This is a genomic window from Rhizobacter sp. LjRoot28 (assembly GCF_964253025.1).
Lineage (GTDB): Bacteria > Pseudomonadota > Gammaproteobacteria > Burkholderiales > Burkholderiaceae_C > Rhizobacter.
The window spans coordinates 4,362,968-4,475,427 of sequence record NZ_CAXUQC020000001.1 but is presented as its reverse complement, the minus strand read 5'-3'; the positions used below and the strand labels follow the sequence as shown (position 1 = coordinate 4,475,427).

Here is a 112,460-nt window from a genome sequence, read left to right as displayed (position 1 = left end):
CCGGTGACCACCGGGAACGGCTGCTGCGGCGTGCCATAGCCCACGCCCTTGAGCGACGAGAGGATGCCGATGCTCAGGCCGTCATAGGGCGAGAGCACGGCGTCGACACGGCCCTTGGTGTAGTAGGCGCTGAGGATGTTGTCCATCCGCGCCTGCGCCACCGCGCCATCCCAGCGCAGCGTCGACACCTTCTGCATGCCCACCTGCTTGCTGCCGACGATCAGCTTGCCGCTCTCGATGTAGGGCTGCAGCACCGACATGGCGCCGTCGTAGAAGAAGAAGGCGTTGTTGTCGTCCGGTGAGCCGCCGAAGAGCTCGATGTGGAACGGTCCCTTCTTGTTCTTCAGGTCCAGGGCCTGCTCGATGTAGCCGGCCTGCAGCACGCCGACCTGGAAGTTGTCGAAGGTGGCGTAGTAGTCGACATGCTTCGAGCCGCGGATGAGCCGGTCGTACGAGACGACCTTGATGCCGCGGTCGGCGGCCTTCTGCAGGGCGTTGGAGAGGGTCGTGCCGTCGATGGCGGCGATCACCAGCACCTTCACGCCCTTGGTGATCATGTTCTCCACCTGGGCGAGCTGGTTCGGGATGTCGTCGTCGGCGTACTGCAGGTCGGCCTTGTAGCCCTTCTCCTTGAGGGCCCGCACCATGCTGTCGCCGTCGGCGATCCAGCGGGCGGACGACTTGGTGGGCATCGACACGCCGATCGTGCCCTTGTCCTGGGCGAACGTGGGCAGGGCCGCCGTACCGAGCGCGACGGCCAGCGCGGCCACGGCCGCGCGGCGGGAGGATATGAAGTTCATCGCGACTCCTCCCGGTCAGTACTTGCGCTTGGGGAACTCGCGGGTGGCCACTTCCATGGGGAAGATGGTCTCCTCGGTGATGATCCGCTTGGGCAGGCTCTTGCCGGCCTTCAGGTCCTTCACCGCGCTCATGAGCTGCGGGCCCAGCAGCGGACTGCACTCCACCGTCACGTCGAGCTTGCCGGCCATCATCGCTTCGAAGGCGCCCTTCACGGCGTCGATCGAGATGATGGTGATGTCCTTGGACGGCGCCATGCCGGCCTCCTCGATCGCCTGGATCGCACCGATCGCCATGTCGTCGTTGTGCGCGTAGAGCACATTGATCTTGCGACCCTCCGCCTTCAGGAAGGCCTCCATCACCTCCTTGCCCTTGGCCCGGGTGAAGTCACCGGTCTGCGAGCGGATGATCTTGATGCGCGGCTCCACCTTGATGGCTTCCTCGAAGCCCTTCTTGCGGTCGATGGCCGGTGCCGAACCCACCGTGCCCTGCAGCTCGACCACGTTCACCTCGCCCGCCTTGCCCTTGACCTTCTCCACCAGCCAGCGGCCGGCCTTGCGCCCTTCTTCGACGAAGTCGGAGCCCATGAAGGTGACGTAGAGGGAGGTGTCCTTGCTGTCCACCGCGCGGTCCGTCAGGATGACCGGGATCTTGGCGGCCTTTGCCTCGCGCAGCACGGTGTCCCATCCCGATTCCACGACCGGCGAGAAGGCGATGACGTCAACCCGCTGCGCGATGAAGGAGCGGATCGCCTTGATCTGGTTCTCCTGCTTCTGCTGCGCGTCCGAGAACTTGAGCTCGATGCCGGCCTCGCGCGCGGCCGACTTGATGGACTCGGTGTTGGCGGTTCGCCATTCGCTTTCGGCGCCGATCTGGCTGAAGCCAAGCACGATCTTCTTCTGGGCCAGGGCGCGCAGCGGCCAGGCCGTCGTCAGCGAAGCGGCGGCAAGCGCCGCGAACAGGGTGCGTCTGTGGAATTTCATGGGGATCCTCGCAAATGTCGTGGGTGCCTGCGGTCTGTCGCCGCAGTGTCGAACGGGGTGGTGTGGCAACTCTCCTGTGGCGTGGGTGGAACGGGTTCCGGATCAGGCCTGGGTGTAGGCCGTCTTCACGGTGGTGTAGAACTCGGCCGCGTAGCGGCCCTGCTCGCGCGACCCGTGGCTGGACGCCTTGCGTCCGCCAAACGGCACGTGATGGTCGACGCCGGCGGTGGGCAGGTTGACCATCGTCATCCCCACTTGCGCATGGCGCTTGAAATGTGTCGCGTGCTTGAGCGAGGTGGTGCAGATGCCAGCACACAGGCCGAAGGGCGTGTCGTTCGCCAGCTCGAGCGCATGCTCGTAGCTGTCCGCCCGCAGCACGCAGGCGACCGGCCCGAAGATCTCCTCGCGCGCCACGCGGTGCTGCGGTTCGGCCAGCAGCAGCGCCGGCGCCATGAAGTGGCCGCGGGTGGCGCGCTCGAGCGTCTCGCCGCCCACGAGGTGCTCGGCGCCCTCTTCCCGCGCGATGCCCACGTACTCGAGGTTCTGCTGCAGCTGCTGGGCATCGACCACCGGGCCGATCTGGGTGTCGCGTTGCAGGGCATGGCCTACCTTCAGTGCGCCGGTTCGCTCCCGCAGCCGACTGACGAAGCGGTCGAGGATGCGGTTCTCCACGATGAGCCGGCTCGAGGCGGTGCACCGCTGGCCGGTGGAGAAGAACGCGCCTTGCACTGCGCAGTCGACGGCCTGGTCCAGGTCGGCGTCGGCCAGCACCACCAGCGGGTTCTTGCCGCCCATTTCGAGCTGCACCTTGGTGCCACGCTCGGCCGTGTCCTTGAGGATCTGGCGACCCGTGCCCACCGAGCCGGTGAAGCTGATCGCCTGCACCAGCGGGCTGTCCACCAGCGCCTGGCCCACCTGGCGACCGCTGCCCATCACGAGGTTGAACACGCCGGCGGGCAGGCCTGCACGGCTGATGATCTCGGCAAGCGCCCAGCCGCAGGCCGGAACGAGTTCCGCCGGCTTGAAGACGACGCTGTTGCCGAAGGCCAGGGCCGGCGCGATCTTCCATGCGGGAATGGCGAACGGGAAGTTCCACGGTGCAATCAGGCCCACGACGCCCACCGGCTCGCGGGTGACCTCGACGTCCACCCCTACTCGCGTCGAGGCCAGGCGCTCGCCGCCCGTGCGAAGCGCCTCGCCGGCGAAGAACTTGAAGATCTGCCCGGCGCGGGCCACTTCGGCCGTGGCCTCGGGCAGCGTCTTGCCCTCTTCGCGGGCGAGCAGGGTGCCGAGTTCGTCGCGGCGCGCGAGCAGCTCGTGGCCGATGGTGTCGAGTGCGTCGGCCCGGCGCTGCGGTGTGCTGAAGGCCCAGGCGGGGCCGGCATCGGCCGCGGCACGGATGGCCAGGTCGGTCTGGTTGCGATCGGCACGGGCGTACTCCGCCACGACCTCGTCGAGGTCGGACGGGTTGGTGCTGATGCCGGTCGTCACACCGGTTTCCCAGCGGCCGTTGAAGAAGTTCTTGCAGGCGAGGGTGGCCATGGTCACAGCGGCTGCACGCCACCCAGGTTGAAGCCGGCCGGTGCGCGGGCCAGCGTGTTCATGAGCGTCGCGCCCAGTTCGGGCAGGTCGATCTCGAAGCGGTCACCCGGCTCGCAGTGCAGGCCATCGGCAAAGCTGAGGGTGGAGGTGCCGAAGAAGTGCAGGTGCACGTCGCCGGGTCGGCGGTGGGCCGCGTACTTGAAGTGGTGGTACTCCAGGTTGGCGATCGAATGGCACATGTTGGCCTCGCCCGTGAGGAAGGCTTTTTCCCAGACCACCTCGCCGCCGCGTCGCACGCGGCTGGTCCCGGCCAGATGCTCCGGCAGCGGGCCGGTACGCAACTCGGGGCCCACCGCGCAGGCGCGCAGCTTGGAGTGAGCCAGGTAAAGGTAGTTCTGACGCTCGGTGATGTGGTCGGAGAACTCGTTGCCGACCGCGAAGCCCAGCCGCCGGGGGGTTCCCTGGGCGTCGATGACATAGAGGCCGACCAGCTCCGGCTCTTCGCCGCCGTCGAGCGCGAAGTCCGGACTGGCGAGCGGTGCGCCCGGGGCCGCCACCATCTGGCCGTCGCCCTTGAAGAACCACTCGGGCTGCACGCCCGGCTCACGGGTCGACGGTCGGCCGCCGTCCAGGCCCCACTTGAACATGCGCATCGAGTCCGACAGCGCCGCCTCGTCGCCGGCCAGCTTGTGGTGCATGGCGTCACGCGTCGCGGCGCTGCCGAGGTGGGTGAGGCCCGTGCCGGTGACCAGGCAGTGGGCGGGATCGGGGTGCGACAGTGGCGTCAACACGCGCCCTTGCGCCAGCAGGTCGGCATAGGGCAGCTCCGGCCCCACGGGTTCGGCCATCGCGTCGAGCGTGACGCCCTGCCCTGCCGCCGCCAACGCCATCGCGTACGTGCTGCGGTGACCGGCGAGGCGGCGCGCGGCACGACCCGAGGGGTCCACCTGGGCGACGCTCTGGGCGCCGTCGTCGTCTTGGAACTGGATCAGTCGCATGGCGGTTCGATGCTGGACGAGGTGGCGCATCGTACGAACGCCTGGGATATCTTTCTAATAGAGATTCGCCAGCTTCCGATATACGATCCGGCATCGACGTAAACCCTATGACCAACTACACCCACTGGTTCATCCGCGCGCGCCTCAAGACGCGGCAGTTGCTGCTGCTCGTGGCGCTGGCCGAGGAAGGCAACATCCACCGCGCCGCCCAAGTGCTCAACATGACGCAGCCCGCCGCTTCCAAGTTGCTGAAGGACCTGGAAGACGTGCTGGAAGTCCCCCTCTTCGACCGGCTGCCGCGCGGCATGCGGCCCACGTGGTACGGCGAGACGCTGATCCGCCATGCGCGCGTCGCGCTCGCCAGCCTCAACCAGGCCCATGACGAGGTGGAGGCGCTCAAGGCCGGCCGCTTCGGCCAGGTCAGCGTCGGCTCCATCACGGCGCCCGGGCTCGTGCTGCTCCCGGCGGCCGTCGCACGGGTCAAGCAGGAGCACCCGAGCCTGCGGGTGTCATTGCAGATCGAGACGAGCGACGTGCTGATGGAGCGGCTCTCGCACGGCAAGCTCGACATGCTGGTGGCGCGCCTTTTTGCGCAGCACGACAAGACCGACCTCCGCTACGAGGTGCTGGCCGAGGAGCCGGTGAGTGCCATCACCCGCCCGGGTCACCCGCTGCAAGGCGTGGCCAACCTGTCCTTGCGTGACGCCCTCAGTGCCGGATGGATCGTGCCGCCGTCGGGCAGCATCCTGCGGCACCGCTTCGAGCTGATGTTCCAGGAGGTCGGACTCGAGCCCCCGGTGAACATCATCGAGACCTCGGCGCTGCTCTTCACCACGAAGATGCTGCAGCAGAGCGACATGATCGGCGTGGTGGCAACCGACGTGGCGAAGTACTACGCGTCGCACGGCATCGTCTCCATCCTGCCCATGGCCCTGCCCTGCCAGATGGACGCCTTCGGCATCATCACCCGCACCGACCGCCTGCTGTCCCCGGCGGCCAAGGTCATGCTGCGCGCGCTGAAGAGCACTGCCGCGACGGTCTACGGCACCCGCTTCGACCCGCTCGCGGCGGACTGAGCGGGCCGCGGCCCCTCAGCTCCAGCCGGCATCCACCTTGAATTCCTGCGCGGTGCACATCGCCGCGTCGTCCGAGGCGAGGAACAACACCATGCGGGCCACGTCGGACGGCTGCAGCTTGTCGGGCAGGCACTGGTTGCGCGCGATGGTGGCCTCCGCCTCGTCGTTGAGCCACAGTCGCATCTGCCGCTCCGTCATCACCCACCCGGGCGAGACGGTGTTGATGCGGATCCGGTGGCGGCCCAGGGTTTCGGCCAGTCCGCGCGTGAGGCCGTTGACCGAGGACTTGGCCACGGCGTAGCAGGGGTAGCCCCCGCTCTTGGTCTGCCACCCGGTGGAGCCGAGGTTGACGACCGAGCCGCCACCCAGCGCCCGCATGCCCGGAGCCACCGCCTGGATGGCGAAGAAGGCCGGGCGCTCGTTGATGGCCATGCGCTCGTCGTAGTAGGCCGGCGTGACCGATTCGAGCGTGTGCCGGTCGTCGCTCGCGACGTTGTTGACCAGCACCGAGAAGGCGCCACCCAGCGCGAGCGCCGCATCGGCGATGGCCTGCTGCAGCGCCGCCACGTCCGTCACGTCGCAGGCTCGCCACCAGGGCGCACGGCCTCCCTCGCCTTCCAGTTGCTGGCTCAACTCGCGGCTCGCCGCTTCGGCGATGTCGACGAAGGCGACGTGCGCGCCCTGCGCCACGAAGGCGGCCACGATGGCGGCGCCGATGCCGGTGCCGCCTCCGGTCACGAACACGCGGCGGCCGCGCAAGCTGGGGTACACGGCCAGCGCCGGGGACGGGGTGGGAGTCATGGGGCCCTTCATGTATTGCAAAAGCGGTATGTCAGCAGGCGAACTTCCTATTTTTCTCTTATCAATGTGCCTTGCTAGCATCCGCCGCGTCAAGGGGGCTTGCATGAGCGGCCTCCGCAACGCCGCGAGGACCGACTCCCATGGATTCCCAGAAGCCGAAACCCAAGTACCCCGTGCGCCGCAGCCAGGCCTGGTTTGGCAAGGACGACCGCGACGGGTTCATGCACCGCAGCTGGATCAAGAACCAGGGCTATCCGCATGACGAGTTCGATGGTCGGCCGGTGATCGGCATCTGCAACACCTGGAGCGAGCTCACCCCGTGCAACGGCCACTTCCGCGAGCTGGCGGAGTTCGTGAAGCGCGGGGTCTACGAGGCGGGAGGCTTCCCGCTCGAATTTCCGGTGATGTCGCTGGGGGAAACGCAGCTGCGCCCCACGGCCATGCTGTTCCGCAACCTCGCCAGCATGGACGTCGAGGAATCCATTCGCGGCAACCCGATCGACGGCGTGGTGCTGCTGATGGGCTGCGACAAGACCACGCCCTCGCTGATGATGGGTGCGGCCAGCTGCGACCTGCCCACCATCGGGCTGTCCGGCGGCCCGATGCTCAACGGCAAGTTCCGCGGCCAGGACATCGGCTCCGGCACGGGCGTGTGGATGATGAGCGAGATGGTGCGTGCCGGCGAGATGTCGATGGAGGAGTTCACCGCCGCCGAGTCGTGCATGCACCGCTCGAAGGGCAGTTGCATGACGATGGGCACGGCCTCCACGATGGCCAGCATGGCGGAGGCGCTGGGCATGTCCCTGCCCCACAACGCCGCGATCCCGGCGCCGGACACGCGTCGCAACCGGCTCGCCCAGCTCACCGGACGGCGCATCGTCGAAATGGTGAACGAGGACCTGCGCATGTCGAAGATCCTCACGCGACAGGCCTTCGAGAACGCCATCCGCACCAACGCCGCCATCGGTGGCTCGACCAACGCGGTGATCCACCTGCTGGCGATGGCGGGCCGCATGGGCGTGCCGCTCACCCTCGACGACTTCGACCGCCTCGGTGCCGAAGTGCCCTGCCTGCTCAACCTGCAGCCCTCCGGCAAGTACCTGATGGAGGACTTCTACTACGCCGGCGGCCTGCCGGCCGTGCTGCGCGAGATCGCCCCCCTGCTCCACCGCGACGCCCTCACGGTGAACGGGCGCACGCTCGGCGAGAACACCGCCGACGCCCCCTGCTACAACCGCGAGGTGATCCTCACGCCGGACGCGCCCTTCATGGCGGACGCCGGCATCGCCGTCCTGCGCGGCAATCTCGCGCCGGACGGTGCGGTGATCAAGCCGTCGGCGGCGTCCGCCCACCTGCTCAAGCACCGGGGCCGTGCCGTGGTGTTCGAGAACATCGAGGACTTCCACGCCCGCATCGACGACCCCGACCTCGACATCGACGAGTACTGCGTGATGGTCCTGAAGAACTGCGGGCCGCGCGGCTACCCCGGCATGTCCGAGGTGGGCAACATGCCGCTGCCGCCGAAGGTGCTGCAAAAGGGCATCACCGACATGGTCCGCATCTCCGACGGCCGCATGAGCGGCACGGCCTACGGCACCGTCGTGCTGCACACCTCGCCGGAGGCCGCCGCCGGCGGCACGCTGGCCCTGGTGCGCAACGGCGACGTGATCGAACTCGACGTGCCGGCGCGTCGCCTGCACCTCGAGGTGTCCGAAGACGAACTCACGCGCCGTCGCATCGAATGGCAGCCGCCGGCGCCGCCCACCCGGGGCTGGGCCAAGATCTACGTCGACCATGTGCAGCAGGCCCACCTCGGTGCGGACCTGGACTTCCTCGTCGGCGGCAGCGGTGCGGAGGTTCCGCGCGAGTCGCACTGAAAGAACCGCACGCGCCCGCGCCGGGCGCGTGTCCCGCGGCGATTCACAACCGCCGGTTGTCGGTCATGTCACCGGGCACCGCCTACCGCGGCAGCGGCCTGATTCCTAGAGTTGATCCCGTCGATTGCCGACGATTCATCAACTCTAGGAGAACCGCCATGTCCGCCATTTCCACTGCTGTTGCTCGCCGCGACGCCGCACCCGTCAGGGACCTGATCGGCCGCGTCGCCGTGATCACCGGCGCCTCCAGCGGCATGGGCCGCGCCGCGGCTTTGCTGCTGGCTTCGCGAGGGGCCAAGGTGGCACTGCTCGCGCGCCGCGCCGGCCCGCTCGACGCACTGGCGGCCGAGATCCGCGGCTCCGGCGGCGAGGCGCTCGCGCTCGTCACCGATGTCACGGACCCGGCCTCGGTCGAGGCGGCCGCCGCGGCGGTTCGGCGCGACCTCGGCCGCGCGAACCTCGTCTTCAACAACGCCGGGCTGATGCTGCCCGGTGCCGTCGGGCCGCAGCCGCAAGCGGAATGGCTGGCCCAGATCGACATCAACGTCACCGGCGCGATGCGCGTGATCCACGCCTTCATGCCGCAGCTCGAGGCGGCCGCGGCCGACGGCGAGGTCGTGGACCTCATCAACACCTCCTCCATCGCCGGGCAGTACGTGTACGGCAACTTCGCGGTGTACTCGGCCACCAAGGCCTTCGTCAGCCACCTCACGCGCCACCTCCGCGTCGAACTCGGCCCGCGCAACATTCGCGTCTGCGTGCTGGAGCCCGGCATCACCGAGACCGAGCTCCAAAGCCACTTCACCTTCCAGGGGGCGATCGACTGGGTGCAGAACGCGGCGAAGTCGATCGACTTCCTCAAGGCCGAGGACATCGCCGCCACCGTCGGCTTCATCGTGTCGCAGCCGCAGCACGTGAACCTGCAGCAGGTGGTGATCATGCCGACGAAGGAAGGGATCTGAGGGGGCGACGCGCGGCGACGGTCAGCCATCGCCGCGGCCGAGCGCCCGAAGCTCGGCGGCCGGCAGGTGGAACCCGTCGCCGCCGCGCAGGCGCTCCACCGCGAAGTCGATGAACTGCCGCACGCGGGCGGGCATGTCACGGCGCTGGGCGTAGTAGAGGTGCAGGCCCATCCGGTGGCTGGTGTGACGCACCAGCAAGGGCACGAGCGCGCCGCGGCGGATGGGCTCGGTGGCATTGATGCTGTCGATCTGGCCGATGCCCATGCCTTCGAGCACGGCCTGCATCTCCGCCTCCGGCTCGCTGCAGCACACGGCGAAGGTCATGGTCTGGTAGACCGTTTCGCCCTTGACGAGGAACTCCCACGGCATCGGGCGCCCGCTCCCGGGCTGGCGGTAGCCGACGCAGCGGTGAGCGGACAGGTCGGCGAGGTTCGTGGGCACGCCGTGGGCGGAAAGGTAGGCCGGCGTGGCGCAGGCAATGAGCTGGATCGGGAACAAGGCGCGTGACACGACCTGCGCGGTCGGCGGGTTGCCGGCCTTGAAGCCGAGGTCGATGCGTTCGACCACCGCGTCGGTCGGACGGTCCTCCAGGACCAGGTCGAAGGCGACGCCGGGGTGCCGCCGCTGGAACTCGGCCAGCAAGGGCATCAACACCTTGCGGCCGACCGCGCCGCCGGCGCCGATGCGGATGAGGCCTTCGTCGCCCAGGGCGGCGCGGCGGGCGCGCTCGATGGCGCCGGTGAGGCCCTCCATGCTCTCGCGCACGGACTCCAGCAGACGCTGCCCTTCTTCCGTCAGCGAACTCTTGCGGGTGGTGCGGTGGAACAGCCGCACCCCGAGGTGCTGCTCCAGCTGCCGCACGGTCTTGCTCACAGCCTGCGGCGAGGTGCCCTGCGCCTGGGCGGCGCGGTGGAAGCTGCCGAGCTCGGCGGCTCGGATGAAGGTGGCAATGGCGCGCAGTTCGTCCACGACGGCAGGCGGAGTCCGGGTGCGGCGAGCATAGGGCATCGGCCCTCGCCAGCCCCCTCCCCGTTCGTCACGGCGTCTCGATGCGTTCCCAGGTGCCGCCCGCCGCGGAGCTGCGCAGGACGGCTTCCACGAAGGCCAGGCCCTCCAGCCCGTCGGCCACGGTGGCGAGGTCGGGCGCGGCGGCCAGGCCCTCACCGCCGGCCTGTCGCGCGCGGATGACCAGCGCCGCGTCGCGGTAGAGCTGCGCGAAACCCTCGATGAACCCCTCGGGGTGACCGCCGGGAAGGCGAAGGAACTCGGTGGCGCCGGCCGGGGTGCGCCCGCGACGCAACAGCGTTTCATCACCGCCTTGCTGCCGCAGCAGGAGCTCGTCCGGCCGCTGCTGGTCGAACTCCAGGCTCGCGCGGTCGCCATGGATGCGCAGTCGCAGGCCGTTCGCCGCGCCGCTTGCCACCTGGCTCGCCCACAGCGTGCCGCGCACGCCGCCCTCGAAGCGCAGCATGGCCTGCACGTGGTCGTCGAGCGCGCGGCCGGCCACCAGGGTCGACAGTTCCGCCATGACCTCCTGGCCGCGGCGCCCGCTCACGAAGCAGGCCAGGTGATAGGCGTGGGTGCCGATGTCGCCGAGGCAGCCGGCGTTGCCGGCCCGGGCGGGATCGGTGCGCCAAGCTGCCTGCTTGTGACCACTCGCCTCCAGGGGCGTGCCGAGCCAGTCCTGCGCGTACTCGACCTGGACGGCGCGCAGCTGGCCGAGCGCGCCGCTGCGCACCATCTGGCGCGCGCGCCGCACCATGGGGTAGCCGCTGTAGTTGTAGGTCACGGCGAGGAAGCGGCCGCGAGCACGCGCCTTGTCGGCCATCGCCCGGCCTTCGGCCAGGGTCAGCGCCAGCGGCTTGTCGCAGATGACGTCGATGCCGGCATCGAGAAAGGCATGGGCCGCCGGCGCGTGAAGGTGGTTGGGCGTGACGATGGCGACCGCGTCAATGCCATCCCCTCGGGCAGCCTCCTCGCGCGCCATGGTGGCGTAGTCAACATAGCTGCGTTCGGGTGCGAGCCGCAACGCTGCCGCGCTGGCTCGGGCGCGCCCCGGCTCCGACGACAGCGCGCCGGCCACCAGTTCCCATTCATCGTCGAGCCGTGCGGCCATGCGGTGCACGTCGCCGATGAGGGCGCCGATGCCGCCGCCCACCATGCCCAGGCGGAGACGGCGGGGCCGCCCGGCGGTCGCTTCGTCGTGCGAGGCGGCGCTCATGCCGACAGCCCCAGCAGCGGACGCAGGCGGCCGTGGTCCACGCCGGCATCGGCGAAGTCGTCGAAGGCCCGTTCGGTGCGCCGGATCATGTGGTCGCGGATGAACGCGGCGCCCTCCCGCGCGCCGTCCTCCGGGTGCTTGAGGCAGCACTCCCATTCGAGCACCGCCCAGCCGTCGTAGCCGTACTGCGTGAGTTTGCTGAAGATCGCCTTGAAGTCGATCTGTCCGTCGCCCAGCGAGCGGAACCGCCCGGCGCGGTCGACCCACGGGGCATAGCCGCCATACACGCCTTGCCTGGCGCTCGGCCGGAACTCCGCATCCTTCACGTGGAAGGCCTTGATGCGCGCGTGGAAGACGTCGATGAAGGCGAGGTAGTCCATCTGCTGCAGCACCATGTGGCTGGGGTCGTAGAGGATGTTCGCGCGAGGGTGGTGGTCCACCGCCTCGAGAAAGCGCTCGAAGGTGGCGCCGTCGAACAGGTCTTCGCCCGGATGCAGCTCGTAGCAGACATCGGTGCCCGCCTCGTCGAAGGCATCGAGCACCGGCCGCCACCGGCGGGCGAGTTCGGCGAAGGCCGCCTCCACCAGGCCCGGCGGTCGCGGTGGCCAGGGGTAGAGGTAGGGCCACGCGAGCGATCCGGAGAAGGTGGCGTGCGCCTTCAGGCCCAGCCGCTGCGAGGCACGGGCGGCGAGCTTCAGCTGGGCGGCTGCCCACTCGGCGCGGTCGGCCGGCCGCCCGCGCACCGAGGGATCGGCAAAGCCGTCGAAGAGCGTGTCATAGGCCGGATGGACCGCCAGCAACTGCCCCTGCAGGTGCGTGGACAGCTCGCTGATCACGAGACCGTGCTCGGCCAGTCGTCCTCGCACGTCGTCGCAGTAGGTCTGGCTGTCGGCGGCCGTCGCCAGGTCGAAGAGGCCCGGGGCACTGGTCGGCACCTGCAAGGCGCGGTAGCCCAGACCGGCGGCCCAACCGGCCAGGCCGTCGAGGCTGTCGAAGGGGGGCGTGTCGCCCATGAACTGCGCGAGGAAGATGCCGGGGCCCTTGAGGGTGGGAGCAGTCACGATCAATCCTTCTTCTGCACGAGCACGGCCAGCACGATGATGGCGCCCTTGACCATGCCCTGGAGGTACGGCGACACGTTCATGAGGTTGAGCGCGTTGTTGAGAATGCCGAGGATGAGCACGCCGATCACGGTGCCGATGACCTTGCCCCGGCCGCCGCTCATGCGCGTGCCGCCGATGATCACCGCCGCGATGGCGTCCAGCTCGTAGGCGAGGCCCGAGTTGGCCGAGGACATGGAGTTCAGCCGCGACGACTCGAGGATGGCCCCGGCGGACGCCAGGGCACCGCACAAGGTGTAGACGGCGAACTTCACCGCGCCCACCGGCAGCGCGGACAGGCGCGACGCACGCTCGTTGCTGCCCACCGCGTACACATAGCGGCCGAACACCGTGTGCGCCATGACGCCGTGCAGCACCAGCGCCGTCACGGCAAAGCACCAGATCGGCGTGGCAAGTCCCAGCCACTGCGAATTCGCGATGGCGCCGTAGGCATCGCTCTCGGTGGAGACGCTGCCACCGTCGGCGATGTAGAGGATGAGCGACCGTGCCGCGGCCAGCATGCCGAGCGTGGCGATGAAGGACGGCAGCCGCCCCCAGGTCACGAGCAGTCCGTTCACCGCGCCGCAGGCGAGGCCGGTGCCGAGGCCGGCCGCCACCGCAAGCCACGGCTGCTCCGTCACGCCGAGGCACCAGAGCGCGGCCCCGCCCGACAGGGCCAGCACCGCCCCGACGGACAGGTCGATGCCACCGACGATGATGACGAGGGTCATGCCGAGCGCCAGCATGCCGATGACGCTCACCTGGCGCACGATGTTGAGCAGGTTTTGCGGGGTGGCGAACTGTTCGCTCGTGAAGGCCGCGAAGATGACCACCGCCACCAGGGCGACGGCTGCGCTGTAGTCGGACCAGAGTCGTTCGCCGTGGCCGCGCCAGCCGAGCTGGGAGGTTTTCATGGTGGCCGCCGAAGGTAGGTTCATGGGGTGTCCTGCAAGTCCGTCAGGGCGTGGTCGCCACGCCCGTCGCGAGGCGCAGCACGGCGTCCTCACTGAGCTGTGCATTGGTGAGTTCCGCCGCGATGCGTCCGCGGAAGAAGACGAGCACCCGGTCGCACACCTGCTGCAGCTCGGTCACCTCGGCGCTCGACACGAGCACTGCCTTGCCTTGCTGCGCCAGGTCTCGGATCAGCGGATGGATCTCGGCCTTGGCGCCCACGTCGATGCCCTGGGTGGGGTTGTCCAGCACCAGCACGGGTGCCCCGGTGGCGAGCCACTTGGCCAGGATGACCTTCTGCTGGTTGCCGCCCGACAGGTGAGTGATGGGTGCGTCGAGCCGGTGCACCCGAACGCCGAGGCGATCGCAGTCGGCGCGCGCGCGTTTGCCTTCGGCGCGCGGGTCGATCACGCCCCAGCGCGACACCGCGCCCAGCGCACTGATCGACTGGTTCTGCTGGACCGACAGGTCCTTCAGGATGCTGTTCTCCTTGCGGTTGCGCGGCACGAGGCCCAGCCCCTGGCGCAAGGCGGCACGCGGCGAGCGCGGCGTGCGGTCATGCCCCGCGATGCGGACTTCGCCGGCGCGCGGCGCGACATGGCCGCACAGCGCGTCGATGAGTTCGGCCCGGCCGTCACCGGCCAGGCCGGTGAGCCCCACCACCTCGCCGGAGCGAACTTCGAAATCGACACCGTGAACGCCCGGCGCCTGCAACCCCTCGACGGCCAGCAGTGCCGCACCCAGGGCACACGGGCTCGGTGTGGACCGCGCGGCAAGCGCGCTGCCGACCATGGCGTCGGCGAGGCGGTGTTCGTCGGTCGCCTGCACCTCGCCGCGCGCCACCACCCGGCCGTCGCGCAGCACGGTGTAGCGGTCGCAGACCTGCATCACCTCCCGCAGCTTGTGCGAGATGTAGATGAGGCTCACGCCCTCATCGCGCAGCTGGCGCATGCAGGCGAAGAGACGGGCCACCTCGTGTTCGGCCAGGGCGGTGGTGGGTTCGTCCATGATCACCACGCGGGCGTCGAACAGCAGCGCCCGGGCGATCTCGACGAACTGCTTGTGGGCGGCGTCGAGCGCGCCGACGCGCATGTCGGGGGCGAGGGACACGCCCAGGCGCTGAAGCACCTCGCCGGCGCGTCGTCGCATCGCGCTCGCGCGCCGCACGCCGGCCACGTGCCACTCGCGGCCGAGGAACAGGTTCTCCCACACCGACAGGTCGTTGACGAGGTTGAGTTCCTGATGGATGAACGCGATGCCCAGGCGCTGCGCGGCCCGGGGGGAACCGGGCGGCAAGGCAACGCCATCGACCGCCACTGAACCGCGTGCCGGCGTCACCACGCCGCCCAGCACGTTCATCAAGGTCGACTTGCCGGCGCCGTTCTCACCCAGCAGCGCGTGCACCTCGCCGGGTGCCAGCGCCAGGTCCACGCCATGCAGCACCTGGACACGGCCGAACGCCACCGCGATGTCACGCAGGTCCAGCCGGAGGGACGGGGTGGCGGCTCGCGCGTCCACGGCTGGCCCGCTCTCAGTAGTTGGCCTTGGCGTCGTAGAACGTCGCGACGTTCTCGACCGTGATGCCGGTGGCCGGGATGGTGATGTCCTTGCTGGCCGGGGCCTTGCCGCGAGCCACGTCCACCGCGACCTTGACCGCGTCCTTCACCATCAGCGGCGAGTAGACGAAGGTGGCCTTCATCAGCGGGTCCTTGTCGGCGATGAGCTTGTAGACCGCCTTGTTGCCGCCCGCGCCGGTGACGACCTTGATGTCGGTGCGCTTGGCTTCGCGGATGGCTTGGCGAACGCCCAGCGCCATCTCGTCGTCGTGGGTGTAGACGGCGTCGATCTTCGGGTGCTGCTGCAGCAGGTTCTGCATCACGTTGAGCGACTTCTCGCGCTGGAAGTCGCCGGCCTGGCTCGCGATGACCTTGAGGTTGGGGAAGTCCTTGGCGATCGCGTCGCGGAAGCCCTGCGAACGCTGCGTCGTCACGCTGGCCGGCACGCCGATGATCTCCACCACGTTGCCGCTGCCGCCCAGCGCACGGCCGATGTAGGCGGCGGCATTGGCGCCGATGCCGACGTTGTCACCCTTGATGAGTGCCGCGTAGTCGGCGGTCTTCACCTCGCGGTCCACGATGATGAGCGGAATGTTGGCCGCCTTGAGCTTGCCTGCCGCGCGGGTCATCGCATCGGTTTCGATGGGCAGCATCACGACCGCGTTCACCTTCTTGGCGATCAGGTCCTCGACGTCGTTGGTCTGCTTGTTGGGGTCGGCCGCGGTCGTCATGACGTGGCGCACGCCGCTCGCCTTGGCCTGGTCCTGCGCATTCTTGATGACCGCGCCCATCCAGCCGTGGGTGGCCGACGGGAACGACATGCCGATGGTGACCTCCTGTGCCTGCACCGTGGGCAGGCCGGTGAGCCCCGCGAGCACGACGAGGGCGGAGGCAAGGGAAATGTGGCGTCGCTGCATGGTCTTCGTTCCTCGGTTCGGGACGGATGGGAGGTGCGCCGCGAACCGGACGGTGCCACCTCAGGAGCCTGGAGCGTGAGGGTAAGCGCTTTCCCGCCGGATCTGAAATCCGGGTTATCACCAGCCTGCTTATCCGCGCGGCTCAGCGTGCGAACCGTGGGAAAATGTTTTCCCAATGAAGAAGCCGCCTTCCATCAACGCCGTCGCCGAGCGGGCCGGCGTCTCCATCGCCACCGTGTCACGTGTGCTGAACGACAGCAAGCCGGTCGGGCGCGAAACGCGTGAACGCGTCGAAGCGGCGGTGGCGGAGCTCGGGTTCCGTGCCAGTGCTTTCGGCCGCAACCTGGCACGCGCCCGGAGCAACCTGCTGCTCGTGCTCGTCCCCGACGTGGCGAACCCGTTCTATGCGCAGATCGTGCAGGGCGTCGAGTCGATCGCACGACAGCGCGGCTACAAGATCATCCTCGCCGACACCGCGGGCGACCCGCTGCCTCACACGATCGGCCTCGACGCCGTGCATGACCGCCTGGCCGATGGCGTGATCAGCCTGGCCCATGTGGACGAAAGCGCGCCCGTGCAGGAGGCACTGCGGCGCGTGCCATGGGTGGCGTGTTCGGAGTACATCCCCGACTCGGGCATTCCGTATGTCAGCATCGATCACCGCCAGGCCGCCGTCGATGCCGTGCAGTACCTGCTCAATCGCGGGCACCGGCGCATTGCGCTCATAGCCGCGGACGAGACCTTTCGTTGGGCGCGTCAGCGCCATGAGGGCTATGCGGAGGCGCTGGCGCGCGCCGGCGTGACGATCGACCCCGCCCTCGTGCGCATCGTGCCCGGTACCGACTTCGCGCTCGGGGCCCAGGAGGCCGGGGCCCTGCTCAGTCTCCAATCGCCGCCCACCGCCGTGTTCGCCGTGTCGGACACCCTGGCCATCGGCGCCATCAAGGCGTTGCGGCGGGCGGGCCGCCGCGTGCCGGACGACATCGCCGTCGTCGGGTTCGACAACATCCCGCTGTCGGAGGTGTTCGAACCGAGCCTGACCACCATCGGCCAACCCATGCGTGAACTGGGCGCCGCCGCGACCGAGATGCTGCTCGAGCGCCTGGGCGGCACCACGCCCGCCGCACGCACCCTGCCCCACACGCTGCTGGTCCGGGAATCGGCGTAGCGGCCTGCAGCGGACGGCCGGCCTGACCCGGTCCGGCCACCCTCTTCCCGTCGGGGCCAAGCGCAGCGGCGTAGGGTCTCGCGTTCAGCGAGGAGGCTTCAATGCGTGAGACCCGATGCTGCATCGTCGGCGGTGGCCCCGCCGGCATGATGCTCGGCTACCTGCTGGCCCGGGCCGGCGTGCCGACAACCGTGCTCGAGAAGCACGCCGACTTCCTGCGCGACTTCCGCGGGGACACCGTGCACCCGTCCACCTTGCGGGTGCTCGACGAGGCGGGCTTGCTCGACCGCTTCCTGCAGCGCCCGCACGACCGCTTGCACACCCTGGACGGCTGGTTCGGCGGCGAACGGGTGCGGGTCGCCGACTTCTCCGGGCTGCCCGCGCGCATCGCCTTCATCGCGATGATGCCGCAGTGGCACTTCCTCGACTTCCTCGCCGACGAGGCGAGCCGCCTGCCTCACTTCACGCTGCGGCGGCAGACCACCGTCGACGGCCTGCTCCACGACGGCGCGGGGCGGGTGGCCGGCGTGTCGGGGGTCGCGCGTTCCGCTGAAGGAACACTGCGGACGTTCGAACTTCACGCCGACTGCACCATCGCCTGCGACGGCCGCCACTCCGCCGTTCGAGAAGCCGCCGGCCTGGTGTCGGAGGACGTCGGCGCGCCCATCGACGTGCTGTGGTTCCGGGTGGGCCGCGACCCGGCGGACACCGACCGCAGCCTGGCGCGGGTCGTGCCCGGCCGCTTCCTGGTGACCATTGCGCGGGGCGACTACTGGCAGTGCGCCTTCGTCATTCCGAAAGGCGGCGCCGAGCCGTTGCAGGCCGGGCCCATCGACGCCTTCCGTGCCCAGGTCGCCGAGGCCGCGCCCTTTCTCGCGCCCCGGCTCTCCGACGTGGCCACCTGGGACGACGTGAAGTTGCTCAGCGTGCGGGTCGACCGCCTGCGCCAGTGGTCGGCGGACGGGCTGCTGTGCATCGGCGATGCGGCGCATGCCATGTCGCCGGTCGGTGGCGTCGGCATCAACCTCGCCATCCAGGACGCCGTGGCCACCGCCCGCCTGCTCGGCCCGGTCCTGCGCGCCGGCCGGCCGTCCCCTGCCGACCTCGATGCCGTGCGCCGCCGGCGTCTCTGGCCGACGCGCGCGACCCAGGCCCTGCAGGTCGGCATCCAGAACCGGGTGCTGGTGCCGGCCATGGCGGGCGGCGGGCCGATGGCGGTGCCCGTGCCGGTGCGCCTGCTGGGCCGGGTGCCGCTGTTGCAGCGGACGTTCGCTCGGGTGCTGGGACTGGGGATGCGGCCAGAGCACCTGACCGCCTGAGCAACGCCGGCCGGTCGACGGGAGACCTTGCCGGCGGGCTGAGGCAGTTCGGTTGACAAGGGCCGATGATCTCTCGATGCTCTTCGGTCCTGACCGCGGTCCGTCCTGCCATGACCACCACCCTCACCCTCCACTACCACCCGCTTTCCTCCTACTGCCACAAGGTGCTCATCGCCTTGGACGAGCTGGGCGTCGAGGTGGACAAGCGCATGCTCAACCTCGGCGACGCCGACGAGCGGGCCGCGTTCGTCGACCTGTGGCCCACCGGCAAGATTCCCTTGCTGGTGGATGCCGGTCGGCCGGTGCCGGAGACGAGCATCATGATCGAGCATGTCCAACGGCACCACGCAACGCCGGGCCGGCGCCTGATTCCCGAGGACCCGGAGCACGCACTGCAGGTGCGCCTGTGGGACCGCCTGTTCGACCAGTACGTGATGACACCCATGCAGGCGCTGACCGCCGACCTGCTGCGGCCCGCGGCGCAGCGCGACGAACTTGGCGTGGCCCATGCGCGCGCGGCCCTTGCGAGCGCGTACGTCTGGATCGACCGGCAGCTCGCGACGCGTCGCTGGAGCACCGGCGATGACTTCACCATGGCCGATTGCGCGGCGGCCCCGGCCTTGTTCTACGCCTTCGCCTACGTGCCGCCGGCAGCCGACGTGCCGCACCTGACCGCCTACTTCGATCGCCTGGTGGACCGGCCCGCCGTGGCTCGCACCATCGACCAAGCACGCCCGTGGTTCAAGTACTTTCCGGGGCGTGCCGGACTGGCCCGGCGGTTCCACGATCCGGCGCTGGGCTGAGGCGGCCACATCGCCGTGCTCGCGCCGGCGCTTCGCTGCGCCAGCTCACGACCTGCCTCACCACGTCGCGTCATTCGGCCGGTGGCCCCGAGCCACGGACTGTCGATGACGAGCCGACGAATGTCACTCTTGTAACGGCAAGCGTCCCGGCGGACAGGTTCCGCGACGCTGGTGGCATCCCTGCCCACCATGGTATGGAACCGATTTCAGTTGTGTGCACGGGATTGGCACCAATCGTGCAATTGCGCACGGGTTAGCGGCAGGTTTCCGGAACGGGCGAGAGGTTCCGGGGCGACGCGTCCGCACCCCACCAGAACGATCACGAGAGGTCTCGACCATGAATCCCCGCACCTTGAGGGACGCTTCACCCCAGCGCCCCGCTCTCGCCCTGACATCCCTGTTCCTCGCGGCGGCCCTGGCCGCCTGTGGCGGCGGCGACAAGGGCAACGAGTCCGCCAGCGGCGCCCCCATGCCGCCGACAGCCGGCGAACCCACGCTCGAGGTGCCCTCGCCGGCCCCCGCGCCCGCGCTGCCCGAAGGCAACGCGCCGGTGGCCACGCCCTCGTTGCCGCCGACGATGCAACTACCCGGGGACACCGCCCTGGGCACCGCCGGCGTGCTGGTCAAGCCCGTGACCGCGACCGCTTCGTCCTCGGCCAACCAAGGCAGCAATGCCGCGAAGGCGATCGATGGCGTGGCGACCTCGCGCTGGGAAAGCGAGCAGACGAACGACCAGTGGATCCAGTTCGACTTCGGCGCGCCCACGGCGCTCGGCTACATGAAGCTCGTGTGGGAGAACGCCTTCGGCAAGGAGTACGCGCTGGAGGCATCGAACGACGGCAGCACGTGGTACCAGCTGCGCTACGTCACCGGCGCCAAGGGCGGCACCGACGAGTTCTTCAACCTCAACGCCAACGTGCGCCACATCCGGATGCGCGGTGTGGCACGCGGCACGCAGTACGGCTACTCGCTGTTCGAGGTGGAATTCAAGTCACCTGGCAACGACAACTCGCTGCCCCTGCTCGCGACCTCGGCCGAACGGTTCCCGCCGGCGGGCGCGCCCCTGCCCGAGGCGCCCGCGGTGAAGCCCCCGCTGGAGATGGTGCAATTCACCCTGCCCGACGGTACGCTCGTCACCCGCTTCGGCATGGTGGGCCGCTCGCGCCACGCGCGCGAACGCGGCGAGGACTGGAACGAGATCGGCTTCGGCCCGAACGAAACGGTCGACGCGGCCGGCAAGCCGCTCGACAAGGGCCCGGGTGCCCACCTCAACTTCGTCGCCAACTACTTCAAGAACCGCACCTGGGGTGTGGAGTTCATCGACAACAGCAAGGTCGCGGGTGTCACCAAGCCCAAGCTGATCGTTAACCAGTACTTCCAGCAAGCGCAGCGCGGCGGTGGTCATGCGTTCGTGCGCCGCTTCGACAGCACCGGCGTCACCGGCTTCGGCTGGATGAGCCCGGGCGACCTGCTCGACGACTCGACCTACTCGTCCGGCGTGGCCTCCTGCCCGGTGGTGCCCAAGCCGCCCGAAGGAGCCCTGCGCATGCCCACGAGCGGCTACGCCAACGTGATCGGCGCCAACGACGGCTGCAGCGTGGTGTTCGACGACTACCCGGCGCACAGCGCCATCGCCCCCGACGCGAACGGCGTGCTGGTGCCGACCGGCGTGCGGGTGGACTCCCGCGTGCTGAAGGTGGGTGATCCGATCGAGTTCACGAGCTCGTTCTTCTCCACCCGCGCGGCGATGGATGCCGTGGGCGACTCCGGCGCCGTGCGCTACTACACCAACGAACTCACCTACGTGGTGGGCTCGGGCCTGCGCCCTTGGTACGGCGTGCAGCCGCGCCTGATGAACGCCCCGCTGCCGACCGAAACCCTGCAGGGCGGCATCGGTTCGGTGTCGTACGACTACGCCGACAACGCGCAGTACATCTTCCAGCAGCCGCACAACCACATCGGCATGCAGAACATGCAGCGCTTCGTGGAGGGCCGCCGCTGGCTGCACACCAACCTCGCTACGGGTGACCACACGGAAGCCGGCAACGACCGCAACGACGACGCCATCGGTCTGCAAGGCCCGCGCTTCAACCAGTCGTCCTGCTTCGGTTGCCACATTAACAACGGCCGCGGCGTCGCGCCGGCGGTGGTGAACCAGAAGCTCGACACCATGGCCGTGCGCACCGCGGCCCTGGACGCCGGCGGCAAGCAGATCCCGCATCCGACCTATGGCCTGGGCGTGCAGATGAACGCCCGCTCCGCGGCGACCGGCAAGGCGCAGGACTGGGGCATGGCCGTGCGCGTGGCCGGCTTCGAGACCAGGACCGTGACGTTGGCCGACGGCTCGACCGTGCAGCTTCGCAAACCGCAGGTGTCCTTCGACGGACCCACGCCCGCCGCCTACTCGCTGCGCAGCGCGCAACCGATGATCGGCATGGGCCTGCTGGAGGCCATTCCCGACACCGAGATCCTGTCGCGCGTGCGCAGCACGCCGGATGCGGACGGGGTGAAGGGCGTCGCCAACTACGGCTACGACCCCGAGACCGGTACCGTGAAGCTCGGCCGCTACGGCTGGAAGGCCTCCAAGACCAGCCTGCGGCACCAGTCCGCTGCCGCCGCGCTGCTCGACATGTCCGTCACGTCGCCGGTGTTCCCGAGCCGCGACTGCCTGGCCGGGCCCACCCAATGCGCCAGCGGCAAGGTGGAGAAGGGCTTGTCGGAAGAGGCGCTCACGCTCATCACCCGCTACCTCCGCCTGCTCGCCGTGCCGGCGCAGCGCAGCCTGACGAGCGGCTTCCCGAAGGGGGTCTCGCCCATTTCCTACCTTGACGTCAACCCGGCCCAGGTGGCCGCCGGCGCCAAGGTCTTCGACACCCTGCGTTGCACCGCCTGCCACGTGGCGTCGATGCAGACGGGCGAAGGGTCGGAGATGGCGGAGAACCGCAAGCAGACCATCAAGCCCTACACCGACCTGCTGCTCCACGACATGGGCGCGGGCCTCGCCGACAACCTCGTCGAGGGCCAGGCCACGGGCTCGATGTGGCGCACGCCGGCCCTGTGGGGCCTGGGGTACACGCAACGGGTGGCGGCCAGCAAGAACGTGCCGGTGGGCTACCTGCACGACAGCCGCGCCCGCACCGTCACCGAAGCCATCCTGTGGCACGACGGCGAAGGCGCCGCGAGCCGCAAGCGCTTCGAGCAGTTGTCGAAGGCGGACCGCGAAGCCTTGCTCGCCTTCCTCGAGTCGCTCTGAGGGTGGCCCGGCGCCCTTGAGGCTCAAGGGGCCGGTCCCGCCGGCCCGGTGGCGCCGGTCCGCCATTGGTGAACGTGTCCGCTCCACTGGGGCGGACACCTTCAGATCCGCGATGGTGGCGCTGCGGACCCTGGACGACGCGTGGCAGCACGCGTCGCTCCGTCGAGCGTCGAGCGCTTCGTTCGACCGAGGCTGCTAGCTGGTCCTGGCCCGTGCGAGGTGCAGCGCCCCATCCAGCACCAGCAGCACCACGGCGCTCCAGATCGGGACGTAGGTGAGCCACTCGTCCGGCTGCACCCGTTCGCCCAGGAGCAGCGACACCCCCAGCATGAGCACGGGCTCGACATAGCCGAGCAACCCGAACAGGCTGAAGGACAGCAAGCGGCTGGAGACGGTGTACGTCATGAAGGCCGCGGCACTGATCACGGCCAGCAGCGGCACCAGGGCGAACAGGCGCGGCGCCTCGCCGAAGGCCTGCGCGATCGCCCCGCGCTCGACGACGCACCACAGCGCCACCGGCAGGGTGAACGCCATGTCGAACCACAGCCCGCCGAGGTGATCGGTGCGCAGCTTGCGCCGCAGCACGAAGTACGCCGGCAAGCCCAGCGCCACCAGCAGCGCCTGCCAGGAGGGCATGCCGATGCGGACCACCTCGTGCGCGACGCCGAACGCGGCGGCACAGGCGGCCGCCGTCTGCAGGGGCGACGGGCGATCGCCATAGAGCAGACGACCGGTGACCAGCATCGCGAGCGGCAGCAGGAAGTACCCGAGCGAGACTTGCAGCGCCGCGCCGTTGATCGGCGCCCACAGGAACAGCCACAGCTGCACCCCGAGCAGCGCACTGCTGGCCATGAGGGCGAACAGCAGCGAGGGCTTGTGGCGCACACGCCGGGCGATGTCGACGACGCGGGACCAGTGGCCCGTCGCCATCAGAAACACCGTCACGCACGGCAAGGTCAGCAGCATGCGCCATCCGAAGATCTCGGTGCCGGTCAGCGGGCGCAGCAGCGTGGCGTAGAAGTAAAGCGAGGCGAAGAGCGTGGTGGCGGTGACCGAGAGGGCGACACCCCGAGCGGTACCCGCGGGCGGGCGATGCGCCGCGTCGACTGGGACTGACATCGGCAGATTGTCTCAGCAGCTCGCCGCATCGTCTGCGCGAAGTCATCGCACCGCGCTGCCGGGTCGTTCGGGACGCCGTCGGAGCTCGCTTCCAGGCCGTTGCCAGCGCGCGCCCGCTCGGTCGGACGGCGGCTCGACCCGCCGCCTGCTCCTCAGAAGGCCAGCGTGACGGTGAGCGCCGCGCTGCGGGCGCGGGCCGCGGAAAAGTCGCGGCTCCAGGCGATGCCCGCCGTGACCCGATCATGGGCGTTCCAGCGCAGACCGACTGCGGCCCAAGGAGCGTCCGATCCCACACCGAACGCCTCGGCGGTGACGTCGATGGCCTCGTTCAGGGACTGCTCCGCGGCCACCGCCCACGACAGCCGTGTGGTGCTGTCCGACCGATCGTGGCTGACGCCGAGATTGCCATGCAGGGTGGCGCCCGCCCCGACAGGCCGGCTGACCACGCCAGTCACCAACACGCCGTGCGCCTTGGGCGGCACGCCGGGCGCCTGATCGGCCAGCACCATCCACGCGAGCGCAATGCCCGGTGCGGTCTCGCTCGACGCTCGCAGGCTGGTCTTGCCCCCCAGGGACCACAGCCGGCTGGCGTCGGGCCCGTTCATCGCCCGGCCGACCCCGATGGCGATCTCGCTTTCCAGGCCCACGCCGCAACCCAGCGTGGATGTCCAGGCACGGCTGCGGGGGCCATCCGCCTGTCGCTCCCGGCTTGCCGAGGTCTCCCACTCACAGTCGCGCGCGGGTTTGACGTCCGAGTCGTCGGTTGCGAGGGGTTGACCCGCCTGCGCCATGAGCGGCAAGACGAGCAGTGCCGCCGCCAAGGGGAATGGGCGGGCCACCATGCGATGCGATCCATGACGGCGAGCGGCGAGGTGATGGCGAGGGGGGCGGATGGGATTCACGTGAACGAGTGCGAAGGGCTGTCTGCGCTTCTTCGTTCGCAACGCGGGATTCTTGAGCGACGTGCCGCCCGCCCTGTGCGACTTGCCCGCAAATCGACTCGACAGGACGTCGGCATGAGGCTTGCCCCCCGTGACGTGTCATACCGACGCTGGCAAGGGGAGCTCTCATGAACGCCGTACCTCGATCGAGTCGCCTGCTCAAGGCGCTTGCGCTCGTCATCGTGCTGATGGGCCTCGCGCTCGTCGTCGCGGGCGCGTGGCTGGCGGCGCTGGGAGGTTCCGTGTACTACGTGGCGGCCGGGCTCGTGCTGCTCGCGGTGGCCTGGATGACCTGGACCGCCCGGGCCGGCGCGCTGTGGCTGTATGCCGCGTTCGTGGCGGCGACGCTCGCCTGGTCGCTTTGGGAGGTCGGCCTGTCCTGGTGGGGCCTGGCCGCGCGGGGCGACGTCTTCGTCGTGCTCGGCGTGTTGATGGTGACGCCCTGGGTGGCGCGCCGGCTCGGAGCCGAGCCGCGTTCGCAGGCCAGGAGCCTGACCGTGGGGCAGGGCCGGCGCTGGCGTGGTGGCCGCGCCGCACTGGGTGGCGTGCTGGTCGCCTACCTCGGGGTCGCCGTGGCCTCCTGGGTCATCGATCCGTTCGCAACCCAGGGCACGCTGCCGCCGGCACGTGGCACTGCCGCGGTGGCCGGTGCCTCGGTTCCTCAAGGCGAGTGGCATGCCTACGGCCGCACGGGCCACGGGCAGCGCTACGCGCCGCTCGACCAGATCACGCCGCAGAACGTGCAGCAACTCGAAGTGGCCTGGCACTACCGCACGGGCGACCTGCGCGGCCAGCCAGGTGATCCCAAGGAAACCACGTTCGAGGTGGCGCCCCTGAAGGTGGGCGACCGCCTGTACCTCTGCACGCCGCACCAGTTCGTCGTGGCGCTCGATGCCACCACCGGGCAGGAAGTGTGGCGATTCGATCCGAAGATCCGCTCAGGGCTCGCCTTGCAGCACCTGACCTGCCGAGGGCTCTCGTACTGGTCGCGCGACGGCAACTCAGCGGCCGCGGCGGCGGCCTCCCCCCCGGCCGCTTCGGCGCCCTGGGCCGAGCCGGCGGCAGCGGCGAGCCCGGTCCCATCGGCCTCTGCCGCGTCCGGGACGGCATCGGCCCGTGCCTCGCAACTGGCTTCGGGCCAGGCGCCGGTGGCATCGACATCGCTCGGCCCGCCGACGCACGGCGCCTCCGCCCCGGACGCCGTGTACCCGACCGCGCCCGATCTGCCGGTGGCCGCGCAGGACGGCCCGACGGTGGCCGACTGCCCGCGCAAGCTCTTCATGCCGACCGCCGACGGCCGGGTGATCGCCCTGGACCCGCAGACCGGTGCGGTGTGTGCAGGCTTCGGTGGCGGCACCGGGCAGATCAACCTGTGGCGCGGCATGCCGAACGTGCGGCTGGGTGGCTACTACTCGACGTCGCCGGTGGTGGTCACGCAGCGCGTGCTCGTGGTCGGGGGCACGGTGCTGGACAACGTCTCCACCGAGGAGCCCTCGGGCGTGGTGCGTGGCTTCGACGTCGAGACCGGCGAGCTGCTGTGGAACTGGGACGCCGGTCGGCCCGACGACACCGCGCCCCTGAAGCCGGGCCAGACCTACACCGCAAGCACGCCCAACGTGTGGTCCATCATGAGCGTGGACGAGGCGCTCGGCATGGTCTATGTGCCGGTGGGCAACCAGCCGCCCGACCAGTGGGGCGCCCGCCGCAGCCCGGAGGCGGAGCGGGTGTCATCATCGGTCGTCGCGCTGGACGTGGCCACGGGCCGCATGCGATGGGTGTTCCAGACGGTCCACCACGACCTCTGGGACTACGACGTGCCCTCGCAGCCGACGTTGGTCGACCTCACCATCGCCGGCGCGACCGTGCCAGCGCTCGTGCAACCGACGAAGCAAGGCGAACTCTTCGTGCTCGACCGGCGGGACGGCCGGCCGATCCACCCGGTGACGGAGGTGCCCGCACCGGGCGGTGCGGTGCAGGGCGATCGCACCGCGCCGACGCAACCGGTGTCGGGGGTGTCGTTCAACCCGCCGCCACTGACGGGCGCCGACATGTGGGGCGCCACGCCCTTCGATCAACTGGGCTGCCGCATCGCCTTTCACCAGCTGCGCTACGAAGGCCGCTACACCCCACCGTCCACCGAAGGCACGCTCGTCTATCCCGGCAACTTCGGCGTCTTCAACTGGGGCGGCATCGCGGTCGACCCGGTGCGGCAGATCGCGTTCACCACACCGACCTACCTTGCCTTCACCTCGCAGCTCGTGCCACGGCCCGACGACACGTCCCTCATCGTGCAGGAGGAGGAACGCCCCAGCGAAAGCCTGCCCGCGCTGAACGAGAACTTCGGCGCGCCGTACGCGGTCAAGCTGGCCGCCTTCACCTCCCCGCTCCGCATCCCCTGCCAGTCGCCGCCCTGGGGCTATGTGGCGGGCGTGGACCTCGTCACCGGCAAGATCGCCTGGCAGCACCGCAACGGCACGGTGCGTGACCTGGCGCCCGTGCCGGTGCCGTTCAGGATGGGCGTGCCCAGCCTCGGCGGACCCTTGCTGACGGCGGGCGGCGTGGCCTTCCTGTCCGGCACGCTCGACTACTACCTGCGGGCCTACGACGTGACCGACGGCACGGAGCTCTGGCGGGGGCGGCTGCCCGCGGGCGGACAGGCCACTCCGGTGAGCTATGTGGGCCGCGACGGACGGCAGTACATCGTGGTGGCCGCAGGCGGCCACGGCTCGCTCGGCACCAAGGCCGGCGACTCCGTCGTGGCCTATGCCCTGCCGGCCCGATAGCGACAAGGGCTCTCGCATGGGCGCATCATGAACCTTCCCCTCACCCGTTCACTCCAGGAGATCACGCATGCTGCTGAAAGCCAACTCGCTGATGAAGAGCCAGGTGCTCGCGAACGACGGCGAAGTGGGATCGCTCGTCGACATCTACTTCGACGACAGCCGCTGGGCCGCGCGCTACCTCGTCGTCGAGACCGGCCGCTGGATGGACCGCAAGCGGGTGCTGGTGTCACCCGCCTCGCTGCACCGTCACCGCGGCGAGATCGGCGTGGTGCATGCCGACCTCAGCCGCGAGCAGATCCGCAACTGCCCCGACGTGGACAGCGACCAGCCGGTGTCGCGCCGCTATGAGATCGCCCACGCGCGCTACTACGGGCATGCCGGCTACTGGAGCGGCTCCATGCTGTGGGGTCCGGTGGCGATGCCGAATGCGGCCGCGCCCATGCCGCTGCCGGACGACCCGATCCTGCGACCGGTCGAGGCCGATGAAGTGAGAGAGGCGATGGACGAAGCCGAGCGCACGCACCTGCGCAGCGCCAAGGAGTTGATTGGCTACAAGGTCGAGGCGAGCGACGGCGACGCCGGCGAGCTGGACGACTTCGCCATCGACGACGAGGACTGGTCGATCCCCTACCTCATCGTGGATGCCAAACCGTGGTGGCCGGGCGGCCAGGTGCTGGTCCGGCCCGTCAGCATCCAGGCTATCCACTACGACCGATCGCGGGTGCAGGTCAGCCTGACGAAGCAGGCCTTGCGCGACGCTGGCCAGGCTTGATCGCACCGCGAGACCGGGCGCCCTGGCGCTCGGTCCCGCAGGGTGTCCCGCCAGCCCATCGCGCCCCGGCAAAGGGCCATGGTCACGCTGGCGGACAGCCGCACTTCAGCGAAGGAAGCGGCCGTTCTCGCCGATGATGGACAGGTCGGCGAAGTCGAGGCCGCTGTGGTCGGCGGGGCTGTACGTCACCTCGAGGCCACCGATGTCGACCCGCTTCATGCCTTCGAGCGCATCACGCAGCTTCTGGCGCGTGGGCTTCGGGCCGGCGCGGCGCAGGCCTTCCACCAGCACCTTGGCACCGGCATAGCCTTCGAGCATGGCGGGGGTCACGTGCTGGGCGCCGTTGGCGACGGCCAGGTCATGGGCCTCCTTCACGATGGGCGCCGCGCGCGAGCGCTCGTACGGGAACACCTGCGAGACGATCAGCCCGCGCGCATTGCCCTTGAGCGACTGGATGAAGCCTTCGGAGGCGTTGTTCGACAGGGTGACGATCTGGGCGCGCGAGCCCGCCGCGCGAATGGCGCTGACGGCGTCGACCACGGCATTGCCGGAGCCGAGGATCACGACGGCCTGCGCATTCGTGGCGATCACGCGGGCGGTGATTTCGTCGAACACGGGCTTGGCGCGGTCGAACTTCTCATGGAAGACCGCCTTCTTGCCCGTGCCGCTCAGGCCGGCCTCGATGCCGAGCGCGGCGTCCGCGCCAAAGGAGTCGTCCACCTGGACCACGCCGATGCGCTCGATGCCGATGAGGCTCAAGTGCTGGATGGTGCGCTCGGCCTCGCGCTGGTACGGCGCGCGGACGTTGAACACCCAGCGATTGACCGGCTTGTGCAGGACCATCGCGCCGGTGGACGGTGCGATCAGGGGCACCTGATGCGTGTTCAGCAGCGGCAGGATCGCCTGGTTGTGCGGCGTGCCGCGGGTGAGGAACAGCGCCACCACGTTCTCGGCGGTGATGAGCTTCTGCGCGTTCTCGGCCGCAAGCTTCGGGTCGAACTTGTCGTCGAGCTTGACGAGCCGGATGGCCTCGCCATGCACGCCGCCGTTCTTGTTCACCTGGTCGATGTAGAGCTTCGCGCCCTCCGAGGTTTCGTTCACGCTGGACGCGACCGCACCGCTGAATCCGGCAGTTTGGCCGATGACGATGTCGGCCTGGGCCGCGCTGAACGCGAGGGCGAGTGAGAGTGCCAGAAGATTACGCACGAGAGCTCCAATTGGTCACGAGAGTGGCATTTATTGTTCAGGCCGTTCCGGCACCCAGGGTGGGTAAACCCTTGGCCTTGGCGCGGACGGCGTGACATCGGTACGTTCCCTGCCGATGTCGATACGCCGACAGCGGCAGATGACCGTTTTGCGACGAGCACGGCAGGCTCAACGCAACGGTTGCAGCGGGAAAGGCAAGTTCCAGGCCGAAATCACGCCTGTGAGCGCACCCAGGCCGTCACGGCCTCGACGGACCGGAAATCCTCCACGGATCGCGCCGGTACGTCGGGATGGATCCGATTCCATCCGGCAGCGAGCGCGCGGCCGGGCCCGACCTCGAGGACACAGCTCACGCGACGCGCGTGCAAGGTGTCCAGGACGTCAGACCAGCGCACGGTCGTTGCCATTTGGTCGGCCAAGGCCGCACGTGCGGACTGACCGTCAGGGAGTCGATCGCCGGTCGCGTTGCCGATCAGGGTGATGCGCGGCGCGTTGAGTTCGAGGCGCTCGAGTGTCGCCAGGAAATCGTCGGCAGCGGGCTGCATGGACGGCGTGTGCGACGGGACGCTCACTGCAAGGGGGGTGCAGCGGGCGCCCATCGCCGTGGCCTGCGGTTCGATGGCGGACAGGGCTGCAGACGGGCCGCCCAGCACCAGTGAATCCCGGTCGAGGCGAATGGCGACCGCCAGGCCGGTGCCCTCGCACAGGCGCAGCAGTTCTGCCTCGCTGATGCCGCTCACGGCCATCAGGCTTCCGGGTGACGCAGCCGCACACCGGTCCATCGCCTCGGCTCGCACTGACGCCAGGTCGAGCGCCGTCTGGGGCGAGAACGCGCCGGCTGCGGAGAAGGCGGCCAGTTCGCCGACGCTGTAGCCGGCGATGGCCGCGGGCGCCGGCAAGCGAGCGGCAAGCGCTCCCCACGCCGCCAGCCCGACGCCGGTCAGGAGCAACTGCGCGTTGCGGTTGCGCACGGCCCAGGCAGCGTCCTCGAGGGCATGCCGCCAGTCGCCGATGCCGAGCAGGGCCTGCACGCGGTCGATCAAGGGATCGGTGTCGAGCCACGGCAGCATGGCCGGATGCTGTGCGCCCTGCCCGGAGAACAGCACGGCGTAGCTCATGCCCTCACGCGCTGCAGCCAACAGGCGGCCGCCAGCATGTCGGCCGCGCCGCCGGGAGACAGGCGGCGCTCGACGAAGGTGCGACCGATGGCTTCGGCGCGCATCGCGCCGTCGGGACTCGACATCCCGCCCGCGGCGAGGAACGCTTCGGCGGATTGCCGGGCAAAGCGCAACCCCTCGCCGCCGCCGCGGTGCGCGAGGTTGGCATCGTCGAGCACCGCCATCACGTGGAAGAGCGTCTCCAGCCTCGCGTGGGCGTCGGGCAGCCCCCGACGCCTGCCGTCTTGAAGCGCGGGCCAGGCGACCTCGAACAGGACGGGAAAACCGAGCGCCGCTTCCATGGACGCACTGCGCAATCCGTGGCGCTGCGCCGCCCGGCCGCCGGGCAGCGCCGGCTGGCGCGTCGCCCGCTCGGCCAGCGCCCCGCCCCACCGCTCCCGCAGGGCGGCGCGTATGCCGGATGCATCGAGCGCGGCGCCCGTGGCGACCACGGCACCCGCGGCGGCGCAGAGCAGGCCGAGCGAGAAGACGGCGCCGCGGTGGGTGTTGATGCCGTGTGTCGCCCGCATCATGGAAGCTTCGGCGGCGAGGCCGCATTGCTCGAGCGCCGGAAAAGCCGCGCCGGCGGCGCCGAGCTGGGCGATGCGCGGGAAGTACGTGCGCAAGGCCGCGATGCTGCGGAGGAAGGTGCGGGCGTCCATGTCGTCGTGGCTGCCACAGTCGGTGAGGGTGACGAGGCCCGGCTTGGGCGTCAGGGCCAGTTCATCGTGCAGCGCCTGCGTGGCCGCGCGTCCCAGGGCGAGGGCCCTTGCCCCGGGGCGCTCCGGCCAACGCACCGGTCGGGCGATGGCCGCGCGCATCAGCACGGCTGGCTTTCGAGGAAGGGCTCCTCCACCAGCGACGCGCCCGTCAGGGTGCGGCACAGGATGGCGCGGGTCTGCCCGGCCCGCCACGCCCGCCACTCGCGCCACGCGACGGCTCGGCCATCGGGAAAGCTCAGTTCGCCGTCCAGCCGCGGCGCGATCGACTGGCCCAGTTGCCACAGCGCGGCCGACACCGCATCCGCCTGCTCGGCATCGGCAACGCGAATCCAGAGGTCGATGTCGGACTGGGTGTGGGCGTGCGGCAGGCCGGTGATGGCCTGCCAACCGCGGCTGCCGTAGACGCGGGCCGAGACGCGCAGCGGCGCGAGGGCATCGCTCAGGAGGTCCCACTCCTCGCGGTCGCTGCGGCGGCGGCCACAGACCAGGGCCTCATCGCCCACGAACGGAAACTCGGCATAGCCCGCGACGTGCTCGCGGGGGACCGTGAGGGCCAGGCGGCGTCCGCGCCAGGGCGACGGGGCCGGCAGGCCGAGCGCCACCACATCGCAGCGCTGCGCCGGCTGGCGGGTCACCACCAGGGGCAGGTCCCGGGCCATCCACAGATCGAGGCAGGCTCGGGCTTCGTCGTCCCACGAGGCATCGGCAACGCATCGCCAGCCTGCGGCCGTCAGGCGTGCCAGCTGATGCCGGTGCAGCGCGGTCACGGCGGGCTCCGACCGGTTCAGGCGGCGTCGAGCACGCGCTGGACCACGTCGGCGGCGAGGCGCCGGCCGCCACGGTCGCGGCCATCGAGCGCGCGACGGTCCTCGGTGACCGCCGTGGCCAGCGCCTCGCGCAGCGCCGCCGCGAGGTCCCCTTGCCACAAGGCGCGCACACCGCCCATGGCGACGAAGTTGTCCACCCCCGGCGCGAACACGGGGTTCGTCCGCGACAGCTCGGTCAGCATCTGCTCGGGCAGCTTGGTGACGCGCGACATCGCCGGGATGCCCATCACGCGGATCTCGGCGGCCGGCAGGGCGTCGCAGGCGTCGGCGATGAGCCCGGTGGTGATGAAGCCGCCCGAGAGCGCCTGGTCGTACACCAGCCCGAGCACCCGATGGCCGCGGCGGCGCGCCAGGTCGACGCACTGGCCGAGGTGGGCCATGGCGCGGTTGATGCCCAGCAGTTCGTCACGCCGGCGCAATTGCTGGCCACGCGTGTCGATCATCAGCAGGATGGGACGGCCCGGGTGCTGCGCCATCACGTCGAGGACGGCGCGCGCCTGCGCCAGCGCGACCCGCACGCCGATGGGCGCATGGTTCGTGGTGCCGACGATGGCGAGCGGCGCGCCGTCGAAGGTGACGGTGCCGCGCAGAAAGTCGTCGGTCAGGGTGATGCCGTCGGCACTGCCGAACAGGGCGACGGCAAGCGATTTCCAGTCCATGGGAAGGCTCCTTCAGGCGCGCGGCATGGCCAGCAGTTCGGCCACGTCGGCATCGGCCACGCGCTCGGGGGCGGACCAACCGAGGCGCGACCAGAGCGCCACGGCATCGTCGCCGTCGACCGGCTCGTCGAGCAACGCGAGACGCGCGCCGAGGAGCGCATGCTCGGCCTCCAGGCTGTCGAGCGTCACGGGGCGATGCGCATCCAGCGCGGCGATGGCCGCCGACCGGAAGGCCGCCGCGTCGTCCTCCACCAACGCGTCGCAATCGCCCACCAGCCACCGGTGCTTGCCACCGGTGGTGCGCCAGACGAGGGCGCGGTCGCGGGCATCGAATTCCTCGACGCCGTGCGAGGCCTCGATCACCTCGGGACCCGACATCGAGAGCCGGGCCAAGTCGCTCATGACGACGTGGTCGGCGCAACGCGCGACGATGCCCATGCCGCCGAAGCAACCGTTGGCGCCGCCATTGAGCACGATCACCGGAACGCCGGCGTGCCGAACATCGAGCACGGCGCGCATGACCTCCGACACCGCGATGAGGCCGGCATTGGCCTCCTGCAGGCGAACCCCGCCCGACTCGGCCAGGAGCAGCACGGCATCCGGCCGGTCGCGCAGGGCGCGCCGCAGCAGGCCGACGAGCTTGGCGCCATGCACCTCGCCCACGCCGCCGCCCATGAAGGCACCTTCCTGCGCGGCCACGAACACCGGCCGGTTGGCGAGGGTGGCCCGGCCGATCACCACGCCATCGTCGAAGGCGCACGGTGCGCCGAGCTGCGCGAGGTGGGGGCTGGTCAGGCGTTCGGCGGGGGGCAGCCACTCATGGAAGCTGCCGGCATCGAGCACGCGCGCAATGCGCTCGCGGGCCGAGCACTCGAGGTAGCTGATGGCGACGCTGGCGTTCATGGCAGCTCCCAGGCGGCCTGGTCCAGCCGCAGGTGGACCACGGCGGGCGTGGCGCCCATGTCGTTGATGGAGACGCGCACGCCGGCCAGGCCGTGGCGGTGGTGGAAGTCGGTGACCACCGCCTCCCAGATGGCGCCGAAGCCGCGGGCCGACGTGGCGACCTGCACTTCGCAATCGCCGCCGGCCGAGGGCTCGATGAGCACCTCGAGGTTGCCCGAGCCGACCACGCCGACGAGCACGGGATTGAAGGGGCCGACCGCCCGGCCGCCCGTGAACCGGTACGCCAGCGTCTCGATGCCTGGGGTGACGCTCATGCTGCGCCTGCCTTTCTCACCAGTTGCGGAAGCGCCGCGGGGGGGAATAGAGGCCGCCGGAGGCGCGCACCAGGTCGCGCATGGAGCGCGCGGCCAGGAGGTTGCGGGTGGCCTGGCGGGGATCGATGCCGAGGTCTTCGGGGCGGCGGATGATGCCGCGATCGCGCAGGTTCTCGACCATGCGGCGGTCACGTCCGGCGCCCACGGGCGTGTGGCCGGCGACGCCACGGATGGCCTGCTCGCGCTCCTCGTCGGAACGGCAGAGCAGCAGGTTGGCGATGCCCTCTTCGGTCAGCACGTGGGTCACGTCCTCGCCGTAGACCATGATCGGCGGCAGCGCCATGCCGGCCTGTGTCTGCACGGTCCAGGCGTCGAGCCGCTCGACGAAGGCGGGCTGCATGTGTTCGCGGAAGGTCTCGACCATCTGCACCACGAGCTTCTGTCCGCGTGGTGTGCCGCGGCTGCCGCCGAGCCCCGACCGCGCTTCACGGCCGGCCTTCAACCAGGTGTCGCTGGCATGGCGGCGGCCGCGCGCGTCGGCGCCCATGTTGGGCGCCCCACCGAAGCCGGCGATGCGGCCGAGGGTGGCGGTGGAGCTGTTGCCGTCCAGGTCCATCTGCAGGGTGGAGCCGATGAAGAGGTCGCAGGCGTAGTGGCCGGCCGCCTGGCTGAAGGCGCGGTTGCTGCGCAGCGACCCGTCGGGCCCGGTGAAGAAGACGTCCGGACGGGCGCGGATGTAGTCTTCCATGCCGAGCTCGGAGCCGAAGCAATGGACCGACTCCACCCATCCGGCCTCGATGGCGGGAATGAGGGCGGGGTGCGGGTTCAACGCCCAGTGCGTGCAGATCTTGCCCTTGAGGCCGAGCGACTCGCCGTAGGTCGGCAGCAGCAGCTCGATGGCCGCGGTGTCGAAGCCGATGCCGTGGTTGAGCCGCTTCACTCCGTACTCGGCGTAGATGCCCTTGATGGCCATCATCGCCATCAGCACCTGCACCTCGTTGATCTGCGCCGGGTCGCGGGTGAAGAGCGGCTCGATGAAATGCGGCCGGGGCGCCTCGATGACGAAGTCCACCCAGTCGGCCGGAATGTCCACCCGCGGCAGCTTGTCGACCACCTCGTTCACCTGGGCGATGACGATGCCGCGCCGGAAGGCGGTGGCCTCCACGATCGCCGGCGTGTCCTCGGTGTTCGGGCCGGTGTAGAGGTTGCCCGCGGCGTCAGCGCTGTGCGCGGCCACCAGGGCGACCCGCGGCGTCAGGTCCACGAAGTAGCGGGCGAAGAGTTCCAGGTAGGTGTGGATGGCCCCGATCCGGATGCGGTCCTGCGCCACCAGGTTGGCCAGGCGCGCACCCTGCGGGCCGGAGAAGGAGAAGTCGAGGCGCGACGCGATGCCGCGCTCGAAGACATCCAGGTGCTCGGGCAGCGAAAGCACCGACTGCACCATGTGCAGGTCATTCACCCGCGATGGATCCACCTGCAGCAGCGCGCCGGCCAGGAAGTCGGCCTGCTTCTGGTTGTTGCCTTCCAGGCAGACCCGGTCGCCCGGCTCGAGCACGGCATGCAGCAGGTCGACGACGTCCGCGTGCGCGACGTGTCGACCGGCAGACCGCGACCCCAGCTGCCCGGCCGCGCGGGCCAGGCGCTCGTCGCGGTTGCGGGACAGGTGGTTCCAGTCGCGGTCCACGGTGTTACTCCAGCTTGATCTTGCCGTCCTTGACCACGGCGGCCCAGCGCTTCGTTTCCGATGCGATGAAGTCACCGAAGGCCTTGCCGGTGAGCGTCGGCGGCTCGGCGCCGATGTTGTTCCAGGCCGTCGTCAGCTCCTTCGAATGGAGGGCGCTGTGCAGCTCGGCGGCCATGCGCTCCATGGCGGGCGCCGGCGTGCCGCGCACCGCCCACAGGCCGTACCACGTGGACACCTGGTAACTCGGCAGGCCGGCCTGCACCGTCGTCGGCACATCCGGGAAGCCGGGCGCCGGCTTGTCGCTGGCCACCGCGATGGCGCGCAGGCGCCCGCTGCGGATGTGCGGCGCCGAGGAGCCGAGGCCGTCGAACATCATGTCGACCTGGCCGCCCATCAGGTCCTGCAGCGCAGGGCCCGTGCCACGGTAGGGAATGTGGGTGATGAAGGTCTTGGTCTGGGCCTTGAAGAGCTCACCCGCGAGGTGATGCGAGGAGCCGTTGCCGGCGGAGCCGAAGGTGACCTTGCCGGGGTTGGCCTTCAGGTAGGCGATCAGGCCCTTCAGGTCGGTGACGGGCACGTTCTTCGGGTTCACCACGATCACCTGCGGCACGCTGGAGATCATCGCGACCGGCACGAAGTCGCGGGTCAGGTCGTAGTCGAGCTTGGGGTAGATCGACGGGGCGATGGTGTGGTGCACGCCCCCCATGAACCACGTGTAGCCGTCCGGCGCGGCCTTGGAGGCGATGCCGGCGCCGAGGTTGCCACCGGCGCCGCCCCGGTTGTCGATGACGATCTGTTGGCCGAGCAGCTTGCCGAGCGGCGGCGCGAGCGGTCGGGCGAATGCATCGGTGCCGCCGCCCACCGGGAAGGGCACGACGACGGTCACGGGCTTGGCGGGCCAGGCCTGCGCATGCGCCACGCCGGTGGAGAAGGTCAGGGCCAAACTGGCGGCAGCGAACAGAACCGCCGCAGTGCGGCGTTGGAACGGTTGCGAGGGCATCCTCATGGGTGTCTCCTGGTGGGTAAAGGCCAGTCGGTTCGCCGCACGATAGGGGTGCGGCCAACGTCGATCAATCACACGCGTTCGGCGATCGTTACGGTTTCCGGAACGGTGGCGCCCCGCCGCGGGTCGGTGCCCGGCTGGCGGTCGAGCTCGGTGGCATAGCTGCGGCACGCGGCCAGCAGCGAGAGCAGGTTGGGGTCGCGCTCCCGGGTGCGGAGGAAGGCGACGCAGATCTTCTGCCGCAGGCGAAAGCGCGGGTCGAGCGGAATCAGCTCCACCTCGCCCGGCAGCGCGGGGCGGATGCGCCCCGGCAGCAAGGTGCAGCCCATGCCGCCGCCGACGAGGTTCATCAGCGAGAAGATGTCGCCCGTGGTCATCGCGATCGTGGGCGCGTAGCCGGCGGTGCGGAAGGCCTCGTGGAAGCGGTCGTGCGTGACGAAGCCCTCCGTGAGGCTGACGAAGCGTTCGTCGGCGCAGGTGGCGAGGTCGATGCTGGGCCGCCCCGCATAGGGCGACCCGCGACGGGTGGCGAAGAAGATGTCGTCCTCGAAGAGCAGCTGCGTCTCGATGTCCGGCGAGGGCGCCGGCTCGCCGAGCAGCGCCGCATCCACCAGGCCATCGCGCAGCTTGCGCAACAGGTCCGCGTTCGAGCCGAGCACCAGCTCCGCCCCCACCTCCGGGCGCCGCAGCCGCAGGCCCATCACCAGCGCCGGCACGGTGCCACTGGTGAGGGAATACAGCGAGCCGATGCGGATGCTGTCGGCGGCATAGCCGGCCACCGCCCGGGTGGTGCGGATGCCTTCGCTCATCGTGCGCAGCACGTCTCGGGCGACCTCGGCCAGCTCGCGGGCGGCTTCCGTCGGGATGAGGTTGCGACCTTCGGGGCGGAACAGGGTGCAGCGCACGCCCGCCTCCAGCGAATGCAGGGCGCGGTGCACGCTCACCGCGCTGGTGCCCAGCCGCTCGGCGGCGCGGCCGAGGCTGCCGGTCTCGAGAAAGGTGAGCAGGACTTCCAGCTTGCGGAAGGTGACTTGCTCGTCGATGGGGGTGGGCACGGAGATGTCTGCGAGATGAGCCGGGGAGTGGATGGTCGCATTCACGCGGCCATCGTCGGCCGTTGGTGCGTACCTAGTTACCCTAGGGTGGTGAGGAGGAATTGGGAATTGGTGAAGTTCGCAGCGAGCCCTCACCTTCGGGCTCTTGATTGAAAGGGTGGTCGCTGGGCCCCCCGCGCCCAGTGGCGGTCAGCAAGCGGGACCCGTGCCTAGGTCTACAAGGCCAACCGCGACCCGTTGAACCGGTCATCCGCGCCGCGTACCCTTCAAGGCCCGCCGCAACGACCGATTGAACCCGGCGTCCGAGTCAAGACGATGTCATCGGCTTCTGGCGGTGGGTCAGGCGTCACCGGGATGTCGGAACGACGCCCGCCTTCCACCGTCGCACCTCCACGTCACGACCGCGCAGCCTCATCCCCAGGCCACGCTACTTCATCAAACTGTAGGTCAAGGCCCGTCGCCGCGCCAATACGCCAGCGACATCGAACGACATTTCGGCGCATAGGGCGTACCAAGGAGGGATCAGATGGCGTCGACCTCCGGTCGGGCCAGCGCGCGGATCACGTCGATGAAGGCCTGCACGGCGGTGCTCGGTGCCTCGCCTTGCAGCGTGATCAGGCCGTAGTCGGGCATGCGGTCGGGGAGCTCGGCGGCGATGCGCGTCAACAGGCCCCGCCGCACGTACTTGTCGACGAGCGCCGCCGGCTGCAGCGACAGCATGTGGGTGCTCTGCATCAGCTCCAACGCGAAGAGGAACGATGGTGTCTCGACGATGCCGGAGGTGAGCGAAAGCCCCGTGCGGCTGAAGATGTCGTCGGACACCTTGCGCAACGCGGTGGACGTGGGGTACAGGATCCACGGCCAGCGCGACAGCTCGAGCAGGCCCGGGGCATTGGGGCCTCGCAGCGGATGGTCGACACCCGCAGTGATCTGCAGACCTTCGCCGGCGAGCTTCTCGTATCGGAACTGGTCGCGTTGGACGTCATCTGTGAAGCGACCGATCATGACGTCGATCTTGCGCTCGGCCAGCCACACGATGAGTTGATCGCTGCTCTGCTCGAGCACCTTGACCACCAGCAGCGGCCGCCGGCGCTGCAGCTCGGCCACCGCGGCGATCAGGAGGTGTGCGGCGGAGCCGGAGATGGCACCGATCGTCACGTGGCCGTGGCCGCCCTGCTTGAGCGTGCTGAACTCGTCGACGAACTTGCGGTGGCCGTCGAGCGCCGAGTGGGCGTACGTCAGGGTGAAGAGCCCGAGCTCGTTGGGCCGCATGCCGCGCGGCAGGCGATCGAACAGCTGCGCTTCGAGCATCTCCTCGATGTCCATCAACACCTTGGTGGCCGCCGGCTGGGTGATGTGCATCCGCTCGGCGGTCAGCCGCAGGTTGCGGGTGGCGCCCAGGATGTCGAGGAACTGCAGATGCCGGAAACGCAGGCGCGAGACCTGCGCCAGCGCCAAGGGTTTCCCAGGAGGCTTGTCCGAACTCATCAGCATTTGGAATGGATGCTAGCGAAAAAGTCAGTGGACCGGCCTAGGGCGCTCACCTAGCCTTCGCTCACTCAACACCGCCCTCGCAGAGGGCCGACGCGTCGGGCCACGCAAGCCGTGCCCCGCACCTCACCCTTCCGGAGACATCATGCAAATCAGATCGCTTGCCCTGGCCGTCGCGTTGCTGGCCGCACTCGTCTCACCCGTTTCGGCGCAGATCAAAGAGCGGGTGTTCAAGGTCGGCACCGGCCTGAGCGACGACCATCCGCAGGTCAAGTCGCTGAAGTACTTCGCCGAGCAACTGGCCGCCAAGAGCGGGGGCAAGCTGGTGGCACGGGTCTACGCCAGCGGCGCGCTGGGCAACGACATCAGCATGACCTCCGCGCTGCGCGGCGGCACGCTGGAGATGACCATCCCCGACAGCTCCACCCTGGTGTCACTGGTCAAGCCCTTCGGCGTCCTGAACCTGCCCTTGACCTTCGACAACGAAAAGGAGGCCGATGCCGTGCTGGACGGGCCGTTCGGCCAGAAGCTGCTGGCCACGCTGCCGGACAAGGGCCTGGTCGGCCTGGGTTTCTGGGAGAACGGCTTTCGCCACGTCACCAACTCGCGCCGCCCGGTGCAGCGTGCCGACGACCTGAGCGGACTGAAGCTGCGCGTCATCCAGAGCCCGCTTTTCCTCGACACCTTCAACGCGCTGGGCGCCAATGCCACGCCCATGCCGTTCACCGAGCTGTACACGGCGATGGAGCAGACGGCGGTCGACGGGCAGGAGAACCCGGCGGCCACCATCCTCGCCAGCAAGTTCTACGAAGTGCAGAAGCACATGGTGATGTCGCGGCACATGTACAGCGCCTGGGTGCTGCTGATGTCGAAGAAGACCTGGGACGGCCTGTCGGCTGAGGAGCAGAAGATCGTGCAGGACGCCGCGCGCGAGGCCACGCTGCACGAGCGCAAGGCCATCCGGGCGTTCTCGGAGACCGCCCTGGCTGACCTGAAGAAGGCGGGCATGCAGATCACCGAACTGCCGGCGGCCGAGCAGGCGAAGCTGCGCAGCAAGCTGCAGCCGGTGCTCGACAAGTTCGGCAAGGAGTTCGGCGAGAGCACCACCGCCGAATTGAATGGCGAACTCGCCAAGCTGCGCGGCGGCACGACGGCCCGCCAGTAGGTCGCCGGCCGAGGCGGAGCTGCCGCCTTGCTTCCCTGCCTTCCATCCGCCTTGCCGCCCCATCGGAAGCGATGCGCTGCTGCCCGCCGACCCTGTGGTCAACGGGGTGGCCGGACATCGCCCGCGAGGTGTCCGCGCAGGGAAGAACGCTTCTCCACCACCCCTCGGTGACAACGCTCAAGGATTCCCGAATGACAGCGACGACGACGACCCAGCCCGGGCCTGGCAATGGCCTCCACCCGGTGCTGCCGAAGGACGGCTTGGCCGGTACCCTCGTGGGGCGGGTGTGGCGCGGCGGCACGCCGGCGGGGCCGGCGGTGGTGGTGGTGCGCCCTGAAGGGGTGTTCGACCTGAGCCGGCAATTCGCCACCATGAGCACGCTGCTCGACGCGAGCGATCCCGCGCAGGCGGTGCGTGCGGTCGCCGGCGAGTTCCTGTGCAGCAGCGATGCGCTGCTCGACAACAGCAAGGCCGACGGCCGCGCCCCCACGTTGCCGTGGCTGCTCGCCCCCTGCGACCTGCAGGTCGTCAAGGCCGCGGGCGTGACCTTCGCCGCCAGCATGATCGAGCGGGTGATCGAGGAGCAGGCCGGCGGCGATGCGAGCCGGGCGGACGGGCTGCGCCATCAGGTCATGGCCTTGATCGGCGCGAGCCTCGCCGACCTCCGGCCCGGCTCCGAGCAGGCCATGGCGCTGAAGCGCCTGTTGCAGCAGAAGAAGCTGTGGTCGCAGTACCTCGAGGTCGGCATCGGGCCGGACGCCGAGGTCTTCACCAAGGCGCCCGTGCTGTCCGCCGTGGGGCACGGGCAGGAGATCGGCATTCGCGCCGACTCGGCCTGGAACAACCCCGAGCCGGAGGTGGTGCTGGCCGTCAACAGCCGCGGTGGCATCGTCGGCGCGACGCTCGGCAACGACGTCAACCTGCGCGACATCGAAGGCCGCAGCGCGCTGCTGCTCGGCAAGGCCAAGGACAACAACGCCTCGTGTGCCATCGGCCCGTTCATCCGCCTGTTCGACGGCGACTTCGGCCTGGACCAGCTTCGGCAGGAGACGGTGCACCTGCACGTCACTGGCCACGACGGCTTCACGCTGCGCGGTATCAACACCATGGCCAGCATCAGCCGCGACCCGCTCGACCTGGTGGCCCAGACGCTTGGCTCGCATCAGTATCCCGACGGCTTCATGCTCTTCCTCGGCACCCTCTTCGCGCCCACCGAAGACCGCGACCAACCGGGCAGCGGCTTCACCCACAAGCTGGGCGACGTCGTCACCATCCACAGCCATTGGCTGGGCAGCCTGCAGAACCGGGTCACCCACTGCGACGCGGCACCGCCCTGGCAGTTCGGCCTGCGCGCCTTCATCGCCAACCTGGCCGAACGGGGCCTGCTGCAAGGAGCGTCGCTGTGACGACGGGCCGACGCCCGGAGGCCGGCTCATGATCGACGCCGCCATCGATCGCTTCTGCCGCGCCATCGAGTTGACGATCGCCGCCGCGCTGGCCGTGATGGTGGTGCTCGTCTTCGGCAATGTCGTGCTGCGCTATGCCTTCAATTCGGGCATCGCGGTCAGTGAGGAGGTGTCGCGCTGGCTGTTCGTCTGGCTGTGCTTCCTCGGCGCCGTGGTGGCATTGAAGGAGGGTGAGCACCTGGGCACGGACATGCTGGTGTCGCGCCTGCCGGTGGCGGGCAAGAAGGCCTGCCTGGCGCTGGGCCATCTGCTGATGCTGTACGTGACCTGGCTCTTCCTCCGAGGCAGCTGGCAACAGACCCTCCTCAACCATGATGTGACCGCGCCGGTGACCGGCGCACCGATGTCGATGTTCTACGCATCGGGCGTGGTCTTCTCGATCTGTGCGGGTGTCCTGCTGCTGTTGCAGCTCGTGCGACTCTTGACCGGCCACCTCGCCGAGCGCGACCTGGTGCGCGTGAAGGACTCGGAGGAGCAGGCCGAGTTCGAAGCGCTGCAGGCCGACCTGGCGCGCAGCGACGCGCAGCCTGTCCCTGCTGCCAACGACGTTCCCCGTCGCCCACATCCATGACCGTCTTCATCTTCCTCGGCAGCCTGATCGGCGCGATGGCGCTGGGCATTCCCATCGCGTATGCCCTGCTGGCCAGCGGCGTGGCGCTGATGTGGCACCTGGACCTCTTCGACGCGCAGATCCTGGCCCAGAACTTCATCAACGGGGCCGACAGTTTCCCGCTGCTCGCCGTGCCCTTCTTCATGCTGGCCGGCGAGATCATGAACGTCGGCGGGCTGTCGCAGCGCATCGTCAACTTTGCGTTGGCGCTCGTCGGTCATGTGAAGGGCGGGCTGGGCTACGTCACGATTCTTGCGGCGTGCCTGCTGTCGGCGTTGTCGGGCTCGGCCGTGGCCGACGCCGCGGCCCTGACGGCGCTGCTGCTGCCGATGATGATCAAGGCCGGGCACAAGACGGCGGTGTCGGGCGGGCTCATCGCGGCGTCCGGTGTCATCGGTCCCATCATTCCACCGAGCATCGGCTTCGTCATCTTCGGCGTGGCCGCCAACGTGTCGATCAGCAAACTGTTCATTGCCGGCATCGTCCCCGGCATCATGATCGGGCTCGGCCTCGCGTTGGCCTGGTGGTGGGTCGGCCGCAAGGAGGCCATCGTGCCGCCTGCGCGCAAGACGCGGGCGGAGGTGTGGCGTGCGGCGCGCGAAGCGGTGTGGGCGCTGTTGCTGCCGGTGTTCATCCTCGTGGGCCTGCGCATGGGCGTGTTCACGCCCACCGAAGCGGCGGTGGTGGCCGCGGTCTACGCGCTCTTGGTCACCACCGTGGTGTACCGAGAGCTCGAGCTGCGGGCGCTGGTGCACATCTTCATCGCGGCGGCCCGCACCACGGCCGTGATCATGTTCCTCGTGGCGTCCGCCATGGTCTCGGCCTGGCTCGTCACGGTGGCCGACCTGCCGACGCAGATGGTGGAGCTGCTTCGGCCGCTGCTCGACCAGCCGACGCTGCTGCTCATCACCCTCATGCTGCTGGTGATGGTCGTGGGCACGGCGATGGACATGACTCCCACCATCCTGATCCTGACGCCGGTGCTGATGCCGCTGATCAAGGCGGCCGGCATCGACCCCGTCTACTTCGGCGTGCTGTTCATCATCAACAACTCCATCGGCCTGATCACCCCGCCCGTCGGCACCGTGCTCAACGTGGTGGCCGGCGTGGGCCGGATGAAGATGGACGAGGTCACGGTCGGCGTCCTGCCGTTCATGCTGGCCCAGCTGGTGGTGATGTTCGTCATGGTCCTCTTTCCCCAGACGGTACTGGCGCCCCTGCGCTGGTTCTACTGACGCCCGGGCCCGGGCGCGGGGCCCGGGGCCGCTTTCCAACCAATGGAGACGACACATGCCGCTGATTTCGACTGACGCCTCGGTGCGCATTGCCCGGTCGCCGGGAAGCGGGTCCCACCCGCCCGCGCTGAAGCGCATCTGGCTGGCCCTGCCGGCGATGCTGACGATGGCGACCGGCGCGCTCGCAGCTGAGCGGCCCACGAACCCGGCGCATTGGCCGGCGCTGAAAGAGGTCTACCGGCACCACTTCATGATCGGCAGCACCAACCTCAGCGCGGCGAACTTCGCGGCGGGTGTGGTGCCCGGTGAAGATTCGGTCCCGGCCATGACCGTGAAGCACTTCAACGCGGTGACGCCGAGCAACGCGATGAAGCCGGAATTCTGGACCGGGGGCATCAGCAACCCGTCCCCCGCGTTCCTCACCAACCTGAGCTCGGGCATCAACGCCGACATCCGCGCAGCCAACGCCCGTGGCGTGAAGGTCACCGGACACACCTTGCTGTGGCACAACCAGTCGGCCCAATGGCCTGCCGCCAACGTCGCCACGCCGAACGGTGGATGGGAAACGCCCTGGGACCACGCCATGGCCAAGACCAGCCTCGAGTACTACGTCCGCACCGTGGCCGGGCACTTCGACCGTGAACCGTTCAAGGTCTACGCCTGGGACGTCGTCAACGAGGCGTTCAAGGACAACCCCGAGAACCCGGCCGACTGGCGCAATGCGCTGCGCACCGGCTACAACCCGGAAGAGCGGCCGTCGCGCTGGGCCCAGGCCTACGCCAAGGGTGGCAAGGGCTGGGACTACATGTACGACGCCTTCTTCCATGCGCGCCAGAACACCACCGCGCTGCTGAACTACAACGACTTCAACGACAACGAGCGAGCGTCGAAGGCGACCGCCATCGCGGCGATGGTGAAGGAGTTCAACGAGCGGTATGCGGCCGAGTCGGCTGCGGGCCGGGGCCGGGTGCTGCTCGACGCCCGGGGCCGGCCGAGGCCGCTCGTCGACGTGATCGGCACCCAGGGGCACTGGGACATGCGGCTCAACCTGGACGCCCTGGAGCGGACCCTGCAGACCTACCTCGAGACCGGCGTGAATGTCGACCTGACCGAGCTGGACTTGGCGCCCACGCTGGGCCTCGACAAGGCCACCCGCATCCAGGACGGGCCCGAGATGAACGCGCTGTTCCTCGAGCAAGGCATCCAGTACGCCAGGCTGTTCAGCTTGCTCAAGGAGTATGCCGCCGGCCCGGGCGGTCGACACCACGAGTACCAGGGCGGCGTGCACCGCGTCACCTGGTGGGGCATGACCGACCCGGGGTACCACACCAACGGCTACCCGTGGTCCGCCGTGGGCCAGCCCAAGGAAGCGTACTGGGCCGCGACGAACCCCGAGCGCTACCTCATCGAAGCCGGCTTGCCGCCGCATGGCGTGAAGGCGAGCTTCCGCTACGGCGGCGAGACCTTCAAGGCCAGGAGCTGGGGCGGCACCAGTGCGAGCACGATGCTCGACATCAACGTGCCCGTCGCCACCCGCAAGGTCGAGTTCAACGCGGGCGACGTCTCCCTGCCCCCCGGCTTCTCGGTCGAGCGCATGACGTTCAACCCGCCCGACTGCGCCGTGACGCCCGGCAAGCCGTGCCACGTGACGGTCACCGCGCGCGGCCCCGCACCGGCCGCGGCCTACCGGAACGTCGGCGTCGAGAACACCGCCACCTTCGTGCTGTCCTTCGGCCAGATGGCCGTCGCGTGGATGGACGCACCCAACGCCTTGTCCGCGCCCCTGGCCTATGCCGACGTGCGCTTCAGTGACGGCACGACCCGCTTCAAGCAGTACAAGACCTACTACGCCGGCGACGGCATGGCCCGAGCCTCCGGCCGCACCGAGATGAGGCCCGTTCCGAAACACGGTCGGGATACGCTCATCCTCTCGCCACACGACGCCATCGCCGGACCGCTCGGACTTCGGCTCGCCAAGGGCCCCGCCACCGAGAAAGCCTGGCGGCTCGTCAAGCGATTCGAACCCGGCAGGACCTACCTCGTGGCCTCGGCGACGTCCGTGCCCCACGACGGCGGCGAGACGCGCACATCGGTCCTCACCAACCGGACGAAGCCCGCGACGGCCAGCTCACCCGAATCCCTGTCGCGCACGCCCGTGGTCCTGCAGGGCGACACGCTCCTGCCCTTGCGCAATGCCAACGCGCCCACCAGCGAACCCGCCCTCGCCCAGGACAACCACAAGTTCGTCTTCGAGCCGGTCAGGCGCGCTACGGCCGGCCAGCATGCTGGCGTGCTCGGCCACACGATGCAGAGCTTCATCCACGGCAGCAACGTCTACCCGCACGTCGTCTTCCGAGGCAACGGCGCGCCCGGCACCATCGTGGGCAATCAGCATTCGCTGATCAGCCGCCAGACCAATGGGCAGGAAGGCTCACAGATCGCCGACCGTGCGCTCGACCAGGCCGTGTGGTTCAACACGCCCGTCGACCCGAGGACCGGTGAGATGAAGCTGTTCCTGCTCAGCGGGCAGGGGGCGCGCCATCACGTCCTGAAGGAAGTGACGGACGGGACCACGCCCAACCGCGACGCCGGCAACGCCATCAGCCAGCGACAGGCCGCCGTTGGCGGGTTCGTCGCGATGCAGGCGAGCGGCCCGGAGGAAGGCACGGCGGTCAAGCTGTACGCGCATGACATCCAGGCGTACTTGCCGGGGGATGTGGATGGGGATGGCGATTTGACCTGTGAGGACGTGTGGGCGGCGAGGGCGGCGCTCGGAAAGCACGAGGGGGACGGCGGCTTCCTCCGCAACGCCGACCTCGATGAGGACGGCGTGGTGGACATGCGCGACGTGATGGTGCTGTGGCGGCTGTTGCCGAGGAGTGAGCGTTGCCGGTGATCGGGCATTGAATCGGGCTGACCGGCGGGTCAGCCCGGTGTTGGCTGCGATTGGTTGACGATCAACCCGCTGGTTGCAGCTTGCCCTATCGCGTGGCCCTGAAGGTCGCCGGATCGAGGTGACAGTGCTGTTCGATCGCACCATGCAACGCGAAGAAGCGTGGCTCCGTACGAAACCGATACAGGCGGTAGAGCTGGAAGGACTCGGGCCGCTCTCGCGCGAACTCGACTTCGTTGGCCGTGATGTAGAACGGAGTCGCAGCGTCGTGCGCCGTCGTCTTCACCTCGATGAAGCGCTCCTTGCCGTCCACGTCGAAGGAAAGGACGTCGTAGCCCAAGCCGTCACCTTGCGTCTGCGAGACATGCGCCACCTTGTCAGCCAAACGCGGTGCACCTTCACTGACCAACCGCCAACGCTCGTAGCCGACGACGAACTCCTCTCCCGCTGTCCCCAACGAGCGATTTCTCGCCTCCAATTCAAGGAAGTCTCTGCGCGTCGGGACACGCTTGTATGGAGCGCGCTCCTCACCCACATGGACCCGGCGAGCCGGTGCCTCTACGCGAACCCGGGCAAAGTCGTCGATGTCAGGCACGACGGCCGGTCTCTCCACCGCAGCATCTGCCAGCTTGTCCAGCAGAGGGTGTGATGGCAGCTGCCTGCTGATCACCTCCAACAGTGCATCACGTTGAAAGTTGCCTCGGGGCTTGTAGCCGTTCAGCGGGGGGTACCCGAGCTCCATGAGCGCGGCGCTGATGTTGGCGCGCTTGAATTCGATCGCTCCCTTGCTGCGTTGTCGCAGCAAGGGCATGAGCGCTCTCGCCCGTTCGGCCTTGTTGAAGGTCTGTCCGGCCAACTCTCGGATCAGCATCTCCAAGTAGTCGGCAACGATCAACTCGTTTTCCGAAGACGTCCAGTCTCGATCAACCTGGTTGTCTGTTTCCTCAGAGCCCCGGACGACCTGAAAACCCAGGCCACGCAGCGCCTTGACCACGGTGACCTCGCCACCCGAGAACTGCTTCGGGCGAAGCGGACCTACTTCGGGATGACCGAAGCCAAACGCCGCGCCCGCGACCGCTTTGGAATCGCAAGGAAGCCCAGACTCAGGATCGACGACGAAGTACTCTCGCGCCGGTCCGAATCCATACTTTTGCAAGAAGGCGTCTCGACCGAGCCTGACGAACTCACCAAGTGCGAGCTGAACCGACCTGCGGTCCAGCTGGGACAGCTTGTTGGACATGGCGGCCGGAAGGCGGCTGAGTCAACCGTCACGCATCAATGTTGGCCGCCCTCAACGCATTCTGCTCAATGAACTCCCGACGCGGTTCCACCTCGTCGCCCATGAGCATGGTGAACACGCGATCGGCCTCGATCGCATCGTCGATCTGCACGCGCAGCAGGCGCCGGACGTTGGGGTCCATCGTGGTCTCCCACAGCTGCTCGGGGTTCATTTCGCCGAGGCCCTTGTAGCGCTGGCGGCCGACGGCGTTTTCGGCTTGGGCGATGAGCCAGGCCATGGCTTGGCGGAAGTCGGTGACGCGGGATTCCTTTTGCTTTTCGCCTTCGCCGCGCTTGATGACGGCCTCGTTGCTGACGAGGCCCTTGAAGGTGAGGCCGGCGGTGCTGAGGGTTTCGTAGTCGGCGCCGTGGAGGAAGTCGGGGGTGATGATGCTGCTCTTCACGTTGCCGTGGTGCATGCGGCTGACGCGCAGGATGTGCTTGTCGGTGCGGGCATCGAACTCGGCGGTGACTTCAGCGCTGTGCAGGGCGGCCTTGAGGGCGGCGGCGCTGGCTTCGGCGGCTTCCAGGGTGTCGAGGTCGAGCACGAGGCCGTTGGCCATGGCGCGCAGGGCTTCGACGTCCATCCAGGCGCTCAGGCGGTCGACCACGTTGTTGGCGGTGACGTACTTGCGGGCCTGCTCTTCGAGTTCCTCGCCGGCGAGGATGCGGCCGTCGACGCCCGTCTCGAGCTTGGCGTCCTTCAAGGCGACCTTGAGGAGGTAGGCGTCGAGCTCGGTGCCGTCCTTGAGGTACTGCTCTTCCTTGCCGAGCTTGACCTTGTAGAGCGGCGGCTGGGCGATGTAGATGTGGCCGCGCTCGACGATCTCGGGCATCTGGCGATAGAAGAACGTGAGCAGCAGGGTGCGGATGTGGGCGCCGTCGACGTCCGCGTCCGTCATGATGATGATGCGGTGGTAGCGGAGCTTGTCGGGGTTGAATTCTTCCTTGCCGATGCTCGTGCCCAGCGCCGTGATCAGCGTGAGGATTTCATTGCTGGTGAGCAGGCGCTCGAAGCGGGCGCGCTCGACGTTCAGGATCTTGCCGCGCAGCGGCAGGATCGCCTGGAACTTGCGATCACGGCCCTGCTTGGCGGAGCCGCCGGCGGAGTCGCCCTCGACGATGTAGATCTCGCACAGGGCGGGGTCCTTCTCCTGGCAGTCGGCGAGCTTGCCGGGCAGGCCCATGCCGTCGAGCACGCCCTTGCGGCGCGTCATCTCGCGGGCCTTGCGGGCGGCTTCGCGGGCGCGTGAGGCCTCGACGATCTTGCTGCAGATGATCTTGGCGTCTTGCGGGTTCTCGAGCAGGTAGTCGGTGAGGGCCTTGCTGACGACGTCTTCGACGGGGCCGCGCACTTCGCTGCTGACGAGCTTGTCCTTGGTCTGGCTGCTGAACTTGGGCTCGGGCACCTTCACGCTCAGCACGCAGCACAGGCCTTCGCGCATGTCGTCGCCGGTCACCTCGACCTTGGCCTTCTTGGCGTACTCGTTCTCTTCGATGTACTTGTTGATGACGCGGGTCATCGCGGCGCGCAGGCCGGTGAGGTGGGTGCCGCCGTCACGCTGCGGGATGTTGTTGGTGAAGCAGAGCACGCTCTCGGAGTAACCGTCGTTCCACTGCATGGCCACCTCGGCGGTGATCATGGTGTTCTGGTCGCTCATCTTCTCGCCACTGGCCGCGAAAACGTTGGGGTGCAGCGTCTTCTTGCCGGTGTTGATGAACTGGACGAAGCCCTTCACGCCGCCGGCGAACGCGAAGTTCTCTTCGCGGTTGTTGCGCTCGTCGATGAGGCGGATCTTGACGCCGTTGTTGAGGAAGCTCAGCTCGCGCAGGCGCTTGCTGAGGATCTCGTAGTGGAAGTCGATGTTGGAGAAGATCTCGAGGTCAGGGAGGAAGTGCACCTCGGTGCCGCGCTTCTCGGTCTCGCCGATGATCTTCATCGGAGACACCTCGAAGCCATCGCGCTGCTCGAGGATGCGGTCTTGCGGGATGCCCTGCTTGAACTCGAGGAAGTGCACCTTGCCTTCGCGGCGCACCGTGAGGCGCAGCCACTTGCTCAGGCCGTTCACGCAGCTCACGCCCACGCCGTGCAGGCCGCCCGAGACCTTGTAGCTGTTCTGGTTGAACTTGCCGCCGGCGTGCAGCTCGGTGAGCGCGATCTCGGCCGCACTGCGCTTGGGCTCGTGCTTGTCGTCCATCTTGACGCCGGTCGGGATGCCGCGGCCGTTGTCGGTGACGCTGATGGAGTTGTCGCTGTGGATGGTGACGACGATGTCGTCGCAGTGGCCGGCGAGCGCTTCGTCGATGGAGTTGTCGACGACCTCGAAGACGAGGTGGTGCAGGCCGGTGCCGTCGGACGTGTCGCCGATGTACATGCCGGGGCGCTTGCGCACGGCCTCCAGGCCTTCGAGGATCTGGATGCTGCCTTCGCCGTAGGCGGCGCTGGCATTGGCACTGGCCTGGGACTTGTTGATGTCTTCGTCGCTCATGGCTCTTGGGTCTCTTCGGAATGAATCAGACACCGGACGGGCGGCAAGCGCCTGCAGGTGTCGTCGATCAAATGGGGCGGAACGGGCTCACTCAGATCCGCATCGGCATCACGACGTACTTGAAGCCGGTCTGCTCGGGGATGGTGATGAGCACGCTGGAGTTGGTGTCCTGGAGCTCGAGCTTGACCATGTCGACGCTCATGTTCGACAGGGCATCCATCAGGTAGGTGACGTTGAACCCGATCTCGATGGTGTCGCCGCCGTAGTCGATCTCGAGTTCTTCCTTGGCTTCTTCCTGCTCGGCGTTGCTGGAGGCGATGCGCAGCACGCCGGGCTCGATGTTGACGCGCACGCCCTTGAACTTGTCGCTGGTCAGGATGGCGGCACGCTGCAGGCTCGCCAGCAGGGCGGTGCGGCCCAGCACGACGCTGTTGCGGTGGTTCTTGGGGATGACGCGGTTGTAGTCCGGGAACTTGCCCTCGACGAGCTTGGTGACGAACTCCATGCCGCTGAAGCTGAACTTCGCCTGGTTGCCGGCGAAGCGCATCTCGATGGCATTGTCGCCGGCCTTGTCGTCGCTCAGCAGGCGCTGCAGTTCGAGCACGGTCTTGCGCGGGAGGATGACCTCCTGCTTGGGGATCTCGGTGTCGAGGGTGGCCTGGGCGAGCGCCAGGCGGTGGCCGTCGGTGGCCACGAGGGTGAGGCTCGTGCCCTCGGCGACGAAGAGGATGCCGTTGAGGTAGTAGCGGATGTCGTGCACCGCCATGGCGAAGTGCACCTGGTTGATCAGGCCCTTGAGCACCTTCTGCGGCACGCTGAACATGGGGCCGAAGTCGGCGGCCTCCTGCACCAGCGGGAAGTCGTCGGCCGGCAGCGTCTGCAGGGTGAAGCGGCTCTTGCCGCCCTGCAGGGTGAGCTTGTTCTGGGCCGCGCTCAGGCTGACGACCTGGTCGGCGGGCAGCGCGCGAAGGATGTCGATCATCTTGCGGGAGCCGACGGTGGTCGCGAAGTTCGCGTCGTCGCCGCCGAGCTCGACAGTGGTCCGCACCTGGATCTCCAGATCGCTCGTCGTGAGCTCGATCTGCCCCCCCGTCTTGCGGATCAGCACGTTGGCCAGGATGGGCAAGGTGTGCCGGCGCTCGACGATCCCGGACACCGCCTGCAGAGCGCTGAGGACTTTTTCTTGCGCTGCTTTCAAGACAATCATGTCAACCTCTTCATTTAGTCGTCTTAGTAGAGAGCGACGTTTTCTGTGGAGAACGCTATTTTCTTCTTTTCGATCAACCGCTTAGCCTACTGAGAACCCTGTGGGCCGACACGCCGGTTTGACGGGACTCGCGACCCACAACTTTGCGAAACGCGGCAAAGCTGTGGACATCTCCTGGGTTGTTCTGAAGTTGTCCCCAGGTTTGTTGCTTGACAGTCTGCCATTGACCGGGGTCAGCCCTTGAGGGTCTGCTCCAGCACATGCAACTGCTGGTTCAGCTCGGAGTTCTTCTGCCGCTCGCCGGCGATCTTGCGAACGGCGTGCAGGACGGTGGTGTGATCGCGCCCGCCGAAGAGCTCGCCGATCTCGGGCAGGCTCTTCTGGGTCATCTCCTTGGCCAGGTACATGGCAATCTGGCGCGGGCGGGCGATGCTCGCCGGGCGCTTCTTGCTGTACATGTCGGCGACCTTGATCTTGTAGAAGTCGGCGACGGTCTTCTGGATGTTCTCCACGCCGACCTGGCGGTTCTGGATGGACAGCAGGTCCTTCAGGGCCTCGCGGGCGAGCTGGATGTTGATGTCCTTGAGGGAGAAGCGCGAGTAGGCGAGGATCTTGCGCAGCGCGCCTTCGAGCTCGCGCACGTTGGCCCGCACGTTCTTGGCCACGAAGAAGGCGACGTCCTCCGGCATGGGCGTGCCCTCGGCATCGGCCTTGCGCATCAGGATGGCCACGCGCATCTCGAGCTCGGGTGGCTCGATGGCGACCGTGAGGCCGGCGTCGAAGCGGGAGGTGAGGCGCTCGTCGATGTCCACCAACCCCTTGGGGTAGGTGTCGCTCGTCATGATGATGTGGGCCTTCTTGGCGAGCAGCGCCTCGAAGGCGTTGAAGAACTCCTCCTGCGTGCGCTCCTTGCCGGCGAAGAACTGCACGTCGTCGATCAGCAGCAGGTCGAGCTGGTGGTACTTGGCCTTGAGCTCGTCGAAGGTCTTGCGCTGGTAGTTCTTCACCACGTCGGTGATGAACTGCTCGGCATGCAGGTACAGCACCCGGGCGTCCGCCCGGTCGGCCAGCAGAGCATTCCCCACGGCATGGACCAAGTGCGTCTTGCCGAGGCCGACGCCGCCGTAGATGAAGAGCGGGTTGTACATCTGCCCCGGCGCCCCCGCGACATGCAGGGCCGCGGTGCGGGCCATCTGGTTGGCGCGCCCCGGCACCAGGGTGTCGAAGGTGAGCACCGGGTTGAGCCGGTGCCGCGGCAGGCTGGGTGGCGCTTCGAGCCGGGGCCGGCCGGAGCTGCCGTCCCGGGGACCGGAGTCGAGCAGGTGGATGACCGGCGTCGGAGTGTCCGAGCGGCTGGGCTCGGGCGGACGCGAGGGCATGGGTGCGGCGTCACGAGGCGCCAGCGAGAGGTCGAGGCGCACGGGCTTGCCGGCGAGTTCGGACAGCACGGCCTCGATGCGCGAGGCGTACTGGTTGCGGATCCAGTCGAGCTTGAAACGGTTGGGAACGCGCAGGGAGGCCACGGCGCCGTCGGGGCCGGCGTCGGTCACACTGGCCGCCGGGAGCGGGCGGATCCAGGTGTTGAATTGTTGTTCGGGCAGTTCGGCGGCGAGGCGCTCGCAGCCGCGCTGCCACAGGTCAGCGCTCATGTTGTGGAAAACTCTTCTTGGAGCGGCTGGATTCTACGTGCTGGAGAGGGGGTTTCAACATGGTTATCCACAGTTTAGCGCGCGCTCGCGGCGAAGCCGTGACGCATGCCTGCGGTGAGGCGGCTTTGACTTCGCAGCGGCTTTAGGGTGTAATCGTGGGTTTCCCGAAGGCCTATCGGCTCTCTTCCGGGGTGCGTGCGTGGGCCAAACCCATTGCCGTGCCCGTTCACGGCAGGGGCGCCCGCACGATCGTGCGAGCACGCTTGGCAGCGCTCGAGGGGCCCTTGGCCATGAGTTTGTTCTGCACAGTCCGCGCGGCATGCCGCGAGGGAGCGTGCGCGACCGACGGCCTTTCCAAGCTGAGACCTGATCATGAAACGTACCTACCAAGCCTCGAAGACCCGCCGCGCCCGTACCCATGGCTTCCTCGTGCGCATGAAGACCCGCGGCGGCCGCGCCGTGATCAACGCACGTCGCGCCAAGGGCCGCAAGCGCCTGGCTGTCTGAGCCCGACGCAGGCGGGCGTTGTGCTCGGTCGCCTCCGGTTGGAGCCGTGATCGGCCGCATCCTCCGGGCCGTCGATTTCGAACGCGTCCTGGGAACGCCCACCCGCGCACGCAGCGCCCACTTCGCCGTGCACTACCTGCCCGGGGTGCCCAGTCGACCCGCAGCCCCGCGCCGCAAGGCCGGGGCGGCTGACTTGTCAACAGGTTCGGAGACCGCCCAGCCGTTGGCTGTGGAAGAGTCCGTCGCTCCGGCGACCGAGGCCTCCCTCGACGCCTGCGCTGATGCCCGCGCTGGTGATGTCGTTGGCGAGCTCGCTGACGCCGGCATCTGGGTCGGCACGGTGGTGCCCAAGCGGCACGCGCGCCGTGCGGTCACGCGCAACCTCCTCAAGCGTCAGATCCACCGCGCCGTGATGGCGCAGGCCGAGGCCGCCTCGGCATCAGGTCTGCCTGCCGGCCTGTGGGTGGTGCGGCTGCGCACTCCCTTCGATCGCAAGGCGTTCAGCAGTGCATCGTCGGATGCGCTGCGCCTGGCCGCGGCCGAAGAACTGGGCACGGTGATGGCCTACGCGGCGCGCCGCGCGCGCGGCTGAGCGGGCGCGCGACCATGCAGTCCTTCGGCCATCACGTTTTTCAGGCACCGCGGCGTTTTCTGATGCTGCTGGTGAAGGGCTATCGGCTCTTTCTCAGCGCCTGGATCGGCAACGTGTGCCGCTTCACCCCGAGCTGCAGCGCCTATTCGCTCGAAGCCCTCGATCGCCATGGCGCCATGGCCGGCAGCTACCTGACCTTGCGACGCCTGGCGCGCTGCCAGCCCTGGTGTCGCGGCGGGCATGATCCCGTGCCCGCGCAAATGCCCGGCCTGTTCACCCGTTGGGTCGCATGCCCGTCACCCGCGGATGACACCCTGTCCTCCGTCTCCCGTATCACTCCTTCCGAGAAGACCCGTACATGACCGATATTCGCCGCACCCTGCTGTGGGTGGTGTTCTCGATGTCGCTCGTCCTGATCTGGGACGCCTGGAACAAGCACAACGGCAACCCGTCGATGTTCAGCCCGCCGCCGCCGGCCCAGACGGCGGCGTCTGCTCCGGTGCCCAACGCGGCGCCTGGCACCCTGCCCGCGCCGGTGGCCACTGGCGCGTCGGGCGTTGCTCCGGCTGCCGCAGGCGCCGTGCCGAGCGCAGCCGCTGCGCCCACCGGCACCGAGAAGGTCACGGTCACCACCGACGTGCTCAAGCTCACCATCGACGCCAGTGGCGCCACGGTGAACCATGCCGAGCTGCTGCAGCAGGCCGACCCGCACGACCCGGCCAAGCGCGTGGTGGTGTTCGACCAGTCGCCCGAGCGCCTGTACCTGGCCCAGTCGGGCTTGATCCCGGCGGGCGGTGGCGCCCAGCTGCCCAATCACTATGCCGTGATGAAGCGTGTGCCGGGTGACACCACCCTGGCCCAGGGCCAGGACGAACTCCAGGTGCAGTTCGAGTCGGCCGAGATCGGTGGCGTGCAACTGGTGAAGACGTTCACCTTCAAGCGTGGTGACTACGTCATCGGCGTGAAGCACGAAGTGCGCAACGTGTCGCAGGCGGCGGTCAGTCCGCAGCTGTACCTGCGCCTGGTGCGCGACGGCAATGCGCCTCCGGGGGAGTCGAGCTTCTACTTCACCTTCACCGGCCCTGCCCTCTACACCGACACCTCGAAGTTCCAGAAGGTCGAGTTCAAGGACATCGAGGACGGCGACGCCGAGCACGAGAAAGCCGCCAACAACGGTTGGGTGGCGATGGTGCAGCACTACTTCGCGTCTGCCTGGCTGCTGAACGGCAACGAGCCGCGCGAGTTCCGCACCCAGAAGGAAGGCGCGAACCTGTACTCGGTGTCGATGGTCGTGCCGCTGGGCACCGTGGCAGCCGGCGAGACGAAGGCACTGGATTCGCGCCTGTTCGTCGGCCCGCAAGAGGAAGACAAGCTCTCGGCGATCGCCCCGGGCCTTGAACTGGTCAAGGACTATGGCTGGTTCACCGTGCTGTCCAAGCCGCTCTTCTGGCTGCTGACGCAGCTGCACAAGTTCCTCGGCAACTGGGGCTGGGCGATCGTGGCGCTGGTGGTGGTACTGAAGGCAGCCTTCTACTGGCTCAATGCCTATGCCTACCGCTCGATGGGCAAGATGAAGGCGGTGAACCCGCGGATCATGGAACTGCGTGAGCGCCTGAAGGACCGTCCGCAGGAGCTGCAGCAGCAGATGATGAAGATCTACCGCGACGAGGGGGTGAACCCGATCGGCGGCTGCCTGCCCATCCTCGTGCAGATGCCGTTCTTCATCGCCCTGTACTGGGTGCTGCTGTCGAGCGTGGAGATGCGCAACGCGCCGTGGATCGGGTGGATCACCGACCTGTCGGCCAAGGATCCCTACTTCATCCTCCCGCTGCTGATGACGGCCACCAGCCTCTTGCAGACCTGGCTCAACCCGACGCCGCCGGACCCGGTGCAGGCCAAGATGATGTGGATCATGCCGCTGGTGTTCTCGGTGATGTTCTTCTTCTTCCCGGCCGGTCTCGTGCTGTACTGGCTGACGAACAACATCCTGTCGATCGCCCAGCAGTACCTGATCAACCGGCAGCTCGGGTTGAACAAGTAGTCGCTCTTTCCACTGCCGTGATCCAGGGGCCTGCAGCGTTGCGCTGCGGGCCCTTTTCGTTTGTGTTTGCAGGCGCTTGCATCTGCCCGACAATGCGCCCATGCTGACTCGCCGTACCCATCCCATCGTGGCCATCACCACCGCCTCCGGGCGTGGCGCGGTGGGCATCGTGAGGTTGTCGGGGCGGCAGTTGGGGCCGGTGATCGAGGCGGTGTGCGGGCAAGCGCTGAGGCCGCGCCATGCCACCTACCTCGCCTTCGCCGATGGCGCCGGCCAGCCGATCGACCATGGCCTGGCGCTGCACTTTCCGGCCCCGCATTCCTACACCGGCGAGGACGTGCTGGAGCTCCAGGCCCACGGCGGGCCGGTGGTGCTGCAGCTGCTGCTGGCGCGTTGCCTGGAGGCGGGTCGGTCCATCGGGCTGCGGCTGGCCGAGCCGGGCGAGTTCACCCAGCGTGCCTTCCTGAACGACAAGATGGACCTGGCGCAGGCCGAGGCCGTGAGCGATCTGATCGACGCCAACACCGAGGCGGCGGCCCGCTCGGCGAGCCGCTCGCTGAGCGGCGCCTTCTCCAACGAGGTGCAGACCTTGCGCGACCGTCTCGTGCGGCTGCGCATGCTGGTCGAGGCGACGCTCGATTTCCCGGAAGAGGAGATCGACTTCCTGCAGAAGGCCGACGCCGCAGGGCAGCTCAAGGCCATCACCGAGGCGGTGAACACCGTGCTCGATCGGGCCCGTCAAGGCGCGCTGCTCCGCGAGGGCATGCAGGTGGTGCTGGCCGGCCAACCCAACGTGGGCAAGAGTTCGTTGCTCAATGCGCTGGCGGGTGCCGAGCTGGCGATCGTCACGCCCATCCCGGGCACCACGCGCGACAAGGTGAGCGAGACGATCCAGATCCAGGGCGTGCCGGTCCACGTGACCGACACGGCCGGCCTGCGCGATGCGGGCGACGAGGTGGAGCGGATTGGCGTCGCCCGCAGCTGGGACGCCATCGAGCGGGCCGATGCGGTGCTGTTCCTGCACGACCTGACGCGGGTGGGCGAGTTCAGCTACGACGTGGCCGACGACCGCATCGCCGAGCGGCTGTTGCAGGTGCTGCCCTCGGCCGACCGCCTGGTGCATGTGTTCAACAAGCGGGACGCGGCGGCGCCGCCCAAGCCGGGTGAGGTGACCGGTCGGCACGTGGTGCTGTCGGCCCAGACCGGTGCCGGTCTCGACAAGCTGCGCAGCCTGCTGCTCGAGCTGGCCGGCTGGCATGCGCAGCCGGAAGGGGTGTTCATCGCCCGTGCGCGGCACGTGACCGCCCTGCAGCTGACCCGCGAACACCTCGGCCTCGCGGGTGAGCTGCTGGGGGCGGAGTCGCCCGCGCTGGACCTGTTGGCCGAGGAACTGCGCCTGGCGCACGACGCGTTGTCGGAGATCACCGGCCAGTTCACTCCGGACGACCTGTTGGGCGAGATCTTCAGCCGGTTCTGTATCGGGAAGTGACGGCGAGTTGCGTCACCCCCGGGATGGGTGGCGAAGGGAGGGCCGATCCCGGTTGTGCCCCCCGGAGGCGCTGTCGATAATCGGCACCTTTACCTACGGGCGCGACACACCATGGAATTCTCCGAACTGGTCCAGGCCATCCAGACGCTGAACGCAGAAGATGCGTTTCGTCCGCGCCTCAACCAGGAGCAGTGGCGCACGATCGGCCCGTATTTCACGCAGCACGAGATCCGCAGCGGCGACCTCCTCATCAAACAGGGCGACACCGACCGCAGCATGTACCTGCTCGGGCGCGGCACCTTGCAGGTGTTCATGACGGGCGGCCCGCCGGGCAGCAACCGCGTGGCCATCCTGCGCGCCGGGTCCATCGTGGGCGAGCCGGGCCTGTTCATCGACGGGCCGCGCACGGCCAACGTGGAAGCCATGACGCCGTGCATCGTGTGGGCCCTTCGCGGCCCGCGCCTGGAGGAACTGTCGCAGCGCTCGCCCGGCCTCGCCCTCGAGCTCATCCGTGCGGCGGGCGGCGTGATGGCGTGCCGCATGCGCGCGGCCATGCAGAAGCAGCTGCCGGTCAGCTGACCGGCACGCCAGCGGTCCGCCGGCTCAGCCGCGGGCTTCGGCGTCTTCGATCTGCTGCTGCACCTTGCGGGCACCGCGCAGCACCAGGGTCTGGTCGAGCATCGCCTGGGGAGCGACCAGCTGGGCCACCTCCTCGAGGCGGTCAGGGTCGGTCATGAGGGTGTTGGCGAGCGCCGACAGCACGCAGATGGAGCGGCGCGGAGCCTGTGCCGGCAACTGGTACAGCGCATTGACGCGCACGTGGTGGCGCACGCTGGCGACAGCGGCCGGCGACAAGCCCCAGCTTTCGCAGAGGGCGGCGCCGAGCGCATCGTGGCTCACGCCGAAGGTCTGGTGCTCGAGGTCGACGAGTTCGGTGTCGTTGCGGGCCTGCTGCAGCATCGGGCGGTAGAGCTCCTGCGAGTGCTTGAAGAGCACGGCCTTGCCGCATTCCTCGAACAAGCCGGCCGAATGGGCGCCCCACGGGTCGACGCTCAGGGCCTGGCCGATGCGGCCCATCAGCAATCCGCGCACGGCCGCCCGCTGCCACACGGCATCGAGCTCGGGAGCGGGCGGAAAGACGGCGCGCAGGCCGAACTCGAACGTGACCGCAGCGACTTCACGCGTGCCGAGGTAGGTCACCGCCTGCTGAACACTCTGGACGCGGCCCTTGAGGCCGTAGAGCGAGGAGTTCACCGCTTTCATGACGGCGGCCGCCAGCGACATGTCGCCTTCGATCAGGTGGCCGACCGCCTGGATGTTGACGTCTTCCTCGGCAAGCAGCAGCGACAACTGGACCAGCGATTCGGGTTGCGCCGGGATGTCGATGTTGAGCGAGCGGAGTTTGGGGTCGACAGACGACATGGCGGGTCCGGGGTGAAGAGCTTCCTCGTGCCATGCTAGCCACCGGGCCGCCAGGCGTAAAGGCGAAGAGACCTGGAAAACCGGGGTAGTTGGCGCAATCAGGCGGCGGCCTTGAACAGCCCGTCCCACGCCGTCTTGAGGATGAGCAGGCTGACGACCACGATGAACATGCTCCGCACGAAACCTGCGCCGTGGCGCAGGGCCAGTCGGGTGCCGAACAGGCTGCCCGCGACGTTGGCCACCGCCATGACGGCGGCGATGTGCCACCACACGTGGCCCTTCCAGGCGAAGAGGGCGATGGCTGCGGCGTTGGTGCCGGTGTTGAGCAGCTTGGCGCCGGCCGAGGCGTTGAGGAAGTCGTAGCCCAGCAGGCGCACGAACAGGAAGACGAAAAAGCTGCCCGTGCCCGGACCGAAGAAACCGTCGTAGAAGCCGATGAGCAGACCGATGGCGCTGGCCACCAGGGCCTCTCTTCGGCCGACATAGAGGGGCGCGTGGTGGCGACCCAGGTCCTTGCGGGCCAGGGTGTACAGCAGCACGGCGAGCAGGACGAAGGGCAGCGCCTTTCGCAAGCCGGTGGCGCTCACCAGGGTGACGGCCCACGCACCCGTGAAGCTGCCGACCAGGGCGGCCGCGGTGGCGGGGGCCAGCGCGTGCCAGCGCATCTCGACCCGCTTGGCGTACTGGCCGGCGGCCCAGGCGGTGCCCAGGATGGCAGCGCTCTTGTTGGTGCCGAACAGCGTGGCCGGGGCGGCATTCGGGAACACGCTGAACAGCGCGGGCAGGAGGATGAGCCCGCCGCCGCCCACGATGGCATCGACGAAGCCTGCCAGCAGGGAGGCAATGGAAACAGTGAGAAGTTCGAGCATGGACGACAGCGGGAGCGGGAAAGGCGAAGGCGAAGGCGAAGGCGAAGGCGGCCCGCGAGTCTGCCTGATGTCGGGCGGTCGTGTCGGTGTGCAGCGCTTGCACGTGCGGATGGGTCGTGGGCCGTCGAGCAGAGATGCCGCAGGAGCCGCCTCTCCCGAGCGGCCCGCCTCCCTGTGGCCGTGAGGCGTCGATGGACCCGGTGGAGTGTCCGTTTCACTCGGAGGCACCAATGACAAGGGGCACCGGATTGCTCCGGTGCCCCTGTCTTCTTTTACTGGCGGATCACGATACGGCTGTGTCAGCCTTTATGTCGCAGCCTCGGGCGGGTGATGCCATTGGGTGCGTGATTGTCTCCTCTGTCCCCCGCCCTGCGAGCATGTGTTCGATGCCTGCTGCGAGTGAACGAAGGTTAGTGCACGGGTGTGTACTGTCACATCAGGTGTTTCCCTGCATCTCCAAAAAAACTTGCGGATCTCCTGTCGAGATCGAGGTCTTCCCCGGCAAAAAGCACAACAAAATTAACCGAAACGGCAATTTAGTGTGCAGCTGTGCATTTTGGACAGCACTTCTCGACGCCCCTGTCCGCAAAAGTGCACGGCCCGACGGCTTCCGTCTCGCAACGCTCTTGGGGAGCCGATTTGGCAGGTCCGCGCCTCTGTGAGGTTGCGGCGAGGCAAGGTCTGACCAAGCCGCGGGCCGCCTGCTGCCCGCCGCTCAGGTCGCGTGTGGGCGCGCGGACTCGAGGATCCACTGCGCTGCCCGCTCGGCGATCATCAGGGTCGGCGCGTTCGTGTTGCCACTGGTGATGGTCGGCATGATGCTGGCGTCGGCGATGTGCAACCCGCTCACGCCGTGCACGGCCAGGCGGCTGTCGACGACGGCGTGGGTGTCCTCGGCGGGCCCCATCCGCGCGGTGCCGACGGGGTGGAAGATGGTCGTGCCGATGTCGCCCGCCAGTCTCGCCAGGTCGGCGTCGTCGACGATCTCGGCGCCGGGGCGCAGCTCCTGAGGGCGGTAGCGCGCGAGTGCCGGCTGCCCGACGATTCCCCGCGTGATGCGCAGGGACTGGGCGGCCACCAGGCGGTCTTCCTCGGTGGCCAGGTAGCCGGTGTGGATCGCCGGCGCCTCGCGGGGATCTGCGCTGCGTGCGACCACCCGCCCTCGGCTCGTCGGGTTGAGGTTGCAAACGCTGGCGGTGAAGGCGTCCGTGGTGTGCAGCGGCTCGCCGAAAGCGTCGAGCGAGAGCGGCTGCACGTGGTATTCGAGGTTGGCGTGCGGCTGCGAGGGATCGCTGCGCGTGAACGCGCCCAGCTGCGAGGGCGCCATGCTGAGCGGTCCGCTGCGGCTCCAGGCGTACTGGAGGCCGATGCTGGCGCGGCCCCACAGGCTGCGACTCATGGTGTTGAGCGTGCGCACGCCTTCCACGCCATAGACCGCGCGGACCTGAAGATGGTCCTGCAGGTTGCCGCCGACACCGGGCAGGTCGCGCACCACCGGTACACCCAGCGATTGCAGCAGCGCGGCCGGGCCGAGGCCGGAGAGCTGCAGCAGGTGCGGTGTGCCGACCGCCCCCGTGCACAGCACCACGCCCTGGCTGGCATCGGCTTGCACCGGTGCCCCGCCCCCCGCAGGCAGGATGTCCACCCCCACGGCACGCAGTCCGCCCTCCCCGGGCTCGACGCGCACGCGGCTGATGTGCGCGCCGGTCCACACCTGGAGGTTGGGCCGGCCGACCACCGGACGAAGGAAGGCCTTCGAAGCGTTCCAGCGAATGCCCTTCTTTTGGTTCACGTGGAAGTAGCCGACACCTTCGTTGTCGCCGCGGTTGAAGTCTTCGCTGTGGGGAATGCCGTACTGCTGCGCCGCGGCCGCGAAGGCATCGAGCAACTCCCAGTGCAGGCGCTGGCGCTCGACCCGCCATTCGCCTCCGGCGCCGTGGAGCGCATCCGCACCGCGGTAGAAGTCTTCGTGGCGCAGGAAGAACGGCAGGCACTCGTCCCAGCTCCAGCCGGGGTTGCCGAGGGCTCCCCAATGGTCGTAGTCGCGCGCCTGACCGCGCATGTAGATCATGCCGTTGATGCTGGAACTGCCCCCCAGCACCTTGCCGCGCGGATAGCGCAATGAGCGGCCGTTCAGGCCCGGATCGGGTTCGGTGCGGAACAGCCAGTCCGTGCGCGGATTGCCGATGCAGCGCAGGTAGCCGACGGGCACGTGGATCCAGAGGTAGTCGTCGTGCCCACCGGCTTCGATGAGCAGCACGCGGCGGTTCGGGTCGGCACTGAGGCGGTTGGCAAGCAGGCAACCGGCGGTGCCGGCGCCACAGATGATGTGGTCGTAGCGGGAAGGTGTCGTCACCGGGCGCAGTCTAGTCGGGGCGGTTTGTGCGTCGAGGGGATGAACCCGTACGCGGCGTCGCCACCCTGCCCCCTCAGGCGGCGCGGGCCAGCACCGGGAAGAGCTTGAGCAGCCCGTCGGACATCACCTCCACGGCCAGGGCGGCGAGGATAAGGCCCATGAGCCGCGTCATGACGTTGATGCCGGTGCGCCCGAGCACTTTCGCAATGCGCCCCGACGCACTGAACGCCAGCCACACCGCCACGCCGATGGCGACCCCGTAGCCGACGAGGTAGCCGAGTTCCCACCAGTGCTGGGTCTTGTCGGCGTAGATGACCATGGTGGAGATGGTGGCAGGTCCGGTGAGGAGGGGGATGGTCAGCGGCACGACCGCGATGCTGTCGCCGGCATCGAGCTTGTGGTCCCCCTCGTGAACGTCTTCCTGCCGGGTCTCGGCCGGCTGGGCGTTCAACATCTGCAACGCGGAAATCAACAGCAGCGTGCCGCCCCCGACCTGGAACGACGCGAGCGAGATCCCGAAGAACTCGATGATCTTGAGGCCGGCCAGCGCGCTGACGGCGATCACGAGGAACGCCGTGAAGGCGCTGACCTGAATGGTGCGCTTGCGCTGGTCGGGCGTGAAACCCTGCGTGAAATGGATAAAGAAGGGAATAACGCCGATCGGATTGACAATGGCCAACAGGGCGATGAGGGGCTTGTAGATATCCATTGGCGTATTGTGAGCGCGTCCTTTGCAGGACATTTCTTACATGGGAAGCGGCAAAACAACAGATCGGCGGAAGCCGCATTTCCTAAGGGGTTTCCATCATTTGCGCGCCCTCAGGAAATTACTTGATAATGCAGTTTCTGTGTCTGGAAGCAGCGCCTTCGCTTGAGTGTTCGGGATAGGTAAAAGCTCCACATGGTTCTCTGAAACTAGGAAATGAAAGGCGCTCTCCATGGGCAACAAACTCTACGTCGGTAACCTCTCGTACAACGTGCGGGACGACGATCTGCAGCAAGCATTTGCACAATTTGGCGCCGTGTCCTCGGCCAAAGTCATGATGGATCGCGACACCGGCCGCTCCAAGGGCTTCGGTTTCGTCGAAATGGGCACCGACCAGGAAGCTCAAGCCGCCATCAACGGCATGAACGGCCAGTCGCTCGACGGCCGCGCGCTCGTCGTGAACGAAGCCCGTCCTCGTGAAGAGCGTCCGGGCGGCTTCGGTGGCGGCGGTGGTCGCTCGGGCGGCGGCTTCGGCGGCGGCGGTGGCTACGGCGGTGGTGGCGGCGGTGGCCGTTCCAGCGGCGGTGGCTATGGCGGCGGCGGCAGCAGCGGCGGTGGCTACGGCGGCGGCGGTGGTGGCGGCTACGGCGGTGGCGGCGGTGGCCGCTCCGGCGGCGGCGGCGGCTACGGCGGCGGCGGTGGCCGCTCGGGTGGCGGCGGTGGCTACGGCGGCGGTGGCCGTTCGGGCGGCGGCGGCTACTGAGCCTGAGCTTCGTCCTTGACGGTCGGCCCGCGGGCCTGCCGTCTTGATGACGACGTTCTCTGCTCTGCATGAAGAGGCAGCAAGCGCTGATGCGCTGCTGCCTTTTTTCGTTTCTGTGGCGGTGACGGCGCGGGCGTTGCTGGGCGGCTCGCGTGATGGCTCGTCCCATGAGCCGGGCAACGCGACGTCGACACGTCGACGAGGTGGCCGGTCGCCAAGGATGCGGCGGCCAGCGGGCTCAGATCTCAGGCGCGGTTTCCGTGAAGCGCTGCGAGCTGCCCGCCTTTGACACCCCCCACGGGGCAGGAATCGGGCGGGGCGGGGATCACTGCGGCCGTGAGCCGCTTGCGGTGGGGCCGGCGCCTGGTTACTCGCCGGCGCGGTGCTTGCGTTCGCGGCCGACCAGCAGCCGGTCGAAGACAGCGTTGGGCAGCAGCCGCATCAGCTTGGCCACCACACCCATCTGCCAGGGGATGACCCGGTAGCTCACGCCGTCATCGATGGCATCGAAAGCGCGCGCCGCGAAAGCTTCCGGCTGCATCAGGAAGGGCATGCTGTAGCGGTTGCTCGCCGTCAGCGGCGTTGCGATGTACCCGGGCAGCAGTGTGACCACCCCGACACCGCTGCCATGCAGTTCGCCGCGCAGGCTCTCGAGGTAACTGATGACGGCGGCCTTGCTGGCGCAGTAGGCGCCGTGGCCGGGCAGGCCCCGGATGCCCGCGACGCTCGCGATGCCGACCAGCCTGCCGGTGCCTCGGGCGCGCATGGGGCTGATGAAGGGCTGGAAGGTGGCGCACATGCCGAGGTTGTTCGTCTCGAACGTGCGACGGACGACCTCCAGGTCTTCTGCAATGGCGGTGTCCACGCCGACGCTGATGCCGGCATTGGCAATGACGACATCCGGCACCCCCTGGTCGGCCAGGCATGCGCGCCCGGCGGCCGTGATGGCGTCGATGTCGCGCACGTCGGCCGCGAAGATGCGGCAGGTGTCGGCACGGATGCCAAGCCCGCGAGCCCAGGCCTGCACCTCATCCGTTCGACGCGCCACGAGCGCCAGGCGGTAGCCGGCTTGGTGATAGCGCAGCGCGAGCGCCTGTCCGATGCCGCTCGAGGCCCCGGTGATGTAGACGAGGGGCCGGCTCATGGCTTGGCTGGCCGCGGGGCGAACGTGGCGCGGGTGCGGCCGGTGAAGCGGATCACGCCGTCGGCATGGGTGTACTCCATGCCGCCCGCCTTCACCTCGGTGGCGCCTTGGGTCACCACGACCGGCTTGTTCGACGCCACGCGCTGCTCATCCAGGTAGGCATGAAGAAACTCGCTGCGGAAGTGGATCGGCGCCTGGGTGTCGGTGGCCTCGCGGACGACTTCGGCGCGGCCGATGAGTTGCACTTCGCTCGCGTCGCCGTTGCTCAGCGCGTGCTGGGCGGTCGCCACGGACGTGCGGCCTTCGGCGTCCACGGCGCGCAGGCGAACGTTGTCGATCTCGAGCGTGTCGGTGTCGGGGAAGTGACGCAGGGCCTCGCCTTCGAGCTGCGTCTCGAGCGCGCCGGTGGGCCGGTAACGCTGCACCGAGAAGTTGCGCATCTCGTAGTCGGGTTCATGGCGCGGCGCGGTGGCCGGGCGGTCATCGGCAACAGGACCGGTGTTCTTCACCAGCCACCACGTGCCCATGGCGAGGAGTGCCATCAGCAGCACGGGCAGGTAGGCCGAAGCGATGTGCAGCACCTGCCAGTGCAGCGGCTGCCGTTGCGGCGGCGGCGTCGGGTCCGAAGCCGCGGGCGCGAGGGTGCTGGGCGAGGTCTCCACGCGTGTCCTCAGGGTGCGGCGTCAAGGGTGGTGAGGTGGCCGTGCAGCAGCCGTGCGTAGGCACCGCAGGCCATGAGCATCAGGTCGCAGCATTCGCGGGCTGCGCCGTAGCCGCCCCGGGCCGAGGTGACATGGTGCGCCACCGCAAGCACTTCGGCGTGGGCGTTCGCCGGGGCGCAGGCGAAGGCCGCACGGGTGAGCAGCGGCAGATCCGGCCAGTCGTCGCCGACCGCGGCCATGGCGGACCAGTCGATGCCCAGCCGCTGCATCAGCTCGCGGGCCGCGGCGAGCTTGTCGTGGGCGCCGTACACCGCATGCCGGATGCCGAGGTCGGCCACCCGCCGCCGCACGGCCGGCGAGTCGCGACCGGTGATGATGACGGGCTCGATGCCGCCCTGCGCCAGCAGCTTCAGACCGTGCCCATCGAGTGTGTTGAAGGCCTTGACGCCCTCGCCGTCGGCGCCGATGTAGATGCGGCCATCGGTCAGCACGCCGTCGACGTCGAAGATGGCCGCTCGCAGGCCCTGGGCCTTGAGCAGCAGTTCGGGGGCAAAGCGCAGCACCGGGTCGAGTCGCTCCGCCATCAGATGACCTTCGCGCGCATCAGGTCGTGCGTGTTGAGCGCGCCCACCAGCCGCTCGTCGGCGTCGACCACCAGCACGCTGGTGATGCGGTACTGCTCCATCAGGTCGGCGGCATCCACGGCCAGGGCGTCTGCCCTGACCAGGCGGGGGCCGGGGTGCATGGTCTGCCGGGCGCTCAGCCCGCGCAGGTCCTGGCCGCCCTCGACCAGGCGGCGCAGGTCGCCATCGGTGAAGATGCCGAGCACGCGATCGGTGCCGGGCTCGACGATGGCGGTGGCGCCGAGGCCCTTGCGGGTCATTTCCTTCATCATGTCGACGAACGATGCGTCCGGCGGCACGCGAGGCACATCGTCGCCGCTGCGCATCACGTCGCGCACGTGGGTCAGCAGCTTGCGGCCCAGGCTGCCGCCGGGATGCGAGCGGGCGAAGTCCTCTTCGCGAAATCCGCGGGCGTCGAGCAGCGCCACCGCGAGCGCATCGCCCAGCGCCATCTGGGCGGTGGTGCTGGCGGTGGGGGCCAGGTTCAAGGGGCAGGCCTCGGCGTCGACCGCGCTGTTGAGCACCAGGTCGGCGTGCCGGGCGAGCGACGATTCGCTGCGCCCCGTCATGCCCACGAGCGTGATGCCCACTCGCTTCAGGGCCGGCAGGATGGCGACGATCTCGTCGCTCTCCCCGGAGTTCGAGATGGCGAGCACCACGTCACCCGGTGTCACCATGCCCAGGTCGCCATGGCTGGCCTCGCCCGGGTGGACGAACATGGCAGGCGTGCCCGTGGAGGCCAGCGTGGCGGCGATCTTGCGCCCGACGTGGCCGCTCTTGCCCATGCCCATCACCACCACCCGGCCGCTGCAGCGCAGCATGGCTTCCACGGCCCGCGTGAAGCCCTCGCCCTGGCGGGCCTTGAGCCCGATCAAGGCCTGCGCCTCGATGTCGAAGGTCTGGTGCGCCAGACGCAGGCAGCGTTCGGCGTCGAAAGAATCGACGGTTGCGTTGAGTGTTGGCACGGAGGAAGGTGGGCTGTCCAGTAGGATGGCGTGATTGTAGGTTTCCTCCCCTCCCCCGTCCCTGCTGATGGCATCCACCCTCGAACTGGCGTTGTTGTACCTGGTCGCCGCGGTGGCCGGTGTGGCGATCTGTCGTTCGCTGAAGCTGCCGCCCATGCTGGGCTACCTTGCGGTCGGCGTGCTCATCGGGCCTCATGCGCTGGCGCTCGCTGCCGACTCCGCCAGCGTGAGCTACCTGGCCGAGTTCGGCGTCGTCTTCCTCATGTTCGTGATCGGGCTGGAGTTCAACCTGCCCAAGCTGCGCAGCATGCGCACCCTTGTATTCGGCCTGGGGCTGAGCCAGGTGCTGTTCACCATCCTGGCGGTGCTGGCGGTGAACGTGCTCCTGTCCTGGGGCCTGGCCATGGCCGGCCGCCAATGGGGTCTGAGCTGGCAGAGCGCGGTGGCCCTCGGCGGAGCGCTCGCCATGAGCAGCACCGCCATCGTCGTCAAGCTGATGGCCGAGCGGCTGGAGCTCGAATCGGAACACGGTCGGCGCGTGATGGGCGTGCTGCTCTTCCAGGACCTGGCCGTGGTGCCGCTGCTGGTGCTGATCCCCGCGCTCGGGTCGTCGCCGGAAGTGCTGGTGCAATCGCTCGCCTTGGCGGCAGTGAAAGCCGCCGTGGTGCTGGCGGTCCTGCTGGTCGGTGGCCAGAAGGTGATGCGCTGGTGGCTCACCATCGTCGCGCGCCGCCGCAGCGATGAGCTCTTCATCCTCAACCTGCTGCTGGTGACCCTGGGCCTCGCCTACCTCACCGAACACGCCGGTCTGTCGCTGGCCCTGGGCGCCTTCGTGGCCGGCATGCTCATCGCCGAGACCGAATACAAGCACCAGGTGGAGACCGACATCCGGCCCTTCCACGACGTGCTGCTGGGCCTGTTCTTCATCACCATTGGCATGAAACTCAATGCCGAGATCGTGTTCGACCGGTGGGGCCTGGTGCTGGTGCTCAGCTTCGTGCCGGTGCTGTTCAAGTTCGCGCTGGTCGCCGGGCTGTCCAAGGCCTTCGGTGCACCGGCCGGCGTGGCCCTGCGCACGGGCCTCTACCTCGCGCAGGCGGGCGAGTTCGGTTTCGTGCTGCTCACCCTGGCGACGCAGCAGCGGCTGGTTCCGGCCGAACTGCAGAGCCCGGTGCTGGCCAGCATGGTGCTGTCGATGCTGATGACGCCCTTCGTCATCATGTACAGCGACCGCATCGTGATGCGCCTGAGTTCGAGTGACTGGCTGATGCAGTCGGTGGCCATGACCCGCATCGCCAAGCGGGCCATCAGCACGGAAGCGCACGTGATCATCGCCGGCTATGGGCGCAGCGGGCAGAACCTCGCCCGCCTGCTCGAGCACGAGCACATTCCCTACATGGCACTCGACCTCGACCCGGACCGCGTGCGGCAGGCCACGGCCGCCGGTCAGAGCGTGGTGTTCGGCGACGCCGCGCGCCTGCAAAGCCTGATGGCGGCGGGGCTGGCGCGCGCCAATGCGGTGGTGGTGAGCTACCACGACACCCCCTCGGCGCTAAAGATCCTGCACCTGGTGCAGGAGCATGCGCCCAAGGTCCCGGTGATCGTGCGCACCCGTGACGACACCGACATCGAGCGCCTGCAGGCGGCCGGTGCCACCGGCGTCGTGCCGGAGACGATCGAAGGGTCCCTGATGCTGGCCAGCCATGCGCTGGCGCTGGTGGGTGTGCCGATGCGTCGCGTCATCCGCGTGGTGCAGGACCAGCGGGATGCCCGCTATGGCTTGCTGCGCGGGTATTTCCATGGCGCGGACGATGACACCGCGGACGAGCGCCAACAGGCCCGGCTGCTCAGCGTGAGCCTGCCGCCGGCGGCCTCGAGTCTGGGTGAATCGCTCGGGTCACTGGCGCTGCATGCGCTGGGCGTGAGCGTGGTGTCCGTGCGGCGCGCCTCCGGTGCCGTGACGCGTCCCGATGATGAACTGCGGCTGACCGCGGGCGACACCTTGGTCCTGTCGGGGTTGCCCGAGCCGCTGGCCCTCGCCGAGGGCAAGTTGCTGGGCCGGGGCTGACAGCGGCCGAAATCAGAAAGGGGCAGGGCCCGAAGGCCCCGCCCCTTGTCGCTGGACGGTTCGCTGGTCTTACTGCGTGCAGGGAGCGCCGACGCTCAGTTTGCCCCGGGCGTCAACGATCGCTGCGCTGTCGTCGATGCCCGTCGTGTTGCGCGTGAAGTTGCAGCCATACGTCGGGGCGGCCACGGTGGCCGCGGTCATCACGTCGTCACCGGCGGGCGGGGTGCCGGTGGTCTCCCACGTCACCATCGCGTCGAAGGCTTCCGCCTGTTCCTGGACGGTGAAGTCGCAGTGCGCCACGCCGCGGATCGCGCGCTGCACCAGCCAGTTGCCATTGCCCTTGGCCTGGGTGCGGGTGCGGTAGATCTGCTGCATGCTGAACGGCACGTACATGTCGCCCAGGGTGTGCAACGTGACCACCGGCACCTTGAACTCGCCGTTGACCTTCGGCACCCAGCGCAGGCCATCGGTGCGCAGGCGGTTGAAGTCGGGCGCGGCGGTGAGCTTCAGGGCCGCGGCGTTCAGCGCGTCGGACCCCGCCGTGTCGCCATCGATCTTGTAGACGAAGCGGTTGGTGTCGACGGCGGGCTTGTTGAAGATGCCGTTCACCGTGCCGTCGCCACCGAAGGTGCCCCACACCACGCCGGTGTACGCACCGGCGAAGCCGATGTCGAACATCGGGCGCGGACCGCCGGTCAGGTTCTGCATCACCGAGCGGTACTTGAGCCCGGTGGCGGTCGGCACCGACGGGAAGGTGGTGAACAGGGCGGCGGTGACCTGGTCCTTGATGGTCGCCCATTCGGCGATGGGCGTCTGCGCCTTGCCGGCCAGGGCCTGCGCGGTGATCTGGGCCGCGCCCAGGTAGTCGAACAGTTCGGTGTCGCCCATCACGCCGCACATCGGCACGGCGCCGTTGTAGCGCACCTTGTTGCGGGCGGTGGCGAAGGTCTCGTCTTCCACCGCGGCGCCGGCGATGTGGCCCCCCATCGAGTGGCCGATGATGTAGAGCTTGGTCGGCGCCGTGAGCGGCCGCGAGTTCGCCGTGGCGATCTTGGTGAACTCGAGCGCCAGGGCGTTGGTGTCCTCCACGCCCACGCGCACGTCGTAGTAGTTCTTCGAGTAGCTCGAAGCGGCCCAGGCGTAGCCGTTCATCAGCAGGTGGCGGCGGATGGAGGGGTTGCTCACGCCGAGGGCGTTGCCCGTGCCGGCGTAGCCGTGGGCGTACATGACAAGCTTGCCGTTCCAGTTGGCCGGCACCTCGACGCGGTAGGCCGCGCCGTTGAGCACGCCTGCCCAACGGCTGGTGCCGTCGGTTTCGGCGGTGCCGTTGGCCATCGCGGCGAAGGTGGTGGCGGTCGGTTCGGCCGGGGCGAATGCGGTGCGGCTGTCCTGCGCGCGGGTTTCCTCGGCCACCGGCAGCGGATCGTCGTCGCCGCCGCAGGCGGTCAGGAGGAGAGCGCTGGCGCTGGCGAGGGCCAACAGGCGGAACGGGTACGGGTTGCGCATGGAATGAACTCCTGGTGAATGGGGCGGTTGCACAGGCACCGAAGCGGTGCCGCAGACCTCAACGCAGCCTAATCGTTCACGTAACGAGCCGTATTGAGGACTTTCCCCTTGCACCCGGTCACGGTCGGGACAACATGGTTCTGTTGTACAGAACGATGGTTCTTGGCGTTCAGAGGGCCGCGGCCAGACGGGTCCCTTGTGAAATCGCCCGCTTGGCATCGAGCTCTGCCGCTTCGTCCGCCCCGCCGATGACGTGCGTTCGCAGGCCCGCGGCCTGCAGCGGCGCGAGCAGGTCGCGCAGGGGCTCCTGTCCGGCGCACAGCACGACGTGGTCGCACTCGATCCACTGGCCATCCTGGTGCTGCTCGCCATAGGTGACGTAGAGGCCGCGCGGGGTGATGCGCTCGTAGTTGACGCCCCCGATCATCTCGACGGTCTTCATCGCGAGCGCCGCGCGGTGGATCCAGCCCGTGGTCTTGCCCAGGCCCCGGCCCAGCTTGCCCTTCTTTCGCTGCAGCAGCGTGACCTGCCGTGCCGGTGCGGTGGGTGCCGGGCGCACCACGCCGCCCCGCACCTCGGCCGGGTCGCGGACGCCCCACTCGGCCTGCCAGGCGGCCAGGTCGAGGGTGGGCGAGTGCCCGGGCGGGGTGACCAGGAATTCGGCGACGTCGAAGCCGATGCCACCGGCGCCGACGATGGCGACCCGTGGCCCCACCTCCCTGCCCTCACGCAGCACGTCGATGTAGCTCAGCACGTTGGGGCCGTCGCTGCCCGGGATGCCGGGGTTGCGGGGCCGTACGCCGGTGGCGAGGACCACGTCGTCGAAACGACCGGCCAGCAGCGTGGCGGCATCGACCGTCTGCCCGAGGTGCTGCACGACGCCGGTGGCCGCCAGGCGGCCGGTGAAGTAGCGCAGCGTCTCGGTGAACTCCTCCTTGCCGGGCACGCGGCACGCCATGTTGAATTGCCCGCCGATGACCGCGGCGGATTCGTACAGGTGCACCTCGTGTCCCCGCTCGGCCAGCGTGGTGGCGGCGGCGAGGCCCGCCGGGCCGGCGCCGACCACAGCGACGCGCTTGCGTGCCGGCGCCGGCCGGATGAGCAGCGTGGTCTCATGACCGGCACGCGGGTTCACGAGGCAGGTGGCCAGCTGGTTCTTGAAGGTGTGGTCGAGGCAGGCCTGGTTGCAGGCGATGCAGGTGTTGATGTCGGCGCTGCGGCCGGCCGCAGCCTTGTTGACGAAGGCCGGGTCGGCGAGCAGCGGACGCGCCATGCTGACCATGTCGGCGCAACCGTCGGCGAGCACCTGGTCCGCGACTTCAGGGGTGTTGATGCGGTTGCTGGTGATGAGGGGCACCTGGATGCCCTCGGCCCGCAATGCCTCGCGCATCTTGCGGGTGACCCACGCGAAGGCGCCGCGCGGCACGCTGGTCGCGATGGTCGGCACACGCGCCTCATGCCAGCCGATGCCGGTGTTGATCAGGGTCGCGCCGGCCGCCGCGATCGACCGTGCCAGCTGCACTGCCTCCTCCCAGGTCCCTCCATCGGGAATGAGGTCGAGCATCGAGAGGCGGTAGATGATGATGAAGTCCGGCCCCACCGCCTCCCGCACGCGGCGCACGACCTCCACCGCCAGTCGCGAGCGGTTCTCGAACGAGCCGCCCCATTCGTCGGTGCGGTGGTTCGTGTGGGTGACGAGAAACTGGTTGATGAAGTAGCCCTCGCTGCCCATCACCTCGACCCCGTCGTAGCCGGCTTCGCGGGCCAGGGATGCGCAGCGCACGAAGGCACGGATCTGGCGCTCGATGCCGCGGGCGCTCAACTCGCGCGGCGCGAACGGCGAGATGGGCGACTGGATGCGCGAGGGCGCCACGCACAGCGGGTGGTAGCCGTAGCGGCCGGTGTGCAGGATCTGCAGCGCGATCTTGCCGCCTTCGGCATGCACGGCGTCGGTCACCTGCTTGTGGCGGCGCGCCGCCCCGTGCGTGGACAGGGTGCCGCCGAAGGGCTTGACCCAGCCTTCGATGTTGGGCGAGAAGCCGCCCGTCACCATGAGCCCTACCCCGCCACGGGCCCGCTCGGCGAAGAAGGCGGCCATGGCGCCGAAGTGCCGCCGCCCGTCCTCGAGGCCGGTGTGCATGCTGCCCATCAGCACGCGATTGCGGAGGGTGGTGAAACCGAGGTCGAGTGGCGCGAGCAGGTGCGGGAAGGCGGTCATCGAAGGCTCCGGGGCGGGATGGACAACCGAGCCCGGGAGCTTGAGCCGCCCGGGCCTCGGCTCAGGCGATTTCGTGCAAGGCCGTCACCAGGCGGTCGACATCGGCTTCGGTGTGGGCCGCGGACAGCGAGATGCGAAGCCGCGCCGTGCCGTCCGGGACGGTGGGCGGCCGGATGGCGGGCACCCACAGGCCGCGCTCGCGCAGGCCCTGCATGGCGGCCAGTGCCGCTTCGTTGGCGCCGATGATGAGGGGCTGGATGGCGGTCGCCGATTCCGGGTGCGACCACGGCAGGTCGACCGTGCCGGCGCGCAGGCGGGCGACAAGGGCCTGCAGGCGCTCACGCCGCCAGCCCTCGCTTGCGATCACGCGCAGCGAGGCCCGCAGCGTCTCGGCCACCATGGCCGGCGTCGCGGTGGCGAAGATGTAGCTGCGCGCCCGCTGCAGCAGCCACTCGACCATCGTCGGGTCGGCGGCGACGAAGGCGCCTGCGCTCCCTGCTGCCTTGCCGAGGGTCGCCATGTAGATGAGGCGTGGCGAGTCGATGCCGAAGTGCGCCGCCGTGCCGCGGCCGTCGGGCCCGAGGACGCCGAAGCCGTGCGCGTCGTCGATCATCAGCCAGGCATTGAAGCGTTCGCACAGGCGCAGCATCTCCGGCAACGGTGCCACGTCGCCGTCCATGCTGAACACCGCATCGGTCACCACCAGCTTGCGGCGGCCGGGGCTCGCGGCAAGTTGCGCCTCCAGTGCGGCGAGATCACCGTGCGGGTAGATGTGCGGCTCGGCTCGCGACAGGCGCACGCCATCGATCAGGCAGGCGTGGTTGAGCGCGTCCGAGAACACGGCGTCGCCGCGCCCGACCAGCGCCGGGATCAGTCCGATGTTGGCGACATAGCCCGAGCCGAAGTACAGCGCCCGCGGCAGGCCGACGAAGGCGGCGAGCTCGGCTTCGAGGGCTTCGTGCGCCGCGCTGTGGCCGCTCACCAGCGGGGAGGCGCCCGCCCCGACGCCATGGCGCGCCGCCCCTTCCCGCGCCGCCTCGATGAGTGCCGGGTGCTGCGCGAGCCCGAGGTAGTCGTTGCTGCAGAAGGCGAGCAGCGAGCGGCCGTCCACGCGGTAGTGGGCACCGGCTACGCCTTCCACGATGACGCGGCGGCGGGCCAGGTGGGCGGCGCGAAGCTCTGTCAGGGCGGTGTCGAGTTCGGCGAAGGGATGGGTCATTGCGGGCTGGCGGGTCGGACAAGCCGGCATCTTAGGCCTGCGCGGCGCCGGCCTGCCAGGTGATGCGGCGCTCGGCCGCGGCGGCGAAGTGCGGCACCTCGGCCCACATCGGCGCGCCCAGGCGGGCGGCCAGCGTGGCGATGTTGTCGTCGGCGCGGGCCATGTGCGGGTCGACCCGGTTGGCCACCCAGCCGGCCAGGGTGAGGCCGCGCGCGCGGATGGCCTCGGCGGTCAGGAGCGCGTGGTTGAGGCAGCCGAGCCGCAGGCCAACCACCATCACCACGGGCAAGGCCAGCCGCTGGGCGAGGTCGGCCCCGGTCTGCGTGTCGTTCAGCGGCACGAGGAAGCCGCCCGCCCCCTCGACCACCACCGCATCGGCCAGGGCCGCCAGCCGCTCATAGCGCTGCGCGAGCAGCTCGATGTCGATGACCTGTCCGGCGGCGCGTGCGGCCAGGTGCGGCGACAGCGGCAGCGGCAGGCAGTAGGGGTTGTCGAGTTCGCGCGGGGCGGCGACGTTGCCGGCGGCGCGCAGGGCCATCGCATCCTCGTTGTCCGGGCCGTGCGGGGTATCGATGGTGCCGGCCGCCACGGGCTTCATGCCGACGACGCGCGGGAAGCGGGCCTGAAGGTGCTGCACGAGCGCGCAGCTGACGAGGGTCTTGCCGACTTCGGTGTCGGTGCCGGTGACGAACCAGCCGCGGGCGGTCATGCGAGGGCCTCCTCGAGTGCCGCGAGCGCGCCCGACGCGAGGCAGGCGATCGCCTCTTCGTCCAGCACGTAAGGCGGCATGAAGTACAGCGTCGAACCGATGGGCCGCAGCATCACGCCGTGACGCAGCGCCGCGGCGTGGTACCGCGCCGGGAACGCGGGATCGTCGGTGGCGATGTCGAACGCCCACAGCATGCCGAGCTGCCGCGCGGCCTTGACCTTCGGATGCTGGCGCAAGGAGGCTGCCGCTGCATCGAGCCGTGCCGCCGTCTCGCGGTTGTGGGCCATCCAGTCGCGCTCGTCGAACACCTCCAGCGTGGCCAATGCCGCCCGGCAGGCGAGCGGGTTTCCGGTGTACGAATGGGAGTGCAGGAAGCCCCGGGCGGTGCGGTCGTCGTAGAAGGCGTCGAAGATGTCGTCCGTGCACAGCACCGCGGACAGGGCGAGCATGCCGCCGGTCAGCCCCTTCGACAGGCAGATGAGGTCCGGGCGAATGCCGGCCTGCTGGTGCGCGAAGAGGGTGCCCGTGCGGCCGAAGCCCACGGCGATCTCGTCGGCCACGAGGTGCACCTCGTAGCGGTCACAGAGTGCGCGCGCCAGGCGCAGGTACTCGGGGTCGTGCATTGCGAGGCCCGCCGCGCACTGCACCAGCGGTTCCACGATGAAGGCGGCGATGGTCTCGTGGTGCTCGGCGAGGAAGGCCTCCAGCACAGCGGCCTGCCGCCGCGCCACGTCGGCAGGGGTCTCGTCCGGAGCTGCCCGGCGACTGTCGGGGCTCGGCACGGTGGCACTCACCCGCACGAGCGGGCCATAGGCTTCGCGAAAGAGCGGGATGTCGGTGACCGACAGCGCGCCCGCCGTCTCGCCATGGTAGCCGTGCTCCAGGCCGATGAAGCGGTGCTTGTTCGGCCGGCCGCGGTTGCGCCAGCTGTGGGCGCTCATCTTGAGCGCGATCTCGGTGGCCGAGGCGCCGTCGCTCGCGTAGAACGCATGGCCGAGGCCGGTGAGTTCACCGAGGCGTTCGGACAGTCGGACGACCGGTTCGTGCGTGCACCCGGCCAGCATGACGTGGGACAGTGTGTTCAGCTGGTCGGTGAGCGAGGCCACCAGGTGCGGGTGGTTGTGCCCGAAGAGGTTCACCCACCAGGAGCTGATGCCGTCGACGTAGCGGCGGCCATCGGTGTCGTACAACCACGGCCCTTGCGCACGTGCGATGCCGAGCGGCGGCTGCGCCTGCAGCTGCTTCATCTGGCTGCACGGATGCCACACCGCCTGCCGGCTGCGCTCGGCCAGCGTGCTCAAGACCGTTCCTCCGGGACCATGCCGTCGCGCCACGCTTCGAAGATGAGCATCATGGGCGACTCGGGCGTGATCACCCGGTAGCAGCGGCTGGCGCGGCGGTCCGGCGCGCCGACGTGGCGCCACAGGGCCTCCGCCATGTCGTCCGAGGCGGTGCGGGTCTCGCGCTTGACGAACAGGTGCTGCAGCAGGTGCCCGACCGGCGCCTGCCCGGCGTCCAGCCCGTCGAGGAACCAGTCGGGGACGGCGTCGAGGCGGGTGTACGACAGGTTGTCCATCATCACGCGACCATGGGCGTGCAGGCTGGTCACGCGCTCCAGCCAGCGCTCGCCGCCCAGGTGCTCCCGCACGTCGGCCGGCACGTCGCCGGTCTGCCGCTGCAGGTGCAGCTGCACGGTGATGTCCGCCTGCGCGATGGCTTCGCAGATGCGCGTGGTCGAGCCATCGAGGGCCAGCAGGGCGCGCAGCAGGGGTGCGTGCCGGGGGTCTGCTGGAAAAAGTTGTCGCTCTACACTCATGCGCCCGTGATCTCTCGTGTTGCTGAAGTTGACTTCCAGGATCGTACCCCTTGACCTCGCTGCCCGGCCGCAGGCGGTGTGTGCACGCCTGCGCGGTCGCGGCGACGCCCTGCTCCTGGAGAGCAGCAAGGCGATGCCCGGCCTGTCGGGCTGGTCGTTCGTGGCCGGCCCGCCCCTGGCCACGCTGACCACCGACGAGCACCGCACTTGGCTGCGGGGTGCCGACGGAACGCTGCTGCAGGCGTGGGACGACCCCTTCCAGGCGGTCGCCGAGATGATGCAGCGCCTGGCGACGGGGGCCGCGCCGACGGGCGATGCGCCCGGCGTCCCGCCTTTCCGGGGCGGACTGGCCGGCTTCATCGGCTATGACCTGGCGCGCCATGTCGAGCGCCTGCCGACGCTCGCCGCGTGTGACCCGGCGTGGCCGCGTCTGCAGCTGCAGCTGTGCGACCACGTGCTGGCCTGCGACCATGCGACCGGGCGCTGGTTCAGCTGCACCAGCGCGTGGCCCTGGCCGGGAGGCGCTGCACGCGAGGCGGTCTGGGCCGCCACCCTGTCCCGGGCGGCCGGACCCGAACCGGCGCCCGGCTCGTTCCGCGCGGGTGCGCTTGCATCACGGACGGCAGCGCCCCGGTACCTTGCGGACGTGAGGCGCGTGCTTGAGTACATCGCGGCCGGTGACATCTTCCAGGCCAACCTGTCACACCGACTGGAGGGCTCATTCGAGGGCGACCCGTTCGCGCTGTACCGGCGGCTGACCGCGCTCAATCCCGCGCCCTTCTCGGCGTATCTCGAGATGGACGGCCGAGCGCTGGCCAGCGTGTCGCCCGAGCGATTCCTGCAGCTGCGCGGCCGCGAAGTGGCGGCGCGGCCGATCAAGGGCACGCGGTCCCGGCAGCCCGCTCAGGTCCTGGACGAAGCCGAACGCGATCGGCTGGCGGCCAGTGTGAAGGACCGCGCCGAGAACGTGATGATCGTCGACCTGATGCGCAACGACCTGGGGCGCGTGGCCGAAGTGGGCAGCGTGAAGGCCGCGCCCCTGTTCGAGATCGAGGGCCACCCGAGCGTGTGGCAGATGGTCTCCACCATCCGGGCCCGGCTGCGCGAGGGTCTCGGGCCGGCCGAACTGCTGCGCGCCTGCTGGCCACCCGGCTCGATGACCGGCGCGCCCAAGGTGCGGGCCATGGAGATCATCGAGGCGCTGGAGCCGGTGCGGCGCGGGCCTTACGCCGGCGCCATCGGCTACCTCGATGCGGCCGGTGCGATGGACCTCTCGGTGGTGATCCGCACCGCGGTGGTGAGCGGCCAGCGGGTGATGGTGCAGGTGGGTGGCGCGGTGGTGGCCGACTCCGATCCCCAAGCCGAACTCGACGAAACCTACGCCAAGGGCCGCTTGCTGGTGCAGGCGCTTGCGGGGGGCTGAGCCGCCCGCGACAGCGGGCGGCCGCCCACACGCCTAGCGCGCCGGGCAACCGGCGGCGGGCCGGATGGCTTCCTGAGGCACCCGGTCGATGGACAAGGTGGACCACGGGCCCCTCACCCGGATCGATTGTTTCAAGGCCAGCACGGCCGGCTGCTTGGGCTGCGGCGTGAGCAGCAGGTCCAGCCGCCGCTGCCGCAGGTCCAGCTCGCCGCGGCCGTCGATGCGCGTCTGGGCGGTGTCCAGCTGCACGGGAAAGAGATCGGCCCGACCCTCACGCAGGGCGAGCTCCACGCGGGCGCAGGCGATCGGAACGTCGGACGGGTCTGCCACGGCGGCCCGCAGCACCTTGCCGCCGTTCAGGGCAAGTCGGGCGTCGAGCGCGGCCGACAGGCTGCCGCTGCGCATCTCGGCATGCGCCTGTCCGCTGGTGTTGGCCAGCCACTGCGACACGCTGGCGCCGTGGCTCTGGAGCTGCAATCGGCCGGCGACCGGCCCGTTCACCTGACGATCAGCCGGCAGAGGCGGTAGCAAGTCGGCCAATTGCACGTCGCGCCAGCGCAGGTCGAGACGGGCCTGCGGGGGGCGTTGCGTGCTGTCGATGTCGAGGGTGCCTTCGGCCTGTCCGCCGGCGATGCCGAGGCGCAGCGGCGTGACGATCAGGCGACCCTGGGCCAGGCGGGCCTCCGCGTGGGTCTTCCTCAAGGGCGGTGTCCCGGGCAGGTGCAGCGTATCGACGTCCAGCGTGGCCCGACCGTCGAGGCGTTGCAGTCCCTGCAGCGAAGCCTTTTCGTCCCGGTCCGAGGCGCCGGCCGGCGCGGACGTGTCGCGCCCGAGGCCGAGGTCACCGGCATGGAGGGCGCGACTGGTCAGGCGCGCCTCGAAGTCCGGACGTTCGCGCTGGTGGTACGTCAGTTCACCCCCCACGTCACTGCGGCCGACACGGGCGTCGAGCCGGGTGAACGTCCAGGCCTCCCCGGCCTTGGCCAGCTGTGCCTCTGCCGTGAAGGCCGGCGTGTCGGGCCAGGCCTGCGGCAGCCACGGTGCCAGCGCGGTGAGCGACGGGCCCGAGAGCCGCAGCGCTGCGGCGACGCGACCGAGACGAAAGAGATCGGCCACCTGGCCGTCCGCTTCCAGGCGCAAGGCCCCCGAGCGGGCGGCGCCTCGCACGGAGAAGGCCTCGCCGCTGTGCAGAAAGCTGAGCGTGCGCGACGCGGTCGCCACGCCTTCGAACGGCGCACCCCGCAGCCGCCCGGAAAAGGCGATGCGCTGCACCAGCGGTGCGCCGTCCTTCACGTCGATGGACGCGGGCAGGTCGGTGGACGCCGTGTGCAAGTCGAGCCCGGCGTGCTCGTTCACCACACGCAGCCGGCTGTCGTGCGGTTCCAGGCGCATGAAGGTGAACTTGCCCGTGCCGCGGTCATCCGGACGACGCAGGCGCCAGTTGCGCATCCCGTCCGCACGCCGCTCGAGGGCGACGTCCGCACCGACGAGCCGCAGGCGCGTCACGACAGGTCGTCCGCGCAGCAGGCTGCGCCAGTCGAAGGTGAAGCTCGCCTCGCGCGCCCGGGCGAAAGCCTGGCCCGCCGTGGCGGTGACCCAGGGGGCATTGGCGATGTGCACGTCCAGCAGGCGCACCGTGGGATCGGGCGCGGCGTGCCAGGCGATCTCCAGCCGGCCGACCTCGACCTCGCGTCCCGATTGCTCCGCCAGGTGGCGAACCAGCGGCCCCCGGAACCAGTCCCAGTCCCAGGCCAGTGCGAGCACGACAAGCAGCGCGAGCACCGTGGCGCCAGCCAGGCGTCCGGGGTGACGGCGCGCCGCGGCGGCCGAGATCATCAGGCGCCTGCGCGCAGCGCCTTGGCCCGGGCCTCGACCAGCAGGTAGGCTGCGGTGGCCAGCACCAGCGGCCCGAGGTAGTAGACCGCCCGGTAGGCGAGAAGCGCGCCCAGCAGTTCACCCTTGGGAACCTGGTGTGACAGCAGCGCAACGAACACTGCCTCGAGCACACCCAGTCCGGCCGGCACGTGGGTGATGACGCCGGCCACGGCGGCGATCAGCAGCACGCTGAGCACGGCGGGGTAGGCGATGCGCTGATCGAGCAGCATGTAGACCGCGCCGCCGATCAGCATCCAGTTGGTGCAGGACATGAGGAGTTGCAGCGATGCCAGACGCATCGATGGCAGCGCGATCTCGTGGCCGCGGACCGTCCAGGTGCGGCGGCGCGAGAAGGCGCAGGCGGCCAGCCAGGCAGCCGCCACCGCGAGCAGGGCGGCGCCGAGCCATTGCAGGCCAGCGCTTCCGATCTTCCAGTCGGGCGGCAGCGCCAAAGGCTGCAGCAGGAACACGGCTCCACCGAGCACGAAGTAGCCGAGCCAGTTGGTCAGCATGCTCATCGTGAGCACGCGGGTGATGGTGGGGTTGTCGAGGCCGAGGCGGGAATACAGGCGATAGCGGAAGGCGAAGCCGCCGACCAGGGCGCCGAGGTTCAGGTTGAAGGCATAGCTGATGAACGTGATCAGCATCACCTGGCCGGTGCGCAGCGGATGGCCGGTGACGTGTCGGCCGATGAGGTCGAAGGTGCTGTACAGCAGGTGGCTGAGCAGCGCCAGACCGGCACCCAGCGCAAGTGCGGACGCGGGCAGCGCCTGCACCGAGGTCCACACCTCTCCCCACTCGACCGACCGGGCCTGGCTCACCAGCAACCAGGTGACCAGACCGAAGAAGACCCAGGTCAGCACCCGCTTGATGCGGGGCCACGTTCGCGAGGGCGATGCGTTCTGGCGCCCGGGCGTGCCGGCGCGTCTTTCGGCGAGCGTGGGCATGTCAGGGCGTGTCCGTGGATTCGGTGGCGTGGGCCATGCCCGCCATCGTCTGGGCGTCACGCTGGCGCGCCGCATCGCCGCTGTGGGGTGCCACGACCACGGGAACGTGCGCCGGAAGCCAGCCCGCCCAGGCCGGGTAGCGGCGCAGGAAGTGGAAGACGAAGAAGCTGCGCACCAGGGTGAGCAGGTTCTGCCGGGGCAGACGCTCGGCCGTGATCTGCTTGCAGCTGGTGGCGATCAGCTCTTCAAGCCGCGAGCGCAGGTGCTGGGTGAAGGCGCGATCCCGGATGACGACGTTGGCCTCGAGGTTCAGCGACAGGCTCAATGGATCGAGGTTGCTGGAGCCGACCGTCGCCCACTCGTCGTCGGCCAGCGCCACCTTGGCGTGCAGTGGGCGCGCGCAGTACTCGTGGATCTCGACCCCGGCCCGTTGCAGGTGGTCGTACAGCATGGCGGCGGCGGTCTTGACGATCGGCATGTCCGGCTCGCCCTGCAGGATGAGCCGCACGCGCACGCCGCGCCGGGCGGCCTTGCGCATGTCCTTCAACAACCGGTAGCCGGGAAAGAAGTAGGCATTGGCGATCAGCACTTCCTTGCGGGCGGCGCGAATCGCGATGCGGTAGTGCCGTTCGATGTCGGTGCGGTGGTCGCGGTTGTCGCGGGTGATGAAGAGCGCGTCGGATTCCCCCGCCCGCGGCAGCTCATGCTTGCGGGGCACCGCCGGCCGGCGGTGGAACCAGCGGCGCGGTTCGTCGCCGGTGGTGATGGCGGAGCGCGCAAACGCGTGGATGTCGGCCACGATCGGGCCCTCGACCCGGACGGCGTAGTCCTGCTTGGCCTGCGGGCCGAAGTCCATCAGGTGGTCAGCCGAATAGTTGATGCCGCCGACGAAGGCGAGCTGGCCATCGATGACGACGATCTTGCGGTGCATGCGCCGGAAGACGTTGGTGCGCATGCCGAGGAAGCGCGGCTTGGGGTCGAAGGTGCGCAAGCGCACGCCGGCCGAGGTGAGGGACCCGATGAAGTCGGGGGTCAGCTCCGAGGAGCCGAAGCCGTCGACCAGCACATCGACCGTCACGCCCCGACGGGCGGCATCGATCAGCACGGCATGCAGCTCTCGCCCGACCTTGTCCTCGAACACGATGAAGGTCTCGAGGACGACCTCGGTACGGGCGTTGCGGATGGCCTCGAACACCGCCGGGAAGAACTGCTCGCCGTTCTCGAGCAGCTCGAACCGGTTGCCCGAGGTCCAGCGGCGGTTCATAGGGAAATCTCCGCGGCCAGCGGGGCATGGTCGGACAGGTGCGACCACGGGCGCCGCGGCAGCACGAACGGCGCGTGCACGCTGGCGTTGCGCACGTAGATGCGGTCGAGTTGAAGCACCGGGAAGCGGGCGGGGAAGGTCTTCGCCGAGCGGCCGGTGGCCTTGACGAACACCTCATGCAGGCCGGCGCCTTTTTCGAGGATGCGATGGGCGTTGCGGCGCCAGTCGTTGAAGTCCCCGGCCACGAGCAACGGCGCATCGTCGGGCACCTCATCGCGCACCATGCGGCAGAGCATGTCGAGCTGCTGGCGGCGGTGAGCCTCCTGCAGGCTCAGGTGCACGCAGATGGCATGGATGTCCGGCTTGCCTTCGCGCCCGGGCACCTGCAGCACGACGTGCAGCAGGCCGCGACGCTCGGGGCCGGCGATGGAGACGTCCCGATTCTCGTAGTGGACGATGGGGTACTTCGACAGCACCGCATTGCCGTGGTGGCCGTGCGGGTAGACGGCGTTGCGGCCGTAGGCGAACTGCGGCCAGATGCTGTCGGCCAGGAATTCGTAGTGCGGCGTTTCCGGCCAGTTGTGGAAGCGATCGGGATGCCGCAAGTGGGTGCCCTGCACTTCCTGCAGGAACACCACGTCCGCCGACACCGCCCGCACCGCTTCGCGCAGCTCCGGCAGGATGAATCGGCGGTTGAGCGCGGTGAAGCCCTTGTGGGTGTTCACCGTCAGAACCTTGAAGGAGAACGTGGTGTGGGCCGGCGCTGCCGGAGGATTGAGGGTCATCCGGCGGTTGTACCGAAGGGTCCGTCGCCTGGCTGTAGGAAAACGCCGAGGGCCGGTGCAGGCCCACGGCGCGCCCCCTTTCAGGGCGTCAGACCAGGCCTTCGGCCTTCAGGGCCTCGACGACGGCGGGGCGTGCGCCCACTCTCGCCATGAAGGCGAGCAGATCGGGGAGCTCGTCGGTCGGAATGCCCACCGGCTTGGTCCAGTTCACCACGGTGTAGAGGTAGGCGTCGGCCACGCTGAAGGTGTCGCCGAGCAGGAAGGCCTTGCCGGCCAGCTGGCTGTCAACCCATTGCAGGCGCTTGGTGATCTGGGCCTTGAACTGCTCCTTGGTTTCGGGCAGCGTGCCGGGCTTGAAGAGCGGGCTGAAGCTCTTGTGCAATTCGCTCGTGATGAAGTTCAGCCACTCCTGCAGGCGGTAGCGCGCCATCGTGCCGTTGGCGGGGGCCAGCTGCTTCTGGGGCACCTGGTCGGCGATGTACTGGACGATGGCCGGGCCCTCGGTCAGCCGCTCGCCATTGGCGATCTCGAGCACCGGCACCGAACCCTTCGGATTGATCGTGTAGAAGTCCGTGCCGTCCTCGAGCTGATGCGTCTTGGTGCTGGTGCGCACGAGTTCGAACGCAAGGCCCGATTCCCGCAGGGCGATGTGGGGCGACAGCGAGCAGGCCCCGGGGCTGTAGTAGAGCTTCATGGACACTCCAGTGGAAAACGCGAAGGGTAAGCCGAACGCAAAGGCCAGGCAGCGCCAGGCGTGAATGCCCGTGCGGCCGGCCGTCGCCGCACGATACTGGGCCGGCGGCCGCGACCATGCAAGCCATTTGATCGCTGGCGTCAAAAGCGGTGCCTGTTGCCCGGCCTGTCGCGCCCTACATTCATTGCATGACCACGCAAACCTACCCTGCCCTGACGAATCCGCGCACCGTCGAACGCCTCGTGCGCGGCCAGCCCACGTCGGATGGCGACGGCGTGAAGCTCACCCGGGTTCTCACCCAGCCGCTGCAGCGGCGGCTCGATCCGTTCCTGATGCTGGACGCCTTCGGCAGCGATGCCGCGAGCGACTACATCGGCGGCTTCCCGACGCATCCGCACCGTGGATTCGAGACGGTCACCTACATGTTGGCCGGCCGCATGCGCCATCGCGACAGCGTGGGCAACGTCGGCCTGCTGGAGCCGGGCAGCGTGCAATGGATGACGGCCGGCCGCGGCATCCTGCATTCGGAGATGCCCGAGCAGGAGGAGGGCCGGATGGCCGGCTTCCAGTTGTGGGTGAACCTGCCGGCGCGCGACAAGCTCACGGCGCCCGCCTACCGCGACGTGCCGCCGGCCGATGTGCCGTCGATCACGCTGGACAACGGCGCCTCGGTTCGCGTGCTGGCCGGCGAGAGCCATGGCGTCGCCGGCGCCGTCAGTCGACCGGGGACCGAGCCGATCTACCTGGACGTGACGCTGCCGCCCGGCCAGTCCTTCGAGCAGCCGCTCCCGCCCGGGCACAACGCCTTCGTCTACGTGTTCGGCGGCACGGTCGACGTGGCCGGCACGGCCGTGCCGGTCGAGCGCATGGCCATCCTCGCCAACGACCCGGCGTTCGATGGCGTTCGCCTGGGCGCCATCGGCGATGCGCCGGCGCGGGTGCTGATCGTCGCGGGCCGGCCGCTGAACGAGCCCATCGTTCAATACGGGCCGTTCGTGATGAACACCGAGGCCGAGATCCACCAGGCGTTCCAGGATTTCCAGGCGGGGGTGCTGGCCACCTGAGCGACGGCATCGGATAACCTCGGGGCCTTTCCGCTGGAGTGCCCCGATGCCGCGTCAAGTTCTCGATGAGTCCCGACTGCACCCAGCCATCCGTGACCGGGTGGCGAACCTGAACGCCGACATCGTCCACAACGTGCAGGCTGCCGCCAACTCCAACCCGGTGCTGGTCGTCGGCATGGGGGGGAACCCGGCCTGCCGCCAGGCCCGCCGGGCGCTCGATGGGGCAGGCGTGCCGCACCAGTACCTCGAGTACGGCAACTACTTCGGCCAGTGGCGGCGCCGCAATGCCCTGAAGATGTGGACCGGCTGGCCGACCTTCCCGATGGTGTTCGTCAAGGGCACGCTGGTGGGCGGCAAGGATGACCTGCTGCGCCTGGTCGAGTCGGGCGAACTCAAGCGCCTGCTGGGCGCCTAAGGCGGCGGTGTTCGCGCGCCTCCGACGCGCCCTGGGCGCTGCTGCGCTGCTGGCGCCCTGGATCAGCATGGCCGCACCGGGCGATGCCGGCGCGCTCCAGCCGTGCCGGGTCGAGGGCCATCGCAACGAGCTGCTGTGTGGCCAGCTGCGCCGCCCGCTCGACCCGAGTCGCCCCGACGGGGCGTCGATCGACATCCACTACGTCGTCGTGCCGGCCCTGGCGCGCCGCAAGCTGCCGGATCCGGTCTTCCTGATCCCGGGCGGGCCCGGACAGAGTGCCACCGACGTGCTGCCCCAGGTGCTGCCCCTCTTCCAGCGCCTCAACAACCGGCGCGACATCGTGTTCCTCGACCAACGCGGTACCGGTCGCTCCGGCGCCCTCGCCTGCGACGACCCGGCATCGCGCCCGGTGGCCGACCAGACCGACCCGGAGCGCCAGTTCCGCCAGCTGCTGGCCTGCCGTGATCGCCTGGCGGCGCGGCCGGGCAGCGGTGGCCTCGGGGGGCTGGCCTTCTACACCACGCCCCTGGCCATGCAGGACCTGGACGCGGTTCGTGCCGCGCTCGGCGCCGGGCAGATCAACCTGGTGGCCGCGTCTTACGGGACCCGGGCGGCGCTCGACTACCTGCGCCAGTTTCCCGATCGGGTGCGCCGGGCGGTGCTCGATGGCGTCGCGCCACCGGACATGGCCTTGCCGGCCAGCCAGTCGCTCGATGCCCAGGCCGCGCTCGACGCCCTGCTGGCGGCCTGCGCTGCGGAGCCGGGCTGCAGCCGCGACTTCCCTGCGTTGCGCGACGACTGGGCCGCCTTGCTCGGCGGCCTGCCACGCGACGTGGCCGTGCCGCATCCGGTGAGCGGCCGCGTCGAGCGCTTCACCCTGACCCGCGACATGGTGCTGGCCACGGTGCGTGGGGCGCTGTACGCGCCCGTGCTGTCGTCGGCCCTGCCGGCTGCCATCCATGAGGCGGCCGCCGGGCGTGTCGAGGGGCTGGTCGGGCTCGGCAGCAGCCTCTACGCCGGCCGCGCCGGGGCGGTGGCGGCGGGCATGCATTTCTCGGTGGTCTGTGCGGAGGACATGCCGCGCGTGCGCACGGCCCCGGCCGGGCGCGGACGCGACTTCGGCGACAGCCAGATGCGCTTCTACGCCCGCGTCTGCGCCGAATGGCCCACCACCCCCGTGCCGCCCGCCTTCTACACCGTGCCACCCAGCCCTGCCCCGGTGCTGCTGCTCAGTGGGGGCCTGGACCCGGCCACGCCGCCGCGTCACGCCGAGCGCGTCGCGGTGGCGCTCGGGCCGCGCGCGCGGCACGTGGTCGTGCCGAATGCAGGGCATGGGCTGCTCTCGCTCGGTTGCCTGCGGGATGTCTGGTTCCGGTTCATCGACGCGCCGGAGGCGACCGAGGCGCTGGCGGTCGACGCCGGCTGCGCCACCGGCATCCCGCGACCGCCCGCGCTGCGCCCGGTGCGCCTGGCGGCGCCGGAGGCACCGAAATGATCGAGGTACGCCATCTCGCCAAGCAGTTTCGTCCGCCGCGCCGGGGCTTCGCGCCCCGGCCGTCCGCGGTGCAGGCGGTGCGCGACGTGAGCTTCGCCGCCCAGGACGGGCGCATCCTCGGCCTGCTCGGGCCGAACGGGGCCGGCAAGACGACCTCGCTGCGCATGCTGGCCGGCCTGATGGCGCCGGACAGCGGCGACATGTCGGTCGACGGCGTCGATGTGCTGCGCCAACCCAGGCAAGCGATTGCCCGCATGGGAGTGCTGAGCGATGCGCGCGGTCTCTATCCGCGACTCACTGCGCGCGAGAACATCGTCTACTTCGGCCGCTTGCAAGGCATGTCCCGCGAGGCGGCCGATGCCCGCGCCACGGCGCTCGCCCGCACGCTGGACATGAGCGCCCTGCTCGACCGCCGAACCGACGGCTTCAGTCAGGGCGAACGCATGAAGACGGCGCTGGCCCGGGCGCTGGTACACGACCCCGCCAACATCGTGCTCGACGAACCGACCAACGGCCTGGACGTGATGGCCACTCGGGCCCTGCGCGACACGCTTCGCCATCTCGTCACGCCCGAAGGCGGCGGCAAGTGCATCGTGTTCTCGACCCACATCATGCAAGAGGTGGAGCGCCTGTGCGACAGTGTGACCATCGTGGCCCACGGGTGCACCGTGGCCACCGGGACCGTGGCCGAGTTGCTGGCGCGCACCGGGTGTGACGACTTCGAGGAGGCCTTCGTCGCCCTCGCCTTCGCCGAGGGGACCGCGGCATGAGAGCGGCCTGGGCGGTGTACGTGAAGGAGATGCGCGACGCCTTGCGCGACCGCCGCACCATGCTGGTCGTGCTGGTGTCGAGCGTACTGCTCGGGCCGCTCGTGCTGATTGCGTTGTCGGGCCTGCTCGCGCGCTTCGAGGCGCAGGCGGAGCGGCGTGTGGTGGTGGTGGCCGGCATCGAGCACGCTCCGACGCTTCGCAACTACCTCGAGCGGCAGACCTACGTCATCGAGCTCGCCCCGCCTGATCACGAGGCCCGCTTGAAGGCCTCGCGCCTGGGCGACCCGGTGCTCGTCGTGCCGGCGGGGTTCGAGGACGGCTTGCTGCATGGCGAGCCGCCGGTGCTGGAACTGGTGTCCGACAGCGGCAACCGCGAAGCAGAGGCCGGCGCGGCGCGTGTGCTTCGCCTGCTCGATGGATTCCGCCGCGAGCGCGGATTGCTGACCCTGGCCCTGCGCGGCGTGTCGGCCCAGGTGCTCGAGCCGGTGGAGATCCACATGCGCGACCTCGCCAGCCAGCAGTCGCGGGCCTCCCAGCTCACGGCCATGCTGCCGTTCTTCGTGCTGATGGCGGTGCTCTATGGGGCACTCAACGCCGCGCTCGACACGACGGCCGGCGAACGCGAGCGGGGCTCGTTGGAGCCTCTGCTCATGAACCCTGCGCCTCGCGCCGCGCTGGTGCTCGGCAAATGGGCGGCCGTGGCCACGGTGTCGATGCTGATCGCGGTGCTCAGCTGCACCAGCTTCCTGCCCGCGCAGTGGCTGCTGCGCAGCGACACGCTGCAGGCGATGTTCCAGTTCGGCGGCGTGGAGGTGGCCCTGTTCCTGGCGGTGCTGCTGCCCTTCGCGGCGGCCTTGTCGGCCTTGCTGATGGCCGTGGCGATCCGTTGCCGCAGCTTCAAGGAGGCCCAGGCCAGCAGCTCGGTGCTGGTGCTGGCCGTCTCGATGCTGCCGCTCGTCACGGTCTTCAACCAGGGCGGTGAGGCACCCTGGCACCTGTGGGTGCCGGCCCTGGCCCAGCACTCCCTGATGACACGGGTGCTCAAGGGCGAGGCGGTGCCGTGGGAGGTGCTGGCGCAGCCGCTGGCGGTCTGTGGGCTGCTGGCCGTGCTGGGCGTGGTGGCGGTGGCGCGGGCGTTGCGGGCGGCGGCGGTCCGCTGACGGACGGTCGGCCCCCGGTCCGAGGGCCCCTCCGGCCGCAGCCGGCGGACGTGCCGCTTCTGGCCCGAGTCACCGGTTCAGTGGTGGGCGTGCAGGTGCTGCTCGGTCTGCAGCGCGCGCTCCACTTCGCTCTGCCAGGGAAGCGTGCGCACGAGCTCGTTGAGGTAGAGGGCGACCTGCACATTCGACAAGGCCTCGCCCCGCGGCCCGACGAGCCGCAGGTTGGTGACGAGCCCGAGCGGGTCGGCCATGGCGAACACGCCGTGCGCGAGCTCCACCCAGTCCCACGCCACGCCGGCGACGGTCTTGGAGGACGGGTTTCCCCACAGGGTCTGTCCCGTGCTGGGATGACCCGTGTCACCGGCGTTCAACACGCTGGTGCCAAGGTGCACGAAGTGCAGATCAGGCGCGGACTGGGCGTTAAGCAGTACCGGAGGCCAAGCACACACGATCCAGGCGGGCGTCATAGGGGTTGACGGGTCGCTGTACGATCCCCGAGCATTGATATCTGCCAATGATCTGGCGCGGTGGTGCGGCCTCACAAGCTGTAAACACTGGCATCTGTAAAGACTGACAGGGAAAACGCCGACAGCAGGGGACGGCGGATCGCCGGTTGGCAATGCGAGAGGGGCTCATGCTTCAAAGTGGCTACATGACGGTGATGCAGGCGGGAAGCCGCGAGGAGTTCCTCGCGGAGATCCTCCGGTTCACGCAACAGCTGGGCTTCCAGACGGTCTCGGCAACCGTGGTGCTCGACCACGTGCTGGCCGAATCCGAATTCATCACGGTCGACAACGCGCCGGCGGCCTACCGCTCGGCCTTTCTCAGCCGCGAGAACTGGCGTCGCGACCCGGTGATGCAGCACTGCAAGCGCCAGAGCGTGCCCATCATCTGGGGCCAGTCCACCTATACCGATGGCGGTCAGGGCGACGTCTGGGAAGAACAGGCCCGCTATGGCTACCGCGCCGGCATTGCCATGGCGCTGCACCTGCCCGAGGGGCGGCACTTCATGCTGGGCGTGGAGCGCGACCAGCAGGTGCCGAGCGATCCGGTGGAGCTCACCCGCATCGTGGCCGACCTGCAGCTGCTCACCGTCCACGCCCAGGAGGCCGCGCTGCGCATCTTCGTGCCGGTGAGCCCCGACAAGAGCATGGCCACGCTCACGCCGCGCGAGCTCGAGGCCCTGCGCTGGACCATGGAAGGCAAGACGGCCTGGGAGGTCGGCAACATCCTCGGCATCAGCGAGCGAACCGCCGTGCTCCACGTCAACAACGCGATGCACAAGCTCGGCTGTGTCAACAAGCACCAGGCGGTGTTGAAGGCCCTGCGCATGGGCCTCCTGCGCTGAGTGGTCGCTCTCCCAGGACGGCGGGCAGCGGTTTGCGCGGCCTGTCACCTGTAAGAGCTGACACTACCGGCGCCTCGGCCTCGCTGCTGGAATCTGCTCCGTGCACTCAACGAAGTGCACGAAACCAACCGGAGCAGACCATGCAAACCCAGTCCACCCACGCTCAACCCAAGACGACCGACAAGAACGTGCAGACCCCGGCCGCGCCGCTGCGCGCCCCGGTGCCGCTGTCGCCCGAGTTGCTGCAGCAAGTCGGTGGTGCCGGTGGTCCCCGTCCCCTGCCGAAGGGTGGCTGGTAAGCACGGCTCGTCCACGGTCTTCGTGTGACTCCGCTCGGCTGCACCGACTCGTCGATCGCGCGCGGTGCCGGTGCATGCCGGCGGTCCTGTCATGTCCGGCCTGTTTCGCCCTGAGGTTGCCGAAGGTCGGCGCCAGGGGTGGCTGGGCAGCATCCAGCTTATCCGGCCGGTCTCGCTGACGGTGCTGACCTCGCTGGTGGTCGTGAGCGCCATCGCCGTGGCGCTCTACTTCTGCATCGGCGAGTACACCCGCAAGGCGCGGGTCACGGGCTACCTCGTTCCGGACCTGGGCGTCATGCGCCTGCTGTCGCCGCAGCCGGCGCAGGTTTTGGAGCGCCATGCCACCGAAGGACAGTCGGTGCGCCAGGGCGACGTGCTGTTCGTGCTGTCCGTCGAACGCGCCACCACGCAGGGCGACACGCATGCCGCCGTGCTGGCCAGCCTCGCCGCCCGCGAGCGCAGCCTTCAGGCCGCCAGCCGCCGCCGCGAGCAGCTGCAGGCCGCGCAGATGAGCGCCATGGGGCAGCAGCTCGAAAACATGCGCCGTGAACTGGTCCAGATGGACGCCGAGTCGAGCCTGCACCGCCAGCGACTGCAGCTGGCCCAGGAGGCCCTCGCGCGGCTCGAATCCCTCAAGATCGACCAGTTCGTGTCCTCTGCCCAGGTGCAGACCAAGACCGAGGAGGTCCTGGGGCTGAAGGCCCAGTTGCAAGCGCTCGAGCGCCAGCAGGCGGCGCACCGCCGCGAGATCGGCACCCTGGAGGCCAAGCAGCGAGAGCTGCCCCTGAACGAGGCGTCCGAACAAGGCGAAATCGAGCGTGAGCTGGCGGAGCTGGCCCAGGAATCGGCCGAGAACGAGGCCTTGCGCCGCATCGTCGTGCGCGCCCCGCAGGACGGCACGGTGACGGCGCTGTCGGCCGAGCCCGGCCAGTCGGTGGGCGCCCAGGCCGTGCTGGCCAACCTGGTGCCCGGGGGCGCGTCGCTGCAGGCCCATCTCTTCGCGCCGTCGAGCGCCATGGGTTTCGTGCGGCCGGACCAGACGGTACTGCTGCGCTACGAGGCCTATCCCCACCAGAAGTTCGGGCTGCAGACGGGGCGCGTGCTGCAGGTGTCCCGCACCCCCTTGCCCGCCTCGGAACTTGGCGGGCTCACCACGCCCGCGAACGAGCCGATGTACCGCATCACCGTGGCCCTCGAGCAGCAGGCGGTGCAGGCCTATGGCCGCCCGCAGGCGCTGTCGCCGGGCATGCAGCTGGAGGCCGACGTGCTGCTCGACCGGCGCCGCCTCATCGAATGGATCTTCGAACCGGTGCTGAGCCTGGCCGGGCGCGTATGACGCGCATCGATGCTGCCCTCGCTCGCGCGGCGGGGCCTTCGTTCTTTCCGCTGTGAACCCATGCTCGATTCCTTGAAGTTCGGATTTGCCCGGCGACGGGTGCCGCTCGTGTTGCAGACCGAGGCGGCCGAGTGCGGCCTGGCGAGCCTCGCCATGGTGGCCTGGCATTTCGGCCTGCGCATCGACCTGCCCACCTTGCGCGAGCGCTTCTCGCTGTCGGCCAAGGGCGCGACCCTCGCCGACCTGGTTCGCATCGCCGGCCTGCTCGAACTCAATGCCCGGCCGCTGCGTGCGGAGCTGGACCACCTCGCCATGTTGCAGCTACCCTGTGTGCTGCACTGGGACCTGAACCACTTCGTCGTGCTGACCGAGGTGCGGGGCCAGGTGGCCGTGATCCATGACCCCGCCCGCGGCGTGCGACGGATGCCGCTCAGCGAGGTGTCCAAGCACTTCACCGGCGTGGCCATGGAGCTGGTGCCCGCCGCCGACTTCCGTCCGCGCACCGAACGCCAGCACATCAGCCTGCAGCAGCTGCTGGGGCGGGTGACGGGCCTGCGCCGTTCCCTGGCGCAGATCTTCGCGCTGGCGCTGGCGCTCGAAGGCTTCACGCTGCTCGCGCCGTTCTTCCTGCAATGGGTGGTCGACTCGGTGCTCGTCAGTGCCGACCGGGACCTGCTCATCACGCTCGGCATCGGATTCGGCTTGCTGGTGATGATCCAGGTTGCCACGGGGGCGGTTCGCTCATGGGCGGTGCTGTACCTGTCGGCCACACTGAACCTTCAATGGCTCAGCAATGTCTTCGCGCACATGATGCGCTTGCCGGTCAGCTGGTTCGAGAAGCGGCACACCGGCGACGTGATGTCGCGCTTCAACGCCATCCAGCACATCCAGCAGACGATGACCACGAGCTTCATCGAAGTGGTGCTCGACGGCCTGCTGGTGGTGCTCACGCTGGCCATGATGTTCGTCTACAGCGGCACGCTGACCGGTATCGCGCTCGGCTGCGTGGCGGTGTACGCCCTGCTGCGCTGGGCCTTCTTCCGCCCCCTGCGCGATGCCACCGAGGAGAGCATCGTTCACGACGCCAAGCGTGAGACGCACTTTCTCGAGTCCCTCCGTGGCGTGCAGTCGATCAAGCTCTTCAATCGCCAGGAGGACCGTCAGGCGCAGTTCATGAACCGGGTGGTGGACGCGATGAACGCGAACCTCGCCACCCGCAAGCTCGACCTGATGTTCGGCGTGATGCACAAGCTCGTGTTCGGCCTGGAACGCATCGCGGTGATCTGGGTCGGGGCGCTGCTGGTCATGGACCGCAGCTTCTCCGTCGGCATGCTGTTCGCCTTCTTCGCCTACAAGGAACAGTTCGCCCTGCGGGTGAGCGGCTTGATCGACAAGGTGGTGGAGCTGCGCATGCTGCGTCTGCAGGGCGAGCGACTGGCTGACATCGTGCTGTCGGCGCCCGAGTCCGAGGTTGCCGGCGGACTGCTGGTGCGCGAGCGCAAGGTGGAGCCGCGCCTCGAACTCCAGGACGTCAGTTTCCGGTACTCGGATGCCGAGCCGGAGGTGCTCAGTGGACTGAGCTTCACGATCGAGCCCGGTGAATCGGTGGCCATCGTGGGCCCGTCGGGTTGCGGAAAGACGACCTTGCTGAAGCTGATGCTGGGCATCCATGCGCCGCAGCAGGGCGAGATGCGGGTGGGCGGCGTGCCGGTGCAGCAACTCGGCATGCGCGCGTGGCGCGACATGATCGGGACGGTCATGCAGGACGACCAGCTCTTCGGTGGCTCGATCGCCGACAACATCAGCTTCTTCGATGCCTCACCGGATCCGGACTGGGCCGAGGAGTGTGCCCGTCTGGCCGCAGTGCACGACGAGATCGTCGCCATGCCCATGGGCTACCACACGCTGATCGGTGACATGGGGGCGAGCATCTCCGGGGGCCAGAAGCAACGCATCCTGCTGGCGCGCGCGCTGTACAAGCGTCCGCAGATCCTGTTCCTCGACGAAGCCACGAGCGCATTGGATGTTGATCGCGAGCGCATCGTCAACCAGTCGATTCGACAGTTGGCGCTCACCCGCGTCATCGTGGCCCACCGCCCCGAGACCATTGCCTCGGCGGGACGCGTGATCGTGCTGAAGGACGGCAACGTCACGCAGGATCTGCGCAGCGTGAACAGCGCCAACCGCCAGGGTTGATGGCGGGCCGATGTACGCCTTCCAGACGCCCGGGGGCGAACCCAACCGACACGCGCTCGCAGCGCTGGCTCAGGCGAGCGAGCGCTATGCCATCGTGGCCTCACGCGACATCGTCGACGTCCGGGGGGTGAAGCTCTGGGCCGCCGGGCAACCGGTCTCGGCGGCGCTGCATCAACGCCTGCTGGACCGGCGGCTGCAGAGGCCGATGGAGGTGTGCCTGATGGCGGAGGACGGTGTCACGCCCTTCTCGCTGCTGGCCGACCTGACGGCTTTCATCGAGTCGACCGAGCCTCTCGCCGCCTGCGTTCGGCCGTGGGCAACCACCTTGCTGGAGCAGATGCGCCACCTGCCGCTGCACCCGGTCGTGCAGTTGATGCTGACCGCCTCGCTGGCGACGCGCCCTGCCACCCTGCCCCATGCCGTGGCGGCCATGGCGCTGGCCGGTGCGATGATCGCAAGCCTTCAGGGCACGCCACAGGACGTGCGCATGGCGATGCTCGGCGGACTGCTGCACGACCTGGGTGAGGTGTACATCCACCCCCAGTACCTTGACTACGGCCAGCCGCTCGACCTGCTGGGACAGAAGCACCTGGTCATCCACCCGCGCGTCGGCCAGATGCTCATCGCCTCGCTCACGGACTATCCGGCAGTGCTGGCTCGGGCGGTCGGTGAGCATCATGAACGACTGGACCGTTCGGGCTATCCCGCACGACTGCAGGATGACGAGTTGTCGCACCTCGGGCGGGCGCTCGCCGTGACGGAGGTGGCGCTCGGGATGACGCGGTGGCCGGACGCCCCGCTCACGCGGGCGAGTTTCGCGCTCCGGGTCGTACCGGGTGAATTCGCCCCCGAGTTCGCCGCATTCGTTTGGGACGCCGCGAGGTCGTCGGGCGAGGTGCCCGCAGGCGCAGCGCCGGCGATCGACCTCTACCAGCAGCTGGCCGACATCGACCAGCAGCTGGTGGCCGCCCAGCAATTGGGACAGGAGCTCAGGGACCAGGGCCGGACGCTGCCGGTCATCGACATCGTCGACCAGGCGATGCGGCGTCTGGATCGCCTGCGCGTCGCCTGGAACGCACTCGGACTTTGGCGGGTGTCGTCAGGCGACGCCCCGCAGGCAGATCGCTTCGAGCTCGAGCTGGCCCATGCCGAACTCCGGCTGCGCCTGCGCAGCGTGCAGCGGGAGTGTCTGCTGCTGAGCGAGCGGCTGGGGGAGGCGGAAAAGCTGCGCCTGGCGCCGTTGTGGCGCGGGTTGGTCGGGCCGGCCTAGGAGTGTGGGCGGCAGAGGCAGGGGCTCTCGTCGGCCCGAGCTGAGCGCGTCTAGCTGCCGCCCGCCTCTAGGGTGCCGTGGCTGCCTCGACGTGGCCCAGCCAGCGCATCGCCTGCTCTGCCGAATCGCCGCACATGTCGGCCGACGGCATCAGTGACCCGCAGACGGCCGGCCGCTCGGGATGACCGAAGATGGCGCAGCGCTGGTCGGGCGTCAGGTGGATGCAGCGCACGCCGGCCGGCTTGCTGAGGCCATTGATCACCGGCATGCCCGGGATGGGCGACGAGATCGACGGCGCGATGCAGCAGGCGCCGCAGCCGGGGCGGCATGAGACAGGCGTGGTCGGAACGGACATGCCGTCATTATTCGCTTTTGATACCACGAGAAGTCGGCGGCCGTGGCATCGGGCCGTGACGGCATCGGGCCCAAAGCCTAAAATTAACGCCTTGCCCGCCAGGCGTGTGGGCGGCAGAGAGAAGGGCTTGCCGGCGACGGTGCACGTGCTCGCCGAGCTCAAACCCGGCTGCGATGTTGGCCGGTCCGGCGCTCGCCTACAGGGTCAACGCGACCCTTCTCTCTGCCGCCTGCGCACCCAACTCGGCCAGCGACGCCGCGGCCCCCTTTTCCCCCCGGAGTTTTGAGATGCTCTACCCCCAGGAGTTCGACGTGCTCGTCGTCGGCGGAGGCCATGCCGGCACCGAGGCCGCACTGGCGGCCGCCCGCATGGGTTGCCGTACCCTGCTGTTGAGCCACAACATCGAGACGCTCGGTCAGATGAGTTGCAACCCGTCGATCGGCGGCATCGGCAAGGGCCACCTCGTGAAAGAGGTGGATGCCCTGGGCGGTGCCATGGCGCTGGCGACCGACGAATCGGGCATCCAGTTCCGCATCCTCAACAGCTCCAAGGGGCCAGCGGTTCGTGCCACCCGTGCGCAGGCGGACCGCATCCTCTACAAGGCGTCCATCCGACGCCGCTTGGAGAATCAGCCTAACCTGACCCTCTTCCAGCAAGCCGTGGACGACCTGATGGTCGAGGGCGATCGCGTCGTCGGGGCCGTCACCCAGGTGGGGATCCGGTTTCGTGCCCGCGCGGTGGTGCTGACGGCCGGCACGTTCCTCGACGGCAAGATTCACGTCGGCCTCCAGCAGCACGCCGGGGGGCGAGCCGGTGATCCGCCGGCCGTTTCCTTGTCGGCCCGTTTGAAGGAACTCAAGCTGCCTCAAGGGCGGTTGAAGACGGGCACGCCGCCCCGCATTGAAGGCCGCAGCATCGACTTTTCGCGGCTCACCGAACAGCCCGGCGACCTGGACCCGGTGCCCGTGTTCAGTTTTGTGGGCGACCGCTCCATGCACCCGCAACAGGTGCCATGCTGGATCACGCACACCAACGCCCGCACGCACGAGATCATCCGCTCGGGGTTCGACCGCAGTCCCATGTTCACCGGGATCATCGGTGGCGTCGGCCCTCGCTATTGCCCAAGCATCGAAGACAAGGTGAATCGCTTTGCCGACAAGGACTCGCACCAGATCTTTCTCGAGCCGGAGGGGCTGACCACGCACGAGTACTACCCGAACGGCATCAGCACCAGCCTCCCCTTCGACATTCAGCTGCAGGCTGTGCGATCGATGCAGGGCCTGGAGAACGCGCACATCCTTCGGCCGGGCTATGCCATCGAGTACGACTATTTCGACCCGCGCGCACTGAAGGCTTCGTTCGAGACCAAGGCCATCAACGGCCTTTTCTTTGCGGGCCAGATTAACGGGACCACCGGCTATGAGGAGGCGGCGGCGCAGGGTTTGTTCGCCGGCCTGAATGCGGCGCGCCAGGTGCAAGGGGAATCCGCCTGGACGCCTGGACGAGATGAAGCCTACCTCGGCGTGTTGGTGGACGACCTGATCACCAAGGGCGTGACCGAGCCCTACCGGATGTTCACCAGCCGCGCGGAGTTCCGCCTTCAGCTGAGGGAAGACAACGCCGACGCCAGGCTGACCGAGGTGGGTCGTCGCATGGGGCTGGTGGACGATGCGCGCTGGGACACCTTCAACCGAAAGCGCGACGCTGTTTCACGTGAAACAGAGCGCTTGAAGGCGACCTGGGTTCAGCCCTCCACCCTGCCCGCTGCCGCCGCCGAATCGCTGTTGGGCAAGGCACTCGAGCACGAGTACAGCTTGGCCGATCTGCTGCGTCGGCCGAACGTGTCGTTTGATACTTTGGAGCGCATTGCTGACATCGCCCGGCCAGGCGCCGGTGTTTCACGTGAAAGACTCCGGGCGGAACTCGGCGCAGATCTTTCGACAAGCGTCATCGAGCAGGTCGAGATCAGCATCAAGTACGCGGGGTACATCAACAAGCAAAACGAAGATGTCGAACGGGCGGCCCATTTCGAGCACCTGCGTCTTCCTGAGCAGCTGGACTACAGCAAGGTGACGGCTCTCAGCTTTGAAGCACGCCAGAAGCTGGCTGCACAGCGGCCGGAGACACTGGGTCAAGCCTCTCGAATCTCCGGGATCACCCCAGCGACCATCTCACTGCTGTTGATTCACCTGAAGAAGGGGCGGTTCCAGGGGTTCGCGGCCAACGACGTACACGGGTCGGGCGACGATGCGGCCGCCTGAGGTGGAGGCTCTCTCCTCCAGGCTGTCCGATGGACTGGCGGACCTGCGGCTCGACTTGACCGACATCCAGCAGTCGCGACTGCTGGACTACCTGGCGTTGATCGCTAAATGGAATCGGGTCTACAACCTGACGGCCGTACGTGCGCCGGCAGAGATGTTGGTCCTGCATCTGCTGGACAGCTTGGCGGTGCTGCCCGCCCTCCTCCGTCACGTGGGAAAAAGACCGGTCAGCGTGCTGGACGTTGGCAGTGGTGCCGGCCTGCCCGGCGTCGTGCTCGCCATTGCCCTGCCGAGCGCGTCAGTCACCTGCGTCGACACGGTCGGCAAGAAGGCGAGCTTCATCCAGCAAGTGGCGGCAGAGCTCAAACTCAGCAACCTTGCGGCACGCCACGCTCGCGTCGAGACGCTCGACATGCCACCGGCCGATGTCGTGACATCGCGGGCCTTCTCCTCGCTCCTCGATTTCGTGACGTTGACCCGTCACTTGGTGGCGAAGGACGGGGTCTGGATGGCCATGAAAGGCAAACGACCTGTCGATGAGCAGGCGGCTTTGCCGGCCGACGTGGAAGTGTTTCACGTGGAACAACTCACCGTGCCTGGCCTCGATGCGGATCGCTCACTGGTCTGGATGAGGAACGGGGGATGACGGTGTTCGGCATTTCCGACTACGGTTCCTTCTGCGCGGCGGTGCTGCTGTTTCTCGCGCTGCCCGGTCCCGGTACGTTCGCCCTGCTCACCTCCACGGGCAAAGGCGGTTTCCGTGCCGGTGCTGCATGCACCGTCGGGCTCATGGCCGGCGATCAGGTGTTGTTGTGGATGGCCGTGGCAGGCGTTGCCGCCTTGCTCGCCGCGCATCCGTTTGCGTTCCAGCTCGTGCAGTACGCCGGCGCTGCCTACCTCGTCTGGATCGGCATCGGGCTCATCCGGGCCCGTGAGGGAAGCGGCTCGCCCATCAAGATCGAGCCGCGTCACTATGCACGCCAAGGCTTTTTGATCACCCTGCTGAACCCGAAGGCCATCGTGTTCTACATGGCCTTCTTTCCGCTGTTCATCAATCCGAACACGCACCTTGGTCTGCCGACCTTCGCGGCCATGGCGGCGACCATCGCCACGATCACCGTGGTGTACTGCTTCAGTCTGTGCGCGGTGGCCAACCTCGTGTCGAAACAGGTTCGCGCCCATCGAAGCCTCGGGCGTTGGCTACAGCGTGCCGCCGGCGTCTGCCTGGTCGCGTTCGGCATTCGCCTGACCACCGGCTGAGCCGCCCTCTCCTTCCTGTCCCCGTCCTGGAAACTCCATGCCCCGCATCTTCTGCATCGCGAACCAAAAAGGTGGTGTCGGCAAGACGACCACCACCGTCAACCTGGCGGCGGGATTGACCAAGGCCGGCCAGCGCACACTCGTGGTCGACCTTGACCCCCAGGGCAACGCCACCGGAAGTTCGGGCATCGACAAGCGCGAACTCGCCCTGACCGTGTATGACGTTCTCCTGGAAACGGCCACCATCGCGGAAGCGCGTCAGCGCAGCGACAAGGTGGGCTATGACGTGCTGGGCGCCAACCGAGAGTTGGCAGGCGCCGAAGTCGACCTGGTGGGCCTGGAGCGACGAGACAAGCGGCTCAAGGCCGCCCTGGCGGCGGTGGCCGATGACTATGACTTCGTGCTGATCGACTGCCCGCCTTCACTCAGCCTGCTCACCTTGAACGGCCTGTGCAGCGCCCACGGCGTGGTGGTGCCGATGCAATGCGAGTACTTCGCCCTCGAAGGCTTGAGCGACCTCGTCAACACCATCAAGCAGGTGCATGCCAACCTGAACCCCGATTTGCAGCTGATCGGGTTGCTGCGCGTGATGTTCGATCCGCGCATCACGCTGCAGCAACAGGTCAGCGAGCAGCTCAAGACGCACTTCGGCGACAAGGTGTTCAACACCGTCATCCCGCGCAACGTGCGCTTGGCCGAGGCGCCCAGCTACAAGCTGCCGGGTGTGGTGTTCGACCCTTCGTCCAAGGGCGCGCAGGCCTTCATGGACTTTGCCCGGGAAATGATCGCCCGGGTCGAGGCGCCGGTGGCGGCCTGAAGGGCCAGGCCGCCACGACTGCTCAGAGGCCGAGGCCCTCGTCCACGCCGAGGTGCACGTTCATGGCCTGGACGGCCGCGCCGCTGGCGCCCTTGCCCAGGTTGTCGAGCCGCGCCACCACCAGCGCCTGGGTCTCGTTGCCGAAAACCATGATGTCGACCCGATTGGTGTCGTTGCAGGCCTGCACGTCGAGGAAGCCGTCGTCCAGCATCGCCGGGTCGCCCGCATGGAGCACCCGCACGAAACGCTCGCCAGCGTAGCGCTTGGCGTAGGCGTCAACCAGCTTCTCGACCGTCGTGCCGGCGTGCAAATCGGCCAGATGCAAGGGCACACTCACGGCCAATCCCTTCAGGAACGGCCCGACCACCGGAACGAACAAGGGCGAAGCGATCAGACCCGTGTGGGCCATCATCTCGGGCAGGTGCTTGTGGGCCAGACCCAGCGCGTAAGGTCGCGGTGACAGCAGGCGCGCGTCACCGCCCGCCTCGTACTGCTCGATCATCTTCTTGCCGCCGCCCGAGTACCCGGTGATGGAGGTTGCGCTGACATGGGCACCGGCCGGCACGAGTCCGGCGTCGACGAGCGGCCGCATGAGCAGGATGAACGCCGTGGCGTGGCACCCTGGGTTGGCAATGCGCTTGCTGCCGCGGATCAGGTCCCGCTGGTGCGGTGCCAGTTCCGGCAGGCCGAAAGCCCAGCCCGGCGCCGTGCGGAAGGCCGTGCTCGCGTCGATCACGCAGGTGTTCGGATTGGTGATCAACGAAACCGCTTCGCGTGACGCGGCGTCCGGCAGGCAGAGGAAGGCCACGTCGGCCGCGTTGAGCAGGCGGCCACGCTCGGCCGCATCCTTGCGCAGCTCGGGCGCGATGCGCAGCACCTCGATGTCCGGCCGTTGGGCCAGGTACTCGTGGATCCGCAGGCCCGTCGTGCCTTCCTGGCCGTCGACAAACACCCGATACTTCATGGTCGATTCCTCGTTTGCTGAGTCGTGAAGGATAAGCCACACCGATGACCGATCGCGCACCCCATGCCATGACCGCACCCCGGGTGCTTCTACTGCCTGGCTGGAACGGATCCGGGCCCACGCACTGGCAGAGCCGATGGGAGGCCTTGCATGGTGACGTTCGGGTCGAGCAGGATGACTGGCTCTGGCCGCGCCGCGGCGACTGGATGAGCCAGCTCGAGCACGCCGTGCTCCAGGCTCGGCAACCGCTCGTGCTGGTCGGCCACAGCCTGGGCTGCCATCTCGTGGCCGCGTGGGCGTCGCACAGCGCGCACACCGACCGCGTCCGCGGCGCCCTGCTCGTCGCGCCGCCGGACCTGGACCGGGACGACCTTCCTCCGCAACTCGCGCCCTGGCGTAGCGTTGCCCGCCGGCCGCTGCCCTTCCCGAGCACGCTGGTGTACAGCGAGGACGACCCCTACTGCAGCCCGACTCGCGCCGTGGACATCGCCGCGGCATGGGGCAGCGACGCGCGTGCCGAGGGGACGCGTGGGCACCTGAACGGCGACTCCGGTCTCGGCGACTGGCCCGACGGCCGGCGATTGCTGCAGACGTGGGGCGTGCCGCACTAGGCGCGCGGGCCGCAGAGAGAAGGGCCAACCCGTCTGGCCGGACTGATCGGGGCAGCCGTCCTTCGTCGCCGACGACCTGTGGGGTTCGCCACACGGCCCCGCCGGTGCCTCGTTTCCCACCGCGACTCACCCGGCGCGAGCCCTTCCCTCTCTGCTGCCCACGCGCCTGAGGATCAGTGAGAATGCGCCCATGGTCACCAAGAAACCCAAAGGCCTCGGCCTCGGCCTCGAAGCGCTGCTCGGCCCCACTGTCAGCGATGTTCCCCTGCCTGCGGACGACGGCACGCCGCGCACGCTGAAGATCTCGCAACTTCAACCGGGCAAGTACCAGCCGCGCACGCGCATGGACGAAGGTTCGCTCTACGAGCTGGCCGAAAGCATCCGCGCGCAGGGCATCATGCAGCCCATCCTCGTGCGCCCCGTGGGCCTGAACCGGTTCGAAATCATTGCCGGTGAACGCCGTTCGCGTGCTGCAAAACTCGCCGGACTCGATGAAGTGCCCGTGCTGGTGCGAGAGGTCCCGGACGAAGCCGCGGCCGCCATGGCGCTCATCGAGAACATCCAGCGCGAGGACCTCAACCCGCTCGAGGAAGCGCACGGCATCGCGCGTCTGGTCAACGAGTTCCACCTGACGCACGAACAGGCGGCGCAGGCGGTGGGTCGTTCGCGCAGCGCGGCCAGCAACCTGCTGCGACTGCTCAACCTCGCCGAGCCCGTGCAGCAGATGCTCATGGCCGGCGACATCGACATGGGACACGCGCGCGCCCTGCTGCCCCTCGAAGGGGCGCAGCAGATCCTCAGTGCGGCCGAGATCGTGGCCAAGAAGCTCAGCGTGCGAGACGCCGAGAAGCTCGTGACGCGCACCATGAGTGCGCGCCAGCAACCGCTGCTGCGCGTGTCCAAGGAGAAGCCGCGTGACATCGCGCGCATCGAGCAGGAACTCTCCGATGCCCTCACCGCCCCGGTCGAGATCCGGGTGAAGAAGCGCACCAAGCGCGGCGAACAGGGCGAGGTCGCCATCCAGTTCGGCTCGCTCGACGAATTGAACGGCCTGCTGGACAAGCTCGGCCTCGGCCGGGAATGACATCTGCTACTGAGCCCGTACGCGGTTGACAGTGAATTCACCGACGGAACTCGCAAGCGCATGTCGGGCTCAGTCAGGTGTGCCGTGCAAGCGGCGTCGGATCGATGCACACTGCAGTTGAAGGGTGCAGGCCAAGGCCGATGTTTGTTGCAATCAGCACGATTTGCGGTGTGCCACAGGCGGGGTTATCGGCGCATCATGCAAGCGTGAGTTCGCGAAGCTTGGTAAAAATGAGGCAAGGATCCGGGGCGCCACCGCACTGCGACGCGTCTCGGTCCCGCAAGGCGCACGAGCCCAGGCGCAGGGTGCCGACGAATTGAAGTGCACGCATTGATGCACATGAGATGGTGCACAAGAGACGATGCGCACGAGATGAAGTGCAGAAGATGAAGCGATCGGTTTGAGACCGGCGAGCTGACCTGAAGGAAAGCTCTGATGGAGTCCCGCAACGGGCTTCATCAGAACTTCCCCCAACGGCGCAGAGGTGGCCCCTCTGCAAGGTTGTCCTGATGCTAGGAGGTCAGCATGGATGTCATCAGCCATTTCGCCGCTCGCTTCGAGCGAACCCGTGAAGAGGAACTCTCGCTGGAGGAGTACCTCGACGAGTGCAAGCGCAACCCGATTGCCTACGCCACCGCGGCCGAGCGCATGCTCAGGGCGATCGGGGAGCCCCAGACGGTCGACACGCGCAACGACCCGCGCCTGTCACGCTTGTTCGCCAACAAGGTGATCAAGGTCTACCCCGCCTTTGCCGAGTTCTACGGCATGGAAGACGCCATCGAGCAGGTGGTCTCGTACTTCCGCCATGCCGCCCAGGGCCTGGAGGAAAAGAAGCAGATCCTGTACTTGCTGGGTCCGGTCGGCGGCGGCAAGTCGTCCATTGCCGAGCGGCTCAAGTCGCTCATGCAGGAAGTGCCCTTCTACGCGATCAAGGGCTCGCCGGTGAACGAGACGCCACTCGGTCTCTTCGATCCGATCGAGGACGGTCCCATCCTGGAGAAGGAATACGGCATCCCCCGCCGCTACCTCAACCGCGTGCTCTCGCCGTGGGCTGTCAAGCGCCTCGAGGAGTACGGCGGCGACATCCGCAAGTTCCGCGTGGTGCGTCGCTTCCCCTCGGTGCTCAAGCAGGTGGGCATCGCCAAGACGGAGCCAGGTGACGAGAACAACCAGGACATCAGCTCCCTCGTCGGCAAGGTCGACATCCGCAAGCTCGAGACCTACGCCCAGGACGATCCCGATGCCTACAGCTACTCCGGTGGCCTGTGCCTCGCGAACCAGGGCCTCCTCGAGTTCGTCGAGATGTTCAAGGCGCCCATCAAGGTGCTGCACCCGCTGCTGACCGCCACCCAGGAAGGCAACTACAAGGGCACCGAAGGCTTCGGCGCCATTCCCTTCGACGGCGTGGTGCTGGCGCACAGCAACGAGAGCGAGTGGAAGACCTTCCGCAACAACAAGAACAACGAGGCTTTCCTCGATCGCATCTACATCGTCAAGGTGCCGTACTGCCTGCGGGTGAGCGAGGAAGTGAAGATCTACGAGAAGCTGTTGCGCGGCTCGTCACTCGCGCAGGCCACCTGCGCGCCCGGCACCTTGAAGATGATGAGCCAGTTCGCCGTGCTCACCCGTCTGAAGGAGCCCGAGAACTCGAGCCTGTACTCCAAGATGCTCGTGTACGACGGCGAGAACCTGAAGGACACCGACCCGCGCGCCAAGAGCTTCCAGGAGTACCGCGACTACGCGGGCGTCGACGAAGGCATGAGCGGCATCTCGACTCGCTTCGCGTTCAAGATCATCAGCAAGGTCTTCAACTTCGACAGCACCGAGGTGGCCGCGAACCCGGTCCACCTGATGTACGTGCTCGAGCAGCAGATCGAGCGTGAGCAGTTCCCGGCCGATGTCGAACAGCGCTACCTGGCCTTCATCAAGGAACACCTGGCGGTGCGCTATGCCGAGTTCATCGGCAAGGAAATCCAGACCGCCTACCTCGAAAGCTACAGCGAATACGGGCAGAACATCTTCGACCGCTATGTCACGTATGCGGACTACTGGATCCAGGACCACGAATACCGCGACACCGACACCGGCGAGGTGTTCGACCGCGCGTCGCTGAATGCGGAGCTGGAGAAGATCGAGAAGCCGGCCGGCATCGCGAACCCGAAGGACTTCCGCAACGAGATCGTCAACTTCGTGCTGCGGGCTCGCGCCAACAACGCGGGCAACAACCCGGTGTGGACGAGCTACGAAAAGCTGCGCACCGTGATCGAGAAGAAGATGTTCTCGAACACCGAGGAGTTGCTGCCGGTGATCAGCTTCAATGCCAAGGCGAGTGCCGACGAAGCCAAGAAGCACGAGGACTTCGTCACCCGCATGGTCGCCAAGGGCTACACGCCAAAGCAGGTTCGCCTGCTGTGCGAGTGGTACCTGCGGGTTCGCAAGAGTTCATGACGGCCCCTCGGTCACGGCGTACCGCGACCGATCCCCCGAGGGGATGGGGCCCGGCTTCCGGCGACCGGACGCTGGGGCCCCGCGCGGCCTGGAGCACCTAGCCGGGCCGCGAGACAGACAAAAGGAGTCGCATGTTCCAGCAGATCATCGATCGACGACTCGCGGGCAAGAACAAGTCCATCGGCAACCGTGAGCGCTTCCTGCGCCGCCACAAGGAGCAGATCCGGGAGGCGGTCAAGCGGGCCGTCGACGGACGCGGCATCCGCGACATGGCGCAGGGGGAAGACATCCACATCCCCCGGCGCGACATCGCCGAGCCCGTCTTCGGCCACGGCCAGGGCGGCAAGCGGGAGATGGTCCATCCCGGCAACCAGGACTACGTCCGGGGTGACCGCATCGAGCGCCCCAAGGGCGGTGGCGGTGGCAGCGGAGGCGGCCAGGCGAGCGACTCCGGCGAGGGAGAAGACGACTTCGTCTTCCACCTCACCAAGGAAGAGTTCATGCAGGTCTTCTTCGACGACCTCGCCCTGCCCAACCTGGCCCGCACCACGCTGGCGGAAACGCCGGAGTTCAAGACGCACCGGGCGGGCTTCAGCAGTGACGGCACGCCGAACAACCTGCATGTCGTTCGCTCCATGCGCGGCGCCATCGGGCGTCGCATCGCGCTCGGGTCGGAGGCACGGCGTGAACTCGCCGAGCTTGAGGCAGAGCTGGGCGAACTCCAGGCCTCGCCCACCGGCGGCCATCCGGCCGAGATCGCCCGCCTGCAGGCGGCCATCGAGGTGCTGCGCGCGCGCATCGGCCGCATTCCCTACCTCGACCCCATCGACCTGCGCTACCGGAGTCGCGTGCGGGTGCCGGTGCCCACCGCCAAGGCCGTGATGTTCTGCCTGATGGACGTGTCGGGCTCGATGGACGAGTCCCGCAAGGACCTGGCCAAGCGCTTCTTCATCCTGCTCTACCTCTTCCTCACGCGGCACTACGAGCGCATCGACATCGTTTTCATCCGCCACCACACCCAGGCCCAGGAGGTGGACGAACAGAACTTCTTCCACTCCACCGAGACGGGCGGCACGGTGGTGTCCAGCGCCCTGGTGCTGATGGAGGAGATCGCCCGCGCCCGCTACCCGACGAGCGAGTGGAACATCTACGGCGCGCAGGCGAGTGACGGTGACAACTGGCACCACGACAGCGGCCGCTGCCGCGAGCTGCTGGCCAACAACATCCTGCCGCTGTGCCGCTACTTCGCCTATGTGCAGGTGGCCGAGGAGGAACAGAACCTCTGGGACGAGTACAGCGCGCTGGCGGCCGACGCCAAGAGCTTCGCCATCCGCAAGGTGACCGAGGCTTCGCAGATCTACCCGGTTTTCCGCGAGCTGTTCAAGAAGGAAGGAGCCACCGCATGAGCGCCCTGCCCCATGCCCCGGGCCGCAGTACCGCGGCCATGGAAGCGTTGGATGCCGGCCGGCGCGGCATTCGCGCCAGCGACATCCGCCCGCCCCCGCGCGCCAGCGAGCCCCTGCCCTCGCCGTCCGACTGGTCGTTCGAGCTCATCGAGCGCTACCACGAGCGCATCAAGGTCACCGCCGAACGCTTCGGGCTCGACACCTACCCCAACCAGCTCGAGATCATCACGGCCGAGCAGATGATGGACGCCTATGCCTCGGTGGGCATGCCGGTGAACTACCGGCACTGGAGCTACGGCAAGGAGTTCATCTCCACCGAGAAGAACTACCGGCGCGGCCACATGGGCCTGGCCTATGAGATCGTCATCAACTCCAACCCCTGCATCAGCTACCTGATGGAGGAGAACACGATGGGCATGCAGGCCCTCGTGATCGCGCACGCGGCATACGGCCACAACAGCTTCTTCAAGGGCAACTACCTGTTCCGCATGTGGACGGATGCGTCGTCCATCATCGACTACCTCGTCTACGCCAAGAATTACGTGGCGGATTGCGAGGAGCGCCACGGGCTCGATGCCGTCGAAGCCCTGCTCGACAGCTGCCACGCCCTGATGAACCACGGCGTGGACCGCTACCGCCGTCCCAGCCGCCGTTCGCTCGCCCAGGAACTCGCCGAACGCAAGGACCGCGAAGCCTACGCGCAGCGCCAGATCAACGACCTGTGGCGCACCTTGCCGCCCAAGGCTGAGAAGGCGGCCGAGGAGGCCCAGGCTCAGCGCTTTCCCGAGGAGCCGCAGGAGAACCTGCTCTACTTCATCGAGAAGAACGCGCCGCTGCTCGAACCCTGGCAGCGCGAGATCGTTCGCATCGTCCGGAAGGTGGCGCAGTACTTCTATCCGCAGCGGCAAACGCAGGTGATGAACGAGGGATGGGCGACCTTCTGGCACCACCACCTGCTCAACACCATGTACGACGACGGCCATTTGTCGGACGGCCTGATGATCGAATGGCTGAAGTCCCACACCAACGTGGTGTACCAACCGCGAGTGACCGACCGTGGCTACAGTGGCATCAACCCGTATGCCCTCGGCTTCGCGATGTACACCGACATCAAGCGCATCTGCGAGCGCCCGACCGACGAGGACCGCCACTGGTTCCCCGACCTCGCAGGCCGAGACTGGCTCGAGACCGTCGACCACGCCATGCGCAACTTCAAGGACGAGAGCTTCATCGGCCAGTACCTGTCGCCTAACCTGATGCGCGAGTTCCGCTTCTTCTCCATCGTCGACGACGAGAAGGACAGCGAACTCGAGGTGGCCGCCATCCACGACGAGGCGGGCTACCGCCGTGTGCGCGAAGCCTTGTCGCACCAATACGATCTCGGCAGCCGCGAGCCCAACATCCAGGTCTGGAACGTCAACCTGCGCGGCGACCGGTCCCTCACCCTGCGCCACACCCAGCACAACGACCGGCCGTTGCACGAAGGCGCCCAGGAAGTCCTCAAGCACGTCGCTCGCCTGTGGGGCTTCGGCGTGCAGATGGAAAGCGTGAACGGGGCGGGGGACGTGACGAAGCGGTGGACGGTGCCGGCGCCGCCGGCCTGAGGCTGTCCCAAAGCGCTTTCTCTTTCGGACCCGACGCGACTGATGATCCGCGTCGCGGACCGCTTTGATCCGCGCCTGCCCCTGCAAGGCCCGGGCGCTGCCGCGTCTCTCGTCGCGGTGCCCGCGCAATCCACGATCGGACCTGCTTGCGCTAGCGCAAAGACACGGCAACGCATGCACGCTGAACCCGACGGGCCGGCATTCCGCCGCAGATCGAGGCCACCGGGTTAGGCCGCGGTCCGCTATATTTCTTGCCGCTCTGCGTCGACAAGTCGCTAGGCAAAGCTGACAACACACGTTCCGGTACAGGAACCGCACGAAGCCGTTCGGCCGTGCATCAAGGGGAGAGATCTGTGAGTACAACGACAAAGTGGCTCTGGGCCACACTGATGACTGCCGCCCTGGCGACGGCGGGGCAGACCGCCCGAGGCGAAGAACCAGCGCGCAACCCGCTCGCGGACCTGCAGTGGCAGGCGGGACCCGCGACCCTGCCACTGGGGGCACAAGCGTCGATTGCGCTTCCCGAGAAGACGGGCGCGTTGTCTGAAGCAGAGAGCAACAAGTTTCTCAAGCTCACCGGCAACTTGCCGTCCAACGGTGTTCACATTGTCAGCGGTGGCAACTGGTGGGCGACGTTCGAGTATGAGGACTCCGGTCACATCGAGGACGACGAGAAGATCGATGCCGATGCGCTGTTGAAACAACTCAAGGAATCCGACGGCCCGTCCAACGAGGAGCGGCGCAAGCAAGGCTTTCCTGAGCTGCACACCGACGGTTGGTCGGTGCCGCCACATTACGATGCCGCCACTCGCCGCCTCGAATGGGCCTTGCGATTGCATGCAGCGGACGATCCCAGCCCGATCGTCAACTACACCGTACGCGTGCTCGGCCGCACGGGCTATGAGCGGGTCGTCCTGGTCACTTCGCCCGAGTCGCTGCAGACGGACGTCGCCGAATTCAAGACCGTTCTCGCCCGATTCGATTTCAACGATGGTCACAAGTATGGCGAGTTCAAACAAGGCGACCGCGTTGCCCAGTTCGGTCTTGCCGCCCTCGTCGCCGGGGGCGCCGCAGCGGTCGCCACCAAGACCGGCTTCTGGAAAATGATCGTAGGCGCGCTGGCTGCCGGCTGGAAGCTCGTGCTGGTCGGTGTCCTCGCCTTCGCGGGAGCCCTGGGCAAGCTGTTCAAGCGCAAAGGCGCGTGACCTTGAGCCCGGAGACTGGCCTCGTGCTGTTGGCACTTGGTCTGTATATCTACGACAGTCTGTTGCTCCTTCGCCCAGACGAGCTTGCTCTGGTGCGCATTCGCAGCGGCTGGCGTCCGCGATTCGGCGCCCATGCATGGAAACTACGAGGCCATGAGCCGTTCCTGCCCCATCCGCTGACGCCCTGGCGAGCCGTGTTCCGGGTGAAGTGGTCGTTCGAGCGCGGTTTCGACTCGGCCGAGTCAGGCGTTCTGCCAGAGTTCGATGCTTGTGGAAGAGCGCCTCGTGTTGGCGTTGTCTTGCTGCTTCTGCTGATGTTCGCAGCCATGCCCATCGCCCTGTTCGCGCCGGCCACCGCGGCGCAGACCGTAGCGGTTTTTGCAGCGATCTACGTCACTTGTGCGGTCGTATTGATCGGGTTGCGCCGTGACGCCGTCCGTTGCGGCATGCACAGGTCCGCATTCTGGAAGCTGTGCATTGAATGCATGGCTTGCCCCCCGTTCTGCATCAATGCGGTACGCAGGGTCACCCTGGCCGCCGGCGCCGGCGCCGGCGTGTCGCTGGAGGGAGTGCGGTGCGGCCTGGCCGACAGCGACGAAGTGGCCCTCCTTCGACGCCAGCTTCTTCGACGCGTCCGCGAGCAGATCGATCTGGAGCCGGAAGCGTCCGCGCGCATGGCTCGTCTGCAGCGTGTGGCTGGCACGCTTCAGCCCGAGGAGAACGAATGACCACGGTCGAATGGCTCGTGATCGGCATTGGTGCCGCTGCAGGCTACTGGTTGATTGATTTCCTGCTGAAGGGCCGCGCTGATCGCTGCAAGGACGAACGCGCTTCCTTGTGGCCTCAATCTCAGCCGGAACGTGAAGGCCCGCAACGCGATGTGCCGACCTCCCCCGACTGGTCGCAGGTCCTGGCCGTGCGGCCCGACGCCTCACTCGACGAGATCCGTTCAGCCCGGGACCGACAGCTTCTCGCTTACGACCCCCACAAGGTCGCCGAACTCGGTCCGGAGCTTCGGCATCTGGCAACAGAGAAATCAAGCGCCATCGTGGCGGCCTACGAGGCCGCTGTTGCTGAAAGAGGGGCGACATGAAGCTGCTCCTGCTCATGCTGGCCAAGGGCGGCGTGGGCAAGCTGCTCCTGACCGGGGGCACCATGCTCGTGTCCATCGCGGTATATGCGCAAGCGTTCGGCTGGCCGTACGCCGCCGGGTTCGTCCTGCTGATCCTCGTGCACGAGCTCGGGCACTTCGCGGCGGCGCGCCAGCATGGTCTGGCGGTGGGCGCACCGGTCTTCATCCCATTCGTGGGTGCGTGGATCGCCTTGAAGGAAACCGATCTGCGTCCTGCGACCGAGGCGCATGTCGCGTTGGCCGGCCCCATGCTTGGCAGCATCGCCGCGTTCGGCTGCTACCTGATGGGCGTCAGCGGCCACGGGCTGCTGTGGATGGCGCTTGCGCAGGCAGGCTTCATGCTGAATCTGTTCAATCTCATCCCCATACGACCGCTCGACGGTGGCCGAATCGCCGGCGTGATATCGCCTGCGTCGTGGTTGGTCGGCGCCCCGATCCTGGCTGCCTTGTTTCTCTGGCGCCCCAGTCCGTTGCTGGTGCTGCTGGCGGTCGCGGCGGTGCCGCAGGTGTTCGCGGCCTTCAAGGGCGCTCCGAACGAGGCCCGGAGGCTGTCCGGCCGGGATCGCGTGAGTTTCGGCCTTCAGTACCTCGTCCTTGCCGCTGCACTGGCAATCATGGGGTTTGAAGCGCATGAGTGGCTGGCCAACGCGCAGGGCCGCCACTGAGAACGGGCAAGCCGGTGCGCGCTTGTCGTGTTTCTCAGTGACCCATGCGCAATCGGCGGGACGCCTCGTCGGCCAGGGTGTCGTCGATCTCCCGCACGACGCTCGCCAGGTCCACCGGTTTGTCGGCGCGCTGGAAGCGGCCGGTGAGCGGCGCATCGACTGACAGCGCGCCGCGCTCGTAGAGCGACCAGATCTCGCCGCTGTAGTCAGTGTCCAGCAGGTCGGGAGCGAACTGCCCGAAGAAGTTCTTCAGGTTGGTCACGTCGCGGGTCAGCATCGCCTGCGCGTGGTTGTTGCCGGCCGCGTCCACCGCCTGCGGCAGGTCGATGATCACCGGGCCCTCCGCGCCCATCAGGATGTTGTACTCCGAGAGGTCGCCGTGCACCACGCCGGCCGCCAGCATGCGCACCACCTGCTGGATCAGGAAAGCGTGGTGGCGACGGGCGTCCTCGGCTTCGAAGCTCACGTCGTTGAGCCGCGGTGCGGCGTCCCCATGGGCATCGGTCACCAGTTCCATGAGCAGCACGCCCTCGTGGAAACCGATGGGCTCGGGCACCCGGACGCCGGCCGCGGCCAGCCGGTACAGCGCGTCCACCTCGGCGCTCTGCCACGCGGCCTCCTGCGACTCCCGCCCGAAGCGCGTGCCCTTGGCCATCGCCCGCGCCTGTCGGCTGTTCTTCGTCTTGCGGTTCTCGGTGTAGTCGACGGCCTGCCGGAAGCTGCGCTGGTTGGCCTCCTTGTAGACCTTGGCGCAGCGCGTGTGCTCGCCGCTGCGCACCACGAACACCATCGCTTCCTTGCCGCTCATCAACTGGCGCACCACGCTGTCGATGAGCCCGTCTTCGAGCAGCGGCAGCAGCCGCGGAGGGATTTTCATGGGCGGATGGTACGCGCCTGCAGGCAGACCGCGCACCGTCCCCGCAGCGCGGGCGCCCGCGAGCCTTTGCCGGCCCGCCATCGTTGCGACAAACGCCGTCAGCCATGCGCCACGGCGTGGCGGACATAGTGGTTGTCGAACGCGCTTTCTGCGGTCAACGAGAAGCCATGCCGGCGGTAGAACGCGTTGGCCTCGCTGCCCTTGAGCGCAGTCACCCGCACCGCCAGTCCCTCGCGGTCGGCGGCCGACAGGATGCGGGTGAGGACCGCCGTGCCAATGCCTCTTCCCTGGTGGCTCGGAAGGAGGTACAGATGGTCCAGGACCAGTCCTTCGGGCGCACGCCTGACGACATGGAAGCCCACGCGCCGGCCTTCCCACACGATGACCTCGGTGCAGGACGGCGAGAAGTTCGCCAGCAGTCGGTCCCGGGCGCGCTGCGGGTCGAACCGGCCGATGCGCTCCAGGCTCTCTCGCATCGCCACCACACGCAATGCGGCAAGGGCGTCCGCATCGGCAAACCCGGCCGGGGCAAAGCTCAGGGCGTGGGGCGCCGTTGCCCGGAGAGGAGTCAAGCCGGCACCGGCGGCAGTTCCGGGGCACTGAGCCCGGCGAAGGGGTCCGCCCAGCCTGGGAGCGCCATGAGGCGCCCGTACCAGGCCTGCAACGCCGGGTGCTCGCCCAAGGGCAGTCGGGCGATGTCGTTGAAGGGCAGGAAGGTCGCCATGCGGAAGTCGGCATAGCTGAGTCCGCTCGCCAGCAGCCAGTGCTGTTGGCGGAGATGGGCATCCAGGATCGCAGCGCT

98 protein-coding genes and 1 pseudogene (2 of these 99 running past the window's edge) are annotated in these 112,460 nt (G+C 68.6%); 46 read left to right on the top strand and 53 right to left on the bottom strand.

The window, feature by feature from the left end; translation table 11 throughout:
- The 4 genes from chvE to araD1 all read right to left on the bottom strand — a co-directional run.
- Positions 1-800: the 5' portion of a multiple monosaccharide ABC transporter substrate-binding protein gene (chvE, locus tag ACSQ2F_RS20535; RefSeq protein WP_436026096.1), read on the bottom strand. 274 nt of this gene lie to the left of the window's left edge; the window shows 800 of its 1,074 coding nt (coding positions 1-800); it begins with the start codon at positions 798-800; the stop codon falls past the left edge of the window.
- Positions 801-815: 15 nt separating this feature from the next.
- Positions 816-1,781, bottom strand: coding sequence for an ABC transporter substrate-binding protein (locus ACSQ2F_RS20530; RefSeq protein WP_436026095.1), 966 nt, complete (start codon positions 1,779-1,781; stop codon positions 816-818).
- 102 nt (positions 1,782-1,883) lie between these two features.
- The gene (locus ACSQ2F_RS20525; RefSeq protein WP_436026094.1) at positions 1,884-3,323 is read right to left on the bottom strand and encodes an aldehyde dehydrogenase family protein; all 1,440 of its coding nucleotides are present in this window, start codon (positions 3,321-3,323) and stop codon (positions 1,884-1,886) included.
- Positions 3,324-3,325: 2 nt separating this feature from the next.
- The gene (gene araD1 / locus ACSQ2F_RS20520) at positions 3,326-4,321 is read right to left on the bottom strand and encodes an AraD1 family protein (RefSeq protein ID WP_436026893.1); all 996 of its coding nucleotides are present in this window, start codon (positions 4,319-4,321) and stop codon (positions 3,326-3,328) included.
- 107 nt (positions 4,322-4,428) lie between these two features.
- Between araD1 and ACSQ2F_RS20515 the strand changes: the two genes are divergently transcribed.
- Positions 4,429-5,397, top strand: coding sequence for a LysR family transcriptional regulator (locus ACSQ2F_RS20515; protein WP_436026093.1), 969 nt, complete (start codon positions 4,429-4,431; stop codon positions 5,395-5,397).
- 15 nt (positions 5,398-5,412) lie between these two features.
- On the opposite strand, the gene ACSQ2F_RS20510 is transcribed toward ACSQ2F_RS20515, so the two are convergent.
- Positions 5,413-6,198: an SDR family NAD(P)-dependent oxidoreductase gene (locus ACSQ2F_RS20510; protein WP_436026092.1), complete on the bottom strand. Its 786-nt coding sequence runs from the start codon at positions 6,196-6,198 to the stop codon at positions 5,413-5,415.
- Between the two features lie 140 nt (positions 6,199-6,338).
- Between ACSQ2F_RS20510 and ACSQ2F_RS20505 the strand changes: the two genes are divergently transcribed.
- Positions 6,339-8,075, top strand: coding sequence for an IlvD/Edd family dehydratase (locus tag ACSQ2F_RS20505; protein ID WP_436026091.1), 1,737 nt, complete (start codon positions 6,339-6,341; stop codon positions 8,073-8,075).
- Between the two features lie 158 nt (positions 8,076-8,233).
- Complete coding sequence (locus ACSQ2F_RS20500) at positions 8,234-9,037, top strand: SDR family oxidoreductase (RefSeq protein ID WP_436026090.1); 804 nt, start codon at positions 8,234-8,236, stop codon at positions 9,035-9,037.
- 21 nt (positions 9,038-9,058) lie between these two features.
- Here the strand turns inward: ACSQ2F_RS20500 and ACSQ2F_RS20495 are convergent, their stop codons facing one another.
- The 6 genes from ACSQ2F_RS20495 to ACSQ2F_RS20470 are packed head-to-tail and all read right to left on the bottom strand — an operon-like array spanning position 9,059 to position 15,782.
- Positions 9,059-10,045, bottom strand: coding sequence for a LysR substrate-binding domain-containing protein (locus tag ACSQ2F_RS20495; protein ID WP_436026089.1), 987 nt, complete (start codon positions 10,043-10,045; stop codon positions 9,059-9,061).
- A gap of 28 nt (positions 10,046-10,073) precedes the next feature.
- Positions 10,074-11,258, bottom strand: coding sequence for a Gfo/Idh/MocA family protein (locus ACSQ2F_RS20490; protein WP_436026088.1), 1,185 nt, complete (start codon positions 11,256-11,258; stop codon positions 10,074-10,076).
- Complete coding sequence (locus ACSQ2F_RS20485) at positions 11,255-12,271, bottom strand: sugar phosphate isomerase/epimerase family protein (protein WP_436026891.1); 1,017 nt, start codon at positions 12,269-12,271, stop codon at positions 11,255-11,257. Before ACSQ2F_RS20485 ends, ACSQ2F_RS20490 begins: the two co-directional genes overlap by 4 nt.
- A gap of 50 nt (positions 12,272-12,321) precedes the next feature.
- Positions 12,322-13,296, bottom strand: a complete 975-nt coding sequence (locus ACSQ2F_RS20480; RefSeq protein ID WP_436026087.1) for an ABC transporter permease — start codon at positions 13,294-13,296, stop codon at positions 12,322-12,324.
- Between the two features lie 19 nt (positions 13,297-13,315).
- Complete coding sequence (locus ACSQ2F_RS20475; protein ID WP_436026086.1) at positions 13,316-14,827, bottom strand: sugar ABC transporter ATP-binding protein; 1,512 nt, start codon at positions 14,825-14,827, stop codon at positions 13,316-13,318.
- 13 nt (positions 14,828-14,840) lie between these two features.
- On the bottom strand, positions 14,841-15,782 hold the full coding sequence (locus tag ACSQ2F_RS20470) for a substrate-binding domain-containing protein (RefSeq protein WP_436026085.1): 942 nt from the start codon (positions 15,780-15,782) through the stop codon (positions 14,841-14,843).
- 175 nt (positions 15,783-15,957) lie between these two features.
- Here ACSQ2F_RS20470 and ACSQ2F_RS20465 point away from each other — a divergent pair, with 175 nt between their 5' ends.
- The 4 genes from ACSQ2F_RS20465 to ACSQ2F_RS20450 all read left to right on the top strand — a co-directional run bounded on the left by ACSQ2F_RS20465 (position 15,958) and on the right by ACSQ2F_RS20450 (position 22,325).
- Complete coding sequence (locus tag ACSQ2F_RS20465; protein WP_436026084.1) at positions 15,958-16,950, top strand: LacI family DNA-binding transcriptional regulator; 993 nt, start codon at positions 15,958-15,960, stop codon at positions 16,948-16,950.
- 101 nt (positions 16,951-17,051) lie between these two features.
- Complete coding sequence (locus tag ACSQ2F_RS20460; RefSeq protein ID WP_436026083.1) at positions 17,052-18,269, top strand: FAD-dependent oxidoreductase; 1,218 nt, start codon at positions 17,052-17,054, stop codon at positions 18,267-18,269.
- 110 nt (positions 18,270-18,379) lie between these two features.
- Positions 18,380-19,072 carry a glutathione S-transferase family protein gene (locus tag ACSQ2F_RS20455; protein WP_436026082.1) on the top strand — a complete coding sequence of 231 codons (693 nt, stop codon included), beginning with the start codon at positions 18,380-18,382 and terminating at the stop codon, positions 19,070-19,072.
- Between the two features lie 337 nt (positions 19,073-19,409).
- Positions 19,410-22,325: a di-heme oxidoredictase family protein gene (locus ACSQ2F_RS20450; protein ID WP_436026081.1), complete on the top strand. Its 2,916-nt coding sequence runs from the start codon at positions 19,410-19,412 to the stop codon at positions 22,323-22,325.
- Between the two features lie 195 nt (positions 22,326-22,520).
- Here ACSQ2F_RS20450 and rarD read toward each other — a convergent pair whose 3' ends face one another.
- Positions 22,521-23,444 (bottom strand): EamA family transporter RarD, encoded by a 924-nt coding sequence (gene rarD / locus ACSQ2F_RS20445; RefSeq protein WP_436026080.1) that lies wholly within the window; start codon positions 23,442-23,444, stop codon positions 22,521-22,523.
- Positions 23,445-23,596: 152 nt separating this feature from the next.
- Positions 23,597-24,286: a hypothetical protein gene (locus ACSQ2F_RS20440; RefSeq protein ID WP_436026079.1), complete on the bottom strand. Its 690-nt coding sequence runs from the start codon at positions 24,284-24,286 to the stop codon at positions 23,597-23,599.
- Positions 24,287-24,513: 227 nt separating this feature from the next.
- On the opposite strand from ACSQ2F_RS20440, the gene ACSQ2F_RS20435 reads away from it, so the two are divergent.
- Together ACSQ2F_RS20435 and ACSQ2F_RS20430 are read left to right on the top strand one after the other, a co-directional pair.
- Positions 24,514-27,168, top strand: coding sequence for a membrane-bound PQQ-dependent dehydrogenase, glucose/quinate/shikimate family (locus tag ACSQ2F_RS20435; RefSeq protein WP_436026078.1), 2,655 nt, complete (start codon positions 24,514-24,516; stop codon positions 27,166-27,168).
- Positions 27,169-27,235: 67 nt separating this feature from the next.
- Positions 27,236-27,940, top strand: coding sequence for a PRC-barrel domain-containing protein (locus ACSQ2F_RS20430; protein ID WP_436026077.1), 705 nt, complete (start codon positions 27,236-27,238; stop codon positions 27,938-27,940).
- Between the two features lie 105 nt (positions 27,941-28,045).
- Here ACSQ2F_RS20430 and ACSQ2F_RS20425 read toward each other — a convergent pair whose 3' ends face one another.
- The 11 genes from ACSQ2F_RS20425 to ACSQ2F_RS20375 all read right to left on the bottom strand — a co-directional run bounded on the left by ACSQ2F_RS20425 (position 28,046) and on the right by ACSQ2F_RS20375 (position 38,958).
- Complete coding sequence (locus ACSQ2F_RS20425; protein ID WP_436026076.1) at positions 28,046-29,146, bottom strand: ABC transporter substrate-binding protein; 1,101 nt, start codon at positions 29,144-29,146, stop codon at positions 28,046-28,048.
- A gap of 212 nt (positions 29,147-29,358) precedes the next feature.
- Positions 29,359-30,264 carry an ACP S-malonyltransferase gene (locus ACSQ2F_RS20420; protein ID WP_436026075.1) on the bottom strand — a complete coding sequence of 302 codons (906 nt, stop codon included), beginning with the start codon at positions 30,262-30,264 and terminating at the stop codon, positions 29,359-29,361.
- A complete protein-coding gene (gene mdcB / locus ACSQ2F_RS20415) occupies positions 30,261-31,124 on the bottom strand; it encodes a triphosphoribosyl-dephospho-CoA synthase MdcB (protein WP_436026889.1) in 864 nt (287 codons plus the stop codon). The genes ACSQ2F_RS20420 and mdcB overlap by 4 nt, the downstream gene beginning before the upstream one ends.
- Positions 31,124-31,792 carry a malonate decarboxylase holo-[acyl-carrier-protein] synthase gene (gene mdcG / locus ACSQ2F_RS20410; RefSeq protein WP_436026074.1) on the bottom strand — a complete coding sequence of 223 codons (669 nt, stop codon included), beginning with the start codon at positions 31,790-31,792 and terminating at the stop codon, positions 31,124-31,126. The genes mdcB and mdcG overlap by 1 nt, the downstream gene beginning before the upstream one ends.
- Before the next feature lie 17 nt (positions 31,793-31,809).
- A complete protein-coding gene (locus tag ACSQ2F_RS20405; protein WP_436026073.1) occupies positions 31,810-32,511 on the bottom strand; it encodes a biotin-independent malonate decarboxylase subunit gamma in 702 nt (233 codons plus the stop codon).
- Positions 32,512-32,523: 12 nt separating this feature from the next.
- The gene (locus tag ACSQ2F_RS20400) at positions 32,524-33,414 is read right to left on the bottom strand and encodes a biotin-independent malonate decarboxylase subunit beta (protein WP_436026072.1); all 891 of its coding nucleotides are present in this window, start codon (positions 33,412-33,414) and stop codon (positions 32,524-32,526) included.
- A complete protein-coding gene (mdcC, locus tag ACSQ2F_RS20395) occupies positions 33,411-33,728 on the bottom strand; it encodes a malonate decarboxylase acyl carrier protein (RefSeq protein ID WP_436026071.1) in 318 nt (105 codons plus the stop codon). Before mdcC ends, ACSQ2F_RS20400 begins: the two co-directional genes overlap by 4 nt.
- 16 nt (positions 33,729-33,744) lie before the next feature.
- The gene (gene mdcA, locus ACSQ2F_RS20390; protein WP_436026070.1) at positions 33,745-35,412 is read right to left on the bottom strand and encodes a malonate decarboxylase subunit alpha; all 1,668 of its coding nucleotides are present in this window, start codon (positions 35,410-35,412) and stop codon (positions 33,745-33,747) included.
- Positions 35,413-35,416: 4 nt separating this feature from the next.
- Positions 35,417-36,412, bottom strand: coding sequence for a Bug family tripartite tricarboxylate transporter substrate binding protein (locus ACSQ2F_RS20385; protein ID WP_436026887.1), 996 nt, complete (start codon positions 36,410-36,412; stop codon positions 35,417-35,419).
- A 74-nt stretch (positions 36,413-36,486) separates the two neighbouring features.
- On the bottom strand, positions 36,487-37,515 hold the full coding sequence (locus ACSQ2F_RS20380; RefSeq protein ID WP_436026069.1) for a LysR family transcriptional regulator: 1,029 nt from the start codon (positions 37,513-37,515) through the stop codon (positions 36,487-36,489).
- 477 nt (positions 37,516-37,992) lie between these two features.
- Complete coding sequence (locus tag ACSQ2F_RS20375; protein WP_436026068.1) at positions 37,993-38,958, bottom strand: LysR family transcriptional regulator; 966 nt, start codon at positions 38,956-38,958, stop codon at positions 37,993-37,995.
- A 148-nt stretch (positions 38,959-39,106) separates the two neighbouring features.
- Here ACSQ2F_RS20375 and ACSQ2F_RS20370 point away from each other — a divergent pair, with 148 nt between their 5' ends.
- The 5 genes from ACSQ2F_RS20370 to ACSQ2F_RS20350 all read left to right on the top strand — a co-directional run bounded on the left by ACSQ2F_RS20370 (position 39,107) and on the right by ACSQ2F_RS20350 (position 46,333).
- Positions 39,107-40,126: a TRAP transporter substrate-binding protein gene (locus ACSQ2F_RS20370; RefSeq protein WP_436026067.1), complete on the top strand. Its 1,020-nt coding sequence runs from the start codon at positions 39,107-39,109 to the stop codon at positions 40,124-40,126.
- Positions 40,127-40,317: 191 nt separating this feature from the next.
- Positions 40,318-41,532 (top strand): fumarylacetoacetate hydrolase family protein, encoded by a 1,215-nt coding sequence (locus ACSQ2F_RS20365; protein ID WP_436026066.1) that lies wholly within the window; start codon positions 40,318-40,320, stop codon positions 41,530-41,532.
- Between the two features lie 28 nt (positions 41,533-41,560).
- On the top strand, positions 41,561-42,163 hold the full coding sequence (locus ACSQ2F_RS20360; RefSeq protein WP_436026065.1) for a TRAP transporter small permease: 603 nt from the start codon (positions 41,561-41,563) through the stop codon (positions 42,161-42,163).
- A complete protein-coding gene (locus ACSQ2F_RS20355; protein WP_436026064.1) occupies positions 42,160-43,437 on the top strand; it encodes a TRAP transporter large permease subunit in 1,278 nt (425 codons plus the stop codon). The genes ACSQ2F_RS20360 and ACSQ2F_RS20355 overlap by 4 nt, the downstream gene beginning before the upstream one ends.
- Before the next feature lie 55 nt (positions 43,438-43,492).
- On the top strand, positions 43,493-46,333 hold the full coding sequence (locus tag ACSQ2F_RS20350; RefSeq protein WP_436026063.1) for an endo-1,4-beta-xylanase: 2,841 nt from the start codon (positions 43,493-43,495) through the stop codon (positions 46,331-46,333).
- An 85-nt stretch (positions 46,334-46,418) separates the two neighbouring features.
- On the opposite strand, the gene ACSQ2F_RS20345 is transcribed toward ACSQ2F_RS20350, so the two are convergent.
- From ACSQ2F_RS20345 to dnaA, 4 genes are all read right to left on the bottom strand, one after another.
- Complete coding sequence (locus ACSQ2F_RS20345) at positions 46,419-47,570, bottom strand: DUF3883 domain-containing protein (protein WP_436026062.1); 1,152 nt, start codon at positions 47,568-47,570, stop codon at positions 46,419-46,421.
- A 28-nt stretch (positions 47,571-47,598) separates the two neighbouring features.
- Positions 47,599-50,097 (bottom strand): DNA topoisomerase (ATP-hydrolyzing) subunit B, encoded by a 2,499-nt coding sequence (gene gyrB / locus ACSQ2F_RS20340; RefSeq protein ID WP_436026061.1) that lies wholly within the window; start codon positions 50,095-50,097, stop codon positions 47,599-47,601.
- A 91-nt stretch (positions 50,098-50,188) separates the two neighbouring features.
- A complete protein-coding gene (dnaN, locus tag ACSQ2F_RS20335) occupies positions 50,189-51,304 on the bottom strand; it encodes a DNA polymerase III subunit beta (protein ID WP_436026060.1) in 1,116 nt (371 codons plus the stop codon).
- Positions 51,305-51,537: 233 nt separating this feature from the next.
- Positions 51,538-52,953 (bottom strand): chromosomal replication initiator protein DnaA, encoded by a 1,416-nt coding sequence (dnaA, locus tag ACSQ2F_RS20330; RefSeq protein ID WP_436026059.1) that lies wholly within the window; start codon positions 52,951-52,953, stop codon positions 51,538-51,540.
- Positions 52,954-53,325: 372 nt separating this feature from the next.
- On the opposite strand from dnaA, the gene rpmH reads away from it, so the two are divergent.
- From rpmH to ACSQ2F_RS20300, 6 genes are all read left to right on the top strand, one after another.
- A complete protein-coding gene (gene rpmH / locus ACSQ2F_RS20325; RefSeq protein ID WP_047486751.1) occupies positions 53,326-53,460 on the top strand; it encodes a 50S ribosomal protein L34 in 135 nt (44 codons plus the stop codon).
- Between the two features lie 46 nt (positions 53,461-53,506).
- Positions 53,507-54,052: a ribonuclease P protein component gene (locus ACSQ2F_RS20320; protein ID WP_436026058.1), complete on the top strand. Its 546-nt coding sequence runs from the start codon at positions 53,507-53,509 to the stop codon at positions 54,050-54,052.
- 14 nt (positions 54,053-54,066) lie between these two features.
- The gene (yidD, locus tag ACSQ2F_RS20315) at positions 54,067-54,414 is read left to right on the top strand and encodes a membrane protein insertion efficiency factor YidD (protein WP_436026057.1); all 348 of its coding nucleotides are present in this window, start codon (positions 54,067-54,069) and stop codon (positions 54,412-54,414) included.
- Positions 54,411-56,093 (top strand): membrane protein insertase YidC, encoded by a 1,683-nt coding sequence (yidC, locus tag ACSQ2F_RS20310; protein WP_436026056.1) that lies wholly within the window; start codon positions 54,411-54,413, stop codon positions 56,091-56,093. Before yidD ends, yidC begins: the two co-directional genes overlap by 4 nt.
- 100 nt (positions 56,094-56,193) lie before the next feature.
- Positions 56,194-57,582: a tRNA uridine-5-carboxymethylaminomethyl(34) synthesis GTPase MnmE gene (gene mnmE, locus ACSQ2F_RS20305; protein WP_436026055.1), complete on the top strand. Its 1,389-nt coding sequence runs from the start codon at positions 56,194-56,196 to the stop codon at positions 57,580-57,582.
- A 111-nt stretch (positions 57,583-57,693) separates the two neighbouring features.
- Complete coding sequence (locus ACSQ2F_RS20300; protein WP_436026054.1) at positions 57,694-58,161, top strand: cyclic nucleotide-binding domain-containing protein; 468 nt, start codon at positions 57,694-57,696, stop codon at positions 58,159-58,161.
- A 24-nt stretch (positions 58,162-58,185) separates the two neighbouring features.
- Here ACSQ2F_RS20300 and ACSQ2F_RS20295 read toward each other — a convergent pair whose 3' ends face one another.
- The 4 genes from ACSQ2F_RS20295 to ACSQ2F_RS20280 form a co-directional block, all read right to left on the bottom strand.
- The gene (locus ACSQ2F_RS20295; protein WP_436026053.1) at positions 58,186-59,004 is read right to left on the bottom strand and encodes an HDOD domain-containing protein; all 819 of its coding nucleotides are present in this window, start codon (positions 59,002-59,004) and stop codon (positions 58,186-58,188) included.
- Positions 59,005-59,102: 98 nt separating this feature from the next.
- Entirely contained in the window at positions 59,103-59,873 is a 771-nt protein-coding gene (locus ACSQ2F_RS20290; protein WP_436026052.1) for a sulfite exporter TauE/SafE family protein, read from the bottom strand.
- Between the two features lie 715 nt (positions 59,874-60,588).
- Entirely contained in the window at positions 60,589-62,229 is a 1,641-nt protein-coding gene (locus tag ACSQ2F_RS20285) for a GMC family oxidoreductase (RefSeq protein ID WP_436026051.1), read from the bottom strand.
- A 73-nt stretch (positions 62,230-62,302) separates the two neighbouring features.
- Entirely contained in the window at positions 62,303-62,938 is a 636-nt protein-coding gene (locus tag ACSQ2F_RS20280; protein WP_436026886.1) for a MarC family protein, read from the bottom strand.
- 229 nt (positions 62,939-63,167) lie between these two features.
- Here ACSQ2F_RS20280 and ACSQ2F_RS20275 point away from each other — a divergent pair, with 229 nt between their 5' ends.
- Positions 63,168-63,698, top strand: coding sequence for an RNA recognition motif domain-containing protein (locus ACSQ2F_RS20275; RefSeq protein WP_436026050.1), 531 nt, complete (start codon positions 63,168-63,170; stop codon positions 63,696-63,698).
- Positions 63,699-64,065: 367 nt separating this feature from the next.
- Here the strand turns inward: ACSQ2F_RS20275 and ACSQ2F_RS20270 are convergent, their stop codons facing one another.
- From ACSQ2F_RS20270 to ACSQ2F_RS20255, 4 genes are read right to left on the bottom strand one after another with little or no spacing between them, the layout of a single operon-like run.
- Positions 64,066-64,842 carry an SDR family oxidoreductase gene (locus tag ACSQ2F_RS20270; protein WP_436026049.1) on the bottom strand — a complete coding sequence of 259 codons (777 nt, stop codon included), beginning with the start codon at positions 64,840-64,842 and terminating at the stop codon, positions 64,066-64,068.
- The gene (gene lptC / locus ACSQ2F_RS20265) at positions 64,839-65,504 is read right to left on the bottom strand and encodes an LPS export ABC transporter periplasmic protein LptC (RefSeq protein ID WP_436026048.1); all 666 of its coding nucleotides are present in this window, start codon (positions 65,502-65,504) and stop codon (positions 64,839-64,841) included. Before lptC ends, ACSQ2F_RS20270 begins: the two co-directional genes overlap by 4 nt.
- Positions 65,505-65,512: 8 nt before the next feature.
- Complete coding sequence (locus ACSQ2F_RS20260) at positions 65,513-66,088, bottom strand: KdsC family phosphatase (RefSeq protein WP_436026047.1); 576 nt, start codon at positions 66,086-66,088, stop codon at positions 65,513-65,515.
- Positions 66,088-67,092 carry a KpsF/GutQ family sugar-phosphate isomerase gene (locus ACSQ2F_RS20255; RefSeq protein ID WP_436026046.1) on the bottom strand — a complete coding sequence of 335 codons (1,005 nt, stop codon included), beginning with the start codon at positions 67,090-67,092 and terminating at the stop codon, positions 66,088-66,090. The genes ACSQ2F_RS20260 and ACSQ2F_RS20255 overlap by 1 nt, the downstream gene beginning before the upstream one ends.
- Before the next feature lie 67 nt (positions 67,093-67,159).
- On the opposite strand from ACSQ2F_RS20255, the gene ACSQ2F_RS20250 reads away from it, so the two are divergent.
- Positions 67,160-69,160, top strand: coding sequence for a cation:proton antiporter domain-containing protein (locus ACSQ2F_RS20250; RefSeq protein ID WP_436026045.1), 2,001 nt, complete (start codon positions 67,160-67,162; stop codon positions 69,158-69,160).
- A gap of 69 nt (positions 69,161-69,229) precedes the next feature.
- Here ACSQ2F_RS20250 and ACSQ2F_RS20245 read toward each other — a convergent pair whose 3' ends face one another.
- From ACSQ2F_RS20245 to ACSQ2F_RS20220, 6 genes are all read right to left on the bottom strand, one after another.
- Positions 69,230-70,666 (bottom strand): alpha/beta hydrolase, encoded by a 1,437-nt coding sequence (locus ACSQ2F_RS20245; RefSeq protein WP_436026044.1) that lies wholly within the window; start codon positions 70,664-70,666, stop codon positions 69,230-69,232.
- A 169-nt stretch (positions 70,667-70,835) separates the two neighbouring features.
- A complete protein-coding gene (locus ACSQ2F_RS20240) occupies positions 70,836-72,884 on the bottom strand; it encodes an FAD-dependent oxidoreductase (protein WP_436026043.1) in 2,049 nt (682 codons plus the stop codon).
- A gap of 61 nt (positions 72,885-72,945) precedes the next feature.
- Complete coding sequence (gene bioF / locus ACSQ2F_RS20235; RefSeq protein WP_436026042.1) at positions 72,946-74,103, bottom strand: 8-amino-7-oxononanoate synthase; 1,158 nt, start codon at positions 74,101-74,103, stop codon at positions 72,946-72,948.
- A 31-nt stretch (positions 74,104-74,134) separates the two neighbouring features.
- On the bottom strand, positions 74,135-74,812 hold the full coding sequence (gene bioD / locus ACSQ2F_RS20230) for a dethiobiotin synthase (protein ID WP_436026041.1): 678 nt from the start codon (positions 74,810-74,812) through the stop codon (positions 74,135-74,137).
- Complete coding sequence (gene bioA / locus ACSQ2F_RS20225) at positions 74,809-76,113, bottom strand: adenosylmethionine--8-amino-7-oxononanoate transaminase (RefSeq protein WP_436026040.1); 1,305 nt, start codon at positions 76,111-76,113, stop codon at positions 74,809-74,811. The genes bioD and bioA overlap by 4 nt, the downstream gene beginning before the upstream one ends.
- Positions 76,110-76,628 (bottom strand): chorismate--pyruvate lyase family protein, encoded by a 519-nt coding sequence (locus tag ACSQ2F_RS20220; protein WP_436026039.1) that lies wholly within the window; start codon positions 76,626-76,628, stop codon positions 76,110-76,112. Before ACSQ2F_RS20220 ends, bioA begins: the two co-directional genes overlap by 4 nt.
- A 76-nt stretch (positions 76,629-76,704) precedes the next feature.
- On the opposite strand from ACSQ2F_RS20220, the gene pabB reads away from it, so the two are divergent.
- Positions 76,705-78,051, top strand: coding sequence for an aminodeoxychorismate synthase component I (pabB, locus tag ACSQ2F_RS20215; RefSeq protein WP_436026038.1), 1,347 nt, complete (start codon positions 76,705-76,707; stop codon positions 78,049-78,051).
- A gap of 33 nt (positions 78,052-78,084) precedes the next feature.
- Here the strand turns inward: pabB and ACSQ2F_RS20210 are convergent, their stop codons facing one another.
- The 5 genes from ACSQ2F_RS20210 to gstA all read right to left on the bottom strand — a co-directional run bounded on the left by ACSQ2F_RS20210 (position 78,085) and on the right by gstA (position 83,616).
- Positions 78,085-79,887, bottom strand: a complete 1,803-nt coding sequence (locus ACSQ2F_RS20210; RefSeq protein WP_436026037.1) for an AsmA family protein — start codon at positions 79,885-79,887, stop codon at positions 78,085-78,087.
- On the bottom strand, positions 79,887-80,873 hold the full coding sequence (locus ACSQ2F_RS20205; protein WP_436026036.1) for a lysylphosphatidylglycerol synthase domain-containing protein: 987 nt from the start codon (positions 80,871-80,873) through the stop codon (positions 79,887-79,889). Before ACSQ2F_RS20205 ends, ACSQ2F_RS20210 begins: the two co-directional genes overlap by 1 nt.
- 1 nt (position 80,874) lies before the next feature.
- Positions 80,875-82,137, bottom strand: coding sequence for a cardiolipin synthase ClsB (gene clsB, locus ACSQ2F_RS20200; protein WP_436026035.1), 1,263 nt, complete (start codon positions 82,135-82,137; stop codon positions 80,875-80,877).
- Positions 82,134-82,922, bottom strand: a complete 789-nt coding sequence (locus tag ACSQ2F_RS20195; protein WP_436026034.1) for an endonuclease/exonuclease/phosphatase family protein — start codon at positions 82,920-82,922, stop codon at positions 82,134-82,136. The genes clsB and ACSQ2F_RS20195 overlap by 4 nt, the downstream gene beginning before the upstream one ends.
- Before the next feature lie 88 nt (positions 82,923-83,010).
- Positions 83,011-83,616 (bottom strand): glutathione transferase GstA, encoded by a 606-nt coding sequence (gstA, locus tag ACSQ2F_RS20190; RefSeq protein ID WP_436026033.1) that lies wholly within the window; start codon positions 83,614-83,616, stop codon positions 83,011-83,013.
- 188 nt (positions 83,617-83,804) lie between these two features.
- On the opposite strand from gstA, the gene ACSQ2F_RS20185 reads away from it, so the two are divergent.
- From ACSQ2F_RS20185 to ACSQ2F_RS20165, 5 genes are read left to right on the top strand one after another with little or no spacing between them, the layout of a single operon-like run.
- A complete protein-coding gene (locus tag ACSQ2F_RS20185; RefSeq protein WP_436026032.1) occupies positions 83,805-84,680 on the top strand; it encodes a pirin family protein in 876 nt (291 codons plus the stop codon).
- Between the two features lie 46 nt (positions 84,681-84,726).
- Positions 84,727-85,095, top strand: a complete 369-nt coding sequence (locus ACSQ2F_RS20180; RefSeq protein WP_436026031.1) for a glutaredoxin domain-containing protein — start codon at positions 84,727-84,729, stop codon at positions 85,093-85,095.
- A 7-nt stretch (positions 85,096-85,102) separates the two neighbouring features.
- Entirely contained in the window at positions 85,103-86,590 is a 1,488-nt protein-coding gene (locus tag ACSQ2F_RS20175; RefSeq protein ID WP_436026030.1) for an alpha/beta fold hydrolase, read from the top strand.
- The gene (locus tag ACSQ2F_RS20170) at positions 86,587-87,360 is read left to right on the top strand and encodes an ABC transporter ATP-binding protein (protein ID WP_436026029.1); all 774 of its coding nucleotides are present in this window, start codon (positions 86,587-86,589) and stop codon (positions 87,358-87,360) included. Before ACSQ2F_RS20175 ends, ACSQ2F_RS20170 begins: the two co-directional genes overlap by 4 nt.
- Entirely contained in the window at positions 87,357-88,520 is a 1,164-nt protein-coding gene (locus ACSQ2F_RS20165) for an ABC transporter permease (RefSeq protein ID WP_436026028.1), read from the top strand. Before ACSQ2F_RS20170 ends, ACSQ2F_RS20165 begins: the two co-directional genes overlap by 4 nt.
- Before the next feature lie 77 nt (positions 88,521-88,597).
- Here ACSQ2F_RS20165 and ACSQ2F_RS20160 read toward each other — a convergent pair whose 3' ends face one another.
- Entirely contained in the window at positions 88,598-88,987 is a 390-nt protein-coding gene (locus ACSQ2F_RS20160; protein WP_436026027.1) for a hypothetical protein, read from the bottom strand.
- Positions 88,988-89,154: 167 nt separating this feature from the next.
- On the opposite strand from ACSQ2F_RS20160, the gene ACSQ2F_RS20155 reads away from it, so the two are divergent.
- The 5 genes and pseudogenes from ACSQ2F_RS20155 (at position 89,155) to ACSQ2F_RS20135 (ending at position 94,969) form a co-directional block, all read left to right on the top strand.
- Positions 89,155-89,868 carry a helix-turn-helix transcriptional regulator gene (locus tag ACSQ2F_RS20155; RefSeq protein ID WP_436026026.1) on the top strand — a complete coding sequence of 238 codons (714 nt, stop codon included), beginning with the start codon at positions 89,155-89,157 and terminating at the stop codon, positions 89,866-89,868.
- Positions 89,869-90,008: 140 nt separating this feature from the next.
- Positions 90,009-90,167 carry a hypothetical protein gene (locus ACSQ2F_RS20150; protein WP_436026025.1) on the top strand — a complete coding sequence of 53 codons (159 nt, stop codon included), beginning with the start codon at positions 90,009-90,011 and terminating at the stop codon, positions 90,165-90,167.
- 91 nt (positions 90,168-90,258) lie between these two features.
- Positions 90,259-91,503, top strand: a complete 1,245-nt coding sequence (locus ACSQ2F_RS20145) for an HlyD family secretion protein (protein ID WP_436026024.1) — start codon at positions 90,259-90,261, stop codon at positions 91,501-91,503.
- 60 nt (positions 91,504-91,563) lie between these two features.
- Positions 91,564-93,830, top strand: a pseudogene (locus ACSQ2F_RS20140) (peptidase domain-containing ABC transporter).
- Between the two features lie 74 nt (positions 93,831-93,904).
- Positions 93,905-94,969: an HD-GYP domain-containing protein gene (locus ACSQ2F_RS20135; protein ID WP_436026884.1), complete on the top strand. Its 1,065-nt coding sequence runs from the start codon at positions 93,905-93,907 to the stop codon at positions 94,967-94,969.
- A gap of 67 nt (positions 94,970-95,036) precedes the next feature.
- Here ACSQ2F_RS20135 and ACSQ2F_RS20130 read toward each other — a convergent pair whose 3' ends face one another.
- Positions 95,037-95,324, bottom strand: coding sequence for a YkgJ family cysteine cluster protein (locus ACSQ2F_RS20130; RefSeq protein ID WP_436026023.1), 288 nt, complete (start codon positions 95,322-95,324; stop codon positions 95,037-95,039).
- 287 nt (positions 95,325-95,611) lie between these two features.
- Between ACSQ2F_RS20130 and mnmG the strand changes: the two genes are divergently transcribed.
- Genes mnmG through ACSQ2F_RS20110 form a run of 4 tightly spaced genes read left to right on the top strand, consistent with a single transcriptional unit; the run spans position 95,612 to position 99,662 of the window.
- Entirely contained in the window at positions 95,612-97,585 is a 1,974-nt protein-coding gene (mnmG, locus tag ACSQ2F_RS20125) for a tRNA uridine-5-carboxymethylaminomethyl(34) synthesis enzyme MnmG (protein WP_436026022.1), read from the top strand.
- On the top strand, positions 97,572-98,231 hold the full coding sequence (rsmG, locus tag ACSQ2F_RS20120; RefSeq protein ID WP_436026021.1) for a 16S rRNA (guanine(527)-N(7))-methyltransferase RsmG: 660 nt from the start codon (positions 97,572-97,574) through the stop codon (positions 98,229-98,231). The genes mnmG and rsmG overlap by 14 nt, the downstream gene beginning before the upstream one ends.
- A 2-nt stretch (positions 98,232-98,233) precedes the next feature.
- Positions 98,234-98,845, top strand: a complete 612-nt coding sequence (locus ACSQ2F_RS20115; RefSeq protein ID WP_436026882.1) for a LysE family translocator — start codon at positions 98,234-98,236, stop codon at positions 98,843-98,845.
- Between the two features lie 37 nt (positions 98,846-98,882).
- Entirely contained in the window at positions 98,883-99,662 is a 780-nt protein-coding gene (locus ACSQ2F_RS20110) for a ParA family protein (RefSeq protein ID WP_436026020.1), read from the top strand.
- A gap of 22 nt (positions 99,663-99,684) precedes the next feature.
- Here ACSQ2F_RS20110 and argC read toward each other — a convergent pair whose 3' ends face one another.
- The gene (gene argC, locus ACSQ2F_RS20105; RefSeq protein ID WP_436026019.1) at positions 99,685-100,626 is read right to left on the bottom strand and encodes an N-acetyl-gamma-glutamyl-phosphate reductase; all 942 of its coding nucleotides are present in this window, start codon (positions 100,624-100,626) and stop codon (positions 99,685-99,687) included.
- A gap of 44 nt (positions 100,627-100,670) precedes the next feature.
- On the opposite strand from argC, the gene ACSQ2F_RS20100 reads away from it, so the two are divergent.
- From ACSQ2F_RS20100 to ACSQ2F_RS20060, 9 genes are all read left to right on the top strand, one after another.
- Positions 100,671-101,237: an RBBP9/YdeN family alpha/beta hydrolase gene (locus tag ACSQ2F_RS20100; protein WP_436026018.1), complete on the top strand. Its 567-nt coding sequence runs from the start codon at positions 100,671-100,673 to the stop codon at positions 101,235-101,237.
- A gap of 190 nt (positions 101,238-101,427) precedes the next feature.
- Entirely contained in the window at positions 101,428-102,321 is an 894-nt protein-coding gene (locus ACSQ2F_RS20095; RefSeq protein WP_436026017.1) for a ParB/RepB/Spo0J family partition protein, read from the top strand.
- A gap of 525 nt (positions 102,322-102,846) precedes the next feature.
- Positions 102,847-104,769 (top strand): PrkA family serine protein kinase, encoded by a 1,923-nt coding sequence (locus ACSQ2F_RS20090; RefSeq protein ID WP_436026016.1) that lies wholly within the window; start codon positions 102,847-102,849, stop codon positions 104,767-104,769.
- A 131-nt stretch (positions 104,770-104,900) separates the two neighbouring features.
- Positions 104,901-106,175, top strand: a complete 1,275-nt coding sequence (locus ACSQ2F_RS20085; RefSeq protein ID WP_436026015.1) for a YeaH/YhbH family protein — start codon at positions 104,901-104,903, stop codon at positions 106,173-106,175.
- 38 nt (positions 106,176-106,213) lie between these two features.
- A complete protein-coding gene (locus tag ACSQ2F_RS20080; RefSeq protein WP_436026880.1) occupies positions 106,214-107,779 on the top strand; it encodes a SpoVR family protein in 1,566 nt (521 codons plus the stop codon).
- A gap of 389 nt (positions 107,780-108,168) precedes the next feature.
- A complete protein-coding gene (locus ACSQ2F_RS20075) occupies positions 108,169-108,984 on the top strand; it encodes a DUF2167 domain-containing protein (RefSeq protein ID WP_436026014.1) in 816 nt (271 codons plus the stop codon).
- A gap of 2 nt (positions 108,985-108,986) precedes the next feature.
- Complete coding sequence (locus ACSQ2F_RS20070) at positions 108,987-109,712, top strand: hypothetical protein (RefSeq protein ID WP_436026013.1); 726 nt, start codon at positions 108,987-108,989, stop codon at positions 109,710-109,712.
- Complete coding sequence (locus ACSQ2F_RS20065; RefSeq protein WP_436026012.1) at positions 109,709-110,077, top strand: hypothetical protein; 369 nt, start codon at positions 109,709-109,711, stop codon at positions 110,075-110,077. Before ACSQ2F_RS20070 ends, ACSQ2F_RS20065 begins: the two co-directional genes overlap by 4 nt.
- Positions 110,074-110,781 carry a site-2 protease family protein gene (locus ACSQ2F_RS20060; protein WP_436026011.1) on the top strand — a complete coding sequence of 236 codons (708 nt, stop codon included), beginning with the start codon at positions 110,074-110,076 and terminating at the stop codon, positions 110,779-110,781. The genes ACSQ2F_RS20065 and ACSQ2F_RS20060 overlap by 4 nt, the downstream gene beginning before the upstream one ends.
- Before the next feature lie 34 nt (positions 110,782-110,815).
- Here the strand turns inward: ACSQ2F_RS20060 and ACSQ2F_RS20055 are convergent, their stop codons facing one another.
- From ACSQ2F_RS20055 to ACSQ2F_RS20045, 3 genes are all read right to left on the bottom strand, one after another.
- On the bottom strand, positions 110,816-111,658 hold the full coding sequence (locus ACSQ2F_RS20055; RefSeq protein ID WP_436026010.1) for a PA4780 family RIO1-like protein kinase: 843 nt from the start codon (positions 111,656-111,658) through the stop codon (positions 110,816-110,818).
- Between the two features lie 98 nt (positions 111,659-111,756).
- On the bottom strand, positions 111,757-112,230 hold the full coding sequence (locus tag ACSQ2F_RS20050) for a GNAT family N-acetyltransferase (protein WP_436026009.1): 474 nt from the start codon (positions 112,228-112,230) through the stop codon (positions 111,757-111,759).
- On the bottom strand, positions 112,227-112,460 hold the 3' portion of the coding sequence (locus ACSQ2F_RS20045; RefSeq protein ID WP_436026008.1) for a glutathione S-transferase family protein. 411 nt of this gene lie beyond the right edge of the window; 234 of the gene's 645 nt are visible here — the last part of the coding sequence; its start codon lies off the right edge, out of view; the stop codon is at positions 112,227-112,229. The genes ACSQ2F_RS20050 and ACSQ2F_RS20045 overlap by 4 nt, the downstream gene beginning before the upstream one ends.

What these genes read in the sequence shown, in the direction of transcription:
- ACSQ2F_RS20185 (WP_436026032.1), top strand. Translation starts at nt 83,805, where the DNA reads ATGACCACGCAAACCTACCCTGCCCTGACGAATCCGCGCACCGTCGAA.
- ACSQ2F_RS20400 (WP_436026072.1), bottom strand. Translation starts at nt 33,414, where the DNA reads ATGAACGCCAGCGTCGCCATCAGCTACCTCGAGTGCTCGGCCCGCGAG.
- ACSQ2F_RS20150 (WP_436026025.1), top strand. Translation starts at nt 90,009, where the DNA reads ATGCAAACCCAGTCCACCCACGCTCAACCCAAGACGACCGACAAGAAC.
- ACSQ2F_RS20280 (WP_436026886.1), bottom strand. Translation starts at nt 62,938, where the DNA reads ATGGATATCTACAAGCCCCTCATCGCCCTGTTGGCCATTGTCAATCCG.
- mnmG (WP_436026022.1), top strand. Translation starts at nt 95,612, where the DNA reads ATGCTCTACCCCCAGGAGTTCGACGTGCTCGTCGTCGGCGGAGGCCAT.
- ACSQ2F_RS20485 (WP_436026891.1), bottom strand. Translation starts at nt 12,271, where the DNA reads ATGGGCGACACGCCCCCCTTCGACAGCCTCGACGGCCTGGCCGGTTGG.
- ACSQ2F_RS20470 (WP_436026085.1), bottom strand. Translation starts at nt 15,782, where the DNA reads ATGCAGCGACGCCACATTTCCCTTGCCTCCGCCCTCGTCGTGCTCGCG.
- ACSQ2F_RS20490 (WP_436026088.1), bottom strand. Translation starts at nt 11,258, where the DNA reads ATGAGCGCCGCCTCGCACGACGAAGCGACCGCCGGGCGGCCCCGCCGT.
- ACSQ2F_RS20345 (WP_436026062.1), bottom strand. Translation starts at nt 47,570, where the DNA reads ATGTCCAACAAGCTGTCCCAGCTGGACCGCAGGTCGGTTCAGCTCGCA.
- ACSQ2F_RS20455 (WP_436026082.1), top strand. Translation starts at nt 18,380, where the DNA reads ATGACCACCACCCTCACCCTCCACTACCACCCGCTTTCCTCCTACTGC.
- ACSQ2F_RS20055 (WP_436026010.1), bottom strand. Translation starts at nt 111,658, where the DNA reads ATGAAAATCCCTCCGCGGCTGCTGCCGCTGCTCGAAGACGGGCTCATC.
- ACSQ2F_RS20130 (WP_436026023.1), bottom strand. Translation starts at nt 95,324, where the DNA reads ATGTCCGTTCCGACCACGCCTGTCTCATGCCGCCCCGGCTGCGGCGCC.
- ACSQ2F_RS20420 (WP_436026075.1), bottom strand. Translation starts at nt 30,264, where the DNA reads ATGAGCTACGCCGTGCTGTTCTCCGGGCAGGGCGCACAGCATCCGGCC.
- ACSQ2F_RS20145 (WP_436026024.1), top strand. Translation starts at nt 90,259, where the DNA reads ATGTCCGGCCTGTTTCGCCCTGAGGTTGCCGAAGGTCGGCGCCAGGGG.
- ACSQ2F_RS20370 (WP_436026067.1), top strand. Translation starts at nt 39,107, where the DNA reads ATGCAAATCAGATCGCTTGCCCTGGCCGTCGCGTTGCTGGCCGCACTC.
- dnaN (WP_436026060.1), bottom strand. Translation starts at nt 51,304, where the DNA reads ATGATTGTCTTGAAAGCAGCGCAAGAAAAAGTCCTCAGCGCTCTGCAG.
- ACSQ2F_RS20135 (WP_436026884.1), top strand. Translation starts at nt 93,905, where the DNA reads ATGGAGGTGTGCCTGATGGCGGAGGACGGTGTCACGCCCTTCTCGCTG.
- ACSQ2F_RS20300 (WP_436026054.1), top strand. Translation starts at nt 57,694, where the DNA reads ATGGAATTCTCCGAACTGGTCCAGGCCATCCAGACGCTGAACGCAGAA.
- rarD (WP_436026080.1), bottom strand. Translation starts at nt 23,444, where the DNA reads ATGTCAGTCCCAGTCGACGCGGCGCATCGCCCGCCCGCGGGTACCGCT.
- ACSQ2F_RS20085 (WP_436026015.1), top strand. Translation starts at nt 104,901, where the DNA reads ATGTTCCAGCAGATCATCGATCGACGACTCGCGGGCAAGAACAAGTCC.
- ACSQ2F_RS20260 (WP_436026047.1), bottom strand. Translation starts at nt 66,088, where the DNA reads ATGGCGGAGCGACTCGACCCGGTGCTGCGCTTTGCCCCCGAACTGCTG.
- ACSQ2F_RS20375 (WP_436026068.1), bottom strand. Translation starts at nt 38,958, where the DNA reads ATGAGTTCGGACAAGCCTCCTGGGAAACCCTTGGCGCTGGCGCAGGTC.
- ACSQ2F_RS20350 (WP_436026063.1), top strand. Translation starts at nt 43,493, where the DNA reads ATGCCGCTGATTTCGACTGACGCCTCGGTGCGCATTGCCCGGTCGCCG.
- ACSQ2F_RS20110 (WP_436026020.1), top strand. Translation starts at nt 98,883, where the DNA reads ATGCCCCGCATCTTCTGCATCGCGAACCAAAAAGGTGGTGTCGGCAAG.
- yidC (WP_436026056.1), top strand. Translation starts at nt 54,411, where the DNA reads ATGACCGATATTCGCCGCACCCTGCTGTGGGTGGTGTTCTCGATGTCG.
- ACSQ2F_RS20075 (WP_436026014.1), top strand. Translation starts at nt 108,169, where the DNA reads ATGACTGCCGCCCTGGCGACGGCGGGGCAGACCGCCCGAGGCGAAGAA.
- araD1 (WP_436026893.1), bottom strand. Translation starts at nt 4,321, where the DNA reads ATGCGACTGATCCAGTTCCAAGACGACGACGGCGCCCAGAGCGTCGCC.
- ACSQ2F_RS20465 (WP_436026084.1), top strand. Translation starts at nt 15,958, where the DNA reads ATGAAGAAGCCGCCTTCCATCAACGCCGTCGCCGAGCGGGCCGGCGTC.
- ACSQ2F_RS20385 (WP_436026887.1), bottom strand. Translation starts at nt 36,412, where the DNA reads ATGCCCTCGCAACCGTTCCAACGCCGCACTGCGGCGGTTCTGTTCGCT.
- clsB (WP_436026035.1), bottom strand. Translation starts at nt 82,137, where the DNA reads ATGAACCGCCGCTGGACCTCGGGCAACCGGTTCGAGCTGCTCGAGAAC.
- mdcB (WP_436026889.1), bottom strand. Translation starts at nt 31,124, where the DNA reads ATGCGCGCGGCCATCGCCCGACCGGTGCGTTGGCCGGAGCGCCCCGGG.
- ACSQ2F_RS20090 (WP_436026016.1), top strand. Translation starts at nt 102,847, where the DNA reads ATGGATGTCATCAGCCATTTCGCCGCTCGCTTCGAGCGAACCCGTGAA.
- mnmE (WP_436026055.1), top strand. Translation starts at nt 56,194, where the DNA reads ATGCTGACTCGCCGTACCCATCCCATCGTGGCCATCACCACCGCCTCC.
- ACSQ2F_RS20170 (WP_436026029.1), top strand. Translation starts at nt 86,587, where the DNA reads ATGATCGAGGTACGCCATCTCGCCAAGCAGTTTCGTCCGCCGCGCCGG.
- ACSQ2F_RS20160 (WP_436026027.1), bottom strand. Translation starts at nt 88,987, where the DNA reads ATGACGCCCGCCTGGATCGTGTGTGCTTGGCCTCCGGTACTGCTTAAC.
- ACSQ2F_RS20515 (WP_436026093.1), top strand. Translation starts at nt 4,429, where the DNA reads ATGACCAACTACACCCACTGGTTCATCCGCGCGCGCCTCAAGACGCGG.
- ACSQ2F_RS20360 (WP_436026065.1), top strand. Translation starts at nt 41,561, where the DNA reads ATGATCGACGCCGCCATCGATCGCTTCTGCCGCGCCATCGAGTTGACG.
- ACSQ2F_RS20095 (WP_436026017.1), top strand. Translation starts at nt 101,428, where the DNA reads ATGGTCACCAAGAAACCCAAAGGCCTCGGCCTCGGCCTCGAAGCGCTG.
- ACSQ2F_RS20460 (WP_436026083.1), top strand. Translation starts at nt 17,052, where the DNA reads ATGCGTGAGACCCGATGCTGCATCGTCGGCGGTGGCCCCGCCGGCATG.
- ACSQ2F_RS20525 (WP_436026094.1), bottom strand. Translation starts at nt 3,323, where the DNA reads ATGGCCACCCTCGCCTGCAAGAACTTCTTCAACGGCCGCTGGGAAACC.
- ACSQ2F_RS20065 (WP_436026012.1), top strand. Translation starts at nt 109,709, where the DNA reads ATGACCACGGTCGAATGGCTCGTGATCGGCATTGGTGCCGCTGCAGGC.
- gstA (WP_436026033.1), bottom strand. Translation starts at nt 83,616, where the DNA reads ATGAAGCTCTACTACAGCCCCGGGGCCTGCTCGCTGTCGCCCCACATC.
- ACSQ2F_RS20505 (WP_436026091.1), top strand. Translation starts at nt 6,339, where the DNA reads ATGGATTCCCAGAAGCCGAAACCCAAGTACCCCGTGCGCCGCAGCCAG.
- rpmH (WP_047486751.1), top strand. Translation starts at nt 53,326, where the DNA reads ATGAAACGTACCTACCAAGCCTCGAAGACCCGCCGCGCCCGTACCCAT.
- ACSQ2F_RS20220 (WP_436026039.1), bottom strand. Translation starts at nt 76,628, where the DNA reads ATGAGTGTAGAGCGACAACTTTTTCCAGCAGACCCCCGGCACGCACCC.
- ACSQ2F_RS20100 (WP_436026018.1), top strand. Translation starts at nt 100,671, where the DNA reads ATGACCGATCGCGCACCCCATGCCATGACCGCACCCCGGGTGCTTCTA.
- ACSQ2F_RS20355 (WP_436026064.1), top strand. Translation starts at nt 42,160, where the DNA reads ATGACCGTCTTCATCTTCCTCGGCAGCCTGATCGGCGCGATGGCGCTG.
- ACSQ2F_RS20495 (WP_436026089.1), bottom strand. Translation starts at nt 10,045, where the DNA reads ATGCCCTATGCTCGCCGCACCCGGACTCCGCCTGCCGTCGTGGACGAA.
- ACSQ2F_RS20450 (WP_436026081.1), top strand. Translation starts at nt 19,410, where the DNA reads ATGAATCCCCGCACCTTGAGGGACGCTTCACCCCAGCGCCCCGCTCTC.
- ACSQ2F_RS20295 (WP_436026053.1), bottom strand. Translation starts at nt 59,004, where the DNA reads ATGTCGTCTGTCGACCCCAAACTCCGCTCGCTCAACATCGACATCCCG.
- dnaA (WP_436026059.1), bottom strand. Translation starts at nt 52,953, where the DNA reads ATGAGCGCTGACCTGTGGCAGCGCGGCTGCGAGCGCCTCGCCGCCGAA.
- ACSQ2F_RS20365 (WP_436026066.1), top strand. Translation starts at nt 40,318, where the DNA reads ATGACAGCGACGACGACGACCCAGCCCGGGCCTGGCAATGGCCTCCAC.
- ACSQ2F_RS20500 (WP_436026090.1), top strand. Translation starts at nt 8,234, where the DNA reads ATGTCCGCCATTTCCACTGCTGTTGCTCGCCGCGACGCCGCACCCGTC.
- ACSQ2F_RS20270 (WP_436026049.1), bottom strand. Translation starts at nt 64,842, where the DNA reads ATGAGCCGGCCCCTCGTCTACATCACCGGGGCCTCGAGCGGCATCGGA.
- ACSQ2F_RS20195 (WP_436026034.1), bottom strand. Translation starts at nt 82,922, where the DNA reads ATGACCCTCAATCCTCCGGCAGCGCCGGCCCACACCACGTTCTCCTTC.
- rsmG (WP_436026021.1), top strand. Translation starts at nt 97,572, where the DNA reads ATGCGGCCGCCTGAGGTGGAGGCTCTCTCCTCCAGGCTGTCCGATGGA.
- argC (WP_436026019.1), bottom strand. Translation starts at nt 100,626, where the DNA reads ATGAAGTATCGGGTGTTTGTCGACGGCCAGGAAGGCACGACGGGCCTG.
- ACSQ2F_RS20250 (WP_436026045.1), top strand. Translation starts at nt 67,160, where the DNA reads ATGGCATCCACCCTCGAACTGGCGTTGTTGTACCTGGTCGCCGCGGTG.
- ACSQ2F_RS20510 (WP_436026092.1), bottom strand. Translation starts at nt 6,198, where the DNA reads ATGACTCCCACCCCGTCCCCGGCGCTGGCCGTGTACCCCAGCTTGCGC.
- ACSQ2F_RS20435 (WP_436026078.1), top strand. Translation starts at nt 24,514, where the DNA reads ATGAACGCCGTACCTCGATCGAGTCGCCTGCTCAAGGCGCTTGCGCTC.
- mdcC (WP_436026071.1), bottom strand. Translation starts at nt 33,728, where the DNA reads ATGAGCGTCACCCCAGGCATCGAGACGCTGGCGTACCGGTTCACGGGC.
- ACSQ2F_RS20245 (WP_436026044.1), bottom strand. Translation starts at nt 70,666, where the DNA reads ATGCGCAACCCGTACCCGTTCCGCCTGTTGGCCCTCGCCAGCGCCAGC.
- ACSQ2F_RS20060 (WP_436026011.1), top strand. Translation starts at nt 110,074, where the DNA reads ATGAAGCTGCTCCTGCTCATGCTGGCCAAGGGCGGCGTGGGCAAGCTG.
- ACSQ2F_RS20430 (WP_436026077.1), top strand. Translation starts at nt 27,236, where the DNA reads ATGCTGCTGAAAGCCAACTCGCTGATGAAGAGCCAGGTGCTCGCGAAC.
- yidD (WP_436026057.1), top strand. Translation starts at nt 54,067, where the DNA reads ATGCAGTCCTTCGGCCATCACGTTTTTCAGGCACCGCGGCGTTTTCTG.
- ACSQ2F_RS20210 (WP_436026037.1), bottom strand. Translation starts at nt 79,887, where the DNA reads ATGATCTCGGCCGCCGCGGCGCGCCGTCACCCCGGACGCCTGGCTGGC.
- ACSQ2F_RS20080 (WP_436026880.1), top strand. Translation starts at nt 106,214, where the DNA reads ATGGAAGCGTTGGATGCCGGCCGGCGCGGCATTCGCGCCAGCGACATC.
- ACSQ2F_RS20530 (WP_436026095.1), bottom strand. Translation starts at nt 1,781, where the DNA reads ATGAAATTCCACAGACGCACCCTGTTCGCGGCGCTTGCCGCCGCTTCG.
- ACSQ2F_RS20405 (WP_436026073.1), bottom strand. Translation starts at nt 32,511, where the DNA reads ATGGACTGGAAATCGCTTGCCGTCGCCCTGTTCGGCAGTGCCGACGGC.
- bioD (WP_436026041.1), bottom strand. Translation starts at nt 74,812, where the DNA reads ATGACCGCCCGCGGCTGGTTCGTCACCGGCACCGACACCGAAGTCGGC.
- ACSQ2F_RS20240 (WP_436026043.1), bottom strand. Translation starts at nt 72,884, where the DNA reads ATGACCGCCTTCCCGCACCTGCTCGCGCCACTCGACCTCGGTTTCACC.
- ACSQ2F_RS20155 (WP_436026026.1), top strand. Translation starts at nt 89,155, where the DNA reads ATGCTTCAAAGTGGCTACATGACGGTGATGCAGGCGGGAAGCCGCGAG.
- ACSQ2F_RS20165 (WP_436026028.1), top strand. Translation starts at nt 87,357, where the DNA reads ATGAGAGCGGCCTGGGCGGTGTACGTGAAGGAGATGCGCGACGCCTTG.
- ACSQ2F_RS20275 (WP_436026050.1), top strand. Translation starts at nt 63,168, where the DNA reads ATGGGCAACAAACTCTACGTCGGTAACCTCTCGTACAACGTGCGGGAC.
- gyrB (WP_436026061.1), bottom strand. Translation starts at nt 50,097, where the DNA reads ATGAGCGACGAAGACATCAACAAGTCCCAGGCCAGTGCCAATGCCAGC.
- ACSQ2F_RS20440 (WP_436026079.1), bottom strand. Translation starts at nt 24,286, where the DNA reads ATGGTGGCCCGCCCATTCCCCTTGGCGGCGGCACTGCTCGTCTTGCCG.
- ACSQ2F_RS20290 (WP_436026052.1), bottom strand. Translation starts at nt 59,873, where the DNA reads ATGCTCGAACTTCTCACTGTTTCCATTGCCTCCCTGCTGGCAGGCTTC.
- ACSQ2F_RS20480 (WP_436026087.1), bottom strand. Translation starts at nt 13,296, where the DNA reads ATGAACCTACCTTCGGCGGCCACCATGAAAACCTCCCAGCTCGGCTGG.
- bioF (WP_436026042.1), bottom strand. Translation starts at nt 74,103, where the DNA reads ATGACCCATCCCTTCGCCGAACTCGACACCGCCCTGACAGAGCTTCGC.
- ACSQ2F_RS20205 (WP_436026036.1), bottom strand. Translation starts at nt 80,873, where the DNA reads ATGCCCACGCTCGCCGAAAGACGCGCCGGCACGCCCGGGCGCCAGAAC.
- ACSQ2F_RS20180 (WP_436026031.1), top strand. Translation starts at nt 84,727, where the DNA reads ATGCCGCGTCAAGTTCTCGATGAGTCCCGACTGCACCCAGCCATCCGT.